The sequence below is a fragment of the Rhizobium sp. 05N49 genome, from assembly GCF_056396805.1.
This window is the reverse complement of record NZ_JBFTME010000003.1, coordinates 396144-498548: the sequence shown is the minus strand read 5'-3', so window position 1 is coordinate 498548 and position 102405 is coordinate 396144. Positions and strand designations below refer to the sequence as shown.

Annotated in this window: 93 protein-coding genes (1 of these 93 cut by a window edge); 51 read left to right on the top strand and 42 right to left on the bottom strand. The window is 59.1% G+C overall.

The window, feature by feature from the left end; translation table 11 throughout:
- Positions 1-378: 378 nt before the first annotated feature.
- From lhpI to AC1DF8_RS09605, 4 genes are all read left to right on the top strand, one after another.
- Positions 379-1326, top strand: a complete 948-nt coding sequence (lhpI, locus tag AC1DF8_RS09620; protein ID WP_478153143.1) for a bifunctional Delta(1)-pyrroline-2-carboxylate/Delta(1)-piperideine-2-carboxylate reductase — start codon at positions 379-381, stop codon at positions 1324-1326.
- 5 nt (positions 1327-1331) lie between these two features.
- Positions 1332-3788, top strand: coding sequence for an ATP-dependent helicase HrpB (hrpB, locus tag AC1DF8_RS09615; protein ID WP_478153141.1), 2457 nt, complete (start codon positions 1332-1334; stop codon positions 3786-3788).
- A gap of 60 nt (positions 3789-3848) precedes the next feature.
- Positions 3849-5159, top strand: coding sequence for an ActS/PrrB/RegB family redox-sensitive histidine kinase (locus AC1DF8_RS09610; protein ID WP_029869107.1), 1311 nt, complete (start codon positions 3849-3851; stop codon positions 5157-5159).
- A 69-nt stretch (positions 5160-5228) separates the two neighbouring features.
- A complete protein-coding gene (locus tag AC1DF8_RS09605) occupies positions 5229-5807 on the top strand; it encodes an ActR/PrrA/RegA family redox response regulator transcription factor (RefSeq protein ID WP_025670009.1) in 579 nt (192 codons plus the stop codon).
- On the opposite strand, the gene AC1DF8_RS09600 is transcribed toward AC1DF8_RS09605, so the two are convergent.
- Positions 5808-6302: an MmcB family DNA repair protein gene (locus AC1DF8_RS09600; protein WP_478153138.1), complete on the bottom strand. Its 495-nt coding sequence runs from the start codon at positions 6300-6302 to the stop codon at positions 5808-5810.
- A gap of 9 nt (positions 6303-6311) precedes the next feature.
- A complete protein-coding gene (locus AC1DF8_RS09595; protein WP_162710101.1) occupies positions 6312-6482 on the bottom strand; it encodes a hypothetical protein in 171 nt (56 codons plus the stop codon).
- 2 nt (positions 6483-6484) lie between these two features.
- On the opposite strand from AC1DF8_RS09595, the gene AC1DF8_RS09590 reads away from it, so the two are divergent.
- Complete coding sequence (locus tag AC1DF8_RS09590) at positions 6485-7165, top strand: L,D-transpeptidase (protein ID WP_112545010.1); 681 nt, start codon at positions 6485-6487, stop codon at positions 7163-7165.
- A gap of 78 nt (positions 7166-7243) precedes the next feature.
- On the opposite strand, the gene AC1DF8_RS09585 is transcribed toward AC1DF8_RS09590, so the two are convergent.
- From AC1DF8_RS09585 to hslV, 6 genes are all read right to left on the bottom strand, one after another.
- Positions 7244-9415: a malate synthase G gene (locus tag AC1DF8_RS09585; RefSeq protein ID WP_478153136.1), complete on the bottom strand. Its 2172-nt coding sequence runs from the start codon at positions 9413-9415 to the stop codon at positions 7244-7246.
- A gap of 88 nt (positions 9416-9503) precedes the next feature.
- Complete coding sequence (locus AC1DF8_RS09580; RefSeq protein WP_112970918.1) at positions 9504-10916, bottom strand: cytochrome P450; 1413 nt, start codon at positions 10914-10916, stop codon at positions 9504-9506.
- 47 nt (positions 10917-10963) lie between these two features.
- Positions 10964-11911, bottom strand: coding sequence for a DUF1402 family protein (locus AC1DF8_RS09575; RefSeq protein ID WP_478153134.1), 948 nt, complete (start codon positions 11909-11911; stop codon positions 10964-10966).
- A 187-nt stretch (positions 11912-12098) separates the two neighbouring features.
- On the bottom strand, positions 12099-13406 hold the full coding sequence (gene hslU / locus AC1DF8_RS09570; protein ID WP_112545008.1) for an ATP-dependent protease ATPase subunit HslU: 1308 nt from the start codon (positions 13404-13406) through the stop codon (positions 12099-12101).
- Entirely contained in the window at positions 13403-13906 is a 504-nt protein-coding gene (locus tag AC1DF8_RS09565) for a GNAT family N-acetyltransferase (protein WP_112970643.1), read from the bottom strand. Before AC1DF8_RS09565 ends, hslU begins: the two co-directional genes overlap by 4 nt.
- Positions 13903-14427, bottom strand: a complete 525-nt coding sequence (gene hslV, locus AC1DF8_RS09560) for an ATP-dependent protease subunit HslV (RefSeq protein WP_112970644.1) — start codon at positions 14425-14427, stop codon at positions 13903-13905. Before hslV ends, AC1DF8_RS09565 begins: the two co-directional genes overlap by 4 nt.
- 177 nt (positions 14428-14604) lie before the next feature.
- Here hslV and hisB point away from each other — a divergent pair, with 177 nt between their 5' ends.
- From hisB to coaA, 9 genes are all read left to right on the top strand, one after another.
- Entirely contained in the window at positions 14605-15213 is a 609-nt protein-coding gene (gene hisB, locus AC1DF8_RS09555; protein ID WP_112545005.1) for an imidazoleglycerol-phosphate dehydratase HisB, read from the top strand.
- A 20-nt stretch (positions 15214-15233) separates the two neighbouring features.
- Positions 15234-15704, top strand: coding sequence for a DUF2628 domain-containing protein (locus AC1DF8_RS09550; RefSeq protein ID WP_112970645.1), 471 nt, complete (start codon positions 15234-15236; stop codon positions 15702-15704).
- The gene (gene hisH / locus AC1DF8_RS09545) at positions 15704-16354 is read left to right on the top strand and encodes an imidazole glycerol phosphate synthase subunit HisH (protein WP_478153130.1); all 651 of its coding nucleotides are present in this window, start codon (positions 15704-15706) and stop codon (positions 16352-16354) included. Before AC1DF8_RS09550 ends, hisH begins: the two co-directional genes overlap by 1 nt.
- Positions 16355-16422: 68 nt before the next feature.
- On the top strand, positions 16423-16605 hold the full coding sequence (locus tag AC1DF8_RS09540) for a hypothetical protein (protein WP_112545002.1): 183 nt from the start codon (positions 16423-16425) through the stop codon (positions 16603-16605).
- Positions 16605-17159, top strand: coding sequence for a hypothetical protein (locus AC1DF8_RS09535; protein ID WP_113206041.1), 555 nt, complete (start codon positions 16605-16607; stop codon positions 17157-17159). Before AC1DF8_RS09540 ends, AC1DF8_RS09535 begins: the two co-directional genes overlap by 1 nt.
- Positions 17160-17164: 5 nt before the next feature.
- Positions 17165-17911 (top strand): 1-(5-phosphoribosyl)-5-[(5-phosphoribosylamino)methylideneamino]imidazole-4-carboxamide isomerase, encoded by a 747-nt coding sequence (gene hisA / locus AC1DF8_RS09530; RefSeq protein WP_478153127.1) that lies wholly within the window; start codon positions 17165-17167, stop codon positions 17909-17911.
- Positions 17911-18699, top strand: a complete 789-nt coding sequence (hisF, locus tag AC1DF8_RS09525) for an imidazole glycerol phosphate synthase subunit HisF (protein WP_112970649.1) — start codon at positions 17911-17913, stop codon at positions 18697-18699. Before hisA ends, hisF begins: the two co-directional genes overlap by 1 nt.
- 16 nt (positions 18700-18715) lie before the next feature.
- The gene (locus AC1DF8_RS09520; RefSeq protein ID WP_112544998.1) at positions 18716-19039 is read left to right on the top strand and encodes a phosphoribosyl-ATP diphosphatase; all 324 of its coding nucleotides are present in this window, start codon (positions 18716-18718) and stop codon (positions 19037-19039) included.
- Positions 19036-20031, top strand: coding sequence for a type I pantothenate kinase (gene coaA / locus AC1DF8_RS09515; protein WP_113115864.1), 996 nt, complete (start codon positions 19036-19038; stop codon positions 20029-20031). The genes AC1DF8_RS09520 and coaA overlap by 4 nt, the downstream gene beginning before the upstream one ends.
- 13 nt (positions 20032-20044) lie before the next feature.
- Here the strand turns inward: coaA and AC1DF8_RS09510 are convergent, their stop codons facing one another.
- From AC1DF8_RS09510 to AC1DF8_RS09500, 3 genes are all read right to left on the bottom strand, one after another.
- The gene (locus AC1DF8_RS09510; RefSeq protein WP_478153124.1) at positions 20045-20656 is read right to left on the bottom strand and encodes an alpha-ketoglutarate-dependent dioxygenase AlkB family protein; all 612 of its coding nucleotides are present in this window, start codon (positions 20654-20656) and stop codon (positions 20045-20047) included.
- A gap of 1 nt (position 20657) precedes the next feature.
- Positions 20658-21095 carry an alternative ribosome rescue aminoacyl-tRNA hydrolase ArfB gene (arfB, locus tag AC1DF8_RS09505; RefSeq protein ID WP_113013482.1) on the bottom strand — a complete coding sequence of 146 codons (438 nt, stop codon included), beginning with the start codon at positions 21093-21095 and terminating at the stop codon, positions 20658-20660.
- 97 nt (positions 21096-21192) lie between these two features.
- Entirely contained in the window at positions 21193-22803 is a 1611-nt protein-coding gene (locus tag AC1DF8_RS09500) for a phosphoenolpyruvate carboxykinase (RefSeq protein ID WP_478153121.1), read from the bottom strand.
- 336 nt (positions 22804-23139) lie between these two features.
- Between AC1DF8_RS09500 and AC1DF8_RS09495 the strand changes: the two genes are divergently transcribed.
- The 12 genes from AC1DF8_RS09495 (at position 23140) to trxA (ending at position 40746) form a co-directional block, all read left to right on the top strand.
- Positions 23140-23877 (top strand): response regulator transcription factor, encoded by a 738-nt coding sequence (locus tag AC1DF8_RS09495; RefSeq protein ID WP_210295463.1) that lies wholly within the window; start codon positions 23140-23142, stop codon positions 23875-23877.
- 76 nt (positions 23878-23953) lie between these two features.
- On the top strand, positions 23954-25744 hold the full coding sequence (locus tag AC1DF8_RS09490) for a sensor histidine kinase (protein ID WP_112544993.1): 1791 nt from the start codon (positions 23954-23956) through the stop codon (positions 25742-25744).
- Positions 25741-26181, top strand: coding sequence for an HPr kinase/phosphorylase (locus tag AC1DF8_RS09485; RefSeq protein ID WP_478153119.1), 441 nt, complete (start codon positions 25741-25743; stop codon positions 26179-26181). The genes AC1DF8_RS09490 and AC1DF8_RS09485 overlap by 4 nt, the downstream gene beginning before the upstream one ends.
- Positions 26182-26334: 153 nt before the next feature.
- The gene (locus AC1DF8_RS09480; RefSeq protein ID WP_007813746.1) at positions 26335-26736 is read left to right on the top strand and encodes a PTS sugar transporter subunit IIA; all 402 of its coding nucleotides are present in this window, start codon (positions 26335-26337) and stop codon (positions 26734-26736) included.
- 9 nt (positions 26737-26745) lie between these two features.
- Positions 26746-27021, top strand: coding sequence for an HPr family phosphocarrier protein (locus AC1DF8_RS09475; protein ID WP_112544991.1), 276 nt, complete (start codon positions 26746-26748; stop codon positions 27019-27021).
- Positions 27022-27188: 167 nt separating this feature from the next.
- Positions 27189-28589, top strand: coding sequence for an adenosylhomocysteinase (gene ahcY / locus AC1DF8_RS09470; protein ID WP_478153116.1), 1401 nt, complete (start codon positions 27189-27191; stop codon positions 28587-28589).
- Between the two features lie 202 nt (positions 28590-28791).
- Complete coding sequence (locus AC1DF8_RS09465; RefSeq protein WP_478153114.1) at positions 28792-31377, top strand: sensor histidine kinase; 2586 nt, start codon at positions 28792-28794, stop codon at positions 31375-31377.
- The gene (gene tsaE / locus AC1DF8_RS09460; protein WP_478153112.1) at positions 31374-32885 is read left to right on the top strand and encodes a tRNA (adenosine(37)-N6)-threonylcarbamoyltransferase complex ATPase subunit type 1 TsaE; all 1512 of its coding nucleotides are present in this window, start codon (positions 31374-31376) and stop codon (positions 32883-32885) included. The genes AC1DF8_RS09465 and tsaE overlap by 4 nt, the downstream gene beginning before the upstream one ends.
- Before the next feature lie 12 nt (positions 32886-32897).
- Positions 32898-33629, top strand: a complete 732-nt coding sequence (locus AC1DF8_RS09455) for a nucleotidyltransferase family protein (protein ID WP_112544987.1) — start codon at positions 32898-32900, stop codon at positions 33627-33629.
- A 3-nt stretch (positions 33630-33632) separates the two neighbouring features.
- On the top strand, positions 33633-36812 hold the full coding sequence (gene addB, locus AC1DF8_RS09450; RefSeq protein ID WP_478153110.1) for a double-strand break repair protein AddB: 3180 nt from the start codon (positions 33633-33635) through the stop codon (positions 36810-36812).
- Positions 36805-40350 carry a double-strand break repair helicase AddA gene (gene addA, locus AC1DF8_RS09445; RefSeq protein ID WP_478153108.1) on the top strand — a complete coding sequence of 1182 codons (3546 nt, stop codon included), beginning with the start codon at positions 36805-36807 and terminating at the stop codon, positions 40348-40350. Before addB ends, addA begins: the two co-directional genes overlap by 8 nt.
- A gap of 75 nt (positions 40351-40425) precedes the next feature.
- Positions 40426-40746 carry a thioredoxin gene (trxA, locus tag AC1DF8_RS09440; RefSeq protein ID WP_007813761.1) on the top strand — a complete coding sequence of 107 codons (321 nt, stop codon included), beginning with the start codon at positions 40426-40428 and terminating at the stop codon, positions 40744-40746.
- Positions 40747-40793: 47 nt separating this feature from the next.
- Here trxA and AC1DF8_RS09435 read toward each other — a convergent pair whose 3' ends face one another.
- The 10 genes from AC1DF8_RS09435 to AC1DF8_RS09390 form a co-directional block, all read right to left on the bottom strand.
- On the bottom strand, positions 40794-42146 hold the full coding sequence (locus AC1DF8_RS09435) for a bifunctional folylpolyglutamate synthase/dihydrofolate synthase (RefSeq protein WP_478153106.1): 1353 nt from the start codon (positions 42144-42146) through the stop codon (positions 40794-40796).
- A gap of 29 nt (positions 42147-42175) precedes the next feature.
- Complete coding sequence (gene accD, locus AC1DF8_RS09430; RefSeq protein ID WP_478153104.1) at positions 42176-43078, bottom strand: acetyl-CoA carboxylase, carboxyltransferase subunit beta; 903 nt, start codon at positions 43076-43078, stop codon at positions 42176-42178.
- Between the two features lie 39 nt (positions 43079-43117).
- Positions 43118-43957 carry a tryptophan synthase subunit alpha gene (gene trpA / locus AC1DF8_RS09425; protein ID WP_113145024.1) on the bottom strand — a complete coding sequence of 280 codons (840 nt, stop codon included), beginning with the start codon at positions 43955-43957 and terminating at the stop codon, positions 43118-43120.
- A gap of 5 nt (positions 43958-43962) precedes the next feature.
- Positions 43963-45183, bottom strand: coding sequence for a tryptophan synthase subunit beta (gene trpB, locus AC1DF8_RS09420; protein ID WP_112544981.1), 1221 nt, complete (start codon positions 45181-45183; stop codon positions 43963-43965).
- The gene (locus tag AC1DF8_RS09415) at positions 45180-45854 is read right to left on the bottom strand and encodes a phosphoribosylanthranilate isomerase (protein WP_112544980.1); all 675 of its coding nucleotides are present in this window, start codon (positions 45852-45854) and stop codon (positions 45180-45182) included. Before AC1DF8_RS09415 ends, trpB begins: the two co-directional genes overlap by 4 nt.
- Before the next feature lie 72 nt (positions 45855-45926).
- A complete protein-coding gene (locus AC1DF8_RS09410) occupies positions 45927-46685 on the bottom strand; it encodes a M48 family metallopeptidase (RefSeq protein ID WP_478153101.1) in 759 nt (252 codons plus the stop codon).
- An 88-nt stretch (positions 46686-46773) separates the two neighbouring features.
- Positions 46774-47208 carry a DUF2852 domain-containing protein gene (locus AC1DF8_RS09405; RefSeq protein ID WP_112544978.1) on the bottom strand — a complete coding sequence of 145 codons (435 nt, stop codon included), beginning with the start codon at positions 47206-47208 and terminating at the stop codon, positions 46774-46776.
- A 144-nt stretch (positions 47209-47352) separates the two neighbouring features.
- A complete protein-coding gene (locus tag AC1DF8_RS09400) occupies positions 47353-48627 on the bottom strand; it encodes a polyhydroxyalkanoate depolymerase (RefSeq protein ID WP_112970664.1) in 1275 nt (424 codons plus the stop codon).
- Positions 48628-48834: 207 nt separating this feature from the next.
- Positions 48835-49677: a fumarylacetoacetate hydrolase family protein gene (locus AC1DF8_RS09395; protein ID WP_478153098.1), complete on the bottom strand. Its 843-nt coding sequence runs from the start codon at positions 49675-49677 to the stop codon at positions 48835-48837.
- A 92-nt stretch (positions 49678-49769) separates the two neighbouring features.
- The gene (locus tag AC1DF8_RS09390; protein WP_112544975.1) at positions 49770-50723 is read right to left on the bottom strand and encodes a glutathione S-transferase family protein; all 954 of its coding nucleotides are present in this window, start codon (positions 50721-50723) and stop codon (positions 49770-49772) included.
- Between the two features lie 193 nt (positions 50724-50916).
- Between AC1DF8_RS09390 and AC1DF8_RS09385 the strand changes: the two genes are divergently transcribed.
- A complete protein-coding gene (locus AC1DF8_RS09385; RefSeq protein ID WP_478153096.1) occupies positions 50917-51513 on the top strand; it encodes a nitroreductase family protein in 597 nt (198 codons plus the stop codon).
- A gap of 61 nt (positions 51514-51574) precedes the next feature.
- Here AC1DF8_RS09385 and gyrB read toward each other — a convergent pair whose 3' ends face one another.
- From gyrB to AC1DF8_RS09360, 5 genes are all read right to left on the bottom strand, one after another.
- Positions 51575-54010: a DNA topoisomerase (ATP-hydrolyzing) subunit B gene (gyrB, locus tag AC1DF8_RS09380; RefSeq protein ID WP_183888853.1), complete on the bottom strand. Its 2436-nt coding sequence runs from the start codon at positions 54008-54010 to the stop codon at positions 51575-51577.
- Positions 54011-54143: 133 nt separating this feature from the next.
- Positions 54144-54521 (bottom strand): helix-turn-helix domain-containing protein, encoded by a 378-nt coding sequence (locus AC1DF8_RS09375; RefSeq protein WP_112544972.1) that lies wholly within the window; start codon positions 54519-54521, stop codon positions 54144-54146.
- A complete protein-coding gene (locus AC1DF8_RS09370) occupies positions 54518-55087 on the bottom strand; it encodes a Smr/MutS family protein (protein WP_112970667.1) in 570 nt (189 codons plus the stop codon). Before AC1DF8_RS09370 ends, AC1DF8_RS09375 begins: the two co-directional genes overlap by 4 nt.
- Positions 55087-56202 (bottom strand): murein transglycosylase A, encoded by a 1116-nt coding sequence (gene mltA, locus AC1DF8_RS09365; protein ID WP_478153093.1) that lies wholly within the window; start codon positions 56200-56202, stop codon positions 55087-55089. The genes AC1DF8_RS09370 and mltA overlap by 1 nt, the downstream gene beginning before the upstream one ends.
- The gene (locus tag AC1DF8_RS09360) at positions 56195-56899 is read right to left on the bottom strand and encodes a Tim44/TimA family putative adaptor protein (RefSeq protein ID WP_112544969.1); all 705 of its coding nucleotides are present in this window, start codon (positions 56897-56899) and stop codon (positions 56195-56197) included. Before AC1DF8_RS09360 ends, mltA begins: the two co-directional genes overlap by 8 nt.
- Before the next feature lie 126 nt (positions 56900-57025).
- Here AC1DF8_RS09360 and AC1DF8_RS09355 point away from each other — a divergent pair, with 126 nt between their 5' ends.
- The gene (locus AC1DF8_RS09355) at positions 57026-57544 is read left to right on the top strand and encodes an FxsA family protein (RefSeq protein ID WP_112970669.1); all 519 of its coding nucleotides are present in this window, start codon (positions 57026-57028) and stop codon (positions 57542-57544) included.
- A 98-nt stretch (positions 57545-57642) separates the two neighbouring features.
- Positions 57643-58125, top strand: a complete 483-nt coding sequence (gene secB / locus AC1DF8_RS09350; RefSeq protein WP_112544967.1) for a protein-export chaperone SecB — start codon at positions 57643-57645, stop codon at positions 58123-58125.
- A gap of 59 nt (positions 58126-58184) precedes the next feature.
- On the opposite strand, the gene dnaQ is transcribed toward secB, so the two are convergent.
- Genes dnaQ through AC1DF8_RS09325 form a run of 5 tightly spaced genes read right to left on the bottom strand, consistent with a single transcriptional unit; the run spans position 58185 to position 61813 of the window.
- Entirely contained in the window at positions 58185-58904 is a 720-nt protein-coding gene (gene dnaQ / locus AC1DF8_RS09345) for a DNA polymerase III subunit epsilon (protein WP_113013464.1), read from the bottom strand.
- On the bottom strand, positions 58897-59508 hold the full coding sequence (gene coaE / locus AC1DF8_RS09340) for a dephospho-CoA kinase (RefSeq protein ID WP_113204244.1): 612 nt from the start codon (positions 59506-59508) through the stop codon (positions 58897-58899). The genes dnaQ and coaE overlap by 8 nt, the downstream gene beginning before the upstream one ends.
- On the bottom strand, positions 59508-60365 hold the full coding sequence (locus AC1DF8_RS09335) for a shikimate dehydrogenase (RefSeq protein WP_478153089.1): 858 nt from the start codon (positions 60363-60365) through the stop codon (positions 59508-59510). Before AC1DF8_RS09335 ends, coaE begins: the two co-directional genes overlap by 1 nt.
- Complete coding sequence (locus AC1DF8_RS09330; protein WP_029868816.1) at positions 60358-60957, bottom strand: Maf-like protein; 600 nt, start codon at positions 60955-60957, stop codon at positions 60358-60360. Before AC1DF8_RS09330 ends, AC1DF8_RS09335 begins: the two co-directional genes overlap by 8 nt.
- 34 nt (positions 60958-60991) lie before the next feature.
- Positions 60992-61813 (bottom strand): pyruvate, water dikinase regulatory protein, encoded by an 822-nt coding sequence (locus tag AC1DF8_RS09325; protein ID WP_112970674.1) that lies wholly within the window; start codon positions 61811-61813, stop codon positions 60992-60994.
- A gap of 402 nt (positions 61814-62215) precedes the next feature.
- On the opposite strand from AC1DF8_RS09325, the gene hemE reads away from it, so the two are divergent.
- From hemE to AC1DF8_RS09285, 8 genes are all read left to right on the top strand, one after another.
- Positions 62216-63253, top strand: coding sequence for a uroporphyrinogen decarboxylase (gene hemE / locus AC1DF8_RS09320; protein ID WP_478153086.1), 1038 nt, complete (start codon positions 62216-62218; stop codon positions 63251-63253).
- Complete coding sequence (gene hemJ / locus AC1DF8_RS09315) at positions 63253-63789, top strand: protoporphyrinogen oxidase HemJ (protein ID WP_113013458.1); 537 nt, start codon at positions 63253-63255, stop codon at positions 63787-63789. The genes hemE and hemJ overlap by 1 nt, the downstream gene beginning before the upstream one ends.
- Positions 63790-63986: 197 nt before the next feature.
- Positions 63987-65252, top strand: coding sequence for a transcription termination factor Rho (rho, locus tag AC1DF8_RS09310; RefSeq protein ID WP_029868909.1), 1266 nt, complete (start codon positions 63987-63989; stop codon positions 65250-65252).
- 103 nt (positions 65253-65355) lie between these two features.
- Complete coding sequence (gene mnmE / locus AC1DF8_RS09305) at positions 65356-66678, top strand: tRNA uridine-5-carboxymethylaminomethyl(34) synthesis GTPase MnmE (protein ID WP_478153083.1); 1323 nt, start codon at positions 65356-65358, stop codon at positions 66676-66678.
- A gap of 64 nt (positions 66679-66742) precedes the next feature.
- Positions 66743-68617, top strand: a complete 1875-nt coding sequence (mnmG, locus tag AC1DF8_RS09300; protein WP_478153081.1) for a tRNA uridine-5-carboxymethylaminomethyl(34) synthesis enzyme MnmG — start codon at positions 66743-66745, stop codon at positions 68615-68617.
- Between the two features lie 28 nt (positions 68618-68645).
- Positions 68646-69263, top strand: a complete 618-nt coding sequence (gene rsmG / locus AC1DF8_RS09295) for a 16S rRNA (guanine(527)-N(7))-methyltransferase RsmG (RefSeq protein ID WP_478153079.1) — start codon at positions 68646-68648, stop codon at positions 69261-69263.
- 19 nt (positions 69264-69282) lie between these two features.
- Positions 69283-70077 (top strand): ParA family protein, encoded by a 795-nt coding sequence (locus tag AC1DF8_RS09290; protein ID WP_029868806.1) that lies wholly within the window; start codon positions 69283-69285, stop codon positions 70075-70077.
- Between the two features lie 33 nt (positions 70078-70110).
- Complete coding sequence (locus tag AC1DF8_RS09285) at positions 70111-70992, top strand: ParB/RepB/Spo0J family partition protein (RefSeq protein WP_029868805.1); 882 nt, start codon at positions 70111-70113, stop codon at positions 70990-70992.
- Here AC1DF8_RS09285 and holA read toward each other — a convergent pair whose 3' ends face one another.
- From holA to leuS, 3 genes are read right to left on the bottom strand one after another with little or no spacing between them, the layout of a single operon-like run.
- On the bottom strand, positions 70993-72036 hold the full coding sequence (gene holA / locus AC1DF8_RS09280) for a DNA polymerase III subunit delta (RefSeq protein ID WP_478153076.1): 1044 nt from the start codon (positions 72034-72036) through the stop codon (positions 70993-70995).
- 12 nt (positions 72037-72048) lie between these two features.
- Entirely contained in the window at positions 72049-72570 is a 522-nt protein-coding gene (gene lptE / locus AC1DF8_RS09275; RefSeq protein WP_029868803.1) for an LPS assembly lipoprotein LptE, read from the bottom strand.
- Entirely contained in the window at positions 72560-75190 is a 2631-nt protein-coding gene (gene leuS, locus AC1DF8_RS09270) for a leucine--tRNA ligase (RefSeq protein WP_478153073.1), read from the bottom strand. The genes lptE and leuS overlap by 11 nt, the downstream gene beginning before the upstream one ends.
- 195 nt (positions 75191-75385) lie before the next feature.
- On the opposite strand from leuS, the gene AC1DF8_RS09265 reads away from it, so the two are divergent.
- The gene (locus tag AC1DF8_RS09265) at positions 75386-76045 is read left to right on the top strand and encodes a YggS family pyridoxal phosphate-dependent enzyme (RefSeq protein ID WP_478153071.1); all 660 of its coding nucleotides are present in this window, start codon (positions 75386-75388) and stop codon (positions 76043-76045) included.
- Positions 76046-76458: 413 nt separating this feature from the next.
- Positions 76459-77394, top strand: a complete 936-nt coding sequence (locus AC1DF8_RS09260; RefSeq protein WP_112544953.1) for a flagellin N-terminal helical domain-containing protein — start codon at positions 76459-76461, stop codon at positions 77392-77394.
- A gap of 73 nt (positions 77395-77467) precedes the next feature.
- Here AC1DF8_RS09260 and AC1DF8_RS09255 read toward each other — a convergent pair whose 3' ends face one another.
- The gene (locus AC1DF8_RS09255) at positions 77468-78169 is read right to left on the bottom strand and encodes a DUF1013 domain-containing protein (protein ID WP_478153069.1); all 702 of its coding nucleotides are present in this window, start codon (positions 78167-78169) and stop codon (positions 77468-77470) included.
- A 232-nt stretch (positions 78170-78401) separates the two neighbouring features.
- Here AC1DF8_RS09255 and acs point away from each other — a divergent pair, with 232 nt between their 5' ends.
- Positions 78402-80357 carry an acetate--CoA ligase gene (acs, locus tag AC1DF8_RS09250; RefSeq protein ID WP_478153067.1) on the top strand — a complete coding sequence of 652 codons (1956 nt, stop codon included), beginning with the start codon at positions 78402-78404 and terminating at the stop codon, positions 80355-80357.
- Between the two features lie 32 nt (positions 80358-80389).
- Here the strand turns inward: acs and AC1DF8_RS09245 are convergent, their stop codons facing one another.
- Together AC1DF8_RS09245 and AC1DF8_RS09240 are read right to left on the bottom strand one after the other, a co-directional pair.
- A complete protein-coding gene (locus AC1DF8_RS09245) occupies positions 80390-80833 on the bottom strand; it encodes a thermonuclease family protein (protein ID WP_112544950.1) in 444 nt (147 codons plus the stop codon).
- 48 nt (positions 80834-80881) lie between these two features.
- Positions 80882-81106: a DUF1674 domain-containing protein gene (locus tag AC1DF8_RS09240; protein ID WP_029869229.1), complete on the bottom strand. Its 225-nt coding sequence runs from the start codon at positions 81104-81106 to the stop codon at positions 80882-80884.
- Positions 81107-81216: 110 nt separating this feature from the next.
- Here AC1DF8_RS09240 and htpX point away from each other — a divergent pair, with 110 nt between their 5' ends.
- From htpX to purH, 4 genes are all read left to right on the top strand, one after another.
- Positions 81217-82179, top strand: coding sequence for a zinc metalloprotease HtpX (htpX, locus tag AC1DF8_RS09235; protein WP_112544949.1), 963 nt, complete (start codon positions 81217-81219; stop codon positions 82177-82179).
- Entirely contained in the window at positions 82170-83561 is a 1392-nt protein-coding gene (locus AC1DF8_RS09230; protein WP_478153064.1) for an RsmB/NOP family class I SAM-dependent RNA methyltransferase, read from the top strand. Before htpX ends, AC1DF8_RS09230 begins: the two co-directional genes overlap by 10 nt.
- Positions 83562-83663: 102 nt before the next feature.
- Positions 83664-85331, top strand: a complete 1668-nt coding sequence (locus AC1DF8_RS09225; RefSeq protein ID WP_112544947.1) for a heparinase II/III family protein — start codon at positions 83664-83666, stop codon at positions 85329-85331.
- A 95-nt stretch (positions 85332-85426) separates the two neighbouring features.
- On the top strand, positions 85427-87043 hold the full coding sequence (purH, locus tag AC1DF8_RS09220; RefSeq protein WP_112544946.1) for a bifunctional phosphoribosylaminoimidazolecarboxamide formyltransferase/IMP cyclohydrolase: 1617 nt from the start codon (positions 85427-85429) through the stop codon (positions 87041-87043).
- Positions 87044-87085: 42 nt separating this feature from the next.
- On the opposite strand, the gene AC1DF8_RS09215 is transcribed toward purH, so the two are convergent.
- The gene (locus AC1DF8_RS09215; RefSeq protein ID WP_113204257.1) at positions 87086-88504 is read right to left on the bottom strand and encodes an MFS transporter; all 1419 of its coding nucleotides are present in this window, start codon (positions 88502-88504) and stop codon (positions 87086-87088) included.
- The gene (locus AC1DF8_RS09210) at positions 88501-93279 is read right to left on the bottom strand and encodes an NAD-glutamate dehydrogenase (RefSeq protein ID WP_478153061.1); all 4779 of its coding nucleotides are present in this window, start codon (positions 93277-93279) and stop codon (positions 88501-88503) included. Before AC1DF8_RS09210 ends, AC1DF8_RS09215 begins: the two co-directional genes overlap by 4 nt.
- A gap of 276 nt (positions 93280-93555) precedes the next feature.
- Here AC1DF8_RS09210 and pdxY point away from each other — a divergent pair, with 276 nt between their 5' ends.
- The 3 genes from pdxY to AC1DF8_RS09195 all read left to right on the top strand — a co-directional run bounded on the left by pdxY (position 93556) and on the right by AC1DF8_RS09195 (position 96844).
- Positions 93556-94431: a pyridoxal kinase PdxY gene (gene pdxY / locus AC1DF8_RS09205; protein WP_112970688.1), complete on the top strand. Its 876-nt coding sequence runs from the start codon at positions 93556-93558 to the stop codon at positions 94429-94431.
- A 60-nt stretch (positions 94432-94491) separates the two neighbouring features.
- Positions 94492-95133: a carbonic anhydrase gene (locus AC1DF8_RS09200; RefSeq protein WP_112544942.1), complete on the top strand. Its 642-nt coding sequence runs from the start codon at positions 94492-94494 to the stop codon at positions 95131-95133.
- 91 nt (positions 95134-95224) lie between these two features.
- On the top strand, positions 95225-96844 hold the full coding sequence (locus AC1DF8_RS09195) for a GGDEF domain-containing protein (RefSeq protein WP_478153164.1): 1620 nt from the start codon (positions 95225-95227) through the stop codon (positions 96842-96844).
- A gap of 52 nt (positions 96845-96896) precedes the next feature.
- On the opposite strand, the gene AC1DF8_RS09190 is transcribed toward AC1DF8_RS09195, so the two are convergent.
- The 3 genes from AC1DF8_RS09190 to AC1DF8_RS09180 form a co-directional block, all read right to left on the bottom strand.
- Complete coding sequence (locus tag AC1DF8_RS09190; RefSeq protein ID WP_478153058.1) at positions 96897-97718, bottom strand: lytic murein transglycosylase; 822 nt, start codon at positions 97716-97718, stop codon at positions 96897-96899.
- Positions 97719-97887: 169 nt separating this feature from the next.
- Positions 97888-98922 (bottom strand): aspartate-semialdehyde dehydrogenase, encoded by a 1035-nt coding sequence (locus tag AC1DF8_RS09185; RefSeq protein ID WP_112544940.1) that lies wholly within the window; start codon positions 98920-98922, stop codon positions 97888-97890.
- Between the two features lie 111 nt (positions 98923-99033).
- Entirely contained in the window at positions 99034-99216 is a 183-nt protein-coding gene (locus tag AC1DF8_RS09180) for a hypothetical protein (protein ID WP_478153162.1), read from the bottom strand.
- A 116-nt stretch (positions 99217-99332) separates the two neighbouring features.
- On the opposite strand from AC1DF8_RS09180, the gene AC1DF8_RS09175 reads away from it, so the two are divergent.
- The 4 genes from AC1DF8_RS09175 to AC1DF8_RS09160 form a co-directional block, all read left to right on the top strand.
- Positions 99333-101081 (top strand): alkaline phosphatase, encoded by a 1749-nt coding sequence (locus AC1DF8_RS09175; RefSeq protein ID WP_113144994.1) that lies wholly within the window; start codon positions 99333-99335, stop codon positions 101079-101081.
- 94 nt (positions 101082-101175) lie between these two features.
- A complete protein-coding gene (locus AC1DF8_RS09170; RefSeq protein ID WP_113144993.1) occupies positions 101176-101640 on the top strand; it encodes a hypothetical protein in 465 nt (154 codons plus the stop codon).
- Positions 101641-101646: 6 nt separating this feature from the next.
- Entirely contained in the window at positions 101647-102336 is a 690-nt protein-coding gene (locus AC1DF8_RS09165) for an ABC transporter ATP-binding protein (protein WP_478153055.1), read from the top strand.
- On the top strand, positions 102333-102405 hold the 5' portion of the coding sequence (locus AC1DF8_RS09160) for an ABC transporter permease (protein ID WP_478153053.1). Its footprint extends 1181 nt past the window's final position; only the first 73 of its 1254 coding nucleotides appear in the window; the start codon lies at positions 102333-102335; its stop codon lies off the right edge, out of view. The genes AC1DF8_RS09165 and AC1DF8_RS09160 overlap by 4 nt, the downstream gene beginning before the upstream one ends.

The window sequence follows — 102405 nt, the reverse complement described above, 5'->3', positions numbered from 1 at the left end:
GAGCAACAAACCAGCATCAGCCAATCCGCTTGATTTCTTTAGAACGAGAGACTTCGTCGCCAGCAGCGCCGCCGCCCTCGTCAGTGAGTGGGCTTATAATCCCACRCCCTCGAAACAGTCAACACCACCAATCCAACTTTTTTGACATTTTTGTAACAGGTTGATTTTGCTTGCTGTTTTTGAGCGCTCGATCACACGGGCCAATTTGCCGGTCAAAATCGCCCGGTTTCGGATCGGTTTTCGCTCGATACGGTCAAGCAGTCTCGATTGGGTGCCCTCATTATATGGGAAGCATGGCCCTGAATTCCAACCGCTTGCCTCGACCGCCCCAATCGGTAGTCTGAAACAGTCATATCCAAGCCGATACGGAGTTTCAGAATGCTTGTCCTCGATGAAGAACAGACGCGATCCGCACTGCCCTGGGCGGAGCTTATCGACGCCATCGAGGCAATGTTTCGAAGCACCTGCGTCATGCCCGTTCGCCATCACCACGATATGGAGGTCCCCGGGGAAGAGAATGCCACTCTTCTGTTGATGCCGGCCTGGCTCCCCGGGCAGTATATGGGCATCAAGACTGTTTCCGTCTTTCCCGGCAATGTTCGAAGAAGCCTTCCGGCGATTTTCGGAAGCTATCTGCTCTCCTCTGCAGCAACCGGCCAGATGCTGGCGGTCATCGAGGGGGGAGAGCTCACGGCACGCCGGACCGCAGCGACCTCGGCCCTGGCATCGCGCTATCTTTCCCGGTCGGACGCCGAGGAAATGCTGGTCTGCGGTACCGGCCGACTTTCACTCAACCTCATGCAGGCACATGGGATAGCCAGACCGATCCGGCGCTACCATGTCTGGGGACGCAATAACGAAGCGGCGGAGAAGGTAGCCGAGGAGGCGCGAGCACTTGGGCTGCAGGCCGAAGCTGTGAGCGATCTTGGAGCGGCGGCGAAAACGGCCGATATCATTTCCTGTGCGACGCTCTCCAGCGAGCCGCTTATTCGTGGCGAGTGGCTTAAGCCCGGTGCCCATCTCGACCTTGTCGGCGCTTTCAAACCCAGCATGCGCGAGAGCGACGATGATGCCGTGCGTCGCTCCGCCGTATATGTCGATACGAGAGCCGGCGCGCTCAGCGAAGGTGGCGACATCGCGCAACCGCTGAAGAGCGGGGTATTAAAAGCAGACGATATACGCGGCGAGCTCGCAGAACTGATCGCTGGCACCTGCGGTAGACGGAAGGACGATGAGGAAATCACGCTCTTCAAATCCGTTGGTGCAGCGCTCGAGGATCTGGCCGCCGCCATCCTTGCCTATGAAATGGTGACGGGCGGAAAGTGAAGACCATGCCTTCTTTGCCGGAGCTTCCGGTTTCGCACGTGCTGCCCGATATCAGCGCGGCGCTTGGCAAGGAGAAGCGCGCCGTACTTTCGGCTCCTCCGGGCGCCGGGAAGACGACGCTCGTACCGCTTCATCTGCTTGGCCAGGCCTGGCGCGCTGACGGGAAGATCATCCTGCTGGAACCCCGCCGGCTGGCGGCACGCGCCGCGGCAAGCCGGATGGCGTCTCTGCTCGGGGAGCAGGTGGGCGAAACGGTCGGCTACCGCATGCGCCTGGACAACAGGATATCGGCGAGGACGCGGATCGAGGTTGTCACCGAGGGAGTCTTCGCTCGCATGATCCTCGATGATCCCGAACTTTCAGGCGTCTCCACCGTCATCTTTGACGAATTTCACGAGCGGTCGCTGGATGCCGATTTCGGTCTTGCGCTGGCGCTTGACGTTCAATCGGCGCTTCGCGACGATCTTCGAATCCTTGTGATGTCGGCAACGCTTGATGTCGAGCGGGTGGCTGCGTTGCTTGAACATCCGCCTATCATCGAAAGCATGGGGCGAAGCTTTCCGATTGATATCCGCTATCAGGACCGACCGGGCGGCGAGCGAATTGAAGACGCAATGGTGCGGGCGATCGCGGGTTTTCACGCGAGCGAAACCGGATCGATCCTCGCTTTCCTTCCCGGTCAGGCGGAGATTACCCGGACGGCAGAGCGACTCGAGGGGCGGTTCGGCACCGGGACGCTGATTACACCGCTCTACGGCAATCTCAGCCAGAAGGAGCAGGATGCGGCGATCCGCCCTGCGGCACCGGGTACGCGCAAAATCGTGCTTGCGACCTCGATTGCCGAAACCTCAATTACCATAGACGGGGTACGGATCGTGATCGACAGCGGGTTGCAGCGGCTGCCCGTCTTCGAGGCATCGACGGGCATCACGCGGCTGGAAACCGTGCGCGTGTCGCGCGCTTCGGCCGATCAGCGCGCCGGCCGCGCCGGAAGAACGGAGCCAGGCATCGCCATCCGCTTGTGGCACCAAGGCCAGACGGCGGCGCTCCCGGCCTTCACCCCACCACAGATCCTTTCGAGTGATCTTTCCGGTCTCGTACTCGATCTTGCCTCTTGGGGCGTCCAGGACACAAAATCGCTGGCCTTTGTCGATCAGCCACCGGAGACGACGATCAGGGAAGCCCGCGCGCTGCTGGTGCAGCTCGGGGCGCTGGACAAGGACGGCGCATTGACGGCGCGCGGAAAGGTGATGCGCGACCTCGCGCTGCCACCGCGGCTGGCTGCCATGGTGGTCTCGGCTGGTGAATCAGGTCATGCCAAGGATGCGGCGCTGATCTCCGTGCTTTTGACCGAGCAAGGGCTCGGCGGCACCAGCATCGATCTGGAAGAGCGCCTGCGACGGTTCAAAGGCGAAAAAGGCGAAAGGGCAGAGGCTTCGAGACGGCTCGCGGAAAGGCTCTCGGAAGGCTTCAACAAGGTTTCAAGTGCTGAACCTGCGCTCGCAGGAAGGCTTCTGCTGCACGCTTTCCCGGATCGGGTCGCACTTCAGCGCGGCGCGCGCGGGCGATATGTCATGGCGAATGGCCGCGGCGCGGAGCTGGCGGAGACCGAGCGGCTGGCCGGCAGCCAGATGCTGGTCATTGCCGATCTGACGGGCCGGGCCGCGCAGGGGAGAATTCTGGCGGCAGCGGACATCTCCCGTGCCGACATCGAGGATGAACTGCCGGGCGAAATCCGGACGGACGACCAGACCTTTTTCGACAGGCAGAGCCGGCAGGTGCGGGCACGCCGGGCCACAAGGCTCGGAGCGATCATCTTCGAGGAAGCGCCGCTTCCGCGCCCCTCAGGCGAGGCGGTGGTGCGGGCGCTTGCGCAGGGATTGCAGGAACTAGGGCTCGATCAGCTTCCCTTTTCCAAGGAGGCCCTGCAACTTCGGGAGCGAATCGGCTTCCTGTATCGGACGATCGGTGAACCGTGGCCCGATATCAGCGATGAAGCACTACTTGACCGAATGGAAGACTGGTTCATCCCTTTCCAAACGGACGCGCGAGGGCTTTCGGATATTTCCGTCTCCGGGCTCTCCAACGGGCTGATGGCGCTCGTGCCGCACGATCTGCAGCGCGATCTCGCACGGCTTGCTCCAACGCATTTCGAGGCACCAACGGGGCAGCGTCATCCGATCCAGTACGACGGCGAAGAACCAACGCTGACGATCCGGGTTCAGGAACTCTTCGGTCTCAAGCAGCATCCGGCGGTCGCTGGGGGACGATTGCCCCTTCTTCTGGAGCTTACTTCTCCGGCCCATAGGCCGATCCAGACGACCCGCGACCTGCCCGGCTTTTGGGCGGGCTCATGGAGGGATGTGCGTGCTGACATGCGGGGGCGCTATCCGAGACATCCCTGGCCGGAGAGGCCTGACGAAGCGGCGCCAACGACAAGGGCAAAGCCCCGTGGTACATAATCTGCCGTCCTTGGAGCGCCGGCGTCGATGCTGTGAGAGTGTGGGCTGTAGGAGTATGGCGTGATCGAGAAGACCGAGATCCAGACACAGGAAGACAGGCTGAGCAGCCGCCGGCTGCGGTTGCAGACTTTGGTGCGATTGCGATGGCTGGCAGTTACCGGCCAGGCGGTAACGGTCGTCATCGTCGCCTTCCTCTTAAAATTCCCCCTGCCGCTGGTTGCCAGCTGCTCGCTGATTGCCGCACTCGCCTGGGTGAATTTCTATCTGATGATCCGCTATCCGCCGACCCACCGGCTTGAGCCGCCTGCCGCTTTCGCGCTTTTGGGTTTCGATCTTCTGCAGCTCTGCGCGCTGCTCTTCATTACCGGCGGCCTGGCCAATCCCTTTGCAGCACTGGTCTGCGTACCCGTCATCATTTCCTTCGCCTCACAGCCGATCCGCTACAGCACGGCATTGATCGGCTTTGCGATGGTCTGCATTACCGTGCTTGCCTTTTCGCCCTTCCCGCTTCCGTGGTTCGACGGGATGGAAATCAATGTCCACAATGTCATGCAGTTCGGTGTCTGGTGCTCGATCGCCTCGACGATGGCCTTTGCCGCCTTCTATGCCTACCGGGTGTCGATGGAAGCGAGCCAGCTTGCCGACGCGCTGGCAGCAACGGAGCTTGTGCTGCAGCGGGAGAAGCATCTTTCGCAGCTCGACGGGCTTGCCGCCGCCGCAGCCCATGAGCTCGGCACCCCGCTTGCCACGATCAGTGTCGTTGCCAAGGAAATGGAGCGCGAGCTCAAGAATGACGACCGGTTCCGCGAGGATGTGCAGCTCCTGCGCAGCCAGAGCGAGCGCTGCCGCGATATCCTTCGCCGGCTGACGACGCTCTCTGCCGAGGGCGATGCGCATCTGCGGCGGCTACCGCTCTCCTCGATGATGGAGGAGATCGTGGCGCCGCATCGAGAATTCGGTATCAAGCTGGAGTTGGTGGAGAAGAGCCCGCGCAGGGGCGAGCCTGTTACCGACCGCAATGCCGGCATCATGTACGGGCTTGGCAACCTCGTCGAGAACGCCGTCGACTATGCGCGGGAGAAGGTGACGGTCACGGTCGAACACGATCACGAAAAGGTGCTCATTGTCATCGAGGACGACGGCAACGGTTACGCACCCGACATTCTGACGCGGATCGGCGAACCCTACGTCACCAAACGGCAGAAGGAAGATACGGCTGGAGGCCTTGGACTGGGGCTTTTCATCGCCAAAACGCTGCTGGAGCGCTCCGGTGCATCCTTGATTTTCGAAAACCGCGAACCGGAAAACGCCGGTGCGCGCATTCGAATCGAATGGCCGCGCGTATTGATGGACGCAAATTCGACAAAATGACTTTGTGGGCATAAACAGGATATGAGCGGTTGACGCATTTTTGGACATTCAACCGTCGGGACCGTAGCGATGACAGATCAGAATCATGAGATTTCCGCCGGCTCCAACGAGGAGCATATCGGGCCCGACCCGAGCCTGCTGATCGTCGATGACGACGGCCCCTTTCTACGTCGCCTGGCGCGGGCCATGGAGGCGCGCGGCTTTCATGTGGAAACGGCCGAATCGGTGGCAGAAGGTGTGGCCAAGTCCAAAGGCCGGCCGCCGAAATATGCGGTGGTCGACCTGAGGCTCGGCGATGGCAACGGTCTCGATGTCATCGAAGCTATCCGCCAGCGGCGTGACGATACGCGAATCATCGTGCTGACGGGCTACGGAAATATCGCCACTGCCGTGACTGCGGTGAAGCTCGGGGCTGTGGATTACCTTGCAAAACCCGCTGATGCCGATGATGTGTTTGCCGCGTTGACGCAGCGGCCGGGAGAGAAGGCGGAACTGCCGGAAAATCCCATGTCGGCCGATCGCGTCCGCTGGGAACACATCCAGCGTGTCTATGAAATGTGTGAACGCAACGTGTCCGAGACGGCACGCCGGCTCAACATGCATCGCCGCACACTGCAGCGCATCCTCGCCAAACGCGCACCGAAATAATCAGACGTCGTCGACGTTGAAGGGCTTGCCGTTCGCCCATTCGGCCATCATCAGCCGCTGAGCGGCGGCGCGCGAGAAGTTGAGGGTCACGGCCTTGCGGGTCGCTGGCGGCAGGCGATGTTCAGGTGCTTCGCGCAGCATATGCGCCCCGTAACCATCTGAAAGAAAAAGGCCGCACTCTTCCGGGAAGATATCCTGGGGCACATCCTTATGTGTTGCAAAGAATAGCCTATCGCAATGCAGGCGGTAATCCGGCCATTTGCGATCGACCTTGAAGTCTTCGATCGACGTCTTGATCTCGACGATCCAGACCTCTCCTTTTTCAGAGATCGTGATCAGATCGGCCCGGCGACCGCTCGCCAGCGGCAGCTCCGGCAGCACGGCGTGGCGCATGTCGTGAAGCAAAATCTGCATGCCACGGCGCACCATCATTGCCCTGTCCGATTGCCGGCCATCGATTAACGGATTGTTATTGTAAACGCTCAAAATCGTCATGGATAACCATCAAGTGGGGTTGGCCGTTGTTGCAAAAAAGCCATGCGCTTTTAATTTGCGGCTCAGATGGATTTTGTCGCACCGCAGTAGCCTTGCAAAGGCAAAGTTAATCGAAAATAAACCATAAATAACGATGGTCGAAAGACTATCCTCCAATTGCCCAAAACCTTCACGAGTCATCCATGCGCATCCGCAATGCATTCCCTGTATTTGGCCTGCTGGCGACCCTGGCACTGGCCGGCTGCTCCACGACGTCCGAAACCGCATCCACCGACACGGGCGCGGGTCCGACCGTTCAGACGGCACAAATCTTCAATGACGCCTATGGCGTAACGTCGGATGCCGGATACTCCCTGCCGGCAATCCCGATTGATCGCGTCAAGCCGGAATTCCGTCGCCAGATCGTCAGCTACCAGAGCGACGAACGTCCCGGCACGATCATCGTCAACACGCGCGAGCGTCACCTCTACTACATCCTGCCCAACGGCAAGGCTGTTCGCTACGGCATTGGCGTCGGCAAACAGGGCTTCGCTTGGTCCGGCACGGCCTATGTCGCCTGGAAGCAGGAATGGCCGAACTGGCACCCGCCGAAGGAAATGGCCGTCCGTCGTCCTGAAATCGCCAAGTATGTCGAAGACGGCATGGGTCCAGGCCTCACCAATCCGCTCGGCGCACGCGCCATGTACCTCTTCAATGAAGAGGGCAAGGACACGCTCTTCCGTCTGCACGGCACTCCGGAATGGGCCTCGATCGGTACTGCCGCTTCGTCGGGCTGCATCCGCCTGATGAACCAGGACGTGATCGACCTCTACAGCCGCGTCCGTCCAGGCAAGACCACCTCCAAGGTCATCGTTATACAGTAAGCTAAAAGCCGAATTCGGTATAAAAAAGGCCGCCGGACCTTGGGTTCGGCGGCCTTTTTGTATTCAGCATGCTCAGGCTCAGGCGGTCTGTTTCGCCTTGAGCTCGATGCGGCGGCGATGCAGGACAGGCTCGGTGTAGCCATTCGGCTGCTCCCTGCCCTTCAGGACCAGATCGAGTGCCGCCTGGAAGGCGATCGAATCATCGAAATGTCCGGCCATCTGAATGTAGGCCGAATCGCCGGCATTCTGCTGATCGACGACGGCGGCCATGCGCTTCATGGTTTCGACGATCTGCTCCCTGGTGACGATCTTGTGGTGCAGCCAGTTCGCCATGTGCTGGGCGGAAATCCGCAGCGTCGCACGGTCTTCCATGAGGCCGACATTGTTGATGTCAGGCACCTTGGAGCAACCGATGCCCTGGTCGACCCAACGCACGACATAACCCAGAATGCCCTGAGCGTTGTTGTCGAGTTCACGCTGGATTTCTTCCGGCGTCCAGTTCGGCCGCACAACGACCGGCACCGAGAGAATATCGGAGAGCTTGGCGCGGGTGCGATCCTTCAGGCTTTCCTGCACCTTGGAGACATTGATCTGGTGATAATGCGTGGCATGCAGAGTGGCGGCCGTTGGCGATGGTACCCAGGCGGTGTTCGCCCCCGCCTTCGGATGGGCAATCTTCTGCTCCAGCATCGCGGCCATCAGATCAGGCATGGCCCACATGCCCTTGCCGATCTGTGCGTGGCCGGAGAGGCCGCATTCGAGGCCGATATCGACGTTCCAGTTTTCGTAGGCGCCGATCCAGGCAGCCTGCTTCATGTCGCCCTTGCGGATCATCGGACCGGCTCCCATAGAAGTGTGGATCTCGTCGCCGGTGCGATCGAGGAAACCCGTGTTGATGAAGACGACGCGTTCGCGGGCAGCGCGGATGCATTCCTTGAGATTGACCGTGGTACGGCGCTCCTCGTCCATGATGCCCATCTTGATGGTGTTGCGCGCCATGCCGAGGGCATCTTCAACGCGCGAGAAGATCTCAACGGCGAAGGCGACCTCTTCTGGGCCGTGCATCTTCGGCTTGACGACATACATTGAGCCGGCGCGCGAATTCTTGCGGCGTCCGGAGGAGCCGACATCGTAAAGCGCAATCAAGCCGGTGATCATGGCATCCATGATGCCTTCCGGCACCTCGTTGCCATCCCGATCGACGATTGCCGGGTTGGTCATGAGGTGGCCGACATTGCGCACCAGCATCAGCGAGCGGCGATGCAGCTCGAAGGTCGCGCCGCCGGGCGCTGTATAAGCGATATCAGGATTGAGCCTGCGGGTGAAAGTGGAGCTGCCCTTCGTCACTTCCTCCTGCAGGTCACCCTTCATGAGGCCCAGCCAGTTGCGGTAGACGGTGACCTTGTCCTCGGCATCAACAGCAGCAACGGAATCTTCGCAATCCATGATCGTGGTTATCGCCGATTCAAGCCAGACATCGGAAATGTGGGCCGGATCGGTCTTGCCGATCGGGGTCGACGCATCGAGCACGATTTCGATGTGAATGCCGTTATTCTTGAAAAGAATATGGGTCGGCGCGTTCGCGTCGCCGCGATAGCCGGCAAAATGCTCGGCATTCTTGAGCGCGAGAGCCATGCCATTGGTGGCGGCAATAACGAGAGCTCCGTTCTCCACGGCGAAAGAGCCGGCATTCTTCCAGGAGTTGCCTTCAAGCGGAACCGCGGAATCGAGAAAATCACGTGCCCAGGTTATAACCTTCTCGCCACGCCTGGGATTGTATCCTTTGCCCTTTTCGGCGCCGTCCGTTTCCGGGATAGCGTCGGTGCCATAGAGCGCGTCATAGAGCGATCCCCAGCGGGCGTTGGCGGCATTCAGGGCGTAACGGGCATTCATGACGGGAACGACGAGCTGGGGGCCGGCAATGGAGGCGATCTCGGCATCGACATGGGCAGTCGAAACCTGAAAATCCGGCCCTTCGGGCAGGAGATAGCCGATCTCCTTCAGGTAGGACTGATAGGCGTCCATATCCGTCGGTGCGCCGTTCTGGCGATACCAATCGTCAATCTTTGCCTGCAGCTGATCGCGCTTCAAAAGCAGTGCGCGATTCTTCGGAGCCAGATCATGCACAATCGCCGAGAAATCGGCGAAAAACTTGTCCGCATCGATTGCGAGGCCCGGCAACGCTTCCTTCACGAGGAAATCATGAAGGACGGCTTCGATGAAGAGACCATTCTTTTCAATGCGGCTCATGCGGTGTCTCCCTTGCAGTGGCAGCTTTTTCATGCTGCCACTTTGCCCGGCTTTCATTCACAGTCAATTCAGCAACAATTCGAAAGATTTATGCAGGCTTGGAAACAGTCCGGCGGGTCACGCGCATCGGAAGGCCGTTTTGCGGCTGCGTCGTCAGTTTCTGCACCGGCCAGGGATTCGTCTGATCGGTCGAATCGAAGCGATAGCGATGCATCAGCACAGCCAATGCGATCACCGCTTCCTGAAGCGCGAATGTCGCGCCGATGCAGACGCGCGGACCGGCACCGAAGGGCAGGAACTGGAAGCGGCCGACGGAGGCGCGGTTTTCGGGAAGGAAGCGTTCCGGCATGTAGGCGCGGGGTCGGTCCCAATGGAGCTCATGGCGATGTAATGTCCAGGGCATGACGAGCACAGTAACACCAGCCTCGATCTCGACCCGCTCACCCTTGGGGCTGGTCCAGGAATCATCTGCAATGGCCGCGCGATTGATCGACGGGGCCGGCGGATAAAGGCGGAGTGCCTCTTCGAAGGCGGCGCGGGTCTGCGGCATCAGATCCGGCCATTCGACCGGGTCTGCGCCTGAAGCGAGGATCCTGTCGATCTCTTCTTCCATCGCCTCGCGGATATGCGGGCTATTCGATACGCAATAGAGCGTCCAGGCGAGCGCGCGGGCTGTGGTCTCGTGGCCCGCACCGATAAAGGTCAGGATATTGTCCTCGATCTCCTCCTTTGTGAGACCATCAGGACCGGCCTGCTCCAGCAGCAGGGTCAGGAAATCGTTCGGCGCGGTGCTGCGATCTGCCTTCATCTTGGCAAGCCGCATATCCATGGTGTTGCGCACGATCGCCCGGAATTTCTCCAGCACCTTCTGGCCGCCGATACGTGTCACACGTGGAACCCAGGACGGCGCCCGCAGCAGATCCATCGGATCGACGCGGCCCATGCGATGCAGCAGCTCATTGACATCATCGGCGAAGTGGCCGCTCGATGTGACGATCTCACCGGAAAACAACGTGTCTGCGAGAATGGCGAAAGTCAGCTCCGTCATGTCGGTGCTGATATCGAAAATCGTGCCGTCTTCGTCGACATCGGCATATTTGCGGACGTATTCTTCCGACTGGCGCAGCATCTGGCTGGCAAAGCCCTTGGCATGGCGGGGCGTGAAAACAGGGGCGACAGCCTTGCGCGAGCGTTTCCAAACCGAACCTTCGGCGGTTAGAAGTCCGTCGCGCAGGATCGGGCGCAGCACAAGCTGGCGGACGTCGGACATGCGGTAATTATTGGCATTGTCGACCAGCACATGCTTGATCAGCCCGGGATCGTTGGCGATCAGCGTTCGCTGCCCGAAGAAATTGGTGTAGATCCAGGGTAGCGTATACGAGGGCTCGCCCCAAAGTTCGAGCGGGTTGCGGAAGATCGTCCTGATGATTTCGAGCCGCGACGGCGGCACGGTGCGCGGCAGCGGTGCCGGCGGTACGAAGGGGTCCGGACGCATGTCCATCAGCATAGCCTTTCCCGGGAGATATCGTCTTCCCGGCAGGCCTGAAGTTAGAGCAGGCCCTTGAGCTGGTCCAGTTTGTCGTTGATCAGCCAGCCGTAATAATTCTCTTCCGGCCAGACTGTCGTGCCGGAAGCGCGATTCTTGGCGGCGAGCGCTGCGGCGCGCTGGCGCGAATTGCCGACATTATAAAGTGTGGCTGTCACCCCCGGATTGCCGGAGATATCCATGCCGGCAATCTCCTTGTAGTCGTCGATCGACCGGCGGATCGAGGCCGCGACGAAGGCGAGCGAGATGTCTGGGTCCATGATCGCCTTGTAGACGGAGCCGGCATTCTTCTCGTTAAGCTTGGGATAGCCGGAAACACGGGATACGAGATCGGACAGCATCAACGCGGTCAGTGGGTTGACCTGGCCGAGGCCGAAGGTCTGACCGGCATAGAAGGGCTGAAAGAAGACAGCGCTGAAGCGATTGTTGGGGAAGCTCTTGCCACCCACGGTCTTGCCGCGGAAATCGCTTTCCCAAACGTCCTCGCGGCAACTCCAGAGCGTGTAGGAATCGCTCTTGCCGTTGCAGGCGGCAAATTGCGGCCGGTCGACGAAATCATCGACACTCTCGCCATCATAGGCAAAACGGAAGCTCTGACCGGCATAGGACGCGGCCTTCACATAGTAGGACTGCAAGCGGTCATAGGCATCGACATTATAAGTATGTTCGCCGACGATCGCGCCGATCACATGAATGGGGTTGATACCATAGGCATTCGAAACCTTCTTGATCTTGCCCATGAGTTCATGGTCGGTCGACAGGAGGTCGTACACCTTCTCATATTTGATATCGAACGTCGTCTTGGTGCCCTTGGTGCGACGGACCGAAGCGCCTGGAATATCCGGCTGCTCGGCATGACGGTTGCCTGGCGGGACAGCCTGCGCCGCAAGCGCAGGAACCGAGCCCGCAATGGTGATGGCAATCACAAGGCTTGTCAAAAGGCGTCGCACGATCTGCTTTCCCGTCTTTCCCTGTCGTCTTCGTGTCGCGGCTGACTGGACCAGAATCTTGTCCGAATAAAGCCGTACAAAAAACAAAGCGGGCCTTTCACTAAAAAGTAAAAGGCCCGCTGTCGAGAGTTCAGATCGTCAAAGTTTCTGCGTTACCTGCGCAAAGACAGGAAACGATGTTTCCCGATCACAGGATGAAGCGTGACAGGTCGGTATTCTGCGCGAGATCGCCGACATGCTCGCGCACGTAAGCGGCATCGATCTTCACATCCGTGCCGGCGCGATCCGGTGCATTGTAGGAGATGTCGTCCAGCACCCGCTCCATGACCGTCTGCAAGCGGCGCGCGCCGATATTTTCGACGGAGGAGTTCAGATGGACGGCGACATCGGCGAGCGCATCGATCGCGTCATCGGTGAAATCGAGCGTCAGGCTTTCGGTTTCCATCAGCGCCTTATACTGGCGAATGAGGCTGGCCTCGGTTTCCGTCAGGATGCGGCGGAAGTCTTCCTTGTTCAGCGGACGAAGCTCGACGCGGATCGGCAAGCGGCCCTGCAATTCGGGCAGCAGATCCGACGGCTTGGAAACATGGAAGGCGCCCGAGGCGATGAAGAGGATGTGATCCGTCTTTACCGGGCCGTATTTGGTCGAGACCGTGGTGCCTTCGACGAGCGGCAGCAGGTCGCGCTGCACGCCCTCGCGGGAAACGCCGGCGCCGGCGCCGCCATCGCGAGCCGCGATCTTGTCGATTTCGTCGAGGAAGACGATGCCGTCATTTTCAACCGAGCGCACGGCTTCGCGCTGAATGACCTCATTGTCGATCAGCTTGTCGGACTCGTCGCGGACCAGGTCGGTGTAGGAGGCCTTCACCGTCGTGCGCACCTTCTTGGTGCGGCCGCCCATCGCCTTGCCGAACATTTCCGACAGGTTCAGTACGCCGATATTGGCGCCCGGCATGCCGGGAATATCGAAGCCGCCCATTCCGGAGCCGGTATCGGCTACTTCGATATCGATTTCCTTGTCGTCGAGTTCGCCATTGCGCAGCTTCTTGCGGAAGCTTTCACGCGTCGCGGGCGAGGCCGTCGCACCGACCAGCGCATCGAGAACGCGCTCTTCGGCGCTCATATGGGCTTTTGCCTGAACCTCCGTACGCTTCTTTTCGCGGATCAGGCCGATGCCGACCTCGACGAGATCGCGGATGATCTGCTCGACGTCGCGGCCGACATAACCGACTTCGGTGAATTTCGTGGCTTCGACCTTAATGAAAGGTGCACCGGCGAGCTTGGCGAGGCGACGGGAGATTTCCGTCTTGCCGACGCCGGTCGGACCGATCATCAGGATGTTCTTCGGCATGACTTCGTCACGCAAGCTCGGATCGAGCTGGTGACGGCGCCAGCGGTTGCGGAGCGCAATCGCGACAGCGCGTTTGGCCTCATGCTGGCCGATGATGTAGCGGTCGAGCTCGGAAACGATCTCGCGGGGAGAAAAAGTGGTCATTGTCTATCATTCTCCTGGCGGTCCAGGGCCATCAGAAGCGCCCGGCCGTAATTCGTAGTAGTTTCGCCAAGTCTTTGAAAGCCTGCCTTGGTATAGGCTCTGATTGCGAAAGCGTTGTCCGGATGCGGATCGACCAGCACGCGGTTCTTGCCCCTATCGAAAAGCGACTGGCAAAACTGCGCCATGAAGGCCGGACCGTGACCCTTTCCAAGAAGCGCTTCGACCCCGATAAACTGATCGATGCCGCAGGTACCATCGGGCTGACCGTCCAGTGCAGCATCGTCTTCATCATCGAGATCAGCCACCTGAATGAAGGCAAAATCCCTGCCGTCGAGCGTCACAATATAGGGCTCGACCGCCAGATCATGCAGATGCTCTTCGATCGAGGCCAGTGCCTCTTCCGGCTCGCTCCACCAGCGGCGGACATGCGGCTTCCCTAGCCATTTGGCCAGAAGGGGCAGATCAGCCACCGTGACGGAACGGAAGACATATTCCGTCATTCCGCGTCCAGCGTTTCCACGATGACATTGTGGTTCGTGTACACGCAGATGTCGGCGGCGATATCGAGCGCACGACGGGCAATGTCTTCGGCGGACTTGTCTGTGTCGGTAAGTGCGAGAGCCGCGGCAAGCGCGAAATTGCCGCCCGAACCGATAGCGGCAACGCCATGTTCGGGCTCCAGCACATCGCCATTGCCGGTAATGGCGAGCGTCACCGATTTGTCGGCAACCAGCATCATGGCTTCGAGATTGCGCAGGTAGCGGTCGGTGCGCCAGTCCTTGGCGAGCTCAACGGCGGCGCGCATCAGCTGACCCGGATATTGTTCCAGCTTCTTTTCAAGCCTTTCCAGAAGGGTGAAGGCATCGGCGGTCGCACCAGCGAAGCCGGCGATCACTTCGCCCTTGCCGATACGGCGGACCTTGCGGGCATTGCCCTTCATGACGGTCTGGCCGAGGCTGACCTGACCGTCGCCGGCCACCACGACCTTGCCGCCTTTTCGAACTGTAATAATTGTCGTCATCTAACACCTGTTGCCCGGCACGCGGGCGGTTCCAGCGGGCCGAACGCCGGCCCTGTTGAACCCTATGTAAGAGGGCCTGCGACGATTGCAAATGGCCTTCCTTTTCTGCCCCCACGCTTCTGGATATTTCGCAATCCGCCTGATAAGGAACCACCTTGATTTCAAGGAGAAAGCCATATGGCCGAGACCGCAGCAAGCCGCACGGGCAGTGTTTCCCGTAAGACCAACGAGACGTCCATTTCCGTTTCCGTCAATCTCGACGGCACCGGCAAGTCGACGATTTCGACCGGTGTCGGCTTCTTCGACCATATGCTGGATCAGCTTTCGCGACATTCGCTGATCGATATGGAAATCGAGTCCAAGGGCGATCTGCATATCGACGACCATCACACGGTCGAGGATACCGGCATCGCCATCGGCCAGGCGATCGCCAAGGCGCTCGGCGACCGCCGCGGCATCACCCGCTATGCCTCGATCGATCTCGCCATGGACGAGACGATGACGAAGGCTGCCGTCGATCTTTCCGGCCGCCCCTTCCTCGTCTGGAACGTTTCCTTCAGCGCGCCGAAGATCGGCACTTTCGATACCGAACTGGTGCGCGAATTCTTCCAGGCGCTTGCCCAGAATGCCGGGATCACGCTGCATATTCTCAATCACTATGGTGCCAACAACCACCATATTGCAGAGACATGCTTCAAGGCCGTCGCACGCGTTCTGCGCACTGCGACAGAGATCGATCCACGGCAGGCAGGCCGCGTTCCCTCGACAAAGGGCACGCTCGCCTGAGCCCCATCAGGGAGCGTCAGATGGCATCCAGCTACGTTTTTCTTGTTCCGCCTGATGGTCAGCGCGAGGATACGCGCACGATCCGTGACGGTTTCTCGTGGCTTGCCTTTCTCTTTCCCTGGATCTGGCTGCTTGCGCATCGCCTCTGGCTTCACGCAATCATTGCGTTCGCGCTGCAGGCGATCGGCGGCGTGCTGGCGGAAGAACCAGGCTTCGGGCCGGCGGGAATGGCTCTCGCCTTCGGCGTGAACCTGCTCGTCGGGTTCGAGGGACAGAATTTCCGTATCCGCGGCCTTGCCTCCCGCGGCTGGCGCGAGGAGGTCGCAATCAGCGCTTCCTCGATCGATCTTGCGGAAGAGATCTATTTTTCCAACATCGAGACCGGCGCCGATCTGAAGGTGCCCGAATGGAACCAGGCTTCCAGTCCGCAGATGCGGCCGGGTCATTCCACTTCGCTCGGTCTCTTCGGCTTTGACGGAGGGCGCAAATAATGCGCGTCGCGATTATCGACTACGGCTCTGGCAATCTGCGCTCGGCCACCAAGGCTTTCGAACGCGCCGCCCGCGAAGCCGGCATCGAGGCCGAGATTAATCTGACCGACAAGGCCGAGATCGTTGCCGCCGCCGATCGGATCGTGCTTCCCGGTGTCGGCGCCTATGCCGATTGCCGCCGCGGGCTCGATGCCGTGCCTGGCATGACGGAAGCTTTGCTTGAGGCTGTCGAGAAGAAGGCGCGGCCTTTCCTCGGGATTTGCGTCGGCATGCAGCTCATGTCTTCGCGCGGGCTCGAAAAGACGGTGACGCAGGGTTTCGGCTGGATTCCGGGTGACGTCGTCGAGATGACGCCTGCCGATCCCGAGTTGAAAATCCCGCAGATCGGCTGGAACACGCTCAATCTGAAATATGAGCATCCGCTTTTCGACGGCATTCCGACGGGGCCTGATGGCCTGCACGCCTATTTCGTGCACTCCTACCATCTGGCAGCCGAGAATGCCGGCGATGTGATTGCGACGACCGATTACGGTGGGCCAATGACGGCCTTCGTCGGCCGGGACAATATGGCGGGTTCGCAGTTCCATCCGGAAAAGAGCCAGAAGCTCGGACTGGCGCTGATCGCGAATTTCCTGCGCTGGGCGCCATAAGGGCTGTCTTTTAATACGCGCGCCTTATTTCCCCTGTAAGTGAAGGGGTGGATACAGGAGCGTGCTCAATGCCGGCTTCGCGGAAATCAGGCAAGATATTCTACAGGCTGCGGCCGGCCAGAGAGGGCCAGCCGCCGTTCGTCGATATCCGGCTGCCTGGCGGGGTGATCATCCGCCAAGTCGATGAGACCCTGCATCGCAAAGCACTCGTGAACGCATCAAAGGCGCTCAAAGAGAGGCTCGGCGGCTGATGCAGGAGACCTTTCCGGGAAAAGAGAACCCAAGACTGCGATCGGGCGAGGTAAGCGCCGGCGATCTCGCTGAAGCGGTGCTGGAATTCTACATTGAAGGCGAAGACGATCTGATCGGCCTGCTTGCTTATGCACTTTATGAGCGCCAGAAGCGGGACTTTATCGTCAGCCATCGCAAGCGCAATGCGGGCCGCTCACCAAACGACGCGGAAATCGCGGCGGTAACGAGCAACTACCTCTCCGCCGATCTGCGCAACACCTTGCGCGACCGCGCCTCGCAGATCCTGTCGAGCTATGCCGAAATCTATGTCGAAGCCATGGAGCCGCAAATCCAGCTCGTTGCCACCAATAGCGAGGCGTTGCGTCAGGTGCGCGATATCGAGAAGTCGGTGAAGAAACGCACCGGTTTCTGGCGCCAGGTGCGGGTCGGCTTCACTGTTACGTTGCTGCTGCTGGTGCTTTTTGCTGCTCTCACCATTGCCGCTGTCTTTTTTCGTTCGGATATCGTAGATGCGTGGAATGCACTGATGGTGCCCACGACGCTACGGACCTGAGACGAATGATCCTTTTTCCCGCGATCGACCTTAAGGGCGGACAATGCGTTCGCCTGAAGCTCGGCGACATGCAACAGGCAACGGTCTACAATACCGATCCGGCTGCCCAGGCGAAATCCTTCGAAGAGCAGGGTTTCGAATGGCTGCATGTGGTCGATCTCGACGGCGCCTTCGCGGGACATTCGGCCAATGGCGACGCGGTTGAAGCGATCCTGAAGGCCACGAAAAATCCCGTTCAGCTCGGCGGCGGCATCCGTACGCTCGAGCATATCGAGAACTGGTTGTCGCGCGGACTGCGCCGTGTCATCCTCGGCACGGTTGCCGTGCGTGATCCGGCACTCGTGATCGAAGCCTGCAAGACATTTTCGGGACGTGTTGCCGTCGGCATCGACGCGAAGGGCGGCAAGGTGGCCGTCGAAGGCTGGGCCGAAGCATCCGAACTCGGCATCATCGAACTGGCGAAGAAATTCGAGGGCGCCGGCGTTGCCGCAATCATCTATACCGACATCGATCGTGACGGCATCCTGACAGGCATCAACTGGACATCGACGCTGGAGCTGGCGGACGCCGTTTCTATTCCGGTCATCGCATCAGGTGGCCTTGCGTCGATCGATGACATCAAGCGCATGCTGCAGCCGGATGCCGGCAAGCTCGAAGGCGCCATTTCCGGCCGCGCCCTCTACGACGGCCGGATAGATCCCAAGGAGGCGCTCGATCTCATCAAGGCCGCCCGGGCCAAGGAGAGTGCATAATGAGCCTGAAGGCCCGCGTGATCCCCTGCCTCGACGTCAAGGACGGCCGTGTCGTCAAGGGCGTGAACTTCCTAAATCTGGTCGATGCCGGCGATCCGGTCGAAGCGGCCAAGGCCTATGATGCAGCCGGTGCCGACGAGCTGTGCTTCCTCGACATCACCGCCTCTTCGGACAATCGCGAGACGATCTTCGATGTCGTGGCGCGCACGGCCGAGCAATGCTTCATGCCGCTCACAGTCGGCGGCGGCGTTCGCACCATTGCCGATATCCGCAAGCTGCTGCTTTGCGGTGCCGACAAGGTCTCGATCAATTCGGCGGCGGTCAACAATCCGGATTTCGTGGCCGAGGCAGCCGACAAGTTTGGCGACCAGTGCATCGTCGTGTCGATCGATGCCAAACGGCGCCTGACGCAGCAGGTCGGCGGCGACAATCTCAGTGCCTGGGAAATCTATACGCATGGCGGCCGCAACGCGACCGGCATCGACGCAGTGGAATTCGCGCAGAAGATGGTTGCCCGCGGCGCCGGCGAGTTGCTCGTCACCTCGATGGACCGCGATGGCACGAAGATCGGCTACGATCTGGAGCTGACCCGGGCGATTGCCGATTCCGTCCGTGTGCCCGTCATCGCGTCTGGCGGTGTGGGTGATCTCGACGATCTCGTGGCCGGTGTGAAGGAAGGTCATGCCAATGCGGTGCTCGCCGCGTCAATCTTCCATTTCGGCACCTATTCCGTCGGCGAAGCAAAACACTATATGTCAGAGCGCGGCATCGCGATGCGCCTCGACTGAGTTTGAAAGCAGTATCATGAGCGGATTTTCCCTTTCCGACCTCGAGCGGATCGTCGAAGAGCGGGCGAAGGCCTCTCCGGATGAATCCTGGACCGCCAAGCTGATAGCGGGCGGACAGCAGAAAGCAGCCAAGAAACTCGGCGAGGAAGCGATCGAAGCTGTGATGGCGGCCATCACCAACGATCGCGATAACCTCACCTATGAAGCAGCCGACGTTCTCTATCATCTAATGGTCGTATTGAAGATTGCTAAAATACCGTTAGAGAATGTCATGACCGAACTTGCGCGACGGACCGCGCAATCCGGCCTCAAGGAAAAGGCCAGCCGGCAGAATTCATGAGTATCGCGACACAGATTATCGGAGTGGCGGAAAAGGTGGATGATTTCCAGACCGCTTCTTATTCTCCCTACCATTTCTTCAGCTCGGACCAATGGGCGCATTTTCGTGCGGACACGCCGCTGACGCTGACGGGAGACGAAGTCAAGCGGCTTCGCTCCATGGGCGACCCGATCGACCTCGACGAAGTCAGGCGTATCTATCTGTCACTATCGCGTCTGCTTTCGGCGCATGTGGAATCTTCACAACTGCTGTTCGAACAGCGCAATCGGTTCCTCAGCCTTTCTGACGTGACGAAGACGCCATTCGTGATCGGCATCGCCGGATCCGTGGCGGTCGGCAAGTCCACGACAGCTCGTATCCTGAAGGAACTGCTCGGCCGCTGGCCTTCCAGCCCCAAGGTCGATCTCGTCACGACGGACGGCTTTCTCTATCCGAACGCCGTGCTGAAGCGCGAGAACCTGATGCAGCGCAAGGGTTTTCCGGAGAGTTACGACACCGGCGCAATCCTGCGTTTCCTGTCGGCGATCAAGGCCGGCCTCCCGGATGTGAGGGCACCCTCCTATTCGCACCTCGTCTATGACGTGCTGCCGGACGAGTACAAGATCGTTGACCGGCCCGATATTCTGATCTTCGAGGGCATCAACGTCCTGCAATCACGTGACCTGCCGGCGGACGGCAAGATCGTGCCGATGGTGTCCGACTTCTTCGACTTCTCGATCTATATCGACGCCGAGGAAACACAGATCCACAATTGGTACGTCACGCGTTTCATGCGCCTCAGGGAAACGGCCTTCCGGGATCCGAATTCCTACTTCCACCGTTATGCATCGATCAGCGAGGAAGAAGCCGTGGCGATTGCAGAAGACCTCTGGGCGAATATCAATCTCAAGAACCTTCGCCAGAATATTCTGCCGACGCGGCCACGCGCCGATCTTATTCTGCGCAAGGGCAAGGATCACCTGATCGAGCAGGTGGCACTGCGCAAGCTCTAGGGGTCTTCACGGGTCAAGGATTGACCCGACGGAGCGTCAGGTTGATGCGTCCGCCGTTCTTCAGAAGCGTGGATGTTGCCGGATAGATGCGGTCGACGCCGTGGAAGCAGAGCCGCCCCTCCCCGCCGAGAATGACGAGATCGCCGCTCGACAGCTTGAAGGACATGGTCTTGTCGTTGCGGTTCACCCCACCGACACGGAAGAGGCAGGCGTTGCCGAGGGAAATCGACACGACCGGCGCCTTCAGATCGTTCTCATCCTTGTCCTGATGCAGGCCCATGCGCGCCTCGTCGGAATAGAAATTGACGAGGCAAGCTTCGGGCGGCTTGTCGCAACCCGAAACGTCATTCCAGATATCAAGCAATTCAGAAGGTATGGGCGGCCACGGCCTACCGGTCGCCGGATGCATCGGTTGATAGCGATAGCCTCGCTCCTTGTCCGTGACCCAGCCGAGCGAACCGCAATTGGTCATCCGCACCGACATCGGCTTGCCGGTAACGGGCATGATCGGAACGTAGAGCGGCGCTTCTGCGACGATGGTCCTGATGATGCCGACCAGTGCCTCCTGGCGGGCACGATCCAGATATTCCGGAAGATGGCGAATGCCGCTCAGAAGTTCCGGCATGTCACTCCCCGCCGCCCAGGCGGCCACGCATCTTCTTGACTTCAGACCGGCCGGATTTTTCCTTCAGCCGTCGTTCGATCGAGCCCTTGGTCGGTTTTGTCTTCTTGCGTGGCGGCGGTGGCGGCTTGGCGGCCTCCAGGACCAGCTCCTTCAGCCGCTCGCGCGCATCCTCGCGGTTGCGGTCCTGGCTGCGGAACCGACTTGCCTCGATCATCAATACGCCGTCCTTCGACATGCGCCTGCCGGCAAGCTTGGTCGCATTGGCCTTGACCCGTTCGTTGAGTGAAGGCGAATTCGGGATATTGAAGAAGAGCTGGACAGCGGTCGACACCTTGTTGACGTTCTGCCCGCCAGGACCGCCCGCCAGAACGAACTGTTCCGTCAGCTCCCATCCGGCGATGGTGATCCTGTCGTTGATGTAGAGCGCGTCGCTGGCCATACCGCCTTCTAGCGCATAATCACTGCGAATTGAAAGCGGTGAAACCCGGCACAGGAGCGACCGGGTTTCACGTGAATCGACTGGTTCCGGTACCGAGTTACTCGGCTGCGACCTTGATGCCGGGCGCTGCATCGCGCACGCCGCCGTCGACATGGCTTTCGAACTTGGCGAAGTTGGCGATAAACATGGAGACCAGCTTTTCAGCCTGCGCGTCATAGGCCTGTTTATCGGCCCAGGTCGAGCGCGGATCGAGGATGCCGGTATCCACGCCTTCAACTGCGACCGGAACGGCAAAGCCGAAATTCGGATCGGCGCGAAGCTCGACCTTGGCAAGCTCGCCCGAAAGGGCGGCCGTCAGCAACGCACGGGTTGCCTTGATGGGCATGCGCTTGCCGATGCCATACGCGCCACCAGTCCAGCCGGTGTTGACCAGCCAGCATTCAACGCCGTGGCGGCCGATCAGCTCCTTCAGCAGATTGCCGTATTCAGCCGGATGACGTGGCATGAAGGGTGCGCCGAAGCAGGTCGAGAACGTTGCTTCCGGCTCGGTGACACCCTTTTCGGTGCCTGCCACCTTGGCAGTGTAACCGGAGAGGAAGTGGTACATGGCCTGCTCAGGCGTCAGCTTGGCGATCGGCGGCATGACACCGAAGGCATCGGCCGTCAGCATGATGATCGTCTTTGGATGAGGCGCAAGGCCCGTTTCGGATGCGTTCGGAATGAAATCCATCGGGTAGGCGCAGCGCGTGTTTTCCGTCAGCGACGCATCGTCGAAATCCGGCTCGCGGTTTTCGTTGAGAACGACGTTTTCAAGGACAGTGCCAAAACGCTGTGTCGTGGCATAGATTTCCGGTTCGGCCTCTGCCGAGAGGCGAATGGTCTTGGCGTAGCAGCCGCCTTCGAAATTGAAGATGCCGTTTTCGCTCCAGCCGTGTTCGTCATCGCCGATCAGGGTGCGTGCCGGGTCAGCCGAAAGCGTCGTCTTGCCGGTGCCCGAGAGACCGAAGAAGACGGCAGCATCGCCTGCCGGGCCGACATTGGCCGAGCAGTGCATCGGCATGACGCCCTTTTCCGGCAGCAGGTAGTTCAGCACGGTGAAGACGGATTTCTTCATTTCGCCGGCATAGGAGGTACCGGCGATCAGCACGATGCCGTTGGTCAGATCACAGGCGATCACCGTTTCGGTGCGGCAACCGTAACGCTCCGGATCGGCCTTGAAGCTTGGCAGGTCGATGATCGTCAGCTTCGGCGCAAAGCCTGCGAGTGCATCAGCCTTCGGACGGATCAGCAGGTTGCGGATAAAAAGCGAGTGCCACGCGAATTCGGTCACAACGCGGGTCGGCAGTGCTTGGCCCGCGTCGGCGCCGCCGACGAGATCCTGCACGAAGAGGTCCTTGCCGGCAGCATGGGCCAGCATATCCTTGTGCAACAGCGCGAAATGCTCCGGCGACATCGGCTTGTTGTTATCCCACCAGATCTGCCCGTCGGTATTGCCATCGCGAACGACGAACTTGTCGCGCGGCGAGCGGCCCGTGTGCTGCCCAGTCGTGGCACGAAGGGCGCCTTGTGCTGTCAGTTCGGCTTCTCCCCGGCGAATCGCCTCCTCATAGAGAAGAGCTGCGGACAGGTTGTAACGTACGCTGCGTACGTTGCTGAAACCGATCGTCGCCAGCTCGATTGCCTGGTTATGAACTCCGAACGTCTCCATAGCTTTTTCCTTCGCTGAGGCGCCTTGGCCGTTAAATTATCGCGAAAGTAAAAGGAGAAATTTTAAATGGCAATAGGGATAATCTTAGAAAAGATAATGATATCAAATAATTAATCGATTTAAATTCCAATAATTCTTTTTAAATCGTTTGAAGACCTCCTGTTGAAACAACTTGTCGCACTACTGTCGATTGTGGCTTGCAGTGGCTGGCAATCTACCCCTTTATCTTTGCCACAATTTGTTCCACCTTTATCCTCCATAAGCGCACCCGGTCACGAAGACCGCCTGGGGACGACCAATCCGGGAGATTGCGCACTGATGACGGAGACCAACACCATGCCGACAATCGCGCTCGTTGACGACGACCGCAACATCCTCACTTCCGTGTCGATTGCACTGGAAGCTGAAGGATATAAGGTCGAGACCTATACGGATGGCGCTTCAGCGCTGGATGGTCTGCTCGCTCGCCCGCCGCAGCTAGCAATCTTCGATATCAAGATGCCACGAATGGACGGCATGGAGCTGCTGCGCCGCCTTCGCCAGAAATCGGACATGCCCGTTATCTTCCTCACCTCCAAGGATGAGGAGATCGATGAGCTCTTCGGCCTGAAGATGGGCGCCGACGATTTCATTACCAAGCCTTTTTCGCAGCGTCTGCTGGTCGAGCGTGTTCGCGCCGTTCTGCGCCGCGCGTCGAGCCGTGAGGCAGCCGCAGCTGGCGGCGTCGCCACCGTCGGCACGCCGAAGGCGGGCGCGGTTCAGCAGGCCCGTTCGCTCGAACGCGGCCAGCTGGTCATGGACCAGGAACGCCACACCTGCACCTGGAAGGGCGAGGCAGTCACCCTCACCGTCACCGAGTTCCTGATCCTGCATTCGCTGGCCCAGCGTCCGGGTGTGGTGAAAAGCCGCGACGCCCTGATGGATGCCGCCTATGACGAACAGGTGTATGTTGATGACCGCACCATCGACAGCCACATCAAGCGGCTGCGCAAGAAGTTCAAGATGGTCGACACTGACTTTGATATGATTGAAACGCTTTACGGTGTGGGTTACCGCTTCCGCGAAGCAGCCTGACGCTTTAAAGCGCGGGAAGAGATGAATGAGGGCGGCGGGCCGGTCCAACTGGCCCCGCCCTCCGAAAGGGCCGTGATTGGCACAGTTGGTGCAGGAAAGGGATCTGGATGATGCGGAGGGCGTAAGCACCCGACGCGTCAGGGGTCGGCGTTGGTCGCATCCCTTCACCCTGATCCGCCGTATCTTCGGCAATGCCGTCTTTTCCAGCCTGACGCGCCGTATCGTCTTTTTCAACCTCGCGGCTCTGCTCGTCCTTGTCGGCGGTATTCTCTATCTCAACCAGTTCCGCGAAGGCCTGATCGACGCGCGCGTCGAGAGCCTGCTCACGCAGGGCGAAATTATCGCCGGTGCCGTGTCGGCATCGGCCTCGGTCGACACGAACTCGATCACCATCGATCCGCAGAAGCTGCTCGAACTGCAGGCCGGCCAGAGCATTACACCGGTGCCAAACGACGAGGATCTCGAATTTCCGATCGACCCGGAAAAGGTGGCGCCCGTTCTGCGCCGGCTGATCTCGCCGACCCGCACCCGGGCTCGCATCTTCGATGCCGACGCCAATCTGCTGCTCGATTCCCGTCACCTCTATTCCCGTGGCCAGGTTCTGCGTTTCGATCTGCCGCCGGTGGAAGAGGAAAAACAGACCTGGGGCGAATGGTTCACGGCCCTCTTCAACAAGGCACTGCAACCGGGCAATCTTCCTGTTTACAAGGAAGCGCCAGGTGGTGACGGTTCCATCTATCCCGAAGTGATGAATGCGCTGACGGGCGTGCGCGGCGCAGTTGTCCGCACGACGGAAAAGGGCGAGCTCATCGTTTCGGTTGCGGTACCGATCCAGCGTTTCCGGGCCGTACTCGGCGTGCTGCTGCTGTCGACGCAGGCCGGCGATATCGACAATATCGTGCATGCGGAACGCCTTGCCATCATGCGCGTCTTCGGTGTCGCAACGCTCGTGAACGTCCTCTTGTCGCTCGTACTCTCTTCGACCATCGCCAATCCGCTGCGCCGGCTTTCGGCGGCCGCGATCCGGGTGCGCCGCGGCGCCAAGGAACGCGAGGAGATTCCTGACTTTTCCGTACGTCAGGATGAAATCGGCAACCTTTCCATCGCTCTGCGCGAGATGACGACGGCCCTCTACGACCGCATCGATGCGATCGAGAGTTTTGCGGCCGATGTCAGCCATGAGCTCAAGAATCCGCTGACCTCGCTGCGAAGCGCTGTCGAAACACTGCCGCTCGCCAAATCCGACGATTCCAAGAAGCGGCTGATGGATGTCATCCAGCACGACGTCCGCCGCCTCGATCGCCTGATCAGCGATATTTCCGACGCATCCCGTCTCGATGCCGAGCTTGCGCGCGTCGATGCCGGCTCGGTCGATCTCGAGGTATTTCTGCGCGATCTCATCGACGTGTCGCGCCAGATTCGCAGCACCAAGAAGAAGGTCGAGATCGAGTATGCCGTCGATCGCAAGCCGAACGTCAAGACTCGCTTTGTCGTTAAAGGGCATGACCTGCGCATCGGCCAGATCATCACCAACCTGATCGAAAATGCCCGCTCCTTCGTTCCGGAGCAGAACGGCAAGATCACCGTGCGCCTTGTCCGTACCCGCTCCCGTTGCGTCGTTTATATCGAAGACAATGGTCCCGGCATCCAGGCAGAGAATATCGACCGCATCTTCGAACGGTTTTATACAGACAGGCCTGAATCCGAAGGCTTCGGCCAGAATTCCGGCCTTGGGCTTTCCATCAGCCGGCAGATCGCCGAGGCGCATGGCGGTTCGTTGCGAGCCGAAAACATCGTCGATGACGAGGACGGAAAATTGCTTGGCGCGCGCTTCATCCTTGCGCTTCCCGCCGATTCCGCGACATGATCAACATCCACGCCACAGCAATCGTCATCGGAAGGACCGGCCTTCTTTTCACCGGCCCCTCCGGCTGGGGCAAGTCGATGACGGCTTTTACCTGCATGGCGGAGGCGCGACGGCAGGGTGTTTCTTCTGTTCTCGTGGCCGATGATCAGGTATTTCTTTCGAAACAGGGCGGGGCAATCACTGCCGCCTGTCCGCCCGCTATTGCCGGCCTCATCGAGTTGCGCGGCACCGGGATCGTCAAGCACGACCATATTGACCAGGCAGAGATGCATTTTGCGATCCTGCCGGCCAGCGCAACAGGAGAAAACCGGCTGCCTGCGGACGGAGAAACCGTCGTTCTTGCCGAGGGTTTCGAGTTGCCCGTATTGCGATTGCTGCCCAATCTTCCCTTGCCTCTTGCCGTGTTGATGGCAAAAGCGCCGAAAATCGGAAGTTGAGGCCTTCCGGAGCGCCCGATACGACCTCCATGTTTGTATTTTTATCTTGCACTTCGGCTTTTGATCGCCAAGATGTGCCCCCACCGGTGGACGTAATTGCTGCGTTGCGATATTGGGGCCACGGTTTGCGTATGCCATGGGAGCAGTAATATCATGATCGGACTTGTGCTTGTCACTCATGGCAAGCTGGCTGAAGAGTTTCGTCATGCTGTAGAGCACGTCGTCGGTCCTCAGAAATTCATCGAAACGGTCTGCATCGGACCGGAAGACGATATGGACCAAAGACGACAGGACATTCTCGAAGCTGTTTCCGGCGCAGACGACGGCCATGGCGTCGTCATTCTGACCGACATGTTCGGCGGTACCCCTTCCAATCTTGCAATCTCTGTCATGAGCAGCGGCCACACCGAAGTTATTGCCGGCGTCAACCTGCCGATGCTGATCAAGCTCGCCGGCGTGCGCGGTGAGAACAACATGGAAAAGGCGCTTGCGGAGGCTTCCGAGGCAGGCCGCAAATATATCAACGTTGCAAGCCGGGTCCTGAGCGGAAAGTAAAAAGCCCCCATGACACCGCTCTCCCGGGAACTCCTCATCATCAACAAACGCGGTTTGCATGCGCGTGCTTCGGCAAAATTCGTCCAGACGGTCGATGCCTTCGATGCAACGATCACCGTTTCGAAAGACGGCATGACGGTTGGCGGCACCTCCATCATGGGCCTCATGATGCTCGCGGCAAGTCCCGGCTCAAGCGTCCTCGTCTCGGCGACGGGCAATCAGGCTGTCGAAGCGCTTGAGGCCCTCGATCAGCTTATCCAAAACAAGTTCGGCGAAGAGATCTGATCTTCAGCGCCATATAAAGATATAAAGACTTCTTTATATCCCCGTTGCCTTCCCGGCTGAAGCCTGATAAACGGCGGGCATGACGTGCATTTCGCACGCGTTCGATCCGTTGCGGTCATCGTCGCGTCCTTGCGATGTTTTTGAGACGTTTCAGCCTGGAGAGCCCAATGAGCACTGAGAAAGATTACGTTGTCGCCGATATCGGCCTTGCAGATTTCGGCCGCAAGGAAATCACCATCGCCGAAACCGAAATGCCCGGCCTCATGTCCTGCCGCGCCGAATTCGGTGAATCCAAGCCGCTGAAGGGCGCGCGTATCACCGGCTCGCTGCACATGACGATCCAGACCGCCGTTCTCATCGAGACGCTGGTCGCGCTCGGCGCCGAAGTTCGCTGGGCTTCGTGCAACATCTTCTCGACGCAGGACCATGCCGCTGCAGCGATCGCCGCTTCCGGCGTTCCGGTTTTTGCCATCAAGGGCGAGTCTCTTGAGGATTATTGGGTTTACACCGACAAGATCTTCCAGTGGGCCGATGGCGGCTTCTCCAACATGATCCTCGATGATGGTGGCGATGCCACCATGTACATCCTGCTCGGCGCTCGTGCCGAAGCCGGTGAGGACGTTCTTTCCAACCCGCATTCCGAAGAAGAGGAAATCCTCTTCGCCCAGATCAAGAAGCGCCTTGCCGCTTCGCCCGGCTGGTTCACCAAGCAGCGCGACGCCATCAAGGGCGTGACCGAAGAGACCACGACGGGCGTCAACCGCCTCTACCAGCTCAGCCAGAAGGGCCTGCTGCCCTTCCCGGCGATCAACGTCAACGACTCCGTCACCAAGTCGAAGTTCGACAACAAGTATGGCTGCAAGGAATCGCTGGTCGACGGCATTCGTCGCGGCACCGACGTCATGATGGCCGGCAAGGTTGCCGTCGTCTGCGGTTACGGCGACGTGGGCAAGGGTTCTGCCGCTTCGCTTTCCGGCGCCGGCGCCCGCGTCAAGGTCACCGAAGCCGATCCGATCTGCGCCCTGCAGGCTGCCATGGACGGCTATGAAGTCGTTCTGCTCGAGGACGTCGTTTCCTCGGCCGACATCTTCATCACCACGACAGGCAACAAGGACGTTATCCGCATCGACCACATGCGTCAGATGAAGGATATGGCGATCGTCGGCAACATCGGCCACTTCGACAACGAGATCGAAGTTGCAGCACTGCGTAACCTGAAGTGGACTAACGTCAAGCCGCAGGTCGACCTGATCGAGTTCCCGAAGGGCAACCGCATCATCCTTCTCTCCGAAGGCCGCCTCTTGAACCTCGGCAACGCAACGGGTCATCCGTCCTTCGTCATGTCGGCCTCGTTCACCAACCAGACACTGGCGCAGATCGAGCTCTTCACCAAGCCCCGCCAGTACGAAAGCAAGGTCTACATCCTGCCGAAGCACCTCGACGAAAAGGTTGCCCGTCTTCATCTCGACAAGCTCGGCGTGAAGCTTACCCAGCTCAGCGAAGAGCAGGCTGCCTATATCGGCGTGAAGCCACAGGGCCCGTTCAAGGCTGACCACTACAGATACTGATTTCATCTTCGATATCCACAAGATGTGGTGGCCTCGGCATTGACAAATGCCGGGGCTTATTTTTTGGGCGCGCTCTTTCCGACGATTCCCTAACGAAGTATTGTTTTAAGACTTGATTCGTGGCTTCGGAGCTCTCCGTTTTCCGCGAAAATGGGATGTCTTGTCGTGATGCGGCACATTAAAGGACGGAGACATACCGCCGATGTCGGAAATGAAACACAGCCTGCACAGCCAGGCGGAAGGTCGCGCATATGCTGCTGACCGTCCGCTTCAGGCAGGCCAAAAATATGGGTTTGCCACGGTCACTGTGACCGCAAGGCAAAAGTATTGGTCCTTGGCACGTATTGCAAAGCTGTGCGCTGCAAGCACTGCAGTCATCATACCGGCTTGGCCGGCTCTGGCGCAGGCGCAGCCGGGTATCGGCGCCTCTGCACATCTTTTCACGTCTTCGCAGGTTGTCGGACTTTCTGTCGTCATTGGTGTCATTTCGGCTGCATTGCTTTCCACGCTGTGGCTGGTGCGACAACGCGGCAATCTCGAAAATGAAAGCCGGGAGATTCGCTCGGCGCTTTCGGATGCACAGCAGCGTATCTCCCAATATCAGGCACTGATTGCCGACAAGAACCGGCGCATCGTGATCTGGGACGGTGTCGCCCGGCCGGAGCTCCTCGGTCAGCTTCCACCGGAGACCGGCGCCCCACAGGATAATGAATTCCTTGCCTTCGGCCTCTGGCTGAAGGCGCGATCGGCTGCCGAGCTGGAGCGGTCGGTCGGTCGACTCCGTGAGCAGGCCGAGAGTTTCGACATTGTGATCGAGACCATCAGGGACGAGGTAATCGAAGCTCAAGGCCGGGTTTCCGGCGGCCGCGCCTTCGTGCGCTTCGTGGCGCTCAACAATCTGCGCGCCGAGCTCGCAGAACTGAAGATTGAACGCGATCGGCTGATGACGTCGATCTCCGCCTTCCAGACCATGCTCGATGCAATCGATATGCCGGCCTGGCAGCGTGATACCGGCGGCCGCCTGACCTGGGTGAACCATGCCTATGGCGATGCCGTCGAGGCACAATCGCCCCAGCAGGCTGTCAATGAAGGCCGCGAAATCCTGACGACTGTCGCCCGTGAGCGTATCCGCGCCACGGCAACGCCGGAATCGCCTTTCCACGATACGATTTCGACAGTCGTTCGCGGCAATCGCACGTTCTTCGACGTAGTCGACGTAAAGGTCCCCAGCGGCTCCGCCGGCATTGCCGTCGATGTCTCCGATGTCGAAGCGGTTCGCGCCGAACTGGAACGGACGCTCAAAAGCCATGCGGAAACGCTCGATCATCTGGCGACACCGGTCGCCATTTTCGACGGTGACCGCCGGCTGCAATTCTACAACCAGGCCTTCGTCGCGCTCTGGGAGCTCGACATCGCGTTCCTCGAGAGCAAGCCTGACAATAGCGAGCTTCTAGAACGCCTTCGCGCAGCCAAGAAACTGCCGGACCAACTGAACTGGAAATCGTGGAAGGAAACGGCACTCTCCGTTTATCGTTCGCTCGATACGCAATCCGACCTCTGGCACCTGCCGAACGGGCAGACGCTGCGCGTCTTTGCGACCGCGCACCCACAGGGAGGCGCGACGTGGGTCTTCGAGAACCTGACCGAGCAGGTCGATCTCGAAACGCGCTACAATACGCTGGTGAAGGTACAGGGCGAGACGATCGACCACCTTTCGGAAGGCGTTGCGGTCTTTGGGCCAGACGGCCGTATCCGCCTCTCCAACCCGGCCTTCCGGGCGCTCTGGGGCATCACAGAGACTGAAGCCAAGCCCGGCACCCATATCCGCGGCATCGGCGAGGCTTGTGCCCCGTCCTATGACCAGCCCGATGGCTGGAAGACCTTTGCGGAGCTGATTACCAGCTTCGACGACGAGCGCCGCTCCAGCCAGGGAACGCTCGAATTGCTGTCCGGTCTCGTTCTCGACTTCGCAGTGATCCCGCTGCCGAACGCACAGACCATGCTGACCTTCGTCAACATGACGGACAGCGTTCGCGCCGAGCGCGCGTTGACGGAAAAGAACGAGGCGCTGCGTAAGGCGGACGAGCTGAAGAACGATTTCGTGCAGCACGTCTCCTATGAGCTGCGCTCGCCGCTGACGAACATCATCGGCTTCACCGATCTCTTGCGCACGCCGGGCGTCGGCCCGCTGAACGAGCGGCAGGCCGAATACATCGACCATATCGCCACCTCATCCTCGGTGCTGCTGACGCTCGTCAACGACATCCTCGATCTTGCGACCGTCGATGCCGGGATCATGCGGCTGAACTATGCTGAAATCGATCTCGCCGATCTTCTCGACGACGTCTCCATGCAGATCGCCGACCGACTGCAGGAAAGCGGCGTCTCGCTGGAGATCACCGCTCCAGCCTATCTGGGGTCGATCGTTGCCGATCCGCAGCGGCTGAAGCAGATCCTGCTGAAACTTCTGGCCAATGCCGCCAATTTCTCGCCGGAGGGCGCATCGATCGCACTCGAATGCCGTCGCGAGGGTACGGATTTCGTCTTCTCCGTCCGGGATCGCGGCCCCGGCATTTCGCCCGATATGATCGCGACCGTCTTCGACCGCTTCGCAACCGGCGCGAAGAGCGGGAAGCGCGGTGGTGCCGGGCTTGGCCTTTCGATCGTCGACAGCTTCGTCAGCCTGCACAATGGCGAGGTCAGCATCGACAGCGAACCCGGCAAGGGAACGACGGTGACCTGCCGCATCCCTTCCATCAACCTGCCCCATTCCGTCGCCGCCGAATGACGCAAGGCGACATCATCTCGCTTTTTCTGGAAGACGATGCGGCAACCCTTCGTCTTGGCAATGATCTGGCGCTGGCGCTGAAAGCCGGCGATTGCCTGGCACTATCCGGCGATCTGGGCGCCGGAAAATCCTCGCTGGCGCGAGCTTTTCTACGCGCCATGGCCGATGATGGCGGGCTTGAAGTTCCGAGCCCGACTTTCACGCTGGTGCAATCTTACGATCTGCGCATTCCCGTTTCGCATTTCGATCTTTATCGGCTTGGCGATGCCTCGGAACTGACAGAGCTCGGTTTCGACGAGGCGCTTGAGCACGGCATCTGCATCGTCGAATGGCCCGAAATGGCAGAAGGCGAGCTGCCGGCATCGCGCATCTCGTTGCGGCTGGAGCATGAAGGTGCCGGCCGTCGTGCGACAATCACGGCACCGGAGAAGGCTCTGGCCCGAATCCACCGTGTGCTCGCGATCCGCCGCTTCCTCATTGACGCCGGCTACGGCGATGCGGAACGGCGGTTCCTGACCGGCGATGCTTCACTTCGCGCCTATGAATATTTCCGCCTCAGCGACGGCTCACGGAAAATCCTCATGGATTGGCGGCCCCCTCCGGAAGGCCCCCCAATCTATGAAGGCAGGTCCTATCCCAAGGTCGCGCATCTTGCGCAGGACGCCTATCCTTTCGTTGCCATCGGCGAGACGTTGCGCGAGCGCGGTTTCGCGACCCCGGAAATCGAAAAGGTCGACTACGAGCAAGGCATCCTGCTGATCGAGGATCTGGGCACGGACGGTGTCCTCGATGACGAAGGCCGGCCGATCCTCGAGCGCTACCGCGAAAGCGTCGCCTGCCTTGCCCATCTCCACTCGATGAAAATCCCGCAGGATATCCCGGTTTCGGCTACGCACACGCATCACATTCCGGATTTCGACCGCGTCGCCATGAAGATGGAGGTGCGGCTTGTGCTCGACTGGCATATGGCCTGGAGGCGCGGCACGGGACCGACGGATACCGAGCGGGACGAGTATCTGGCAATCTGGGACAATCTGATCGACGAGCTGAAATCGGCCGAAAAAAACCTGCTGCTGCGCGACTTCCATTCGCCCAATATCATCTGGCGCGAGCATGAGAGCGGCATCCGCAAGATCGGCATTATCGACTTCCAGGATGCGATGATCGGGCCGACGGCCTATGACCTCGCCTCCATCGTTCAAGATGCCCGCGTCACGATCGAACCGGATCTCTGCCGACAGTTGATGGACGACTATCTTTCCTTGCGGCGCGCGCATGGCGGTTTCGACGAAACCGGCTTCATGAAGGCATGGGCCATCATGTCGGCGCAGCGCAACTGCAAGCTCGCCGGTCTCTGGGTGCGGCTATTGCAGCGCGATGGTAAGCCCGGCTATCTCCAGCATATGCCGCGCACGCTTTCCTATCTCAAGGCGGCGCTGGAACACGAGGCACTTGCCCCCTTGCGCGAATGGTGCACAAGGGCTGGAATACTGCCAGTCGAATCATAAATCCGGACAAGCATGACCGTCAGACAAGCCATGGTACTGGCCGCGGGCCTCGGAACCCGCATGCGCCCGATTACCGACACGATTCCGAAGCCTCTGGTGAAGATCGGTGGAAAGCCGATGATCGACTATACGCTGGATTCGCTTGTCGAGGCCGGGGTCGAACAGGCTGCGATCAATGTCCATCATTTTGCCGATCAGATGGAAGCGCACCTTCAAAACTATCGCGGGCTGGATATTCTCGTTTCCGATGAACGCGATGCGCTGATGAACTCCGGTGGAGGCCTGGCAAAGGGCCTGAAACTGCTGGATCGAGAGCCGGTATTCGTCATGAACGCCGACCTTTTCTGGATCGGCGAACCAGCAGACCGACCGAGCAATCTGCGGCGTTTAGCCGGATTCTTCGATGCCGAACATATGGACATGGCGCTGCTCTGCGTGCGCATTGAAGACACGACCGGCCATAACGGCAAGAACGATTTCAGCCTGGCTTCTGACGGCAGACTGACACGATATCGCGACGATCCCTCAAATCCGGTCGTCTATGCCGGCGCTATCGTCATGAGCCCCACGCTGCTTGACGATGCGCCCCAAGATGCTTTCAACCTGAATATCTATTTCGACAAGGCGATCGCTCGCGGCCGGCTTTTCGGCATGATGATGGAAGGCCATTGGCTGACGGTCGGCACGCCTGATGCAATTGACGATGCGGAGGAGACGATCCGGCGGTTCCGGACGTTTGCGTGAGGCATGACGGAACGGCACAGGCCACGCATTCTGACAATTCCTTCTGGTCTTCCCTTTCTGAAGACGCTGGCAAGTTCGCTCTGTGATGGACGCCTGACACCGCTCTTCCGGCATGATCCATCCGATCCGTTGTCGCTTGCCAAGGTGACGATCTACCTGCCGACCCGGCGCGCCGTGCGCGTGCTGCGCTCGGAATTCGTCGATCTGCTTGGCGGCCGTTCGGCGATCCTGCCGGTCATCCGGCCGCTCGGCGAAACGGACGACGACAGCGGTTACTTCGACGAGGCGCTGCCGGCGACGATCGATCTTGCGCAGCCGCTCTCCAATACCGCGCGCTTGCTGGAACTGGCGCGACTGATCCTTGCCTGGCGCAACAAGCTGCCGGAAATCGTCCGGCATATCCATTCGGAATCGCCTCTTGTCGCGCCGGCAAGCCCGGCAGACGCCATCTGGCTTGCCCGCAATCTGGCAGAGCTGATCGATTCGATCGAGACCGAGGATCTGGCATGGTCGGAGCTCGGCAGGCTCGATACAGGCGACTATGCGGCCTGGTGGCAATTGACGGCGGAATTTCTGCAGATTGCCAGCGCCTTCTGGCCCGAACGCCTGATCGAGCTCGGCCGCTCTTCGCCGGCCCGTCACCGCAACGCTATCCTGCGCGCCGAGGCCGGCCGTCTCTCGACGATGAAACCCGCCGGTCCGATCATCATTGCCGGTTCGACGGGTTCACTTCCCGCCACGGCCGATCTCATCGGCGCCGTAGCACACCTTCCGGAAGGCGTGATCGTGTTGCCCGGCCTCGACCTTTCCATGCCGGAGGAACACTGGCGTCTGGTCGCCCCTGATCTCCTGCCGGGTCAACGCGCCAATCCGGCAAGCCGTACACATCCGCAGTATGGTCTTTCGGTTCTTTTGAAGCGACTGAAGCTCACCCGCGAGGATGTCCAACCGATCGAGGAGGCGGAAGCCGATCTGCGCTCTCGTGCGGAAGTACTCTCGCGCGCATTGACGCCATCGGACGCGACGAGCGGCTGGGGCGATTGGAAGAAGAACCTGCCGGAAGGAACCGTTGCGGCGGCGTTCGCGGACGTATCGATGATCGAAGCCGCCAACGAACGCGAGGAGGCGACGGCCATTGCTGTCGCTCTGCGGCTTGCGCTGGAACGACCGGGCAGAGACGGCGAAAGTCGGGCTGCGCTTATTACGCCTGATCGCAATCTCGCGCGTCGGGTCATGGCGGATCTTTCCCGCTTCGGCATTCTCGCAGACGATTCAGCCGGCACGCCGCTGTCGGCGACACCGCAGGGCACATTGCTGCAGCTGCTCCTGGAAGCGACGCTGCGACCAGGCGATCCGGTCGCCATCGTTTCGTTGCTCAAACATCCACTTGCCCATTTCGGGCTGGAGCGCGGCGTTCTGGTTGCGGCCGCGGAAGCGCTGGAATTGCTGGCGCTGCGCGGCGGCGTGGCGGAAGTGGGTATCGGATCGCTCGAAGCACTGCTTGACCACCAGCTTTCCGAACAGGCGCTCGACAGGCACGCGCCTATCTGGCGCAAATCGCTCCCATCCGGGGCGGCAGACATGGCCCGCACACTGGCACGGCAAGTGGAACGTGCCGTGGAGACGCTGGCGTCGGCACCTGGGCGGGACGGCGGCGGCCTGATGGCGGGCCTTACGCTATCGCAATGGGCGGAACGGACCGGTCGCGCGTTGGAGCGTGTCGCAGCCGATGAGCGCGGCAACCTGGCAAACCTCTGGTCCGGCGAGGCAGGCGATGCCCTGGCAAACCTGCTTGGCGAAGTCATCGATACCGACGGCCAGATGGAAGCGGATGGGCCGCAATGGATCGATATCATGCAGGCACTTTCCGCCGGCCATGCCGTCAAGCCCGGCGCCCTCAGCCACCCTCGCCTCTTTATCTTCGGTACGCTGGAAGCGCGCCTGCAGAATGTCGATACGCTGATCCTCGGCAGCCTCAATGAAGGATCATGGCCGGGGCAGACCGCCAACAATCCCTTCGTCTCCCGCATGATGAAGACGGAGATCGGACTGGAGCCGCCGGAACGGCGGATCGGCCAACTGGCGCATGACTTCGAGATGGCGAACGGCACCCGCCACCTCATCTATTCGCGCGCCCTGCGTCAGGGTTCGACGCCGACGGTCGCCTCCCGCTGGCTGCAGCGGCTTCTGGCGCTCGGCGGAGAGGATTTCGAAGAAAAATTGCGCGAACGCGGAGCGCGCTTCGTTCATTGGGCGAACCAGATCGACCTCGGCGACAATCAGGCGCCGGCGCAGCGGCCTTCTCCGAAGCCGCCGCGGGACCTGCAGCCCAAATCTTACTCCTTCAGCGAGGTTGGTCGGCTGCGCCGCGACCCCTATGCGATCTATGCACGGCGCGTCCTGCGGCTTGATCCCGTCGACCCTTTCAATCGCGATCCAGGCGCGGCGGAGCGTGGCACGCTCTATCACAAGATCATCGATCGCTTCGTTCGCGAAGGCCACATTGCAGGAACGCCGGATGCGGCAGCGGCGATGGAGATCATCCTGACCGAGCTCTTCGACATGGAAAGCCTGCCGCCGCACATCGATGCCGTCTGGCGGCCGCGCTTCCGGGAAGTGGCACGGGCCTTCCTCAGCTGGGAAGCCGGACGTCAACCCGACGTGCAGAAGAGGCTGACGGAAGTGAGGGGTGGGGTCGAACTCGAGCGTATCGACATTCGGCTTACCGGCGTTGCCGACCGCATTGATATCAAGGGGCCCAATAGCGCCGATATCATCGACTACAAGACCGGCTACAACCCCTCTCCGACACAGGCCCGGGCCCTGCTGGATCCGCAGCTTGCGCTTGAGGCGGCCGCACTTCAAGCCGGGGCCTTTCGCGATGCCGGAAGCCTTGTCCCGAATGACCTTCTCTATGTCCGTCTCCGGCCGGGCACGCGCTTTCTGGTCGACAAGGTCAACAATGAGGAAGCCAACAGCGACAAGGCAAAATCGGCAATGCAGCTCGCCGAAGAATCGATCGACCAGCTGGTGAAATTCGTGAGCCTGCTGCAGTCGGGTGATAAAGGCTTCACGTCGCGGCTGATTCCCGCCCAACAATTCGATTTTGGCGGCGACTACGACCATCTCGCCCGCGTTGCGGAATGGGCAACCGCCGATCCTGAAGGTGGTGGCGATGATTGATCCGACCGCGCTTCCCGAGGGTGATGATCCCGGCACATGGATCAGCTGGACGACGATCCAGCAGGCGATCGCCTCCGATCCCGCCCGTTCGGCATGGGTGTCGGCGAATGCCGGCTCCGGCAAGACCCATGTTCTGACGCAGCGGGTGATCCGGCTGCTGCTGGCGGGTGCGCGGCCTTCCGCGATTCTCTGCCTTACCTATACCAAAGCCGCCGCCTCCGAAATGTCGAACCGCGTTTTCGAGCGGCTGGCGGAATGGGCGATTTTTCCGGATGAGGAGCTGGCCAGACGCATCGCGCAGATTGAAGGTCGTGAGCCGGATTCCCTGAAGCTTGCCGAAGCGAGACGGCTGTTTGCCAAGGCACTCGAAACACCGGGCGGGCTCAAGATCCAGACGATCCACGCCTTCTGCGAGGCGCTGCTGCACCAGTTCCCGCTGGAAGCAAACGTCGCAGGGCATTTCTCCGTTCTCGATGACCGGGCGGCTGCGACGCTGCTTGCCGATGCACGACGCTCGCTTCTGACGGCAACGGCCCCAGAGAAAGATCGAGAGCTCGCCGATGCCTTCGCCTATGTGCTCAATCTCGGCGATGAATCCGGACTTGAAAATCTGCTCGGCGAGATCGTTGCCAACCGAAATGCCATCCGCCGCTTCATGCTCGCGGCCGAGTCGCATGGCAGCGTTGATCGCTTGCTTCGCAAGAAGCTCGGCCTCTCGCCTGACGACACGGAAGAAGGGCTGGCCGGCCGATATTGGCCGCTGCCGGGGCTCTCGGGTGCGACGCTGGAACTTTACCTGTCGCTTGCCGCGACAAAGGGGGGAGCGAAAGCGCATGATGTTGCCGAAAGCCTGCGTCGCGCCGGCCGCGAACAGGATGTGGCGGCGCGTTCGCAGATTCTGGAGAAGGTTTTCCTGACGTCAAAGGGTGAACCAAAAACGGACGGGCAATTCTTCGTCAAGGCAATGCTTGCCGAAGCGCCGCAACTTGCCGATGCGATAACGTCGGCTCGCGCCCACGTCGTCAATTGCCGCGATCGGCTGAAAATGATGCGGATGTATGCCGCCACGCATGCTGCTCTCGTGCTTGCCGATCGCCTGAACCGGGACTACGAGGAACTGAAGAGGCAGCGTAGCCATCTCGACTTCGAAGACCTGATCACTCGCACCGCTGACCTGCTTACGAAGAGCGGCGTCGGCCCGTGGATCCACTACAAGCTCGATCAGGGTATCGATCACATCCTCGTCGACGAGGCGCAGGATACGAGCCCCATTCAATGGAGCGTCATCCAGTCGCTGGCAGAAGATTTCTTCTCCGGCGAAAGTTCACGACCCGTCGTCCGCACGCTCTTTGCGGTCGGCGACGAGAAGCAGTCGATCTATTCGTTCCAAGGTGCCCGACCCGAACGGTTTGCCGAGGAGAAGGAGCGGACTCAGCGGCGGGTACAGAACAGCGGTCTTGATTTTTCGACCGTTCGCCTGCCGCTTTCCTTCCGCTCCACCTCCGACGTACTGCTTGCCGTCGACCATATTTTCACACCGCCCGAAAATGCGCGCGGTCTGGGCCTCGAGCCCGTCGTACATCGTTCCAGCCGAATAGGTCATCCCGGCGCCGTCGACCTCTGGGACATGGTCGTGCCCGATGTCGTCGTGAAAGATGAGGATTGGACCGCTCCCTTCGACGCCACCCCCGAAAGCGCACCGGCAGCGATCCTGGCGCGGCGCATCGCCCATACGATCGGTACGCTCGTCGGCCGCGAAACCATCGTCGAGAAGGGCAAGGAACGCTTTATAGAAGCCGGCGATATCCTCGTTCTCGTTCGCAAGCGTGATGCTTTCGTCAATGCGCTGACGCGCGAACTCAAACGACGCGGTGATATACCGGTCGCCGGCGCGGATCGACTGATATTGACCAGCCATATCGCCATACAGGATCTGATGGCGCTCGGCCGTTTTCTACTTTTGCCGGAAGATGATCTCTCGCTCGCTGCAGTCCTGAAAAGTCCGCTTTTCAATCTCTCGGAAGAGGATATTTTCGCCGTTGCGGCACTGCGCAGCGATAATGAAAGCGTATGGCATCATCTTCGCAAATATGCCGCCGACGGCCATGAGCGGCTTGGCGCCGCGGCTGCGAGGCTGGAGCTCTTTCTTGCTCAATCCCGAAGCCTTTCGGTCCATGACTTCTATGCGCGCGTTCTCGGCAGTCACGGCGGCCGGCGGCAGTTCCTGGCGCGCCTCGGCACTGAAGTCAGCGATATCATCGACGAATTCCTGACCTTTGCGCTCGACCACGAAACATCCGGTCTCCCGGGCCTGCAATCCTTTATCTCGACGCTGGAGCTAGAAGCGCCGGAAGTGAAGCGCGAGCAGGACAAGGGCCGCAACGAGGTGCGCATCATGACGGTGCATGCCTCCAAGGGCCTTGAGGCACCGATCGTTTTCCTCGTGGACGGCGGCTCCAAGGCATTTACGCACACGCATCTGCCAAAGCTTCGGCTGATCGATGCCGGCCCGGATGAGCCGCCAATACCGGTCTGGATTCCGGTCAGCGATCTCGGCAATTCGGTGACCTCGAACGATGCGGCACGTATTCAGCTTCTTGCCGAAGAGGAATACCGGCGCCTGCTCTATGTGGCGATGACGCGTGCCGCGGATCGGTTGATCGTCTGCGGTTATCGCGGTGTCCGACTGAACAACGACACATGGCATATGATGATTTCCAGTGCGCTCAGCGAGGAACATCCGCATGTCCAGAAGACAACCTTCTCAGCCCCGGATGGAGAGTGGGATGGCATGCGCTGGCGTGTGCCACAGGTCGAGCGCAGCTTTGAGCGGATGGATCAAGCTCCCAAGCAGGTGACCATTGAGACGGTCCCACCGAACCTTTTCCACCCTCTGCCCCCACAGAAGCAATTGCCACGGCCGCTCAGCCCTTCCGGTGCCGGAACCATTATCGACGAGGAGGCGGATGACCTGCTGGTGACCTCGCCACTCTTCAGTGATCCTGAAAGCAATGATCGTTCCCTTGAAAAAGGGCGCCTCATTCACCGGATGCTGCAGGCCCTACCCGATATTCCAGCGGAGGAGCGGGCTGAGGCGGCAAAACGTTATGCAGAGCGCGCAGCGCGATTCTGGCCGGCGTCCGAACGGCAAGTCCTGATCGATTCGGTTCTGAAACTTTTACAAGATCAACGGCTTCATGCTGTCTTCGCCGTTCATGCGCAGGCGGAAATCTCGATCATGGGAACGCTGACGCTCGAGGGCCGGGAGTATGCGGTTTCCGGCCGTATCGACCGTCTTGCCGTCCTGTCCGACAGCGTCGTCATTCTGGATTACAAAACAAACCGCGTGCCGCCAGCGAGCGAAGAGACGATTCCATTCTCCCACAAGGCACAGCTTGCCATCTACCGTGAAATCCTCAAACCGCTCTACCCGGCCATGCGGATCGATTGCATGCTGATCTACACCGAAAATGCGACCATCCATACGCTGAGTGAACAGGCTTTGGCTTCTGCACTTGCGGGACTCAACACAAAGTGAAATATCGGACATTGAAATTCCGGCACCGCACCCTCACATCTTGTTCAACAGCAAATTCCGGTAAAGGAGCAGCCTATGGCTACCGTTAAGGTCGATATCAACAATTTCCAGTCGGAAGTTCTGGAATCCGCAGAACCCGTCGTCGTCGATTTCTGGGCTGAATGGTGCGGTCCGTGCAAAATGATTGCTCCGAGCCTCGAGGAAATCGCCACGGAACTCGCCGGCAAGGTCAAGGTCGCCAAGCTCAATATCGATGAAAACCCGGAACTGGCCGCTCAGTTCGGTGTTCGCTCGATCCCGACGCTTGCAATCTTCAAGGGCGGCGAAGTTGCCGACATCTCCATCGGCGCAAAGCCGAAGACGGCCCTTTCCAACTGGATTTCCAGCGCAGCCTGACGATATCGACAGTTCGACACGAAAAGCCCGGCATTTGCCGGGCTTTTTCATTTGGGGGGTGTACCGTTTTCCGCCAGTACGTCGCCGACGAGATAAAGTGAGCCGCCAATAAGGATACGCGGTGGAGGTGCCTCAGGGTCGATGGTCGAAGCGATGGCATCCAGGGCATCGATGACCGATGACATTGGTTCGGCCACGAGGCCGGCGTCATACGCGGCATGGGCCAGGATCACCGGATCTATCATCGCTTCGCTGCCGCGGATCGGTACGCAATAGATCTTCTCTGCCAGGTCGGCGAAGGCCTTGAAATAGCCGACTGGATCCTTGGTATTGATCATGCCCGATATCAGGAACAGCGGGCGGGACTGGCGCTCTTCGCAATTCGCCATGGCTTCGGCGATCACTTCACCCGCACCCGGGTTGTGGCCGCCGTCGACCCAGATTTCCGACCGTGCCGGTGCATGGCTCAAAAGCCTGCCTTCCGTCAATTTCTGAAGACGGCCGGGCCACTCCACCGTTTCCATCGCCTTTTCCATCATCGGCTCAGTGACGGTAAAGCCCGCGGCTTTGACGGCGCGGATGGCGGCAGCGGCATTGGCATATTGATGGCGACCGGGAAGGCGCGGCAAAGGCAGATCCGCCAGGCCGAACTCATCCTGATAGATCAGCCGGCGATATTCCTCATAGGCGATGAAATCCTGACCGAAGACGGCACTCGGGCAGTTCAGCCGCTCGGCGGTCGACATCAGCACGTCGAGCGCCGCGTCATATTCCTGATGGCCGATGACGACGGGATGCCCGCGCTTCATGATGCCGGCCTTTTCCGCAGCGATCAGTTCCACCCGGTCGCCGAGATAGGGCTGATGATCCAGCGAAATCGGCATGATGACTGAAACGGCAGGGTCTTCGATCACGTTCGTCGCGTCAAAACGACCGCCGAGGCCTACCTCGATAATGGCGGCATCGGCCGGATGTTCGGAGAAAAGAATGAAAGTGACTGCAGTCAGGATTTCAAAGACGGTGATCTTCTCACCATCATTGGCTTTCGCCACGCGTCTCAGAGCATCGGCGAAGACAACATCATCGACCAACTGTCCACGTCCAGCTGGAACACCAAGGCGGTAGCGTTCATGCCAGTTTACAAGGTGTGGAGAGGTGTGGACATGGACGCTGTGGCCTGCCGCTTCCAGGAGCGCACGGCAGAAAGCCGATGTCGAGCCCTTGCCGTTGGTGCCGGCAATATGGATGACGGGGGGAAGATTGCGTTCGGGATTGCCGAGCGCTTCCAGAAGGCGTCTGATGCGGTCCAATGACAAATCGTAGCCCTTGGGATGCAATCCCATGAGCTTCTCGATCTCCCGCGCCGCCTCACTCACCGCGATCTGGCCTCTGTCTGTCATCGGCCCGCCCTATTCTGTGAGAATGCTGCTCAGGCGCTCGCCGCCAGAGCAATCACACCATTGGCATCATTTGCTGCTGTCGCCGGCTTTTTGGTCAGGATCTTCAACAGGCGCGCCAGCGTCTCGGGGATATCGTGACGTTTGACGACCATGTCGACCACGCCGTGTTCCAGAAGATATTCCGACGTCTGAAAACCTTCGGGAAGCTTTTCACGCAGCGTCTGCTCGATGACGCGCTTGCCGGCAAAACCGATTTCCGCACCTGGCTCGGCCAGATGAATATCGCCGAGCATCGCATAGGACGCCGTCACGCCGCCGGTGGTCGGATTGGTCAGAACCACGATATAGGGCTGGCCGGCTTCCTTCAGCAAATCGACGGCGACCGTCGTACGCGGAAGCTGCATCAGCGACAGGATGCCTTCCTGCATGCGCGCGCCGCCCGAAGCCGGGAACATCACGAGCGGGCACTTTTCCGCAATCGCTCGTTCGAAGGCTTTGACGATCGCTTCGCCGGCAGCCATGCCGAGCGAACCGCCAATGAAGTTGAATTCATGGACGACGGCGACGAGCTTCAGGCCCTGGACGCTGCCGAGACCAGCAACGATCGTGTCTTCCTGCTCGGTCTTGAGTCGGCTGTCACGCAGACGATCGCTGTATTTCTTGGAATCGCGGAACTTCAGCGGATCCTGGGCGACCTTCGGCTGCGGCAAAGCTTCGTATTCGYCGTTGTCGAACAGGTCGGCAAGGCGCGCCTTTGCCGGCATCTTCATGTGGTAGCCGGAAGCGGGGATGACCCACTTGTTGCTTTCCAAGTCCTTGTGAAAGACCATCTCACCCGTTTCCGGGCACTTGATCCAGAGGTTCTCCGGCACTTCGCGACGGCCCAGCATGGAATTGATCCGCGGGCGAACGTAGTTAGTGATCCAGTTCAACTCGAATACTCCTGATTGACTGGTGCCAATGTGGGGAAACTATTCGGCAGCAACAAGGCGCGCCGAACGCGTTCCTGTGGAAAGACCCCGAACCAGCGTCGCAACGGCCTGAACCGTATCCGCTGTCGCCTTCCCGTCTGCCGTCAGGCTGTTGGCCACCTGATTGACGATTGCGGTACCAACGACGACGCCGTCCGCCGAAGCACCGATGATCTTTGCGTGTTCAGCCGTTTTGACGCCGAAACCGACGCAGACGGGGAGATCGGTATGGTCCTTGATGCGCTCGACTGCGCCCGAAATCAGCGACGGATCCGGCAAGGCCGAACCGGTGATGCCGTTCATCGAGACATAGTAGACGAAGCCCGAGGTGTTCTTCAAAACGGTCGGCAAGCGCTTTTCATCCGTCGTCGGTGTAGCCAAACGGATGAAATTGATGCCCTTCTTCAGAGCCGGTACGCAGAGCTCGTCATCCATTTCCGGCGGCAGGTCGACGATGATCAGGCCATCGATACCGGATGCCAGCGCATCATCGAGAAATTTCTCGACGCCGTAAATGTAGATCGGGTTGTAGTAACCCATCATGACGATCGGCGTCGTATCATTGGTCTTGCGGAAGTCGGCAGCGAGCTGCAGCGTCTTCTTCAGCGTCTGTCCACCCTTGAGGGCACGCTGGCCGGCGAGCTGGATCGCGGGACCATCGGCCATCGGATCGGAAAAGGGCATGCCGAGCTCGATAACGTCGGAGCCGGCTTCCGGCAGCGCCTTCATGATGCCGAGCGAGGTTTCGTAGTCCGGATCGCCGCCCATGAAATAGGTTACGAGCGCCGGGCGACCTTCCGCCTTCAGGTCGGCGAAGCGTTTGTCCATACGTGCGGTCATGTTTCTTACTGCCCCATTCCCAGGATCTTGCCGACGGTGAAGATATCCTTGTCGCCGCGGCCGGAGAGGTTCATCAGGATGATCTCGTCCTTGCCCATCTTGGGCGCGCGCTTGATGACTTCGGCAAGCGCATGCGAAGGCTCGAGCGCCGGAATGATGCCCTCAAGGCGCGTCAGCGTCTGGAAGGCTTCAAGCGCTTCATGGTCCATGATCGGCACATATTCGGCACGGCCGATATCGTTCAGCCATGAATGTTCTGGGCCGATACCGGGGTAGTCGAGGCCAGCCGAGATCGAATGTCCTTCCTTGATCTGCCCGTCATTGTCCTGGAGCAGATAGGTACGGTTGCCGTGCAGTACGCCCGGCGAGCCGGCCGTGATCGAGGCGCAGTGCTCGTCGCCCTGCAGGCCCTTGCCGCCGGCTTCGACGCCGACAATTTTGACGTCCTTATCATCGAGGAAAGGATGAAAGATGCCGATCGCATTCGAGCCGCCGCCGACGGCAGCAATGACGAGATCCGGCAGACGGCCTTCGGCCTCAAGGATCTGCTGCTTAGCTTCCGTGCCGATGACGGCCTGGAAATCGCGGACCATTTCCGGATAGGGATGCGGGCCGGCGGCCGTGCCGATCAGGTAATAGGTGTCATCGACGTTGGTGACCCAGTCACGCAGCGCCTCGTTCATCGCATCCTTCAGCGTGCCGCTACCCGCCGTGACGGGCTTTACCTCGGCACCCAGCAGCTTCATGCGGAAAACGTTCGGTGCCTGACGCTCAACGTCGGTGGCGCCCATATAGACGACACAGGGAAAGCCGAAGCGTGCGGCGACGGTGGCGGAAGCCACGCCATGCTGGCCGGCACCGGTTTCGGCGATAATGCGGGTCTTGCCCATGCGCTTGGCAAGCAGGATCTGGCCGATGCAATTGTTGATCTTGTGCGAGCCGGTATGATTCAGCTCTTCGCGCTTGAAATAGATCTTGGCGCCGCCGAGATGCTGGGTCAGGCGTTCGGCGTAATAAAGCGGGCTCGGACGGCCTATATAATGGGTGCCGAGATGCTTCAATTCCGCCTGGAATTCCGGATCTTCCTTCGCCTTGTTCCATTCTTCCTGCAGATCCAGGATCAGGGGCATCAGGGTTTCGGCCACGAAGCGGCCCCCGTAAATGCCGAAGCGGCCGTCTTCGTCCGGACCGGCGCGGAAGGAATTCGGTTTAGGCGTCTCGTTCAATTTACACTCCCTGTGGTCGTTTCAGGCATACATGCCTGATCAACCGCATCGAAAAACTCATCGATCATCTCCAGGCTCTTCACGCCCGGTGCACTCTCGACACCGGAGGCGGTATCGACACCCGGCGCCTTCGTCATTGCAAGAGCCTGGCCGACATTGGCCTTGTTGAGCCCGCCTGACAGCATGTAGTCGACATTACCGTCAAGCCAGGTGAGCAGACCCCAATCAAAGGAAACGCCGTTGCCGCCTGGCAGTTCAGATCCTTTCGGCGGCTTGGCGTCGAAGAGGAAGCGGTCAGCTATGCCAATATAGGCTTCGACCTTCTTCAGGTCGTCGGTGGTGCGGACCGACAATGCCTTGATAACAGGGATGCCGTACATCGCCTTGATGGTCAGCACGCGCTCCGGGCTCTCGCTGCCGTGGAGCTGGAGCATGTCAGGGCGCAGAAGTGCAACGATTTCATCAAGATCATCATTGCTCGGATCGACCAAGACGGCAACGACCTTAGCCTTGCCGCGCACAGGTTCCGCCAGCTTGCCTGCAATGTCCGGCTCGACGTAACGCGGGCTTTTCTGGAAAAAGTTGAAGCCGATATGCGTCGCTCCGCGCTTCAATGCGCGCTCGACAGTTTCAGGCGTCTTCAAACCGCAGATCTTGATATCCGGTCTCATGGCAGCGAAGTGACACGAAACGAGCGAAGAGTCGAGCCAATTTGCAATGCCGGCCGTATTTAACGGGAGCGCTTATTCGAACTCTATCGCGTGCAATTGGCTGCCATGACGCTTCAGCCAGGATTTCGCCTCTTCCATGTGCGGGCAAAGCTTCTTGCAGAGCGCCCAGAAGTGCGGGCCGTGGTTCATTTCCTTCAGATGCGCAACCTCATGGGCGGCGAGATAATCGATCACCGAAGGTGGTGCCATGACGATGCGCCAGGAGAAGCTCAGATTTCCTTCCGAGGAGCAGGAGCCCCAGCGGCTGCGGGTATCCTTCATGGAAATCGAGCGGATCGGTGCCTTTATGGAGCCGGCATGCAGGCGCGACAGTCTCTCGAGATCGCTGCGCGCCTCCTTCTTGAGGAATGTCGCGATGCGTCGGCCGATATGTTCCGGCATGCCGCTGACGCGAAGCACAGGTTTGCCGTCCAGCACGACAGCCTCAGTAAGCCCACGCAGGCTGCCGGTGTGCTCGATGCGATGTCTGACACCGCGAAAGAGAATTTCGCCGCCGTCGCGCAGGCCCGTATCCGTCGAGAATTTCGCCAGCTTGGTCAGCAGCCAGCCCTGATGCCGATCAAGGAAGGCGTTGACTTCGCGGGCGGCAAGCCCTTTCGGAACCGTCATCTTCAGTGCACGGCCGCCTGGCTCGATACGAAGGGTGATCCGGGTCGCCCGATCATGCTGCTTGATCGTCAAGGGCATGAGGCGGCCGGCGACATCCAGCGTCCGCTTTTCAGGCGGGGCCGGTTTTCTCGTCGCACGGCGGATCTTCGGGAGCGGAAACATAGGAGTTTTCTATACGATTCGGCAGAAATCCGGGCAAAGAAAAACCGGCATCAGAAGCGATGCCGGCCGTAGATTTTCTGTGATCTGCTTACGGCGTCTGGTATTCGGCGACCGGTCCATTGTCGTCGCGTCGACCGTTCTTGCGATCGCGCATGAAGCGGTCGAACTCTTCCTGATCCTTGGCGCGGCGAAGCTCGCGCAGGTAGGAATCGAATTCCTCACGCATTTCATCTAGCTTGCGGCGCTCCTCCTCGATGCGATCGAGTTCGGCCTTGCGCCAATCGTCGAAGGCGACGTTGCCCGTCGAGAAATGCGGGCGGTGACGGCCATGCGAACGGCGGCAGCCTGCAAAGAAGCCATCCGTTGCCTGGTTGACGTCACGCTTGAAGCCACGCAGCCGCTCGCCGAAGATGATGTAGGCAAGCATGGCCAGCCCCAGAGGCCAGAAAACCATGAAGCCGAGGATCATCAAGGCAACGGTAGCCGGAGTCCAATCCGGGCGAAGCAATGCTGACTGGTTCATCGTGCGGTATCCTCGCGTTCAGCACCCGACAGGATGCCGAGTGCTGAAAAAACAGATGGTTACCGCTGAACCGGCCTTCAAGACGATATCAGGTTAAATCGAGCAAAGCCTTGAATCGATGGCATTAAATCAGCGTTTTCTAACTCACGCCGATTTGCCGCCCTTGATGACGCGCTGGACCGGTGGCTTCTTGGCGCGCGAGTGCTGCCGCGTGAAGCTGACGATGCGCGGCGCGATCTCGCGGCGGAAGCGGGAACCATTGAAAACGCCATAGTGGCCGACATCCGGCTGCAGGTAATGCATGCGCATGTGCTCGGGGATGTTTACGCAGATGGTCTGGGCTGCGTGTGTCTGGCCTACACCGGAGATATCGTCGTTTTCGCCCTCTACGGTCAGCAGAGCGACGTTACGGATTGCCGAGGGATCGACCCGCTTGCCGCGATGCATCAGCTCGCCCTTCGGCAGCGCGTGTTTCATGAAGACCTGATCGACCGTTTGGAGGTAGAATTCCGCGGTCAGATCCATGACGGCCAGATATTCATCGTAGAAATCGCGATGCTTTTCCGGCTCGCCGTCGTTCTTCACGAGATGCATGAAGAATTCCTTGTGAGCGATCAGGTGGCGATCGAGATTCATCGACATGAAGCCGGAAAGCTGCAGGAAACCCGGATAGACGGGGCGCATGAAGCCCGGCTGCGGCCAGGGTACATTCATGACGACATTGTCGGCAAACCATTCGAGCGGGCGCTCCTTGGCAAGCTTGTTGACAGCCGTCGGATTGATACGGGTATCGATCGGGCCACCCATCAGCGTCATCGACGACGGAGCGAGCGGATCCTTGGCCTCTTCCATGATCGCAGCAGCTGCGAGGACCGGCACCGAGGGCTGACAGACGGCGATAACATGCGTGTCATGGCCAAGGAAATGCAGCATCTCGATGACGTAATCGATGTAATCGGAAAGATCGAAAGTACCTTCCGTCATAGGCACCATTCGGGCATCGACCCAGTCGGTAATATAGATATCAGCACTGGGCAAAAGAGCTTCGACGGTGCCGCGCAGTAGCGTCGCATAGTGGCCGGACATGGGTGCTACGATGAGGATGCGCGGGTCGCCGCTATGGCCGGCCGGCACATCGCGAGAGAAATGCAGGAGACTGCAGAAGGAACGCGTCCAGACCACTTCCTCGCGAACCGCAACCTTCTTGCCGTCGATGACGGTCTCGTTGAGCCCAAATTCCGGCTTGCCGTAACGGCGCGTCGTGCGCTCGAACATTTCGAGGCTAGCCGAAATGGTGCGACCGAGCGGTGTCTGCGAGAAGGGGTTCAACGGATTGGCATAGGCAAAACGCATCATATCGGCTGCAGCGCGGAAGGGAGCCAACGCTGCATGGTTTAATTCATAAAGCTGGTAGAACATGGAGGGCGCCACCTTTCTCTATCCGGCAAAGACGGCGCCGATTGAAGGGCGCCGGACTCTTTCCGTTAACGCTGGCACATCAACGTAGGCTAACAGGTTTTTGTTGCACAGCAACATAACATTACAGTTCGAAAGAAAAATGCCGGGAAATTGATCCCCGGCAATATCTTGGTGCACAAAGTTTAAGCTTTTCAGCCGGAAAAACAGTTAACGATCCGCTACGAAGAGCTGCTTCTGAGTGCCGAGGCCGTCGATACCGAGTTCGACAACGTCGCCGTCCTTCAGGAAACGCGGCGGCTTCATGCCCATGCCGACACCCGGAGGCGTGCCGGTCGAGATAACATCGCCCGGCTGCAGAGACATGAACTGGCTGAGATAGGACACGACGAAAGCGACGCCATAGACCATGGTCTTGGTGGAGCCGTCCTGCATCGTCTGACCGTTGACCTTGAGCCACATGCCGAGGTCCTGCGGGTTCCCGACCTCATCCTTGGTGACGAGCCAAGGGCCGATCGGCCCAAACGTGTCGCAGGACTTGCCCTTGGTCCACTGGCCGGAACGCTCGGTCTGGAAGGCGCGCTCGGAGACGTYGTTGGAGACGCAGTAGCCGGCGACATAATCCAGGGCCTCGGCTTCGCTCACATACTTGGCGGTTTTGCCGATAACGACACCAAGCTCGACTTCCCAGTCGGTCTTTTCGGAACCGCGCGGGATCTGGACATTGTCGTTCGGGCCGACGATCGCCGACGTTGCCTTCATGAAGATGACGGGTTCGGGCGGCACAGTCGCGCCGGTCTCAGCCGCATGGTCTGAGTAATTCAGGCCGATGCAGATGAATTTGCCGGTGCCGGCAACGCAGGCGCCGATACGACCGGGCGACAGTTCCGGCAGGCTCTTCGGATCAAGGGCAGCTATCTTTGCAAGACCTGCCGGCGTGATCGCCTCGCCGCCGATATCGGCGACATGGGCAGAAAGATCGCGGATCTTGCCATCGGCATCAAGCAGGGCCGGCTTTTCGCGGCCCGCTTCTCCAACGCGCATCAGCTTCATGAATATCCTCCTCATGGAAAGCGGGGTGCGCCACCTATGAACGAATTATTCATCGGTGTCATTATGACTTTCCGCGGAAGCGGTACGCCTATCTAGAAAATTTCGGCGAGCTCCGGACCCATCGGGACGATCCGCGTGGGATTGAGGCTCTCGATCGAATAATAGCCGCGCTTGATGTGATCAAAATTCACGGTCTCGGCAATGCCGGGCCAATCCAGCATCCGCCGGCAGAAGGCCCGAAGATTGGCGTAATCCGACAAACGCCGCAGGTTGCACTTGAAGAGACCGTGGTAGGCGACGTCGAAACGCACCAGCGTGACGAACAGGCGGATGTCGGCCTCCGTTGGATGCTCGGCAAAGAGAAAGTTGCGTCCGTCGAACTGAGGTTCAATCCAGTCGAGGCAAGCGAAAACCTCAGCAAAAGCCTCTTCATAGGCGACCTGGGTCGTTGCAAAGCCGGTACGATAAACACCGTTGTTCAGGGAGGGATAGATGCGCTCGTTGAAGGCATCGATTTCGTTACGCAGAGCGGCCGGATAGAGATCGATGTCACCACGGGCAAGATCACCAAAACCGCTGTTCAGCATGCGCAGAATATCGGAGGATTCGTTGTTGACGATGGTGCCGCGCTTCTTGTCCCAGAGAACCGGCACAGTCGCGCGCCCGGTGAAGCCGGAATCCGCTTTCGTGTAGATCTCATGCATGTAGGCGGCGCCGTTCAGGTCATCGGCGGTAGCACCGGGATAATCGCCGAAACGCCAACCCTGCTTGCTGAGTGTCGGCTCGACGATTGAAACCGAGATGACGTCCTCCAGGCCCCTAAGCTTGAGGCCGATCAGCGTGCGCGAAGCCCAGGGGCAGATATAAGCGACATAGAGATGATAGCGGCCAGCTTCAGCGACAAAACCACCTTCACCCGTCGGGCCAGCGCTGCCGTCAGGCGTTACCCAGTTACGGAAGCTCGATATCTGGCGGACGAAACCACCCTTCTCATCTTTGGCCTGGACCGGCTGCCAGTCCTCGGTCCATTTCCCATTCACCAACATCCCGTATCTCCTGATCGATCGGATTGATGCTGCTTTACCGGCAGTTCTTCGCGCGCGTAAGATCAATTTCTGGAAACAGATTGTGCACTGGCCGCGATCAAACTTTGCTTGCCAAGCAAGCGGCTACGGAAATATCACTTGAGCGATATCCGCAATGGAATCCTCCATCCATCGCTAACTTCCGGAAGCCAGCATGACGAAAGCCAACAACCGTGAATCCCAATATCCAATCGACCCCATGTTTCTCGAGCGTTGGTCACCACGCGCCTTTACCGGTGAGACCATCGAAGAAACCCAGCTTCTGACACTGCTCGATGCCGCGCACTGGGCACCATCCTCCGCGAATATGCAGCCCTGGCGGTTCCTTTACGCATTGAAGGGCTCGGAGCATTGGGAAGAGTTCGTGAGCCTGCTCGTCGAATCCAACCAGGAATGGGCGAAGAACGCTTCAGCGCTGATCTTTGTGGTTTCGCGCAGTTTCAACGGGGCTCGCAGCGAGGGACGGTCAAGCTATACGCACTCTTTCGATGCCGGCACAGCCTGGGGCCACCTTGCCATGCAGGCCCGCATTTCCGGCTTCTATGCCCACGGCATGGGCGGCATCAAGCATGACGAGATCAAGGAAAAGCTCGGTGTTCCCGATGGTTACCGCGTCGAAGCGGGCATTGCCGTCGGTCGCATCGCCGATAAGAACACCCTTTCCGAGCGTAACCGCGAACGCGAATTTCCGAGCCAGCGAAAGCCGCTCTCGGAGGTCGTCTTCAACGGCCATTTCATCGGCAACGATTGATCGCCAAATAAAAAGCCCCGCAAGCTGATGGCTGCGGGGCTTTTTCGTGACCGGTTTCAGGTCAGATATCTAGGTTTGCAACGCTCAGCGCATTGTCCTGGATGAATTCGCGGCGCGGTTCGACTTCATCGCCCATCAGGCGAGCAAAGAGACCGTCGGCATCGGTCGCATCGTTGACCTTGACCTGCAGCAGCGAGCGAACGTTCGGATCGAGCGTCGTTTCCCAGAGCTGCTCGGCATTCATTTCACCGAGACCCTTGTAGCGCTGCATCGTCAGCCCCTTGCGGCCGCTTGCAAAAATCGCATCGAGAAGAGCGCGAGGACCGGAAATTTCGACATCACCATCACGCCGGCTCAGTGCCGGTGGCGTTTGATAGATTTCCTTCATGCGTGGCGTCAGCTGATCGATAAGACGGGCATCCTGCGAGCCGATCAGCGCCATGTCGAGTACAACAACTTCCTTGACGCCACGAACCATGCGCTCCAGGCGAATGCCGCCCTCGCTGGTGAGGTTGCCTTCCCAGCCGCGTTCGGTTTCCTCGGCGATGATGTCGAGACGCTTGGCCACCTCGCTTGCCAGCTCCTGGGCGCGCTCGGCATTGCTGACGGTTTCGGCATTGAGCGCGCCGGCGATGGCCGCCTGTTCGACGACCGCACGATTGTAGCGCGAATGCAGGTTGTCGAGCAGCGCGCGCAGGCGCAGGGCATCGTGAATGACCTCATTCAGATCCTGGCCGACACGGACTTCGCCGCTGGCGAGCTTCAACGCCGCATCTTCCAGACCCTGGCCGATCAGATAATCTTCCAGCGCCTTTTCGTTCTTGACGTACTGGACCGACTTGCCGCGCGAGACCTTATAGAGCGGTGGCTGGGCGATATAGAGATGGCCGCGCTCGATCAGTTCCGGCATCTGGCGGAAGAAGAAGGTGAGCAGCAGCGTGCGGATATGGGCGCCGTCGACGTCGGCATCCGTCATGATGATGATCTTGTGGTAGCGCAGCTTCTCGGCATTGAACTCGTCCTTGCCGATACCGGTGCCGAGCGCAGTGATCAGCGTACCGATTTCCTGGCTGGAGAGCATCTTGTCGAAGCGGGCACGCTCGACATTCAGGATCTTGCCGCGCAGTGGCAGGATCGCCTGATTTTCGCGCGAGCGCCCCTGCTTTGCAGAACCGCCTGCGGAATCACCCTCGACGAGGAAGACTTCTGACTTGGCCGGATCGCGTTCCGAGCAGTCGGCAAGCTTGCCGGGCAGCGAGGCGATATCGAGCGCACCCTTGCGGCGTGTCAGTTCGCGTGCCCTGCGGGCTGCTTCACGGGCGGCAGCGGCTTCGACGACCTTGCCGACGAGAATCTTGGCTTCGCTCGGATGTTCCTCGAACCAGGTATTCAAGGCCTCATTGACGAGGCTTTCTACGACAGGGCGAACTTCCGACGAAACAAGTTTGTCTTTCGTCTGCGATGAGAATTTTGGATCCGGTACCTTAACCGACAGGACTGCGGTCAGACCTTCGCGACAATCTTCGCCCTGCAGCGTCACCTTTTCCTTTTTCGTAATGCCGGAATTATCGGCATAGGAAACGACCTGACGCGTCAATGCGGCACGGAAGCCGGCCATATGCGTGCCGCCATCGCGCTGGGGGATGTTGTTGGTGAAGCAAAGCACGTTCTCGTGATAGCTGTCGTTCCACCACATGGCCACCTCGACGGTGATGCCATCCTTCTCGCCGCGGATCGCGACGGGCTTTTCGACAAGCGGCTTCTTGGCACGGTCGAGATAGGAAACAAAGGCTTCGAGACCTCCGTCATAGACCATCTCTTCCTGCTTGATGTCGGAGTGACGCTTGTCCGTCAGCAGAATGCGGACGCCGGAATTGAGGAAGGCGAGTTCCCGCAGGCGGTGCTCGAGCGTGCCGTAGTCGAACTCCGTCATCGTGAAGGTTCCGCTGCTCGGCATGAAGCTGACTTCCGTGCCGGTCTCGTTGCCCGCTTCGCCCGTTACCTTCAACGGAGCATCCGCTACGCCGTGGGTGAAGCTCATCTCATGAACCTTGCCCTGGCGACGGATTTTCAGCTTCAGCCAGACGGAGAGTGCGTTGACGACCGAAACGCCGACGCCGTGCAGACCACCGGAAACCTTGTAGGAATTCTGGTCGAACTTACCGCCGGCGTGGAGCTGGGTCATGATGACTTCGGCTGCCGATACGCCTTCGCCGCTGTGAATATCGGTCGGAATGCCGCGGCCGTTGTCCGTCACGGTCACAGAACCATCCGGATTGAGCGAAACGGTGACGATATCGGCGTGGCCGGCCAGCGCTTCGTCGATCGCGTTATCGACGACTTCATAGACCATGTGGTGGAGGCCCGAGCCGTCGTCGGTATCGCCGATATACATGCCGGGGCGTTTGCGCACGGCATCGAGGCCCTTCAGGACCTTGATGGAATCTGCGCCATATTCGGTGTTTACGCCGTTTTCCGTCGCGGGTGCATCGGTCATTCTGTCGAGATTTTCCCTGTTGTCGTCAGCAACGGCGCGCCTTGCGAATCACCGGCTTTTTCAATGTCGAATATAGGTTTTTTGCAGCGAGTTCCCAATGGCAAGGCCCTAAAACAAGGCATAAATCAGGGGATTATGACGCTTTTCCGTCCACTTTGCCGCCATTTTCAAGAAGCGCCGATAACCGGGCGATATCGCCGCTGTCAAGGCTGCGGATTCGCTTGGCCAGACGATTGGCAAATTCGGTATATTCGGGCGGCAGGCCCGAGGTATCGACCACCACGCGCGGATCGGAAGAGCCGGCAACGAGGAAGAGTTCCTCGGCCTCATCCCAAATGATGTTGAAGTAGCCTGCGATGCGCTGCAGCAGATCGAAGCTCGGCACACCGCGCTTTCCGTGCTCGAGCGCCGAGAGATAGGCCGGCGAGACATTGAGCGCCGCAGCCATCTCTTTCTGCGTGACGCCCTTGCGGGCGCGCAGCTTGCGGACTGCTTCGGCAAACGGCGTCACAAAGTTTCCCCGGCCCGCCGCGAGAGGCGGATATAGAGGGCGCCCGCCCCACCATGATGTTGGGCCGCAGGTTCATATGACGAAATCAGAAAACGAAATTCCGGCTTGGAAAACCAGAGCGGCACTGCGCGCTTCAAGGCGCCTTCGCTGCCCATTGAACTGCCTTTTCCAGTGATGACAAGGACATGCCGCATGCCGCGTTCATGCGCGCGGATCAGGAAATCGAGCAGAAATGAATGCGCCTCACTCTGGACCATGCCATGAAGATCGATCCGTGCTTCCAGCGCCAGCTTACCCTTGGCAATCTTGCGCTTGACCGGACGCTCAAGCGGATGGTGGACGCCCGAGGGCTGTTTTGCGGGTATCTGGGCTACTGCTTGCTGCGGAAGCGGTGTGGCCGCCCTCTGCTTTTCTACTTTTTCCTGTTCGGCCGCCGCTTCAGCCTCCGCCAAGAAGGCATCGAGGGCAGTCAATTCATTCGTCTTGCCGGGCATGGGCCGGGTACTGCGGGCGACCTTGCCCCAGAGGATTCTCTCGTCTGCACTGAGCTTGCGGTCCTTCGCCATCAGAGGAACCTCGCTGCAGCGGCATTGGGGATGAGAATTGCGAAATCGGCATCGTTGCGTACCGTTCCCGCCAACTCTCCTGCATCATAGCCCGAACCAGTGAAAATATCTCCGCGCGCGGGACCGACAATTGCCGAACCGGTGTCCAGCGCCAGCATCAGCCGTTGAAACGGCTTGCCAGCATCAAGGTGTGTCAGGGTTTCGGAGCGGATGAAAAATGGAAAACCGAATGTGTGGATCAGGCGGTCGACCGCGAGCGAACGCCCTGCGGGCAGCGGCACTTTCGCGGCGGCGATCGGCCCGGCATTTGCATCGTTAACCGCTGTTTCCCGAAAGAAAATATAGGACCGGTTATGCCAGAGGACTTCGTCGATCTGGTCCGGATGAGCGGCAAGCCACGCACGGATCGCCTGCATCGAAATTTTCGCGCGGTCGATCTCGCCGCGGTCGATCAGAAGCTTGCCGATCGCCGAAAATGGATGACCGGCTTTTGCGGCGTAGGTGATGCGGCCAAGTCTGCCATCCGGATAGCGCAGCCGGGCAGCGCCCTGCACATGGACAAAGAAAAGATCGACCTTCGATTTTACCCAGGCGATCTCGAGACCACGGCCTTCGAGATAGCCCTGATCGATGTCGCCGCGATCCGGATAGGCATCGATCAGCCCGTCACGCAGACGCCCGAATGCGTAGGAACTATCGAGATTGCCGGGACGATTTTGATCGTCGAGGTCGACAAGATCGTCCGGTCGCCGGTAGATCGGAAACCGGTAGGTCGCGTCCCGCCTGTCGGAAACTTCGATTTCGGGTTCGTAGAAGGCGGTGACGAAACCGGTAGCGCCGTCGGCCCGGACAATCCGAAATGGCTGACAGTGCTTCTCGAAAAAGGCACGCGCGTCGTCGGCCGAAGACGGACGAAACGCCTCTGCTTCCTCCAGCAATGGAAGGAGGTCTGCTGAACTCAGCCCCAGCGACCCGCTACGATAGTGTTTCGTTTCGGAAATATGGCGGCGACAGGCAGCCATGACTTCAAAAAGGCTGGAGGGATCGTCATCCCTCCAGCCTTTCAATGCGTCGAAACTGACTGCCTGAAGGGCAAAGCCGGCTGCGTCACTCATGTTCCGATTCGGTCGCGACGAGTTTCCAGTTGGGGTCACGCGATCGCGTATCGCGAGCGAAGGTCCAGAGATCGTTGACCTCGGCGACATTTTCGGCATCGCCATCGATCAGCACATCGCTCTTGTCGTAAGTCGCTGAGATCAGCTGGCTGATGATGCGCACAGTGATTTGCGCCTCGCTGCCCTTGGTCTCGGCATGGGTGATCTCGGCCTTGTCGATGCCCACGAAAGTGGACTTCATCTTCTCGCCCTTACTTTCGCGATCGGTGATCGCCGCATCGAAGCCGTCATAGACTTCCCGGGAGAGAAGATTCTTCAGCGTTTTGCGATCGCCATCGGCAAAGGCCATGACGATCATCTCGTAGGCCATCCGGGCGCCGTTCAAGAATTCCTTCGGGTCGAAGGAGGCATCGGCTCTGTTGAGCGCGCGCAGCGATTCGTTCAGCGGCGTGCCTGCCGGCGCGAAGGCGTCGATGGCGGAAAAGCGATCTTCCTCTTCTCCGTTCACATCGCGCCGCGGCAGGGTTACGACCTTGCCGGCATCGGCGCTATCGTTTTGCACAGCATCCCGTGGCGTATAGAGATCACGCGGCGGCTTCTCATTTCCGGTGCGGCGTCCAAGAACGGACCGAAGCTGAAAGAAAATCAGCACCGCCGCCACCAAGAAAAATAATGTGATGAAGTCGTTTGAACTCATATCCCGCCGTTCGCTGTTAACATCCCTGATTTCTAACCCCATATAGTCCGGCTATACGAATGATTCAAATCATGGCTGTTATCTTTGCCAGTGCCAAGAGGAGCCCGGGCCGCTCGGGATAAAGAGATGCGTTTTTCCATGCTGCCGGTTTTCGCGCTGCTTCTGCCGCTTGCCGAGATCGCCGGCTTCGTGATTGTCGGCCGCGCAGTCGGACTCGCCGCGACGCTGGCGCTTGTCCTGCTTGGCTTTGTCATCGGTTCGTTCCTCTTGCGCCGGCAAGGTATCAGCATCCTGCGCCGCATGTCTGCCGAGGGGCGTGGTGGTACCATGCCCGGACGGGAATTGCTCAATCCGGCAATGAACGTGATCGCGGCGCTGCTCTTCATCATCCCCGGCTTTCTCTCGGATATTCTGGCGATCCTGCTTCTTATCCCGCAGGTTCGCAACCTGCTCTGGCGGTCGATTGCGAAGCGTTTCGTCGTCGTCGGCACCAGCGGCGGAGGCTTCTCCGCATCGTCGCGTCCGGATTTTGAGAACCGGCCGGGCAAGCCAAGCGATTCAAAGGTGGTCGATCTCGATGAAGAGGACTATCATCGCCAACCGAACGAAAACTCACCTTGGTCCGGAAAAAGGCTCGGCGACTAGGGCCGAGGCACGTTAACTGCCCCGGAGGCCCAGGGTTGTAAGCCCCTCCCCGAAATGTTAGATGGCGGCACCATCCAATGCCCCTCGAGGAAAAGCCCATGGCAGACGACAACAACAGCAACGGCGCAACGAGCCCGACCCTTTCGATCCTTGCCCAGTACGTCAAGGATCTTTCCTTCGAAAACCCGGGCGCACCGCGCTCGCTTCAGGCCCGCGACAAGGCACCGGCGATCAACATCAATGTGAACGTCAACGCCAATCCGCTGTCCGACACGGATTTCGATGTCGTGCTTTCGCTGATTGCCGAAGCCAAGGAAGGCGACAAGACGGTCTTCCACACCGAACTCGTCTATGGCGGCGTCTTCCGCGTTGCCGGCTTCCCCCAGGAACACATGCTGCCGGTTCTCTTCATCGAGTGCCCGCGCATGCTCTTCCCGTTTGCGCGCCAGATCATTGCCGACGTCACGCGCAATGGCGGCTTCCCGCCGCTGATGATCGATCCGATCGACTTCGCGCAGATGTTCGCGCAGCGTGTTGCTGAAGAGCAGGCCCGTTCCAAGGTTCAGGCCGTTCCGAACTAAGCCCTTCTTTACAGGCCCTCGAAATCAGATGCCCGGCTTTTGTCCGGGCATTTTTATTTTCAGTTGAGCTGTTCGTATTTCGACCAAACCGCCTTTTGACCAAGCTTGGCGATCAGGGCCTGATGGGCCTCGGCTTCCGCTTCGCTCAATCGCGGCGCCAGGGGCCGCGGTCTCTCCATGATGGCTGCGACCACAACTTCGTCCGCCTCGGCATTGTCCTTGTTCTGGCTCGCAGATCCTGCGACGCCGAGCCCCAGTGCAGCCTGCCGGCCGCCGATCATTTCTATGTAGACTTCGGCGAGAAGTTCGGAGTCGAGGAGAGCACCGTGTTTGGTACGGTGCGAGTTGTCGATGCCATACCGGCGGCAGAGAGCGTCGAGCGAGTTCGGTCCCATCGGATGCTTGCGGCGAGCAAGAGAGAGCGTGTCGATCACGCGATCCGGCAGGATCGGCGGCTGGCCAAGCCTGGCAAGCTCGGCATTCACGAAGCCCATGTCGAAAGTGGCGTTGTGGGCGATCCACTTGCCGTCGTCGCCGAAGAATTCCAGGATCTCCTCGACGACATCGGCAAAGGGCGGCTTGTCCTTCAGGAACTCGTCTGTGATGCCGTGAACGGCGAGCGCATCCGGATGGACCTTCTGATCACCCGGATTGACGAAAAGGTGAAGCGTCCTTCCTGTCGGGAAATGATTGAAGAGTTCGATGCCGCCGATTTCGATGATGCGGTCCATGCGGTTGTCGAGGCCGGTGGTTTCCGTATCGAAAATAATCTCACGCATGCGGGACTTCTTCCTTCGCTATCCGCTTCTTCAAGTCGGCGACGATATCTGCCACCTGTTCTCTCGTCGTCTCTATGGCGTGGCTGCTATCCACGATGTAGTCGGCCCGACGGCGTTTTTCCGCATCCGACATCTGGCGGGAGAGAATCATATTGAATTTTTCTTCCGTCATGTTCGGTCGCGCAAGCACCCTCTCCCGCTGAATCTGTGGATCGGCGCTGACAACGACAATGACATCCACCCTCTTTTCCGCGCCGGTTTCAAAAAGCAGGGGGATGTCGAGCACGACCATATCTGCTCCCACCTCTTTCTGCCGTGCCAGGAATTCACTCTCCCGCTTGCGCACCAGGGGATGAACAATCTCTTCGAGCCGCTTGAAGCCAGTTGGATCTCGAGCGAGTTGGCGGCCAAGTTGCTCACGGTCGACGACACCGTTCTTCATTGTACCGGGGAAAGCAGCGTTGACCAAAGGTGCTGCCTCGCCGGCATAGAGATCGTGTACGACAGCATCCGAATCGTTGACCGCGACACCGGCTTCGGCAAAGAGCTTCGCCGTTGTCGACTTGCCCATTCCGATGGAGCCGGTGAGGCCGATCTTCAGCATCAGTGTCTTTCCATATCTGCAATGATCAGTGCACGTAGCGTTTCATCGACGACGGGCCGCCTGCCGAACCATTTTTCAAACCCCGGAACTGCCTGATGCAGGAGCATGCCGAGGCCATCGACGACGGCAAAACCCTGTTCATCGGCCTGTGCGAGGATCGGTGTTTTCAGCGGCACATAAACAATGTCGGTAACGACTGCGTCCAAGAGCATCGCAGAGAAATCGATGGCGGGCGCTGCCTCGCCGTCCATGCCGAGAGAGGTGGTGTTGATGAAGAGGCCTGCCCCTTTCATCACTTCGCCGAGAGCTGCGGTCGGGTGGGCATGGACTTTCGAACCGAAGCGATCGGCCAGTTCTTGCGCCCGCTCTACGGTGCGGTTGACGACATGGATTTCCTTGAAGCCGCGGTCGCGGACCGCCTGGATGACGGCGCGACTTGCACCGCCGGCGCCGAAGATGACGACCCGGTCATGCCGGTCCCATCCCGGATGGCGCTCATCGAGATTGGCGGTGAAGCCGCGACCATCCGTATTGGTCGCGAGTATTTGCCCGTCCTCCAGCCACAGCGTATTCGAGGCGCCGAGTTCTTCCGAAAGCTCATCCGGCCTGTCAGCGAGTTTGAACGCCATCTCCTTATGGGGAATCGTGACATTGCCGCCGACGAAACCGGCGCTGCCGGTTCTTAAAGAGACGATAAAATCTGCAAAGGTTTCCGGTGCGACCTCATGCGCGCGGTAGCTGCCGGGCAAATCGAGGGTCTTCAACCAGTAGCCATGGATCAATGGTGAGCGCGAGTGCTTGACGGGAAAGCCCGTGACAAACGCCTTCGGCCCATGTGTTTCACGTGAATCATCCATCAATCGCATCCAGTTCCCGGAGTTTTGCAAGGAGGGGCAGCATGGGCAGACCGAGGATCGTGAAGTAGTCTCCGTCGATCTTCTCGAACAGCTGGATCCCCTCTCCCTCAAGCTGATAGGCGCCGACGCTTGCCAGCGCCTTTGATCCGACGCGGTTCAAATGGCGCGCAATGAAATCATCAGTCAGCGGGCGCATCGCGAGTTCGGCATGTGCCACATGCTGCCATAAGACCTCGCCGTCTCTGACGATGGCGACTGCGCTATTCAGGCGGTGCGTTTTGCCGCCTAGCATGCGCAGATGGTTGGCGGCATCCGCAATGTCCTTCGGCTTGTGAAAGACCTGGGCACCAAGTGACATTGTCTGGTCCGAACCGATGACGAGGGCACCACCGAAGCGCCGGCTGACTTCACCCGCTTTTGCCTCGGCTAGAACGAGTGCCACCTCGTCCGGCGTAGCGCCCGATTTTTCCAGAGGTGCTTCGATTGCCCGTTCGTCAATGTGAGCGGCATGGGCTTCAAAAGCCAAGCCAGCATTTTTCATCAGCATCTGCCGGAACGGGCTCGATGATGCGAGAACGAGCTTCGGTGTCATCTAGGTCCTCGAGAGCGATTCAGTCGTTCAGCGCTTAACGCAGCTTTGGGCGCAGGGCAACGATTGCCGCTGCGGTTTCCTCGATCGAGCGCCGGGTGACGTCGATCATTGGCCAATTGTGGCGAGCGCAAAGGGAGCGCGCATATTTCAGCTCCTCCGAGATTGCGGCACGGTCGGTATAATGTTCCCGGTCGAAACCAGGCGTTGAGCCGAGAAGGCGATTTTCCCGGACCTGAGAAATCCGGTCCGTCGTGGCGATGAGGCAGACGATCAAGGGTTTCGTCGCGGTCGCCAAAGCTTCGGGCAAAGGCACGCCGTAGACGATCGGGATATTCGCAGTCTTGATGCCACGGTTTGCGAGATAGATGCTGGTCGGCGTCTTCGACGTGCGGCTGATGCCGACGATGACGACATCGGCTTCATTATAATCCTCGGGCATCTGGCCGTCGTCGTGATCCATCGTGAAATTCAGTGCTTCAATGCGCGCGAAGTAGCCGGCATTCATGACGTGCTGCGCCCCGACCCGCCTTCTCGAGGGAGCTCCAAGATAGATCTGGAACGCGCCGATGACAGGTTCCAGCACGTTGACGGAGGCAACGCCCATTTCCGCGCAGCGTTCATCAATGATGCTGGCAAGCTCGGGATCGACGATCGTGTAGAGAACAATGCCGGGTTCACTGTCGATCGCTTGAAGGACAGGCATCAGCTGCTTGCGGTTTCGAATCAGCGGATAGACGTGCTCGATCGGCTGAGACGACTTGAACTGGGCCGAAGCGGCGCGGCCGGCGGAGATCAGAGTCTCGCCGGTCGAGTCAGAAATCAGATGCAGATGGAAGAAGTTCGTTCTGTTCTCCACGCTATTTTCCGCTGCCTGTTGAAAAGACTGGACAGCGAAGAGCTAATGGCGGGGCGGGGATCGAGGCAAGGGAAAACATGCCCGATTATCCACATCCGGAACTTTCGAGCGTCACTCCGGAGACGCTTGTGGACTGTGGGGATGATATTCATCCCTTCCGAGATGATGCACAGCTTGTCCACAAGTTGAGGGCCAAAGTGAAAGCTTGGAAGGCTTTGGAATCTTTACCGGATTCGAAGCAATCACCATTTTCTTCAGAGGTGCAGCATTTTCGATCCTCGTCAGCGCCGCGGGCGTGACAAATCGCGCTGTCAGTGGATGGATTTTAATCCTTGATAGACACCGACTCTAAGAAATAGAAACCTTTTAAAATATCTTTGGATTTTTATAGGGAAGAAGCGCTTGAACGAAACGCGCCGGAAAATCATGCGGGTTCTCGACGGAGAAACCCTCTCGCCCCCTCCCCTCTGGCTCATGAGACAGGCAGGTCGCTATCTGCCCGAGTACAGGGAAACGCGCGCGAAGGCAGGAAGTTTCCTCGATCTCTGTTATTCGCCTGACCATGCAGTCGAAGTGAGCCTTCAGCCGATACGGCGCTACGGCTTTGACGCCGCTATCCTGTTTTCGGATATCCTCGTCATTCCTGATGCGATGAAGCGCAATGTGCGTTTTACCGAGGGGCATGGCCCGGAGATGGATCCGATTGACGAGACGGGCATCGCTGGGCTCGACGGGGAACATGTCGTCGATTACCTGCAGCCTGTGCTGGAGACGGTAAAGCGTCTGAGGAATGAGCTGCCTTCAGACACGACGCTCCTCGGCTTCTGCGGCGCTCCCTGGACGGTTGCGACCTATATGATCGCTGGCCGCGGCACACCTGACCAGGCGCCTGCGCGTCTGTTCGCGTATAGGCATCCGCGTGCGTTCGAGCATTTGCTGATGCTGCTTGCGGATGTCTCTGCCGACTATCTCGTGGCTCAGATCGATGCGGGTGCTGATGCGGTGCAGATCTTCGATTCCTGGGCCGGTGTTCTCGGCGAGAAGGAATTTGAAGCTTTCGCAATCCGTCCGGTGGCGCGCATGATCGCTTCAATCAGGTCGCGGCGACCGCAGGCGCGGATCATCGCTTTCGCCAAAGGTGCGGGCTATATGCTCAAGACCTACCGGCAGAAGACCGGGGCTGATGCGATCGGGCTCGACTGGGCCGTACCGCTTGCCTTTGCGGCCGAGCTGCAGAAGGACGGACCAGTGCAGGGCAATCTCGATCCAATGCGTGTCGTGGCTGGCGGTCGCTCACTGGAGGAAGGTATCGACGATATTCTTCAGGTGCTCGGAAACGGACCGCTGATCTTCAATCTCGGGCATGGCATTACGCCGCAGGCGGATCCGGAGAATGTACGCCGGCTTGTCGAGCGCGTGCGTGGCGCGAGGGTAGCGTAGTGGAGAAGCAAACGGATAAGCGACCAGGCGTCTATGCGCGCCGGCGCGCCCATTTTGCGCTGATCTTCTTTGCACTTCTGGCCGTCGGGCTTTTCGCCTGGAACCCGGATAATCTCTATCTGTGGATCAAGGCGCTTCACATCATCGCGGTGATTTCCTGGATGGCGGGGCTTTTTTATATGCCACGGCTTTTCATCTATCATACGGATGCGGAGCCGGGTTCGGCGCAATCCGAAACCTTCAAGGTGATGGAGCGGCGGTTGCTCAGGATCATCATGAACCCGGCCATGATGCTGACCTGGATTCTCGGCCTTTATCTCGCCTGGTCAGTGTATGGTTTCCAGGGCGGCTGGCTGCATGCCAAGATTGGGCTCGTGGTTCTTCTGACGCTGGTCCATGTTTTCTTCAGCAAGGCCGTAAGCGCCTTTGAACGTGACGAAAACCGCCGTTCGGCCCGCTATTGGCGCTTCATGAACGAGGCTCCGACGGTCTTGATGATCCTCATTGTTATCCTCGTCGTGGTAAAGCCTTTTTAAGGTCGGAGGCGGCTGCGGTTAAATTTCAGTCATTTTAAGCAGCCCCCTTGCGGGCCGGGTTGTGACTCGCTATTTTCCGCGCATCTCATCTTCGTGGCATGTGTGTAGAGTTCAGTCGCCTGCGAGCCCCTTTCGCAGTACCGAATACGACCCAACATCGCCTTTCCCCTTCTAAAATAAAGAGTATTGGTCACTTCATGGCTGAAATGAAGCTTCAGGAACTTAAGAGTAAATCCCCGACGGATCTTCTGGCTTTTGCCGAATCGCTCGAGGTCGAGAATGCGAGCACGATGCGCAAGCAGGAGCTCATGTTCGCAATCCTCAAGGTTCTTGCCAGCCAGGATATCGAAATCATCGGCGAAGGCGTCGTTGAAGTCCTGCAGGATGGTTTCGGGTTTCTGCGTTCCGCAAATGCTAACTACCTGCCCGGACCGGACGATATCTACATCTCCCCCTCCCAGATTCGTCGCTTCTCGCTGAAGACCGGCGACACGGTCGAGGGTCCGATCCGTGGTCCGAAGGAGGGTGAACGCTATTTCGCACTCCTCAAGGTCAACACGATCAATTTCGACGATCCCGAAAAGATCCGTCATAAGGTTCACTTCGACAACCTGACGCCGCTCTATCCGAACGAGCGGTTCAAGATGGAACTGGATGTTCCGACGTCGAAAGATCTCTCGCCGCGCGTCATCGATCTCGTAGCGCCTCTCGGCAAGGGCCAGCGCGGTCTTATCGTTGCTCCCCCGCGTACGGGTAAAACGGTTCTCCTGCAGAATATCGCGCACTCGATTACAGCGAACCATCCGGAATGCTATCTGATTGTTCTGCTGATCGACGAACGCCCGGAAGAAGTCACGGACATGCAGCGTTCGGTCCGTGGGGAAGTTATCTCTTCCACATTCGACGAGCCAGCGGTTCGGCACGTGCAGGTCGCCGAAATGGTGATCGAAAAGGCCAAGCGTCTCGTGGAACACGGCCGCGACGTTGTCATCCTGCTCGATTCCATCACCCGTCTCGGCCGCGCTTACAATACCGTCGTTCCTTCGTCCGGTAAGGTTCTGACGGGTGGTGTCGACGCCAACGCGCTGCAGCGCCCGAAGCGCTTCTTCGGCGCGGCCCGCAATATCGAGGAAGGCGGCTCGCTGACCATTATCGCGACGGCTCTTATCGATACCGGCAGCCGCATGGACGAAGTCATCTTCGAAGAGTTCAAGGGCACCGGCAACTCTGAAATCGTCCTCGACCGCAAGGTCGCSGACAAGCGTATCTTCCCGGCCATGGACATTCTCAAGTCCGGTACGCGTAAGGAAGACCTGCTCGTGCCGCGCCAGGATCTGCAGAAGATCTTCGTTCTGCGTCGTATTCTCGCTCCGATGGGCACGACGGATGCGATTGAATTCCTTATCGACAAGCTGAAACAGACGAAGAATAATGGTGATTTCTTCGACTCGATGAATACCTGATTATTAGCCGGATTCCTCAGATTGAGGCTGGTGAGTCGTTTATACGACCGCCAGCCTTTTCTGTTTCAGATAGATTCGGAAGCGAACCGATAGGCCGAGGTCCATGGAAGCGTGGAACGATACCATATTTGCTCTTTCGAGCGGTGCGGCGCCGTCAGGCGTGTCCGTCATTCGTGTCAGTGGCCCGCAAACCACTGTGATCTTGGACGCATTGGCCGGTGAGATTCCATCGCCGCGAATGGCGTCATATCGAACGATTCGGACTCGGAACGGTTTTCCCATCGATACCGGTCTGATCCTTTTCTTTCCCGGCCCGGCCTCTTTTACCGGCGAGGATTCAGCAGAATTTCAGATCCACGGCTCAAGAGCCGTTATATCGGCTCTGTCCCAGGAGCTGGCGGCGTTCCCAGATACCCGACTTGCACTGCAGGGCGAGTTCAGCCGCCGTGCCTTTGAAAATGGCAAGCTTGATCTTGTCGAAGTCGAAGGTCTGGCAGATCTTATCGCCGCCGAGACGGAGATGCAGCGCCGGTTGGCACTCGAACAGAGTTCGGGAGGAGTGTCGCGACTATACGATTCGTGGGCGGAACGAATTACGCGCTCTCGTGCCCTAATTGAAGCCGAACTCGACTTTCCGGACGAAGACGACGTTCCAGGCTCCGTTTCAGATCAAATCTGGATATCCCTCATAGAACTTCGCCGAGAGATCCAGGATCATCTTTCGCACGCGGATATGGGGGAAATCGTTCGCGACGGCTTCAAGGTTGTTATTGCGGGCGCCCCAAACGCCGGGAAGTCGAGCCTTATGAACTGGTTCGCGCAGAAAGACGTGGCAATCGTCACCGAAATCGCGGGCACGACGCGCGACGTTCTCCATGTCGATATCAATTTGAACGGCTATCTAGTCAGGCTCTATGACACTGCCGGCCTGCGGGATACGGCCGATATCGTGGAGCAGGAAGGTATCAGGAGAGCGCAGGTAGCATTGACCAACGCGGATCTCGTACTTTTTCTGGCAGACATCGGATCATCGAATCCGATAGACGCCGCCGACTTGGAACGCGCACCTTCGCATGTTATTGTCGGGACCAAGCGAGACCTATATCCTTCGGCTGCTTCCTACGATCTTCAGATCTCGACGTTGACCGGTGAAGGTCTTCCGGAACTTCGGGACTTCGTTTTCTCCTCTATTGAACAGAAGTTTGGGGGATTGTCCCTCGCTGTTCCAACACGGGAGCGCCACAGGGATTCGCTTGCGAAGTGCCTGACTGCCCTCTCGGTGGCGATCGATCAGACGGAGCAGAGTTTGGAGATCAGAGCGGAGTCGTTGAGGCTCTCGGGTGACTATTTGGGACGTATTACAGGACGAGTGGATGTTGAAGATCTTCTCGGCGTCATCTTCTCTGAGTTCTGTATCGGTAAATGATTCACGTGGAACACGGATCGCAGTAGATGCAGAGTTTCACGTGAAACCTTTTGTGGAGTAGCGCATGAGCGCCTGCAGTTATGACGTTATCGTAATCGGAGGCGGTCACGCCGGATCCGAAGCAGCTGCTGCGGCTGCCAGGATGGGTGCAAAGACTGCCTTGATCACGCATCGACGCGATACAATCGGAATAATGTCCTGCAACCCAGCCATCGGCGGCCTCGGTAAAGGCCATCTCGTCCGCGAGATAGATGCGATGGACGGTCTTATGGGCCGTATTGCCGATGCAGCGGGCATCCAGTTCCGAATGTTGAACAAGAAGAAGGGTGCGGCTGTTCGCGGTCCACGGACACAGGCAGATCGTAAACTCTATCGTCTTGCTATGCTGGATGCCATTGAAGCCATCGAGAACCTCGACGTGATCGAGGGCGATGCTTTTGATCTAGACATTAGAGACAATCGAGTCGCTGGCGTAATGATGAAGGACGGGAGGCTCATCGCGAGCCCATCTGTTGTCATAACGACGGGCACGTTCCTGCGGGGGCTCATCCATATAGGAAGCGTAAAGACACCGGCAGGCCGCACGGGAGAGCCGCCTTCTTTGGGGCTTTCGATGACCTTTCTCCGATTGGGTTTGAAGCTGGGCCGCCTTAAGACCGGGACTCCGGCTCGACTGAACGGGAAGACGATTGATTGGGGATCAGTCGGGCGCCAGGCAGCGGATGATGAGTTGATTCCGTTCTCCTTCATGACGGACCGTATCACAAATCCACAGGTCGAATGCGGTGTAACGAGGACCACCGAAGCGACGCATCGCATCATCGTCGACAATCTGCAGAAATCGGCGATGTATTCTGGTCAGATTGAAGGTGTCGGTCCGCGCTACTGTCCATCGATTGAGGATAAGCTCGTCAAATTTGGCGAGAGAGACGGGCACCAGATCTTTCTTGAGCCAGAGGGGCTCGATGACGACACCGTTTATCCGAATGGAATTTCAACATCTCTACCGGCAGATGTGCAGGCCGCGTTTATTGGCACTATCCCAGGCTTGGAGCGCGTGGAGATATTGCACCCGGGCTACGCGATTGAATATGATCATGTCGATCCACGTGAGTTGACGGCGACGTTAGAAGTCAAGAAGCTTCCCGGGCTCTTCCTGGCGGGGCAGATCAATGGGACGACAGGTTACGAAGAAGCAGGTGCGCAAGGCCTTGCCGCGGGCCTCAACGCGGCATTGTCGAGCGGGAACTCGAAGCCGTTCATATTCAGCCGCACAAACTCGTATATCGGCGTTATGATAGACGACCTGACGTCGAGAGGTGTTACGGAACCGTACCGAATGTTCACGTCTCGGGCTGAATATCGATTGACGCTTCGTGCGGACAATGCCGATGCGCGGCTTACGCCCGCAGCGATCGAACTGGGTTGTGTTTCCTCCGAACGCCGTGTTCGTTTTGCGGCATTCCAGGACGAACTGGAGAATGGGAGGGCATTGCTTCAGTCTCTGTCAGTTACGCCGAATGAGGCCCGAAAGGTTGGGCTTAACATTAACTTGGATGGCCAGCGCAGAACCGCCTATGAACTCCTGTCCTATCCCGAGTATACGTTCTCGGATTTGGGACATGTCTGGGGGGATTTGCACGCTTTCTCACGGAAGGTTTCGGAGGCCTTAGAGATTGAGGCGGGTTATTCGGTTTATATGGATCGTCAGGCCGCTGCCATTGAGGCGCAGCGGCGCGATGAGGCGCGAGCGATTCCCATGGACTTTGACTACAGTAGCCTGTCTGGACTTTCGAACGAGTTGAAGAACAAGCTGAACATCCGGAAGCCCGCGAATATAGCGCAGGCTCTGAAGGTGGAAGGCATGACACCCGCAGCGATCTCGCTTCTGTTGGTATATCTGCGCCGCGACGAAAGTGTTCGGACACAAGTCGCCTAATTGCTGCAAGGTTTGAGAGTCTTCGGGAATGGAATTAAACAGATTACGTGTTTCACGTGAAACACAAGAACGTCTGCAGCATTTTGCGGATCTCTTTACGAAATGGGCAAAGGCGATCAATCTTGTAGCGCCTTCCACAATGAGCGATATGTGGAGCCGGCATATTGCGGATAGCGCACAGATATTTCAGATCTCTCCTCAGCCTCAAACCTGGATCGATCTCGGAAGCGGCGGCGGTTTTCCTGGTGTGATTACTGCGATCTTTCTTTCGGAACACCAGCAGGGCTGGGTTCATTTGGTCGAGAGTAACAATAAGAAGGCAGCATTCCTGCGAACAGCGTTGCGAGAAACCGGCGCTCGCGGTGAGGTACATGCGACCAGGATAGAGGATGCGCCAGCAGCAATAGCTGCCTGCGACGCTATTTCCGCCCGTGCATTGGCCGATCTCGATAAGCTGATTGAATATGCGGCGCCCTGGATGGTTGGAACGGAAAATAATCGCGCATATTTTCACAAAGGCCGGGATTACCAGAGAGAGATCCAGAAAGCACGTGGTCGCTGGGCTTTTGATCTGCTAGAACACAATAGCGCTGTCGAGCAAGATTCTGTTATTCTCGAAGTATCAAATCTCCGGCGCCTGGTTTAACAACGCGGATATTGCGGCAATGGCTGGCGAACGTAATCGGATTATCACCATCGCAAATCAAAAAGGTGGTGTCGGCAAGACGACCACGGCAATCAATTTGGCAACGGCTCTCGCCGCTATCGGCGAAAAGGTACTGATTATCGATCTGGACCCACAGGGTAATGCAAGCACTGGTTTGGGTATTGATCGCCGCAATCGGAAGCTTTCTTCCTATGATCTCATGGTTGGCGAAGCTGGCGTCGTCGAAACCGCGTTGGAAACAGCGGTTCCCAATCTCTTTATTGTCCCCTCGACCATGGATCTTCTCGGCGTCGAGATGGAAATCTCCCAGCAGAGCGACCGTGTCTTCAAACTCAAGAAGGCATTGTCTTCAACCGAGGCGAAGTCCTTTTCTTATATCCTTCTCGACTGCCCGCCGTCCTTCAACCTGCTGACGATGAATGCCATGGCGGCTGCTCATTCGGTGCTGGTGCCTCTACAGTGTGAATTCTTTGCACTTGAAGGTCTGAGCCAGCTTCTGGAGACCGTCAACCAGGTCCGCGGGACGGTCAATCCACAACTCGACATTCAGGGCATCGTGCTGACGATGTTTGATGCTCGTAACAATCTGGCTCAGCAAGTCGTAAATGACGTGCGGACCCATCTCGGTGAGAAGGTCTATCACACGCTTATCCCGCGGAACGTTCGCGTTTCGGAAGCGCCCTCTTACGGTAAGCCTGCGATTCTCTACGATCTCAAGTGTGCCGGCAGCCAGGCCTATCTGCAGCTCGCATCTGAAGTTATCCAGCGGGAGCGGCAGAGGCTAGCAGCCTGAACGCGTGCATGACAGAGTAAGCGAGTTTTGAACATGAATGATGATACATCGAAAAGACGGCTCGGCCGCGGTCTCGCAGCCCTTATAGGCGAAATGGATCAGCCTGTTCCGGCGGAAACGGAAAGACCTGCGGTCAGCGCAGACCGGATGATTCCGATCGAGTTCGTCACGCGCAATCCTCGCAATCCTCGCCGTTTTTTCGATGACGCTGAACTTCACGATCTTGCGAGCTCGATTCGTCAGCATGGTATTGTGCAGCCAATCGTCGTCAGGACGCTCGCGCGGGATCGTTATGAAATTATAGCCGGCGAAAGACGCTGGCGTGCCGCCCAATTGGCAGGCTTGATTGAAATCCCCGTTATCATCCGGGATGTGGATGATAAAACGGCGCTGGAAATTGCGATCGTTGAGAACGTTCAGCGATCCGATCTCAATGCTCTCGAAGAGGCGCTAGGCTATGAGCAGCTCATTGCCGAGTACGGATATACTCAAAACGATCTCGGTGAGATCATCGGCAAGAGCCGCAGCCATGTCGCCAATTCGTTGCGCCTCTTGAAACTGCCCGATCCTGTTCGTGACATGCTGGCTGCCGGCAGCCTTTCTGCGGGACATGCGCGTGCGCTGGTGTCGACATCAGATCCCGCCGCGCTTGCACGTACAATCGTTTCCAAGGGCATGTCAGTCCGCGATGCGGAAAAGCTTGCGCAGAACGACATCAAGGCTCAGTCAGAGCCGCAGGTTGCTGTTCAAAAGAACCAGAAGGATTCCGATACGTTGGCTCTGGAGCGCACGCTGTCGGATACGCTTGGTCTCGACGTATCCATCAACCACAAGGCCGGTGGTGGTCAGATACGAATTTCCTATAAGTCTCTGGAGCAGCTCGAGGAAGTCTGCCGGCTTTTGGAACGCCGCTGATCAGGCTTGTGGTCGCCGTGCCGACTGCAGTGTCGTGGAGAGCAATGTCTGCATAGCGATGCTGTCTTCCAATATTTGACGTTGCCTCGTTTGCAGGATGGCAGCCTGCAGGCGCTTCGTTTCACGGGTGATGGCGTCTGCGCTCCAGCTTTTTAGTGCCTGTTCGATGATCGGCCTACGTCGGAAATGAAGATGCCTGCCCTGCGTCTGCATGATCTGTGCGGGCGGCACTCTCTTTTCATCCATTTCGGCCCGCATTGTGTCGAGAAGCTGAAACTGCCGCAGGCAAGCCTGGAGAACCAGGAAGACCGAGGTCTTGGAACTGGTAATCCTCTGCATCGCATGCAGGAAATTGGTGCTGTTACCGCTTAATATCGCGTCAACTGCGTCGTCGACCGAAATGGCGCTGGCGTCCCCAATTATTTCGGTAACGTGATGATCGTCAACCGTTTCCATGCCCCTGCAATAAAGCGCCAGTTTGCGAATTTCGTTTCTGGAAGCAATTCTGTCGCCGCCGATCAGCGCCACGAGAGCTTGCCTCGCAGCAGGCGTTATGCCCAGCCCCTCGGCAGAAAGTTCATTGTCGATCAAGGCGTTTAGAGCGCGGCCGTCGTCGGCATAACAAGGGATTGCCACAGCTGTGCGAGCGGCTTCGACTGTCTTGCGTAACGCCGATCCCTTCTTCAGGTCACCCGCTTCGACGATGATGCTGGCTGCGTCAAGGGAAGCTCCGGACAGAAATGCGACAGCATCGACGAGATATTTCTCGTTTGCGGCTCCCCTCACCCATATCAGCTTTTCGCCGCCAAAAAGACCGATAGACTGGGCTTCATCGACCAGGCGACCGGGCTCTTTCTGCAGATCGCCGACGTCGAGCTTGGTGACGGAGAACGGATCATTCTGATCTATGCCAGTCTTTCCGGCGATCATACCGGCGCGCTCGGACACAAGTCCGCGGTCGGGGCCATAGATCAGATAGATGCGGTACAGGCGTGCAGATTTCTGCAGGAATCCGTCGAATTCATGGGATTTGATTTCCGCCACGCCATGACTCCCTTAGCGGCTGAGCGCGGCGGCGAGGTCTGCTCCCACGAACTCAGCGGCCTGGTTGGCGGCGCGATTTTCGGCATCGAGGATCGCGCGCTGCTTGGCGAATTCCTGACGCGGAAAGTCCACCAGGGATGTCGCGTCGCGTCTGCCCGCCTTGATCACCTGATTGTCTTTGGTCGTGCGCAAAATGAAACTGACCGAAACATTCACGCGGCCCGCGCGAGACGTGTCCGACGACTGAACGAGCAAGGTATCTGCAACGTAGGACGAAATCTGCAATTCAACCATGTATTCCGGCTTCTCGACTTCGCCGGCGCCCCGGGAAGCCAGGAAGATCAGACGATTGCGAACTACCTGTCCGACACGCGTGCCCGCTTCGGAAAAGCCGACGGAGCCGAGCTTCTCGGTAACGCCGGTACTTTCGGAATAGAGCGGCCGAACCTGGCAGGCGGAAAGAAACGCCGTGGAGACAAGGATCGTGACGATGCCGGCGCGACGCGCAAGCTTGCGGGCGAAATCAGACGACAATGTTTACAATCCTCTGTGGAACCACGATGATTTTTTTCGGTGCCTGACCGTTCAAGACATTCTTCACCGCGTCCAATTCCAGCACGGCTTCGGTGACGGCATTCTGATCTGCGTCGCGAGAAATTGTCAATTCGGCGCGCTTCTTACCGTTGATCTGCACGGGAAGGATCACGTCGTTTTCAACGACCAGAGATGCGTCATAGTCCGGCCAGGCCGCGTGGGCGATGAGTTCCTTGTTGCCAAGGGTCATCCAGCATTCCTCGGCCAGATGCGGCGTCATGGGCGCGACGAGCTGGATCAGGATCTCGGCCGCGTTTCGGATGGCAGCCCGATAGGCTGCATCGCCCTCGCCGGCTGCCACCTTCGTCAGCGGGCCTGCCAGCGCGTTGACGAGTTCGTAGATGCGGGCAACTGCCTTATTGAACCAGAGCCTGTCATAGTCGTTCTGGACGGCCTTCAGCGTCTTGTGGGCGAGCTGCGAGATCGCCAGTGCTTCGCCTTCCTTTGCCGGCTTGGAGTCGACAACGGAAAGTGCTTCAGCGGCTTCCGAAATCAGGCGCCAGAGGCGCTGCGTGAAGCGATGAGCACCTTCAACACCGGCTTCCGACCAGATGACGTCACGATCGGGCGGAGAGTCCGACAGTACGAAGAAACGTGCGGTATCGGCGCCGTACGAGGCGATGATATCATCCGGGTCCACAACGTTCTTCTTCGACTTCGACATCTTTTCGATCGAGCCGATCGCGATTTCCTCGCCTCCATCAAGCAGATAGGCGCTACGCCTGCCGTCGATTTCCTCGATGCGGATATCGGCGGGCGAAATCCATTCGCGATGCATGCCGGCGCCGCGGCTGTAGGTTTCATGAACCACCATGCCCTGGGTGAACAGGCCCTTGAAGGGCTCCTTGACATCCACATGGCCGGTCTCGCGCATCGCCCTGGTAAAGAAACGCGAATAGAGCAGATGCAGGATCGCGTGCTCGATACCGCCGATATACTGGTCAACGGGTAGCCAGCGGTTTGCCGCAGCCGGATCTGTCGGCTGCTTCTCCCAGGGTGCCGTGAAGCGGGTGAAATACCAGCTCGAATCGACGAAGGTGTCCATCGTATCCGTCTCGCGGCGCGCATCCTTTCCGCATTGCGGGCAGGCGACGTGACGCCAGGTCGGGTGACGGTCCAGCGGATTGCCGGGCTGATCGAAAGTCACATCCTGCGGCAGCTCTACCGGCAGGTCCTTCTTTGGAACCGGCACGACGCCGCAATCATCGCAATGAATGACCGGAATCGGGCAGCCCCAGTAACGCTGACGGGAAATGCCCCAGTCGCGCAGGCGGAAATTGACCTTGCGTTCGCCCTGCGGCGTATTGCCGAACAGGGTTGAAGACAGCTTGTCGGCAACAACCTGGAAGGCTTCGTCCGTCGTCTTGCCATCGAGGAAGCTTGAGTTGATCATCACGCCCTCGCCGTCATAGGCGACATCACCGACGGTGAAGCTCGCCGCATCGCCGTCCTTCGGCATCACGACGGGAACGACCGAAAGGCCATACTTGCGCGCAAAATCCAGGTCTCGCTGGTCGCCGGAGGGGCAGCCGAAGATGGCGCCTGTGCCGTAATCCATCAGAACGAAGTTGGCGACATAGACCGGCAATTCCCAGGAAGGATCCAGCGGATGCCTCACGCGGATGCCGGTATCCATGCCCTTCTTCTCTGCCGTCTCGAGGGCAGCAAGAGAGGTGCCGGCTCGGCGGCATTCCTCGCAGAAGGCCTCGATGTCCGCATTTCTTCCTGCCGCTTCCTTGGCGAGTGGATGATCGGCGGCGATTGCCAGGAAGGAGGCGCCAAACAGGGTATCCGGGCGCGTCGTGTAGACCACAACCTCGGTTTCGCCGGCAGGTGCGGTTTCCGGGACGATCTCCCAGCGGATCGTCAGACCTTCAGAACGGCCGATCCAGTTCTTCTGCATCAGCCGTACTTTTTCCGGCCACTGGTCGAGCGTATCGAGCGCGTCCAGCAGGTCCTGGCTGAAATCGGTGATCTTGAAGAACCATTGCGTCAGCTCGCGCTGTTCCACCAGCGCGCCGGAACGCCAGCCACGACCGTCGATGACCTGTTCGTTGGCGAGAACCGTATTGTCAACCGGATCCCAGTTCACCTTGGACTGCTTGCGGTAGACGAGACCCTTTTCCAGGAAGTCCAGGAAAAGATGCTGCTGTTGCTGGTAGTATTCGACGTCGCATGTCGCGAATTCGCGCGACCAATCCAGCGAAAGGCCCATCGCCTTCAGCTGTGCCTTCATCGAGCCGATGTTCTGATAGGTCCAGGACGCAGGATGCACGCCACGTTCCATCGCAGCATTTTCGGCCGGCATGCCGAAGGCATCCCAGCCCATCGGATGAAGGACGTTATAGCCGCGGGCGCGCTTATAGCGCGCCACGACGTCGCCCATGGCATAGTTGCGGACATGGCCCATATGGATGCGGCCCGACGGATAGGGGAACATCTCTAGGACGTAATATTTCTCGCGCGGATCGGAGTTGTCAGTCTCGAAGACCTTCTCCTCGTTCCATTTCTGCTGCCAGCGGGGCTCAGCATCGCGCGGATTGTAACGTTCGGTAGCCATAGTATCAGAATTTCCGGAAAATCAGGGGAGGTTGGCCGAGACCTTCACCATGAAACCAACCAAGCGTCAAGTTTTGCGGGCGCTTCATGCGTTCGATCTTGGTATTGGGGCGATTTCAGAGATATCAGCCTTGGCAATGCCACGGCAGCCCAGTAGTGGATTGCCGGTGGACAAGCCGGATGTTGGGGCAGAGCGATGGAACTTCAAGAGCGGTTGAACGAAGTACGGTCCAGGATCGATGCGGCTAGGCGGGATGCCGGCCGCCAGGAACGCGCGGTGCAGTTGGTGGCCGTCTCGAAGACCTTTGAGGCCGATACCATTCGGCTGGCAATCGAAGCCGGCCAGCGCGTCTTTGGAGAAAACCGCGTTCAGGAAAGCCAGGGAAAATGGCCGGGGTTGAAGGCGGAAACGCCAGGCATTGACCTGCATCTCATCGGTCCGCTGCAATCCAACAAGGCTGCAGAAGCAGTTGCGCTCTTCGACGTGATCGAAACCGTGGACCGCGAGAAGATCGCACGCGCCATTGCTGAGGAGATGAAGCGGCAGGGCAAGGCACTGCGTCTCTATGTGCAGGTCAATACAGGCCTGGAGCCGCAAAAGGCCGGCATCGCGCCTGACGATACCCCAGCTTTCGTCGACTTCTGCCGCGGTGAACTCGGCCTTGGCATTGAAGGATTGATGTGCATCCCGCCGGCGGATGAAAATCCCGGCCCGCATTTCGCCCTGCTCGCCAAGCTCGCAGAAAAGTGCGGTGTCAAGAAACTCTCCATGGGCATGTCTGGTGACTACGAGATTGCCATTGCCTTCGGCGCGACCAGCGTACGGGTCGGCTCGGCAATTTTCGGCGCGCGTTAACAAATAGCGGAAACTGCTTCTTCGAATCAGAGGATTACTCACGATTCGGACAGGGATCTTGTGGCCGTTGTTTGGAAAGCGATAATATTTATTAATCCGAAAAAAGTTTTAAACGGGCGATTTTTCCCGTTAACGTTTGACTGTGGAGACTCGCTGCAATTCTCTAACCTATTTAAATTGCTAGATAATATTTGTCGCTTTCGAGCCTCTTTGAAAACCCGGTCGGGAGCATTTAAAGGCCCTAACAAGAGCTTAAATTAAATTTTCCGCAACGCTAATTGAGGAATTATTAACTATGTTGGGCGCAACCATTCGTTAACGGCAATGACCTGGCTCTCGGGTTTTGCATGAAGCGTCGCCGTTACCGGACTCGTCCGGATGACCCCTTTCACTTTGATTGCGGAAAACGGAACATGACAAGCATCCTCACCAACAACGCTGCCATGGCAGCGCTGCAGACCCTGCGCGGCGTAAATGACAGCCTGAAGGACACCCAGGGCCGCGTCTCCTCGGGCTATCGTATCGACAAAGCTGCCGACAATGCTGCCTACTGGTCGATCGCGACGACAATGCGTTCGGACAACAAGGCTCTCGGCGCGGTTTCCGACGCCCTCGGCCTCGGTGCAGCAAAGGTCGACACCGCTTACACGGCCATGGACAACGCCATCGACGTCGTCACGGAAATCAAGGCGAAGATTGTCGCTGCCACGGAAAAGGGCGTCGACAAAACCAAGATTCAGGAAGAACTCGACCAGCTGCAGGAGCAGCTGGTGAGCATCGCCCAGTCGGCCTCCTTCTCAGGTGAAAACTGGGTTGCCGGCGCTTCGGGCACGAAGAGCGTCGTCTCCTCCTTCGTCCGTGACGGTTCCAATGCCGTTTCGGTCAAGATGACGGATTACATTCTCGATGCGGGTACGCTGGGTAATGTCCTGTTCGGCATGAACAGCAACGGCACGATCCAGACGACAAGCGGTATCATCGGCACCGCATTCAACGGGACCTATGGCAACACCGTTATCGTCATGCCATCGATTTACGCGCTCGATATCACCAACTTCACACAAGGTCAGCTCGACGGGGCGCTTTCCGGTGTCGAGCTCGTGCTCCAGGCCATGACCAATGCAGGTTCGCAGCTTGGCTCGATTTCGACCCGAATTCAGTTGCAGGAAACCTTCGTCAGCGCCCTGACCGACTCGATCGACTCGGGTGTCGGCCGCCTCGTGGACGCCGACATGGAAGAAGAGTCCTCCAAGCTCTCGGCGCTGCAAACGCAGCAGCAGCTTGCAATCCAGTCGCTGTCGATCGCAAATTCTTCGGCACAGAACATTCTCTCGCTCTTCCGCAGTTAACGCCAGGCAGAAGAACGGTAACAAAAAAAACCCCGCCATCGGCGGGGTTTATTCATTTCAGGAGATGGCGATCTCAGAACTGATCGTCTTCATCCTCGTCCTTCGGCGTCGAGCGCAGCGAGCTCAGCTTGCGGAATACGGCATCGGCGTCGATTTCCTTTTCTTCCTCGCGCTCGTAGCTCGGCGTCAGGCGCTCGGTTTCTTGAGCAGACTGCAGCGTTGCACCGAGTTCTGCCGCGGTCGGCAGCGGACGGCCCTTGGAAGCCTTTTCCACTTCCATGTCGAGATCGATCTGGCTGCAGAGGCCGAGCGTAACCGGGTCCATCGGTGCCAGGTTTGCCGAATTCCAGTGAGTGCGCTCGCGGATCTGCTCGATCGTCGATTTCGTGGTGCCGACGAGACGCGAAATCTGCGCATCCTTCAGTTCCGGATGATTGCGAACCAGCCAGAGAATGGCGTTCGGGCGGTCCTGGCGCTTGGAAACCGGTGTATAGCGCGGACCGCGGCGCTTGGATTCCGGCACGCGGACCTTCGGTTCGGAAAGCTTCAGCTTGTAGTTCGGGTTGCCTTCGGCGCGGGCAATTTCATCGCGGGAAAGCTGGCCGGTCGCGATCGGGTCCAGGCCCTTGATGCCCTGCGCGGCTTCGCCATCGGCAATAGCCTTGACTTCGAGCGGATGCAGTTTGCAAAACTGAGCGATCTGGTCGAAAGACAGGGCTGTATTGTCGACGAGCCAGATGGCAGTCRCCTTCGGCATGAGCAGCTGTTGAGCCATGGATATAGTCCTTCTATCGTCCGCGCCGGTCGCGGTCCGTGGATTGTCACCACAATGTCCGGGAAATATGGCGGTATATAACCGCACTGTCGCAGAATTGCAATTCTTCAGAAATGAAATGACCTTTGTCTAATTGCCGTCATCAGACTACCTGATATGAATTGCGCAATTCGAGTCCCGGTCGATGCGTCGAAGCGTAGGCCGTTGCATAGCCTTGTGAGGAGGAGTTCCCATGTCGGAGAAGATCTATCCGGTTTCCAAACCGGTGAAGACCCGTGCGCTGATCGATCAGGCCAAGTACGAGCAATGGTACGAGGAAAGCATTGAAAACCCCGACAAGTTCTGGGGCAAGCACGGCAAGCGCATCGACTGGTTCAAGCCCTATACCAAGGTCAAGAACACGTCCTTCACCGGCAAGGTGTCGATCAAGTGGTTCGAGGACGGCCAGACCAATGTTTCCTATAATTGCATTGATCGTCACCTGAAGACGAATGGCAACCAGACCGCCATCATCTTCGAAGGCGACAATCCCTATATCGACAAGAAGATCACCTATAACGAGCTCTACGAGCATGTCTGCCGCATGGCGAACGTGCTGAAGAAGCATGGCGTCAAGAAGGGTGACCGCGTCACCATCTACATGCCGATGATCCCGGAAGCGGCCTATGCGATGCTCGCCTGCGCCCGCATCGGCGCGGTGCATTCCGTCGTCTTCGGCGGCTTTTCACCGGAAGCGCTGGCCGGCCGTATCGTCGACTGCGAATCCACCTTCGTCATCACCTGCGACGAGGGCATTCGCGGCGGCAAGCCGGTTCCGCTGAAAGACAATACGGATACGGCCATCCACATCGCTGCCCGTCAGTATGTGGCGGTCAACAAGGTGCTCGTCRTGCGCCGTACCGGCGGCAAGACAGGCTGGGCGCCGGGGCGCGACCTCTGGTACCATCAGGAAATCGCCACGGTGAAGGCTGAGTGCCCGCCGGTGAAGATGAAGGCGGAAGATCCACTTTTTATCCTCTATACTTCGGGTTCCACAGGCAAACCGAAGGGTGTCCTGCACACGACAGGGGGGTACCTCGTCTATGCGGCGATGACGCATGAATATGTCTTCGATTACCACCCCGGTGACGTCTACTGGTGCACGGCCGATGTCGGCTGGGTTACCGGTCATTCCTATATCGTCTACGGGCCGCTCGCGAACTGTGCTACGACACTGATGTTCGAAGGCGTGCCGAATTTCCCGGACCAGGGCCGTTTTTGGGAAATCATCGACAAGCACAAGGTCAATATCTTCTACACCGCGCCGACAGCGATTCGCTCGCTCATGGGCGCCGGCGACGATTTCGTGACTCGCTCTTCGCGCGAGAGCCTGCGCCTGCTCGGCACGGTCGGTGAGCCGATCAATCCGGAAGCCTGGGAATGGTATTACAATGTCGTCGGCGACAAGCGCTGCCCGGTGATCGATACCTGGTGGCAGACGGAAACCGGCGGTCACATGATCACGCCGCTGCCGGGTGCGACCGACCTCAAGCCTGGTTCGGCCACGAAGCCGTTCTTCGGCGTCAAGCCGCAGCTCGTCGACAATGAGGGCAAGGTGCTGGAAGGTGCCGCCGACGGCAATCTCTGCATCACCGACAGCTGGCCGGGCCAGATGCGTTCGGTCTATGGCGACCATGAGCGCTTTATCCAGACCTACTTCTCTACCTACAAGGGCAAGTATTTTACAGGTGACGGCTGCCGCCGCGATGAGGACGGTTATTACTGGATCACCGGCCGCGTCGATGACGTTCTGAACGTTTCCGGTCATCGTCTCGGCACTGCGGAAGTCGAATCTGCTCTCGTCTCGCACAATCTTGTTTCGGAAGCTGCCGTCGTAGGTTATCCGCATCCGATCAAGGGTCAGGGCATTTACTGCTACGTCACGCTGATGGCGGGCAATGAGGGCACAGACGAACTGCGCCAGCAGCTTGTCAAACATGTGCGCGCCGAAATCGGCCCGATTGCCGCACCCGACAAAATCCAGTTCGCGCCCGGCCTTCCGAAGACGCGTTCGGGCAAGATCATGCGCCGTATCCTGCGCAAGATTGCCGAAGACGATTTCGGTTCGCTCGGTGATACTTCGACGCTCGCAGATCCGGCTGTCGTTGACGATCTGATCGCCAACCGGCAAAACAAGGCTACGGCTTGAGACTAAGGGCCGCTCCGCTATCGGGAGCGGCCCTATTCATCCGCACAAACAACCTGTGGCTTGCGGCCGCCGTCATAGGCGCGGACCTTTCCTTCCGAAAGAAGATCCTGTGCAGGATTGCGCCCGTCCGCGAAGGTGACGTTGGCGAGAATTCGTCCGAAATATTTGTCACCGGCTATCTCTCTCAGCTGAATAGTGGCGGCGCCTGATATCATTTGTTCAAGTGCTACTCGTGCCTCGAGAGCGGCTTTCCGGACTTCAGCGCATTTCGAATGGATTTCGGGTGCGTCTATACCGCGAATGCGGACATAGACTTCCATGGTTTGCTGCGGCCAGGGTGTCGCCGCAACCAGCAGCGTATCGCCGTCAATGATCCGGATAATCTTCGCCGATACGGGACCTTCAATCTCGTCGCGTGCGGCAAAAGCCGGCACAGACGAAAGAACTAGCAGGACAATTGAAAACAGCTTGAGCATAACAGGAATAAATTCCGATCATGCTGGAAAGTCAATGGGAATATTTACCTAGAAATCGATCGCGCGGCCATTAATTTCATAATCGCCAAAGCGGGAGGGCTCAGCTCCGCCGCGTCCGCCGATCTCCGGCGGCAGTTCGGCAGGCTTGGTGTTCTTCCGGCGTTCCTCAGCTTCGGCCAGCGCCCGTTTGGCAGCTGGAGAGAGCATCTTGCGCGGCGGCTCCGAACCTTCAGGCACCGGAATTTCCACATTGTCGTTATCGGCCGTCTGCATGCTGCACTCCCGCCTGAGAATATTGAAAATGGCTGGCGAATAACCAAATCATAGTGCGTCGGCGCCGGGATTTAAAGCATTACGCCGCAATCTGGAGATGGAGACCTCTGATGAACCTCATGCGTACTGCCATGTTGCTTGCCTTCATGACGGCGCTTTTCATGTTTGTCGGCTTTTTGATCGGCGGCCGGGGCGGCATGATGATCGCCTTTCTCATCGCTGCCGGCATGAATTTCTTCTCCTACTGGAATGCCGACCGGATGGTGCTGTCGGCCTATCGGGCGCAGGAGGTAGATGAGCGCAACGCCCCGGAATTTTACCGGATCGTGCACGATCTCGCCCGCAATGCCGGCCTGCCGATGCCTAAGGTCTATCTCTATGACAGCCCTCAGCCGAATGCCTTTGCGACCGGCCGCAATCCGGAGAATGCTGCCGTCGCTGCCTCGACCGGCCTGCTTGCCGCTCTCTCGCCAGAAGAGGTTGCGGGCGTGATGGCGCATGAGCTTGCCCACGTCCAGAACCGCGATACGCTGACCATGACGATCACCGCCACGCTTGCCGGCGCGATCTCGATGCTCGGCAATTTCGCCTTCTTCTTTGGTGGCAATCGTGAAAACAACAACAATCCGTTGGGTTTCATCGGTGTGCTCGTCGCGATGATCGTGGCGCCGCTTGCCGCCATGCTGGTGCAGATGGCGATCAGCCGTACCCGCGAATATTCGGCCGACAGGCGGGGTGCTGAAATCTGTGGCAATCCGTTATGGTTGGCCTCGGCGCTCGGCAAGATCGCCCGCGGTGCGGCACATGTGCCGAACTATGACGCGGAGCGCAACCCAGCCACCGCCCACATGTTCATCATCAATCCGCTTTCCGGCGAGCGCATGGACAATCTGTTTTCGACCCATCCGAACACCGAAAATCGTATTGCTGCCCTGCAGGAAATGGCACGGGGAGGTTTCGACGTCTCGACGCCGCCGGTTCGCGCTGCTAATCCGACACGCAAATCGCGCTCGGTTCCCAATACCGGTTTCGGCCGCGATGACTCGCAACCGCCGAAGGGTCCGTGGTCTTGAATTCAGACGGCAAGAAGAAGCCAACGCGCAAACATAAACCTGCTGCAGAAGGCTCAGCACCGGCGCCGGTGAAACCCGGCCTGCAGACGCGTGCGGCTGCCGCGAAGATCCTTGCGGCCGTCGTAGATAAAAAACTGCCGCTCGATGGTGCGCTGGATCATGAGCATGGAAATCCGGCCTACAAGGCGCTTGGGGAAAGCGATCGCGCGCTGGTCCGCGCCATCCTCAACACGACGCTCAGGCATCTGCCGCGCATCGATGCCGCCATTGCCTCGCTGCTCGAAACGCCGCTGCCGGAAGGTGCCCGAGCTTTGCATCATGTGCTTGCCGTCGGTGCTGCGCAGATCCTCTATCTCGACGTTCCCGATCATTCCGCCGTCGATCTCGCCGTCGAGCAAGCCAACCAGGATCCTCGCAATCGGCGTTTCGCGAAGCTCGTTAACGCCATCCTGCGCCGTCTTAGTCGCGAGAAGGAGCGCATACTTGGCGAGATCGCCGACATTCCGCCAATGCCTCCGTGGTTCATCGAGCGGATGGCAAAAGCCTATGGAAAAGAACGGGCGCTCGCCATTTCCGAATCCCAGCTTGAGCCGGCAGCCATCGACCTTACTGTTAAATCCGATGCCGCAGGCTGGGCGAAGCGCCTGAACGGCGCAGTGATACCCACTGGCGGCGTGCGGCTTTCCGCTTTTGAAGGCAGCATTCCCTCGCTTGACGGATTCGAAGAGGGGGAGTGGTGGGTTCAGGACGCGGCTGCCAGCATTCCTGCAAAGCTCTTCGGTGACCTCACCGGCAAGCGCGTTGCCGACCTCTGTGCCGCACCAGGCGGCAAGACCGCCCAGCTCATCCTTGCCGGTGGCCGCGTGACGGCGATCGACCAGTCCGAAAACAGGTTGAAGCGCTTGCGCTCCAATCTCGAGCGGCTTGGTCTTGAAGCCGAAACCATCGCGGTGGATCTTACGAAATTCGAACCATCCGAGCGTTTTGACGCAATTCTTCTCGACGCGCCATGCTCGTCGACAGGCACGACCCGCCGGCATCCCGACGTGCTCTGGACGAAAGGCGCCGGGGATATCGCCAAGCTCGCGACACTGCAGGAGCGCCTTCTGCGCCACGCAGTTACCTTGCTGAACCCGGGTGGCGTTCTTGTCTTTTCCAATTGCTCGCTCGATCCACAGGAAGGCGAAGAGGTTGTGGCTCGTGTTCTTGCGGATACGAAGAACCTGGAACGAGTGCCGATCCACGCCGCAAAATGGCCCGGCATGGAGCAGGCTATTACACCGACAGGCGAGTTTCGCACGCTCCCTACCATGCTGGATATGCCAGATGGCTTTGCGTCGGGCCTTGATGGCTTCTACGCTGCGGTACTCAGACGCATCTGATTGCTATTATATTCTAATTTCATCACAAAATAATACATCGTAGCTAATGAAATCGGTTTTGATTCATCTATTCTTAACCACGAGGGTCAATAGACAATTGATATGCAGTCCGGTCGGCGTCTTGCGAGCATATATGTTCGGGAAGCTTGGCGGCGCGGTACGCGCCGTGCCGCGCTTCTGCGTTTGCGCTTCTCGCGCCATACCATATCGGTACCGGAACGCCTGATCGTCGCTCCGACGGATCTGAGGGGCATCGATTCCCACGTTGCCGAAGAGATCATGGACGGCCGGTTTCCGCTTGCCGGCCGTATGCTGGAAACCGACGGGAAATCGCCCTTCACGCTGACCCTTCCCTCGCGTGCGTTCGCAGTCAGGCTTCACAGTTTCGGTTGGCTACGGCACATGCGCGCCAACAAGAGCGAGCGCGGCTCGGCCGTCGCCCGCGTCATCGTCGATAGTTGGCTCTCGATCCATGGAGGCCGGATCGAAGGCATCGCCTGGGAGACCGACGTCGTTTCGCAGCGTGTCATTGCCTGGCTGGCGCATTCTCCGGTCGTCCTGCAGAACGCCGATCGCGGCTTCTATCGCCGCTTCATGAAGTCGCTCGCCTTCCACATCGGCTATCTGCGCCGCATGGCGCCCTATTCGACTGGCGAAGTCCGCTTCCGTCTGCGCATCGCGCTTGCAACGGCGTCTGTTGCCATGCCTGTGCGTGCTTCGACGGTGCGGCGGGCAGCCCAGGCGCTCGACCGCGAATTCGATAGCCAGATTCTCCCCGATGGCGGCCATATCTCCCGCAATCCACGCATCGGGCTGGAGCTGCTGCTCGATCTGCTGCCTCTCCGGCAGACTTACGTCAATCTCGGCCATGATCTGCCGCAGAAGCTGATCTCCGGTATTGACCGCATGTACCCTGCCCTGCGCTTTTTCCGCCATCAAGATGGCGATCTGGCACTCTTCAACGGTGCGACATCCACGCTGGCGGATGAGTTGATGTCCGTACTGCGATACGACGAGACGGCGGGTCAGCCCTTCAAGGCATTGCCGCATTCGCGCTATCAGCGACTTGCAGCCGGCAAGACGGTGATCATTGCCGATACCGGACCGCCCGCGCCTGGCTGCTTTAGAACAGCTCATGCAGGCAGTCTCTCCTTCGAAATGTCCTCCGGCCGCTACCGCTTCATCGTCAATTCAGGATCTCCTAAATTCGCAGGCCAGCGCTATGTCCAGATGGCCCGCACCACCGCTGCTCATTCCACCGTGGTCCTGAACGATACATCCTCCAGCCGGTTCTCCCCCTCGGCTTTTCTGGCCCACATGATGACGGAGCCGGTGGAAACGGTTGCTGCCGAGCGCGTGGAAACCGAGGATGGCCGCGAAGGCATCAAGGCCAGGCATGACGGCTATCTCGATGCTTTTGGTGTCATTCATGAGCGAGAGCTGACGCTGAACGCGGCCGGCTCCATCGTGACCGGTATGGACCGTTTCGTGACCGACGACCGGTATCACAGCGAAGGACCGCTGCGCGCGGTTGCCCGCTTCCACATCCATCCCGCCATCGTGCCGCGGCAGAATGATACGGAATCGGTGCTGCTGACGGCCCCGGATGGCGAAAGCTGGCTGTTCTCCTCTCCCGGCAATGAAGTGCTGATTTCGGAGGATATTTTCTTCGCCGACAGTGCCGGCATCAGCAGCTCCGACCAGATAGAGGTGGATTTCGATCTGGCGGAAAAACCCGAAATTCGCTGGTTTTTGTCACGCAAGAGCTAGCGACTGTTTGCGCCGGCTCCAAGCTGTGCTAACGCGGCCTCATCAAAACGTCCCTCGCCCGGATGTCTCCCGCGAAGCCCGAACGGAGAAGGTTCATGGCCGTCATTTCCAAGAAAATCCCCGCCCCCGACAAGGTCGAGATCAAGACTGCGCTGCTTTCTGTCTTCGACAAGACCGGTATTATCGAACTTGCCCGCGCGCTTTCGGCGCGTGGCGTGCGCCTGCTTTCGACCGGTGGCACCTACAAGGCGATCGCGGCCGAAGGACTTGCCGTCACCGATGTTTCCGAAGTGACGCAGTTTCCGGAAATCATGGATGGCCGGGTGAAGACCCTGCATCCGAAGGTGCATGGCGGCCTGCTCGCGATCCGTGACGATGCCGAACACCAGGAAGCCATGAAGGCGCATGGGATCGACGGCATCGACCTGCTGGTCGTCAACCTCTATCCCTTCGAGGATGTGCGTGCGGCCGGCGGCGATTATCCGACGACGGTGGAGAATATCGATATCGGCGGCCCGGCTATGATCCGCGCTTCTGCCAAGAACCATGCCTATGTCACCGTCATCACTGACCCGGCGGACTATTCCGAACTGACCGAGCAACTGTCGGCCGATGCCGGCAAGACGGTCTATGCCTTCCGTCAGCGCATGGCGGCCAAAGCCTACGCCCGCACTGCCGCCTATGACGCCGCGATTTCCAACTGGTTTGCCGAAGCGCTTTCGATCGATACGCCGCGTCACCGCACCATTGGCGGCGTGCTGAAGGAAGAGATGCGCTACGGTGAAAACCCGCACCAGAAGGCCGCCTTCTACGTGACGGGCGAAAAGCGCCCGGGCGTTTCGACTGCCGTCCTGCTGCAGGGCAAGCAGCTTTCCTATAACAATATCAATGATACCGATGCGGCCTATGAGCTCGTTGCCGAGTTCCTGCCGGAGAAGTCGCCGGCCTGCGCCATCATCAAGCACGCCAATCCCTGCGGCGTCGCGACCGGTTCGACGCTTCTCGAAGCCTACAAGCGGGCGCTTGCCTGCGATTCCGTCTCGGCCTTCGGCGGCATTATCGCACTGAACCAGACACTGGATGCAGCGACGGCCGAAGAGATTATCCAGCTCTTCACCGAGGTCATCATTGCACCTGACGTCACCGAGGAAGCCAAGGCAATCGTCGCGCGCAAGCCGAACCTGCGTCTGCTCTCAGCTGGCGGTCTGCCGGATGCGCGTGCGGCCGGCATCACCGCCAAGACCGTTTCGGGAGGCCTGCTCGTCCAGAGCCGCGACAACGGCATGGTCGAGGATCTGGAACTGAAGGTCGTTACCAGGCGTGCGCCGACGGCTCAGGAGCTTGAGGACATGAAGTTTGCCTTCAAGGTCGGCAAGCACGTGAAGTCGAATGCTGTCGTCTACGCCAAGGACGGCCAGACCGCAGGTATCGGTGCCGGCCAGATGAGCCGTGTCGATTCAGCACGCATTGCGGCGCTGAAGGCCGAGGAGGCGGCCAAGACGCTCGGACTTGCCGTTCCGATGACGCATGGTTCGGCAGTCGCCTCGGAGGCGTTCCTGCCCTTCGCAGATGGCCTGCTGTCGATGATTGCTGCCGGCGCCACCGCCGTGATCCAGCCGGGCGGCTCGATGCGCGACCAGGAAGTCATCGATGCGGCAAACGAACATAATGTCGCGATGGTCTTTACCGGCATGCGTCACTTCCGCCACTGAGCAGATAACGGACAGATCCCCGGCTTTGCGGCCGGGGAGTTCTCAGGCGCGGTCCGCCGGATAGGGAGTGCGGATCAGCAGCACCAGACCTCCGGCGAGGAACAGGATCAGCGTCGACATGCCGAGATGCGCCGATCCGGTCAAATAGGTCACGATTGAAAACAGGAGCGTCGCCATGAAACTCGTGGCGCGGCCGGATAGAGCATAGATGCCGAAATAACGGCCGGCCTCTTCGAGACTGACGCTGCGCGCCAGATAGGAGCGCGATGACGCCTGCACCGGGCCAAAGGCAAGGCCGATCAACAAGCCATAGAGGATATAGGCCTTTTCCGCCATCGTGCCGAAAAGCCCGCCGCTGTCGGCAGTCGAAAGCGGCATCAGCCCGAAGAAAGTGTAGCCCGGGCCGGTGGAAATAATACCGATCGTGGCCAGCAACAGCATGGTCAGGCTGATGATAACGGTCACCTTGGAACCTATCCCCCTGTCGACTCGTCCGGCGATCAGGCAGCCAAGGATCGCCACGATATTGAGGATGATCCCGTAAATGCCGATCTCGATCGTTGCCCAGCCGAACATGCCCGCCGCAAAGGCGCCACCGAGGATCAGCAAGCCGTTGACGCCATCCTGATAGATCATGCGGGCGATGAGGAAGGTCAGGATACCGCGACGCGTCCTGAGTTCGCCGAGCGTATTGCGCAATTCCTTGAGACCGAAGCGCACCGCAAAGCCGAAAGGCAGGCCTTTGCGGGCATCCGGCGTGAAGAAAAACATCGGCAGGATGAAGATCAGATACCAGACAGCCGAGATCGGGCCGGTGACGCGCGCGTCCTCGCCCGTATGAGGATCGAGACCGAAAAGCGGATCGAGACCCAGAATGGTCTTGCCGCTTTCCGGGCTGCCGGCCAGCAGAGCCACGACGGCGATCAGCACGATCATGCCGCCAAGATAGCCGAGACCCCAGGCGGTGTTGGAAAGCCTGCCAACGTCGTCCTTGCTGACGAGGCGCGGCATCATGGAATCGTTGAAGACGATCGAGAACTCTGCCGAAATCGAGGCGAGGATCATGAAGATGACGGGATAGATGATCGGCGAGCCCGGAGCAGCAAACCAGAGGCAGCAGAGGCTGACGATCTTGATGACCGCGAAGAAGGCGATCCAGGGTTTGCGCGCACCGGACTGGTCGGCGATGGAGCCTAGGATGGGGGACAGGATGGCGATGATAATAGAGGAGATCGTCGCCATGTTGCTCCACATCGTCTGCGCGGCGACCGGATCGGACGTCAGCCGCGAGACGAAGTAGGGGCCAAAAATGAAAGTCGTCACTACGGTGAAGAACGGCTGGGCTGCCCAATCAAAGAGCATCCAGCCCCATATGCCCTTCTCCGTGGCTTTCGGCGGCTGCGTTCCTGTCCAGTCTATGCGATTCAAACGTCCGCTCCTTTTTGGGGCGGACTGTCTCATCTCGCCCGGTCGCGCGCAAGATCGGTGAGGATGCCTGCGGCAACAGTGATGCGGGCGAGGTTCGGATCGGCTCCATCGCTGAGGCTTGCAAGCTCCTCGACGATGCGGTTGATGCGCACCCTGTCCTGCGCATGCCAGGCCTGGACCGGCTGCTTTTCCTTGCCGTGATCGGAAAGCGCGGAGATCACGATATCGCGACGGGCGCTGGCGATCTGGTCGATACTGCGGGCAAGAGCGAGGTTTTCATAGTGGTCGGAGGTGATGATGCGGTTGCCCGCAGCCAGCAGCCGGCCGACACGGAAAGTCTGGGTGACAGCAAAGTAGTTTTCGGCTGCGCGCGGCAGCGCCTCGCCGGTGCGAGCGGCGATCTGCATGATCTCCGGTACCAGAGCGAAGGTGGGCAGAGCCGCGATTTCGGCCGCCAGTTTTTCCGGCAGACCGGCCTGTTGGTATTCCTCCTGGCGCGCGGCGACGTCGGCTGCGGCCTGATCGGCGAAGGAAGGCTTGAGTTTCTTCAGCGTCGCCTGAAGCCGGCTAATGATCTCGGCCATGTCGCCCTTGGTCATGCCGGTCTTTAGCAGCAGGCGCGTCAGCACCGTGAAGCTGTTGCCGATCTCTTCATAGATGCGGTTCTGGATTTGGCCGGAAACCTTGTTGTCCAGGGCATCCGTTTCGGCCCAAAGCCGGTTGAGATCGAAGCCGTCGCGGGCAACGATCGCGGCGCGCACGACTTCCGGAGCAGATGCTGCGGTCGCATCCATCATGCTGACGGCAAAGCCCGGCCCGCCGCGGTTGATCGCCTCGTTTGCGAGCACCGTCGCGACGATTTCCCGCTTCAGCCGGTGGCTGTCGATATCGGATGCGTTGGACTTCTGCATCTTCGCCGGGAAGTAATGGAAGAGCGTGTCGACGAAATAGGGATCGTCAGGCAGTTCGCTGGCGATCAGTGCATCGAAGAGTACGATCTTGGCATAGGAGAGCAGCACGCCGATCTCGGGGCGTGTCAGTGGCCGGCCGGCAGTGTAGCGCTCGGACAGCGAGGCGTCGTCGGGAAGCGTTTCGACCTTGCGGTTCAGCTGTCCCGACGCCTCCAGGACGCTCATGAAGCGGCCGAGTTCAAGGCCGTTTGCCGTTCCCTTGCGGGCTGTCAGCGAGATTGCCAGGGACTGGAGGTAGTTGTTGCGCAGTACGAGCGCAGCCACCTCATCGGTCATGCTGCCGAGAAGCTGGTCACGTTTGGTGCGGCTGAGCCGCTGTTCGTGCATAGCGTTCGCCAGCGCGATCTTGATATTGACCTCGACGTCGGAAGTATTGACGCCGGCCGAGTTGTCGATGGCGTCGGAATTGCTGCGTCCGCCCTTCAGGCCGTAGGCAATTCGGCCTTTCTGCGTGACGCCGAGATTGGCGCCCTCCCCGATCACTTTGGCGCGCACTTCGTCGGCCGTAATGCGGATCGGATCGTTGGCACGATCGCCGACGTCGGTATCGGTCTCGGATGCCGCCTTTACATAAGTCCCGATGCCACCGAACCAGAGCAGGTCGACGGGGCTTTTCAGGATCGCGGTCATGATTTCGAAGGGCGTGGCGACAGCCTTGTCGATGCCGATTGTGGCCACGGCCTCCGGCGTCAGCGTAACCGACTTTGCCGAGCGCGAAATGATAATGGCACCTTTCGAGAGCACGGACTTGTCGAAGTCCTGCCAGCTCGAGCGCGGCAGGTTGAACAGGCGCTGGCGCTCGGCGAGGGTTTTTTCCATATCGGGATCGGGGTCGATGACGATATCGCGGTGATCGAAAGCGGCGACCAGCCGGATCTTCGGCGAGAGCAGCATGCCGTTGCCGAAAACGTCGCCCGACATGTCGCCCACGCCGGCCACCGTAAAGGGGGTCGTCTGGATGTCGATATCCATCTCGCGGAAGTGGCGCTTTACGGTTTCCCAGGCGCCGCGCGCGGTGATGCCCATCTTCTTGTGGTCGTAGCCGGCGGAGCCGCCAGAGGCGAAGGCGTCGTCCAGCCAGAAGCCTGCTTCCTGAGCAAGCGCATTGGCGGTGTCGGAAAAGGTTGCCGTGCCCTTGTCCGCGGCGACGACGAAATAGGGGTCATCGCCATCCAGGCGCACCGTATTGTCAGGCGGGACGATATCGGCGCCGGAGATGTTGTCGGTGATGGAAAGCAGCGTGCGGATATAGGTTTTGTAGGCTTCACGACCTGCGTTGAAGAGCTCTTCGCGGCTGCCACCGACCGGGAGTTTCTTGGGATAGAAACCACCTTTGGCGCCGACGGGCACGATCACGGCGTTCTTGACCTGCTGCGCCTTGACGAGGCCCAGAACTTCGGTGCGGTAGTCCTCGGCGCGGTCCGACCAGCGCAGGCCGCCACGGGCGACGCGGCCGAAGCGCAGATGTACGCCTTCGACCTCGACGCCATAGACGAAGATTTCACGGAAGGGCCTGGGTTCCGGCAAGCCATCCACCAGGTGCGGGTCAAGCTTGAAGGCGAGCATCGCCTTCGGTGTTCCATCGGCATTGCGCTGGAAATAATTGGTGCGCAGCGTTGCATCGACGATATTGACATAGCGGCGCAGGATACGGTCGTCATCCAGGCTCGGCACGTCGGCAAGCTCGGCTTCGATTGCCTGATGCAGTTCGGCGAGTTTCTTGATACGTGCCTTTTCCGATAGCTTTGTGTCGAGCGTGTCGTGGAACAAGCGGAAGATCGAAGCGGCGATCGCAGGATATTTGTCGAGGGTGGTTGCGATATAATCCTGCGAATAGGCGATGCCGGCCTGGCGCAGGTAGCGCGCATAGGCGCGCAGCACATTCACCTCGCGAGCCGAGAGGCCGGCCGACAGGATCAGCCCGTTGAAGCTGTCATTGTCGATCGTGTCGCTGAAGGCTGCGACGAAGGCTTCTTCGAGCGGTGCGCCAAAACGTGCGAGGTCAATGTCCGCACTGCTGCGGGCCTCGAGTTCCATGTCGTGCAGCACGACGATGTTGATCGCGCCGTCGGCGGTCGGAACTTCGATATCGAAGGTCCGTTCGCTCAGGACGTTGAAGCCGAGGTTTTCGAGGAGAGGCACGCGGCGCGACAGCGGCAGCTGCTCTCCGCTATGGAAGATCTTCAGCGACAGGATGCGGCCGCGTTCGTCGTCCTGGCGATAGTAGAATTCGATGCGGATCGGCTCGCCTGCGGCGCATGCGGTGATGTCGGGCAGATCGCCGACCGCTTCATCCGGCGTGAAGGCTTCCTGGAAGGCGTTGCTGACGCCGAGCTTCGGCGCCTTGGGGCCGGCGAGCATCTCGAAACGGCTGTCCCAGCGCGCGGTGATCTGGCGGATCGTCTCCTCGAGCTTGGCCTGATGGATGCGCGGCGTCTTGCCGCCCGAGCGGCCGATGATGAAGTGAACGCGTGCGACACCGCCTTCCGGAAAGGCCGGATAGTAGGCGGAAACGCGGCCATCATAGACAGTCTTCAGATAAGTGCCGATGCGCTCTCGCACGATCGAGTCATATTCCTCTCGCGGCACGAAGACGATGACGGAGACGAAGCGGTCGAAATGGTCGATGCGGGGCAGCACGCGTACGCGCGGGCGATCGGCGAGATCGTTGATCTGCTCGGCGAAGGTCGCAAGCAGCGGGGTATCGATCTGGAAGAGATCATCGCGGGGGTAGGATTCCAGCGTATTGTCGAGCATGCGGCCGGAATGGCTCATCGGGTCGAAGCCGAAATGCTCCTTCACCTTCTCGATCTTGGAGCGCAGCAGCGGAATTTCAGATGCCGAGGAGGTGTAGGCAGTCGAGGTGAAGAGGCCGACAATGCGCAACTCGCCTGTCACATTCCCCTGGGAGTCGAAGCGCTTGACGCCGACATAGTCCATATAGGCGCGGCGATGGACTATGGATTTCACATTGGCCTTGGTGACGATCAGGAAGTCTGGACCGTCGAGGAATGCAAGGATTTCCGGCGTGGTCGTCACGGCGTCCTTGCCGGTGCGCAGAACGAGAACTTCGGGATTGGAGAGAATGCCGAGACCCGTTCCCTTGTCGCGTTCGACATTCGCATCCGGGCCTTTGCCGGAATAAACATAGTCTCGCATACCGAGGAAAGTGAAGTTCTCGTCGCGCAGCCAGGTCAGGAAGGCGATCGCTTCGTCGCGGTCGACCTTCTTGCGGCTGGCGCTATAGTTCGAGAGCTCTGAAATCACCTCATCGACGCGGGCGAGCATCGGCTTCCAATCGGAAACGGCAAGTTCCACTTGCTCGAGCACTGCCTTGATCCGCTTGATCAGGTCGGCGGCCTGAGAGGGGCTGAGCGGCGAAACGTGGAGCTGGATGTGGCTAACGCGCTTAGCCGGGTCGCTCGCTACATCAGCGGAATAGAGTTCCGGGGCCTTGCCGTCCTCCAGGATCAGGATCGGATGAACTGCCATGCAGATGTCGCGATAAGTGCTGGTCACCTCGCCCATGACGGATTCATACAGGAAGGGCTTGTTGTGATCCGTCACCGAAAGGATGGAGACTGCGATGCCATCGGGGGTGACATCGGCGACCGTGTCGATGCTGACACGCGGTGTCTTGCCGCTCCAGGCGGCGATTTCGGCTGCCGAGTGTACGGCGGAAAGCGCAAGCATTTCCGGTGTGTAGAGTTCGAGGTCGTCGCCGCTTGCGCGGCCGAATAGGATTTCGGGATCGAGATGGGGCTCACCGGTCGCGGCTGCGATCTTGCGCGCGCTCTCGATCTGCTTTTCCCGTTTCGGATTGTTTCTGGCGGCCATGGATCATCCCCCCGATTGTTTTGATGTGGGCAAGTTAGCAGAAGGTTCTTCGAAAGAATCTCTAAAAGAGGGCCTCGAAAAGTCGTTTTCGTGCTTTTTTGGCTATGCTTACGAGAGATTTCGAAAGTTTTTGGGTCGTTTCATGCCGACGGACGGTAAAATCACTTTATCCCGCTTTTCCGTCCCGCCGCACATTTCCACGCTCGCATGAAGAATGGTTGACAGCGCCTCGTCAAAAAGATCATCAACGGCGGTCGAAATTCGGAACCGGATGCCATGTCGGAAAACGCAGCGGGCGCAGTCATCGTCATCTCCAGCCATGTCGTGCGTGGGTCGGTCGGAAACCGTGCCGCGGTCTTCGCGCTGGAAACGCTCGGCCATCAGGTCTGGGCGCTACCGACGATCGTGTTGCCCTGGCATCCAGGCCATGGCCGTTCGACACGGCTTACTTTCGCCGAGGCCGATTTCGAGGCCGCGATCGATGATCTCATCCGCGCGCCGTGGATCGGTGAGGTCAAGGCCGTCCTGTCGGGCTATTTCGGAAACGCGGCCCAAGCCCGTTCCGTCGCGAAGCTCGTTGCGTCGTTGCGCGAGAGGAATCCGGAACTGCTCTATGTCTGCGATCCCGTCATGGGCGATCTTGGCGGCCTCTACGTGCCGGAAGCCACAGCCGAGGCGATCCGTGATCACCTGATACCACTTGCTTCGCTCGCCACGCCCAACCGATACGAACTTGCCTGGCTGTCGGGCGCCGCCCTTGACGACAACAACGCGGTCATGGAGGCCGCCCTTTCGCTCGGTCCCTCGCGCATGCTGGTCACATCGGCGGTGCCGATGATGGCGGGCGGCACGGGCAATCTTTATCTCTCCGGTAAGCATGCTCTGCTTGCAGAACATCGTGTCGTCGAGAACCCGCCCAACGGTCTCGGAGATCTGCTGGCCGCTCTGTTCCTCTCTCGTCTGCTCTCGGGGATGGAGGATGAGAGGGCGCTGCAGTTGGCGACCGCCAGCGTGTTCGAAGTGCTGGCGCGCGCCGTCAAGCGCGGCAGTAACGAACTGATGCTGGCAAGCGATGCCTCCAGCCTCTTGACGCCCATGGCGATGGTGCAGATGCGTCATCTCTTCCATCCTGCGCAACGGCGGAAAAAATAGGGCTGATGCTTTTGCAGCGCAGCAGTTGATCTTGGCTCGCGCGCGCGCTAATCCAAGAGCATGACGAGATTTCCCAACTCCCTCCTGGACGGTTATCGCAACTTCATGAGTGGGCGCTATGCCGATGCCCGCGACAGGTATCGGCAACTTGCGGAAAATGGGCAAAGTCCGACAACGCTCATGATTGCCTGTTCCGACTCCCGCGCGGCGCCCGAACTGATCTTCGATGCCGGGCCAGGTGAACTCTTCGTCATTCGTAACGTCGCCAACCTGGTGCCGCCCTATGAGCCAGACGGCCATTTCCACTCTACCTCGGCAGCGCTTGAATTTGCCGTGCAGGCGTTGAAGGTCAAGAATATCGTCGTCATGGGCCACGGCCGCTGCGGCGGTATCCGCGCGGCACTCGACCCCGATGCCGAGCCATTGTCGCCCGGCGATTTCATCGGCCGCTGGATGTCGCTCGTGCGCCCTGCCGCCGAGCAGATCGGCAGCAACGACATCATGACGCCAGGCGAACGACAGACTGCGCTGGAGCGGGTGTCCATTCGCAATTCAATCAACAATCTCAGATCTTTCCCTGAAATCAAGACGCTCGAGGAAGAGGGCAAGCTGGAGCTTCATGGTGCCTGGTTCGACATCTCGACCGGCGAACTCTGGGTGATGGATTCTGAGACACTCGATTTCGTCCGTCCCGAAATCTAGGGATAGACCGCTTTATCGGTTTTTTAAGATATTCCACTAAGCTCGCCTACGAGGAGCAGCTGGACGTGGATTAAACATGAATTTCGAAGCGGTGAAATTCAAGAATATCAGAAGGGCTGTGCTCGCCGCCATTCTGCTGCCCTTCGTCTTCATGATTGTCGAAGGCGTCGTGTTGATCCGCTCCTCGCTCATGCAATACCACGCGCTCGAAAATGACCATCTCTTTGCCGATGTTCTTGCTCGCGGGGGATCGATTGCGGCCAATGAGATCCTAGCGGAACTCGTCGCGACGCGAGCCTATATCAACGATCGCGATGAGATCACCAGGGCGTCGATGATCGAAAGGCGAAACTCACTCGATAGCGAACTCGCGCGTTTCAACGCAAGTCTTCCAGCCGCTGGAGCAATGGATGTCGGTCTGCAGTCGCAGCTTTCCAATCTCCGTCTCGCTTATAGTCGTATCGTTGCGGCACGATCGGCAGTCGATCGCGGCTATTACGGCAAAGGCGGCAACCCCGTTCATATCTATGGGCAGGCTGGATTGAAGCAGCTTGGACTCGTCGAGTCGCTTTCGTCGAGGATCCATGATCCCGTGTTGATGCGCAAATCCAGCGAGCTGATGAGCATCCTTCTCACCTATTACGGCGAGCGGCTGATCGGCAGTCTTGGCCAGCGTTATCTCGACCGGACCGATTTTTCTGCCATGTCGCACGAGCAGCTCGTTCAAGGCGAAATGATGCTCGGCAACGGTATGGATCGCCTGCGCTTTCATTCTTCTTCGCCTGTCATCCAGGAGATTCTCGACTATAGGGCGCAGCCCGATGAAGTCTGGGCCGATATTTTCACCCAGGCAATGGTTTCCGGGGTGCTGCGACCGGACAAGGCGATCCGGGACAAATGGATCGGCATCCAGAACGAACGGCTGGATTTTCTGCGGCAGAAGATCGCGTCCGTCACCGATGACATCCATGTGACTGGGCAGAGGCTGTCGATGCGCTCTCATATCCACATGACGATCGTGCTTGCTCTGTCAGCCGGGCTGGTGCTGCTCGTTGCCCTTATTGCAGCGCTTGCGGTTCGCGGTATCCGTCTCGTCGCCCGCGTTACCGAAGAGCGTGAACTGCTCGTCAACGAACTGCGCAATGCCGCCCAGACCGATCTTCTGACAGGCCTTTATAACCGGCGCGGTTTTGAGGCTGCTGCTCTAGCGCTTCTGATGCAGGCTGGTTCACGTTGGATTTCCGTCGTGCTGTTCGATCTCGATCACTTCAAGAAAATCAACGACGTGCATGGCCATGACGCGGGTGATGTCGTGCTGAAGCATGTGGCCGGCGTCGCAAGGGAAAGCTTCCGCTCCTTCGATCTATTGGTGCGCCATGGCGGCGAAGAGTTCATGGCGCTGCTCCCGGACTCGACACCCGAGGATGCGGCCATCGTCGCGGAACGTGTCCGGTTGGCGATCGAAGCTGCCGACATCGAACTGCCCGGCGGCGAGCGCCTGCGGGTTACGGCAAGCTTCGGCTGCGCGGGGCGCACAAATGCCGTAAGCAATCGCAATTTCGATGATCTGATAAAGCGCGCCGACCTGGCGCTCTATGCGGCCAAGGCCTCGGGACGCAATTGCGTTGTTGCCGGGCCGATTGTTCCTTCCACGGCACCGCAGGAAGAGCGGCGCAAGGCTGCCGGCGGGAGCCACGATATCCGCATATGAAAAACGCCGCATTCGCATGCGGCGTTCCTGACATTTCCTATCGAACGTCTCTTCAGTTGCCGTCGATCTGCTGGCCGATATAGGCGATTGCCTGCTGATAGACCGTTGCGGCATTCCATCCCTCGATGGCGACGAAGTTTGGCTCGCCCGGCTGGTAGCCTGCGCCGGCGCGCCAGCCGTGACCCTTGAGGAAATTGGCAGTCGAAGCCAGTGCATCAGCGCGAGAGCCGACCATGTCGACGCGTCCGTCGCCGTCGCCATCAGCGCCGTAACGCACCACGTTGCGCGGCAGGAATTGCGTCTGGCCGATTTCGCCATGGGCAGCGCCTCGGGCTTGCGGGCTCAGATAACCCTCCGAAACGAGCTGCAGGGCTGCATAAAGCTGGTCGGTGAAATATTCCGAACGGCGGCAGTCATAGGCGAGGGTCGAGACTGCGGACATCGTATGCTGGTTGCCCATATAGCTGCCGAAGCCGGTTTCCATGCCCCAGATGGCAATCAATGGGCCGGCCGGAACGCCGAAACGGCGCTCGATCGAAGCGAAGAGAGCCTGGTTAGCGGCCTTCATCGACCGTCCGCGAGAGATAACGGCGGCACCGCCGCGCTTCTTCATGAAAGCATCGAAGGATAGCTTGAAGCTCTTCTGGCCGCGGTCGGCCGAAATCGTCGGCTTGTTGTAGCTGACATTGGCGAAGGCGCGGCTCAAGACGGACTGGCTCACACCATTGGCTGCCGCCGTCTGTTTGAAATCGGCGACCCAGGCCTCGAAACCGGCACTGGTGTTACCGCACTGGGCACCCTGCGCGAACGCCGGTACCGCATGGAGGACGCCCATTGCCGCGGCGGTCGCCAGAATCAATTTTGTCATGCGCATTGAGAAACCCCGCTCTCGATCTGCATAGCTTTCAGGCCAGGCAAGAGAATGCCAGTCACCGGCGATTTTGTCACGGTCGCCCTTTAGCGAACGCTTATACGGCGGTATTTGCCCGAAAAAGCCCCGCTCGTCGAGCAGGGCTTTAGCATATTATGGTTTACAAATGGTATCAGGCTGCCTGCTTGCGCGGCTTGACGAGGCCACGATTGATGAGCAGCTCGGCAATCTGGATGGCGTTGAGAGCCGCACCCTTGCGCAGGTTGTCGGAGACGACCCACAGGTTGAGGCCGTTCTCGACGGTCGCATCTTCGCGGATGCGCGAGATGTAGGTCGCGTCCTCGCCGGCAGATTCATACGGCGTGATGTAGCCGCCGTCCTCATGCTTGTCGATGACGAGGCAGCCCGGCGCTTCGCGCAGGATATCGCGGGCCTGATCTGCGGTGATCTCGTTTTCGAATTCGATGTTGACCGATTCCGAATGACCGATGAAGACGGGAACGCGCACCGCAGTGCAGGTCACCTTGATCTTCGGATCGAGCATCTTCTTCGTTTCAGCCAGAACCTTCCATTCTTCCTTCGTGTAGCCGTCTTCCATGAAGACGTCGATGTGCGGAATGACGTTGAAGGCTATGCGCTTGGTGAACTTCTTGTTCTCGATCGGATCGGCAACGAAGACGGCACGCGTCTGGTTGAAGAGCTCGTCCATGCCTTCCTTGCCGGCGCCGGAGACCGACTGATAGGTCGAGACGACGACACGCTTGATCTTGGCGAAGTCATGCAGCGGCTTCAGCGCGACGACGAGCTGGGCGGTCGAGCAGTTCGGATTGGCAATGATGTTGCGCTTCGTGAAGAGCGAGATCGCGTCCGGATTTACTTCCGGAACGATCAGCGGCACGTCGGCGTCGTAGCGCCAGGCCGAGGAATTGTCGATGACGACGCAGCCCTGCTGGCCGATCTTCGGGGAGACGCGCTTGGAAACCTCGCCGCCGGCCGACATCAGGCAGATATCGGTGTCAGAGAAATCGTAATTCTCCAGATTGGAGACCTTCAGCGTCCGGTCGCCATAGGAAACCTCGAGGCCCTGGGAGCGGGAGGAGGCGAGTGCTACGACTTCATCGGCTGGGAAACCGCGCTCGGAGAGAATGTTGAGCATTTCCCGCCCGACATTTCCGGTGGCTCCGGCAACTGCAACTTTGAAACCCATTTCTCAAGCTCTCTTTCTCTTCTCTCCTCTTGTCCGGTGAGGGGGAAGCGCGACATCATCGCGACTTCCTGTCCCCGGCCGGGCCGGGGAGAGAGCGGCAGGCCAGAGACGTCAGACGGTTTTCGTCGTCGTTTTGGCCTTGGTTTTGGAAGAAACCGGAACGGAAAAATCCAGCCCGGCACTTCCTGCCAGGTTATTGCGCTCAGCGATGGCATGCTCGTGGCGAACCATGGATATTCCTTTTCCGTCGTTGCTCTTAAAACGTTTTCCACAGGAGTCAAGGTTTTTGCGTATGTGGCGAGCGGAGGAGAGGGGGTTGCCATGCTGCGGCGTTTTGTCATCCCTCTGTCATTGCCGAGGGGTATCCCCGACCCGTTGTGATGACTGCAACGAAAAACGGGGGTTTTTCCATGCGTATGCTTCTCGCCGCTTTTGCGGCCACCACGATTCTGGCCGGTGCTGCTCAAGCAGCTTCGATCTATCCGCTTGATCGTGCTACGATTCTGGCCGGTTCACCGTTCGACTTCAAGGTCGAGCTTTCCAAGCAGGTCAAGCCGGAAGACGTGAAGATCACGGTCAATGGCCAGGATTACAAGACTGTCCTCGGGGGCGAGGCACAGTTCGTCGAGCTGGAAAAGGGCAAGGAAGACAAGGCTCTCGGTTCAGCTCTCCTGCTGCGCGGCCTGAAGATTGCCGCTCCGGGCACCTACAAGGTTGAAGTCGCCGCCGGCGACGAAAAGAAGGCGGTGACCTGGGAGGTTTTCGGCACTTCCGCACAGCCGAAAGCCAAGAACATCATTTTCTTCCTCGGTGATGGTCTTTCCGTTGCTCACCGCACCGCCGCTCGTATCATGTCCAAGGGCATGACTGAAGGCAAGGCGAACGGCCGCCTGAACATGGACGATCTCGATCATATGGCCTTTATCGGCACGTCCGCCACCGATTCGGTTACCACCGACAGCGCCAATACGATGTCGGCCTACATGACCGGCCATAAGGGCGCCATCAACTCGCTCGGCGTCTATGCCGACAGGACACTCGACACGCTGGACGACCCGCGCGTCGAAACTTTCGGCGAAGCCCTGCGTCGCCAGACCTCGAAGTCGATCGGCGTCGTCACGACCTCGGAACTTCAGGACGCGACGCCGGCCGCCGTCGTTTCCCATACGCGTCGCCGCGACGACAAAGCCGAAATCACCGGCATGCTCTTCGACGTGAAGCCGGATGTCATCCTCGGTGGCGGCTCGGCCTACTTCCTGCCGCAGGCGACTGCCGGCTCGAAGCGCAAGGACGACAAGGACTACGTCAAGATGTTCCAGGACGCCGGCTATAAGCTCGCGATCGACAAGACGGAACTCGCCGCTGCTGCCAGCACTAACGAAGGCAAGATCCTCGGCCTGTTCCACACTGGCAACATGGATACGACGCTTGACCGCGAATTCCTGAAGAAGGGCACTGTCGGCAAATTCCCGGCCCAGCCCGGCCTTGTTGAAATGACCAAGGTCGCGCTCGACAAGCTCTCGAAGAATCCCGAAGGCTTCTTCCTGATGGTCGAAGCTGCCAACATCGACAAGATGTCACATCCTCTCGATGGCGAGCGCGCTGCCATCGATACGATCGAATTTGACAAGGCCGTCGGTCTGGCGAAGGAATTCGCCGCCAGCAATCCCGACACGCTGATCGTCGTCACCGGTGACCATACGCACGGCATCACGATCGTCGGCACGATCGACGATACGATTGAAGGTACGGAGATGCGAGAGAAGGTCGCTGGCCGCAGCTTCACCAACTATGTCGATGCCAACAATGACGGCTATCCCGACAGCGTTGACGTCTCCAAACGTCTCGCCCTGTTCGTCAGTAACTATCCCGACCACTACGAAACTTTCCGCCCGAAGCTGGATAACCCATACACTCCGGCCATCCAGAACGAGAAGAAGGATTACGTCGCCAACGAAGCCTACAAGGATGTTCCTGGCGCCGTCTTCGTTCCGGGTAACCTGCCGAAGAGTGCGGCCACCGGCGCCCATACCGTCGATGACGTTGTCCTGCAGTCGACCGGCCCCGGATCGGAGGGCTTCAAGGGCTATATGGAACAGAGCGACGTCTACCGCGTTCTCGCCGACGCTTTTGCGCTCGGCGCCAAGCAGACGAACTAAGCACCTGTGTCCCAGGCCGCTTGCCGGCCTGGGACTTTTCATCGATCCTCATCCCGGTCGCTATGCGGCCGGGTATCCGTTTCTGGAGACCGCTATGGAAAGGCTCGCTTTGCTGAATCTCAGCCGCCGTCGCCTCATGGGCGTCATGGCCGCGGTTCCCTTCGCCGTCGCCCGGCCTGTGATTGCCGATGATTCCTTGATCAGCTTCGATGAACTCTACGGAAAATTTGGTGTGCTTGGTCTCGAATTTTCCGACAAGGTAAAGCGCCTTGCTGGCAAGGAAATCAGTATCAAGGGCTTCATGGCGCCGCCGTTAAAGGCTGAGGCGCAATTCTTCGTACTTACGGAGATACCGATGTCACTCTGCCCCTTCTGCTCTTCCGACGCAGACTGGCCGGACAATATCGTCGTCGTTTATCTCGGCGAGAAGCAGACCTTCGTACAGCCGAGCCAGACTATCGAAGTGCGTGGCACGCTCGAGTTCGGGTCGTGGAAGGACCCGGAAACCGGCTTTGTAAGCCTGCTGCGTATCCGCCAGGCCGAATATTCCAGCGTCTGAGCATCGATGCTAGCTCTTGAAATCGAACAATTGGCCATGACGTTTCCTGGCCTTTCGGCACCTGCGCTCGCCGTCGATCATCTGTCGATCGCTGCGGGCAGCCGTGTCGTGGTTACCGGCGCCTCGGGATCCGGCAAAAGTACCTTCGTCAATATCGTCACCGGACTGGAGAGGGTTTGCGAGGGCCGTGTCCGCTGGAACGGTGAGAATATTGCTGCGCTCTCCGAAAGTCGCCGTGACCGCTTTCGGGCTGCCAATATCGGGTTGGTCATGCAGGAATTTCACCTTTTCCCCGGTCTGTCCGCTGTCGAAAATGTGCTGTTGCCTGCGCGTCTCGCGCGTGCCGCGACGTCGACGATAATCGAGCGCGCCCACGATCTCCTCCACACTGTCGGTCTTGAGCGCGCCGCACAGAGGATCGAAACCATGTCGCGTGGCGAAATGCAGCGTGTGGCGATTGCCCGGGCGCTGCTGCGCAAACCCGGTGTCATCGTCGCCGACGAACCGACCGCGAGCCTCGATGCCGAAAGCGGCGATGCCGTCGGTGATCTGCTGCTCGATCTTGCCATGGCTGAAGGCAGTACCCTGATCGTCGTGTCGCACGATCCCCGCCTCGCCACTCGTTTCGACCGACGCCTGACGTTTCGTTCCGGCCGCATTATCGACGATTCCGCGATCAAGGGAGCGGCCGCATGATCCGCTTCATCCTTGCCGATCTGCGCCGTTTATGGGCCGGCTCTCTCGTTGTCGTGCTGCTCGTGGCGC

Excerpts from the sequence above, each read along its gene's own strand:
- lhpI (WP_478153143.1), top strand. The coding sequence starts at position 379 with ATGCTTGTCCTCGATGAAGAACAGACGCGATCCGCACTGCCCTGGGCG.
- hrpB (WP_478153141.1), top strand. The coding sequence starts at position 1,332 with ATGCCTTCTTTGCCGGAGCTTCCGGTTTCGCACGTGCTGCCCGATATC.
- AC1DF8_RS09605 (WP_025670009.1), top strand. The coding sequence starts at position 5,229 with ATGACAGATCAGAATCATGAGATTTCCGCCGGCTCCAACGAGGAGCAT.
- AC1DF8_RS09600 (WP_478153138.1), bottom strand. The coding sequence starts at position 6,302 with ATGACGATTTTGAGCGTTTACAATAACAATCCGTTAATCGATGGCCGG.
- AC1DF8_RS09595 (WP_162710101.1), bottom strand. The coding sequence starts at position 6,482 with ATGACTCGTGAAGGTTTTGGGCAATTGGAGGATAGTCTTTCGACCATC.
- AC1DF8_RS09590 (WP_112545010.1), top strand. The coding sequence starts at position 6,485 with ATGCGCATCCGCAATGCATTCCCTGTATTTGGCCTGCTGGCGACCCTG.
- AC1DF8_RS09585 (WP_478153136.1), bottom strand. The coding sequence starts at position 9,415 with ATGAGCCGCATTGAAAAGAATGGTCTCTTCATCGAAGCCGTCCTTCAT.
- AC1DF8_RS09580 (WP_112970918.1), bottom strand. The coding sequence starts at position 10,916 with ATGGACATGCGTCCGGACCCCTTCGTACCGCCGGCACCGCTGCCGCGC.
- hslU (WP_112545008.1), bottom strand. The coding sequence starts at position 13,406 with ATGACCACTTTTTCTCCCCGCGAGATCGTTTCCGAGCTCGACCGCTAC.
- AC1DF8_RS09565 (WP_112970643.1), bottom strand. The coding sequence starts at position 13,906 with ATGACGGAATATGTCTTCCGTTCCGTCACGGTGGCTGATCTGCCCCTT.
- hslV (WP_112970644.1), bottom strand. The coding sequence starts at position 14,427 with ATGACGACAATTATTACAGTTCGAAAAGGCGGCAAGGTCGTGGTGGCC.
- hisB (WP_112545005.1), top strand. The coding sequence starts at position 14,605 with ATGGCCGAGACCGCAGCAAGCCGCACGGGCAGTGTTTCCCGTAAGACC.
- AC1DF8_RS09550 (WP_112970645.1), top strand. The coding sequence starts at position 15,234 with ATGGCATCCAGCTACGTTTTTCTTGTTCCGCCTGATGGTCAGCGCGAG.
- hisH (WP_478153130.1), top strand. The coding sequence starts at position 15,704 with ATGCGCGTCGCGATTATCGACTACGGCTCTGGCAATCTGCGCTCGGCC.
- AC1DF8_RS09540 (WP_112545002.1), top strand. The coding sequence starts at position 16,423 with ATGCCGGCTTCGCGGAAATCAGGCAAGATATTCTACAGGCTGCGGCCG.
- AC1DF8_RS09535 (WP_113206041.1), top strand. The coding sequence starts at position 16,605 with ATGCAGGAGACCTTTCCGGGAAAAGAGAACCCAAGACTGCGATCGGGC.
- hisA (WP_478153127.1), top strand. The coding sequence starts at position 17,165 with ATGATCCTTTTTCCCGCGATCGACCTTAAGGGCGGACAATGCGTTCGC.
- hisF (WP_112970649.1), top strand. The coding sequence starts at position 17,911 with ATGAGCCTGAAGGCCCGCGTGATCCCCTGCCTCGACGTCAAGGACGGC.
- AC1DF8_RS09520 (WP_112544998.1), top strand. The coding sequence starts at position 18,716 with ATGAGCGGATTTTCCCTTTCCGACCTCGAGCGGATCGTCGAAGAGCGG.
- coaA (WP_113115864.1), top strand. The coding sequence starts at position 19,036 with ATGAGTATCGCGACACAGATTATCGGAGTGGCGGAAAAGGTGGATGAT.
- AC1DF8_RS09510 (WP_478153124.1), bottom strand. The coding sequence starts at position 20,656 with ATGCCGGAACTTCTGAGCGGCATTCGCCATCTTCCGGAATATCTGGAT.
- arfB (WP_113013482.1), bottom strand. The coding sequence starts at position 21,095 with ATGGCCAGCGACGCGCTCTACATCAACGACAGGATCACCATCGCCGGA.
- AC1DF8_RS09500 (WP_478153121.1), bottom strand. The coding sequence starts at position 22,803 with ATGGAGACGTTCGGAGTTCATAACCAGGCAATCGAGCTGGCGACGATC.
- AC1DF8_RS09495 (WP_210295463.1), top strand. The coding sequence starts at position 23,140 with ATGCCGACAATCGCGCTCGTTGACGACGACCGCAACATCCTCACTTCC.
- AC1DF8_RS09485 (WP_478153119.1), top strand. The coding sequence starts at position 25,741 with ATGATCAACATCCACGCCACAGCAATCGTCATCGGAAGGACCGGCCTT.
- AC1DF8_RS09480 (WP_007813746.1), top strand. The coding sequence starts at position 26,335 with ATGATCGGACTTGTGCTTGTCACTCATGGCAAGCTGGCTGAAGAGTTT.
- AC1DF8_RS09475 (WP_112544991.1), top strand. The coding sequence starts at position 26,746 with ATGACACCGCTCTCCCGGGAACTCCTCATCATCAACAAACGCGGTTTG.
- ahcY (WP_478153116.1), top strand. The coding sequence starts at position 27,189 with ATGAGCACTGAGAAAGATTACGTTGTCGCCGATATCGGCCTTGCAGAT.
- AC1DF8_RS09465 (WP_478153114.1), top strand. The coding sequence starts at position 28,792 with ATGTCGGAAATGAAACACAGCCTGCACAGCCAGGCGGAAGGTCGCGCA.
- tsaE (WP_478153112.1), top strand. The coding sequence starts at position 31,374 with ATGACGCAAGGCGACATCATCTCGCTTTTTCTGGAAGACGATGCGGCA.
- AC1DF8_RS09455 (WP_112544987.1), top strand. The coding sequence starts at position 32,898 with ATGACCGTCAGACAAGCCATGGTACTGGCCGCGGGCCTCGGAACCCGC.
- addB (WP_478153110.1), top strand. The coding sequence starts at position 33,633 with ATGACGGAACGGCACAGGCCACGCATTCTGACAATTCCTTCTGGTCTT.
- addA (WP_478153108.1), top strand. The coding sequence starts at position 36,805 with ATGATTGATCCGACCGCGCTTCCCGAGGGTGATGATCCCGGCACATGG.
- trxA (WP_007813761.1), top strand. The coding sequence starts at position 40,426 with ATGGCTACCGTTAAGGTCGATATCAACAATTTCCAGTCGGAAGTTCTG.
- AC1DF8_RS09435 (WP_478153106.1), bottom strand. The coding sequence starts at position 42,146 with ATGACAGACAGAGGCCAGATCGCGGTGAGTGAGGCGGCGCGGGAGATC.
- trpA (WP_113145024.1), bottom strand. The coding sequence starts at position 43,957 with ATGACCGCACGTATGGACAAACGCTTCGCCGACCTGAAGGCGGAAGGT.
- AC1DF8_RS09415 (WP_112544980.1), bottom strand. The coding sequence starts at position 45,854 with ATGAGACCGGATATCAAGATCTGCGGTTTGAAGACGCCTGAAACTGTC.
- AC1DF8_RS09410 (WP_478153101.1), bottom strand. The coding sequence starts at position 46,685 with ATGTTTCCGCTCCCGAAGATCCGCCGTGCGACGAGAAAACCGGCCCCG.
- AC1DF8_RS09405 (WP_112544978.1), bottom strand. The coding sequence starts at position 47,208 with ATGAACCAGTCAGCATTGCTTCGCCCGGATTGGACTCCGGCTACCGTT.
- AC1DF8_RS09400 (WP_112970664.1), bottom strand. The coding sequence starts at position 48,627 with ATGTTCTACCAGCTTTATGAATTAAACCATGCAGCGTTGGCTCCCTTC.
- AC1DF8_RS09390 (WP_112544975.1), bottom strand. The coding sequence starts at position 50,723 with ATGTTGGTGAATGGGAAATGGACCGAGGACTGGCAGCCGGTCCAGGCC.
- AC1DF8_RS09385 (WP_478153096.1), top strand. The coding sequence starts at position 50,917 with ATGACGAAAGCCAACAACCGTGAATCCCAATATCCAATCGACCCCATG.
- gyrB (WP_183888853.1), bottom strand. The coding sequence starts at position 54,010 with ATGACCGATGCACCCGCGACGGAAAACGGCGTAAACACCGAATATGGC.
- AC1DF8_RS09370 (WP_112970667.1), bottom strand. The coding sequence starts at position 55,087 with ATGGCGAAGGACCGCAAGCTCAGTGCAGACGAGAGAATCCTCTGGGGC.
- mltA (WP_478153093.1), bottom strand. The coding sequence starts at position 56,202 with ATGAGTGACGCAGCCGGCTTTGCCCTTCAGGCAGTCAGTTTCGACGCA.
- AC1DF8_RS09360 (WP_112544969.1), bottom strand. The coding sequence starts at position 56,899 with ATGAGTTCAAACGACTTCATCACATTATTTTTCTTGGTGGCGGCGGTG.
- AC1DF8_RS09355 (WP_112970669.1), top strand. The coding sequence starts at position 57,026 with ATGCGTTTTTCCATGCTGCCGGTTTTCGCGCTGCTTCTGCCGCTTGCC.
- secB (WP_112544967.1), top strand. The coding sequence starts at position 57,643 with ATGGCAGACGACAACAACAGCAACGGCGCAACGAGCCCGACCCTTTCG.
- dnaQ (WP_113013464.1), bottom strand. The coding sequence starts at position 58,904 with ATGCGTGAGATTATTTTCGATACGGAAACCACCGGCCTCGACAACCGC.
- coaE (WP_113204244.1), bottom strand. The coding sequence starts at position 59,508 with ATGCTGAAGATCGGCCTCACCGGCTCCATCGGAATGGGCAAGTCGACA.
- AC1DF8_RS09335 (WP_478153089.1), bottom strand. The coding sequence starts at position 60,365 with ATGGATGATTCACGTGAAACACATGGGCCGAAGGCGTTTGTCACGGGC.
- AC1DF8_RS09330 (WP_029868816.1), bottom strand. The coding sequence starts at position 60,957 with ATGACACCGAAGCTCGTTCTCGCATCATCGAGCCCGTTCCGGCAGATG.
- mnmE (WP_478153083.1), top strand. The coding sequence starts at position 65,356 with ATGGAAGCGTGGAACGATACCATATTTGCTCTTTCGAGCGGTGCGGCG.
- mnmG (WP_478153081.1), top strand. The coding sequence starts at position 66,743 with ATGAGCGCCTGCAGTTATGACGTTATCGTAATCGGAGGCGGTCACGCC.
- rsmG (WP_478153079.1), top strand. The coding sequence starts at position 68,646 with ATGGAATTAAACAGATTACGTGTTTCACGTGAAACACAAGAACGTCTG.
- AC1DF8_RS09290 (WP_029868806.1), top strand. The coding sequence starts at position 69,283 with ATGGCTGGCGAACGTAATCGGATTATCACCATCGCAAATCAAAAAGGT.
- AC1DF8_RS09285 (WP_029868805.1), top strand. The coding sequence starts at position 70,111 with ATGAATGATGATACATCGAAAAGACGGCTCGGCCGCGGTCTCGCAGCC.
- leuS (WP_478153073.1), bottom strand. The coding sequence starts at position 75,190 with ATGGCTACCGAACGTTACAATCCGCGCGATGCTGAGCCCCGCTGGCAG.
- AC1DF8_RS09265 (WP_478153071.1), top strand. The coding sequence starts at position 75,386 with ATGGAACTTCAAGAGCGGTTGAACGAAGTACGGTCCAGGATCGATGCG.
- AC1DF8_RS09260 (WP_112544953.1), top strand. The coding sequence starts at position 76,459 with ATGACAAGCATCCTCACCAACAACGCTGCCATGGCAGCGCTGCAGACC.
- AC1DF8_RS09245 (WP_112544950.1), bottom strand. The coding sequence starts at position 80,833 with ATGCTCAAGCTGTTTTCAATTGTCCTGCTAGTTCTTTCGTCTGTGCCG.
- AC1DF8_RS09240 (WP_029869229.1), bottom strand. The coding sequence starts at position 81,106 with ATGCAGACGGCCGATAACGACAATGTGGAAATTCCGGTGCCTGAAGGT.
- htpX (WP_112544949.1), top strand. The coding sequence starts at position 81,217 with ATGAACCTCATGCGTACTGCCATGTTGCTTGCCTTCATGACGGCGCTT.
- AC1DF8_RS09225 (WP_112544947.1), top strand. The coding sequence starts at position 83,664 with ATGCAGTCCGGTCGGCGTCTTGCGAGCATATATGTTCGGGAAGCTTGG.
- purH (WP_112544946.1), top strand. The coding sequence starts at position 85,427 with ATGGCCGTCATTTCCAAGAAAATCCCCGCCCCCGACAAGGTCGAGATC.
- AC1DF8_RS09215 (WP_113204257.1), bottom strand. The coding sequence starts at position 88,504 with ATGAGACAGTCCGCCCCAAAAAGGAGCGGACGTTTGAATCGCATAGAC.
- AC1DF8_RS09210 (WP_478153061.1), bottom strand. The coding sequence starts at position 93,279 with ATGGCCGCCAGAAACAATCCGAAACGGGAAAAGCAGATCGAGAGCGCG.
- pdxY (WP_112970688.1), top strand. The coding sequence starts at position 93,556 with ATGTCGGAAAACGCAGCGGGCGCAGTCATCGTCATCTCCAGCCATGTC.
- AC1DF8_RS09200 (WP_112544942.1), top strand. The coding sequence starts at position 94,492 with ATGACGAGATTTCCCAACTCCCTCCTGGACGGTTATCGCAACTTCATG.
- AC1DF8_RS09190 (WP_478153058.1), bottom strand. The coding sequence starts at position 97,718 with ATGCGCATGACAAAATTGATTCTGGCGACCGCCGCGGCAATGGGCGTC.
- AC1DF8_RS09185 (WP_112544940.1), bottom strand. The coding sequence starts at position 98,922 with ATGGGTTTCAAAGTTGCAGTTGCCGGAGCCACCGGAAATGTCGGGCGG.
- AC1DF8_RS09175 (WP_113144994.1), top strand. The coding sequence starts at position 99,333 with ATGCGTATGCTTCTCGCCGCTTTTGCGGCCACCACGATTCTGGCCGGT.
- AC1DF8_RS09170 (WP_113144993.1), top strand. The coding sequence starts at position 101,176 with ATGGAAAGGCTCGCTTTGCTGAATCTCAGCCGCCGTCGCCTCATGGGC.
- AC1DF8_RS09165 (WP_478153055.1), top strand. The coding sequence starts at position 101,647 with ATGCTAGCTCTTGAAATCGAACAATTGGCCATGACGTTTCCTGGCCTT.